The sequence below is a fragment of the uncultured Dysosmobacter sp. genome (genome assembly GCF_947631165.1).
Lineage (GTDB): Bacteria > Bacillota > Clostridia > Oscillospirales > Oscillospiraceae > Oscillibacter.
This window is the reverse complement of sequence record NZ_CANRKH010000005.1, coordinates 1-111,068: the sequence shown is the minus strand read 5'-3', so window position 1 is coordinate 111,068 and position 111,068 is coordinate 1. Positions and strand designations below refer to the sequence as shown.

Here is a 111,068-nt window from a genome sequence, read left to right as displayed (position 1 = left end):
TACACCGTCTTTGACAGGTATCAGTTCTACCCGATCTCCTTTTGAAAGAACGGCTTCAATACTGTTGATTTGCTCTTCGGAAATCCGCTTTACGTTCTTAATCCCGCGTTTTTCTGTCATATTATTCATTTCTCATACGTTCTCCGGTCATAACCAGAACCGCGCCGAAGATGCATCCGACAGCAAAAATAATCGCACCTATGATCATGCCATTACCCTCCTTTATCCTTTCCGCCGAAGCATCATATTAAAAAGTTCGTTGCCCGCTTTGGTGTCCTTGCGTTGATCTGTCAGCTGCCGAGCGTAATTCTCAATAGCTACCCCTAGATCACTGGCGAAGATCCTTCCTGCCGCCAAATCCCGCCGGGCCAAATCCACGGCCTGTGCGTCAATCTCCCGCCTGTCCAGATCATCCAACTGTACACTGCCTCGAATCCTCTTGTATTCCTGCTCCTGCCGTGCCCGTTCCTCGGCTTCCTGTCGCTGTGCATACTCTGCACTGACCCGCCGCCGCGCCGCCTGATACTCCGGGTTGCTGATTTTGGCTTCCATCTGAACGACAGCATCGATGTACTCGGCATCTGTCGCAAATTTGGAACGGTCTACCATGTCCAGGGCAGACGGCTGGTCAAGACCCAGCTTCGCCGCAATCTTTGCCCGTGTATCCTCGCTTGTTTCGATTCGCATATCCATTTCTGCCATTTTAAGCCCCTTTCAAACATCAATGACGATAACTGTTTTACAGTGTGCTAAATAGTTCTGAGCCTCCCACTCAGTGGTAAACTGCTTTGCCGCTTTCCCCGCTAAAGATGCAGACCATCCATCATTCATCTGAACCATGATACCCACACGCGAATCTGGAATTCTTTTCTTTAGTTGGTCGATTCTCTTTTGAATATCGGTCATGATCACACCCCGTCACTTTCCAGGTCCGGCAGGTCCAGTCGTCCGGTCGCTATCGCGCTGTCGATCAAGTGATACAGAGACAGGCTCAGGCCGTCCACATCTTTAGCGGGGTGAGGATGAGCAACGATCCGCCGACCATCCGGGGCATATGCGCCGTAGTCCTTCAAATATGTAAACGGGTCTATCGGCGTATGAAACTCTGTCCCATCTTCCAGAAGAAACATTGCGAGCTTCGGCTGCAATCCTTTCATATAAGCTTCCAGAGTTGCCACACGTTCTTTAATACTTCCCATCAGTATCACGCCTCCACTGTTCAAGTTCCTGCAATTGCTTCATAATGTCCGCAACCTCCACCAAACGCAGACCATATTCCAGAAGGGAGCGGGACGCCTGAATCCGGGCCGTTGCGGGCTCATCCCCATCCTCTACAATTTCCCGCAGACAGGATAACGCTGGATTTAAACTTTGCCTTGCTTGTGCAGCGGCATCCTCCACCAATTCAGAAACAGCCTTTTGATACTCTGCCTGAAACGCCGAATCTTCAAGGTATCGTTTTAGTGTCGTGAGGCCGATTCCCGCCGCCTGTGCCGCTTGTCCCCTTGTGGGCTGCGTCAACAGGGCGGCAAGGGCCTTTGTTTGCTTTGGTGTCAAATTTCTCCTCCTTTCAAGGGCCGTTTTTCGCCATTTTGGCCCAATTATACAGATTTAACCAATCATCAAGCCGCATTGTCACCAACTACTTTCCAAAACTTTCATTTCCCATTTCCGGGCAAACTCGTGTGCCTCTTTGCTGGTCAAGAAGATTTGCAGCGGGACATACCCCGGAGCCTCACCACTCCTCACAGTCTTGCGGTTTGATTCCAAAACGCGGTCCAGTGTATCCACATGGAAATATCCCTGTGTTGGGCTGTATTCACATACCCAAACTTCTATCATGCGCCCTCCCCATCAAACGGTGTTGCTGTCCCAGCCGGTAATTCTGTCAAGGTCTGCTGCTCTGTAAACTCCCAGCCGTAATGCTTATTGGGTACCCCGGTCCCCGCTTTGTAAAACCGGCGGCTTGGAATGTCATAGTTCAAGCCAATGGAGATCGTTTCACCAAATGACCGATTTTTCAGCACGCGGAGGACTGTTTGGAAGCCCCGTGTTTCAGCCTCACCGTCTTCCAACCGCTTGACCGAAAAAACATTATCGGCCCTGTTTGTGACGTCACCGGAACCGCCTACATCGTCGGCATCCAGCATCCGGGAATTATCCCCCTTTCGGGGATGGGCCACAAGGTGGATATGGACCTCATGTTTCTTTGCAACCTCCACAAGCCGACCTGTAAAGTTGCTCTGCGCCCGGTAAAAGTCTGAATCCCTGGAAGCGGAAAAACGGGTGGTCATCAGGTTATCGACCAGAAATACACTGCATCCGTATCTGCGAACGGCATATTCAAAAATCGTAAGCAAGCTGTTTTCGTCGCTGGCCGAAGATATCCGATTATCGTACAGGAAGAAACGGCCCCTCCACCATTCGTCGATCTGCTTTTGAATCAGCGGGGAAACGGTGTAAAACATCTTGCCTGAAAAACGGTCCTGGGCAGCCGTCACGTGTTCCGGTCCCGCTGCCTGAAGCATGACCCACTGCTTGAAACGCCACGCCGCCAGCTCACCGGAATAGGCGCAGACCCGCTGCCCCTGGTTGACCGCCTCAAGCAGAAGCTGCCCCAACAAAGTGGATTTACCGCCGCCGCGCTTTCCGGTCCAGATAGACAGCTCCCCGCCATAGAAGCCGCCGATTGCCCTGTCAAGTTCGGGGATGCCAGATAGGACAGAGGGCATACAGGACAGGTCCTCACGTTCTACAGAGGCCAGGTCCAGCAGTCCATGCGCCGGGCGCTCTATAGCACCAATCATCAGATGGTCAAGCGCCTTTTGTCCTCCGGCGGCAAGCACCTCCCGCACGGTTTCATGGTCTCGAAAGGCTCCTTTTCCCGGCGTTAAAACGGCCACGCCGGGGGCATATTCCCCCAAAGCCTCCGCCACTGTCCCGCACATCTCCGGGTCTGCCAGGGCCAAGAACACAGCGGGAAATGCCGTGAAGAATGGCAGGCAGTCCACGAAGTCGGAGAAATCCGCCCCCGTTGCCAGGCAAACGGCGTTTTCCTGTACAGCAGATACATCCAGTACATCCCGCACGAACCAAAGAGCGCGAGAGGTGTCCAGCTTGTCCGGAAAGTATGTAAGCCACGGTGAGGCATCAAACAACGTCCTCATATTCGCTGGTGCCTCCCTTCTGTCCTTCTCTGCGCTCCCAGGTCCTGACTGCCGCTTTCCAGTCGACAATAGGCTTGCCGCGCCCCTGCTTCCATCCGTTGGCTGAATAGAAGTCCACAAAGGTCTGTGGGTCTATCCCGTTCTTTCGTTCAGTGCAGTATGATCTGACATCCTCAATGCTTGGCGGAATAAAGCGAGCACGTGGCGGTTTGTCCGCCTTATTACTCTTACCTATCCTATCCTTACCTAACCTAACCTGAGTATCCGATTTGGACACAGGCTGTATACACGGTGTATCCATGTACAAATATGATCCAGAATCTTCCACAAGCAAGTGCTGCTTTTCATCTAAGTACCTTGTTTGGTGATACCTGTCCTTCTGGATATAATTGTTAATTCTCCAATCCTTAATAACACATACACCCGATTCAAAAGGGATCACAAACCGTTTTGCAATCAGGAGCTTCAGATCATCACCAGAACAGTTCACCATTGCTGTTATTCGTTTGGGAGACGAAACGAATCCATCGTCATCGGCCCTCATGCCAAGATGGAAATACAAATTCTGGGAACTGGCCGGGAGGTCAAGGAAAGTATCTGTATCCACGACTTCTAAAGAAAACATTCGGCGCTGTGCCATTACCAGCCCTCCAATGTTGCTTGTCCTGTCATTTTCACAAGAGCGTCCTCCGCCGCGCGGCTGACTGCCGCAATTTCCCTCGACCTGTGAGACATGGATTTGATAAAACGGCGGATTTCATGCTCTGATGACGGCTTGAAATATCCGTTTTGGTTGTCGCTCAGAATGAGCTTTCCGGCCTTGCGCTCCCGTGCGATCTGTCGGCGCACTTCTCGCGGGTCCTGCCCTGTCTCGTCTGACAGCTGTCGAAGCCCTTTACCGTTTTCGGGACCAATGCCCAAACGATCAAAAATAAGGCATCGACTTTTACAGTGGGATGTGGTAAAATTACAAGTGGAAACGTGGCCCGCAAGGTCAGTCCCTGCTGCCTGCTCGGATGTTGCCGCATCCGGGCGGGCATTCTTATTTTTAGACATCAACTTTCACCGCCTTTCGGCTCTCTGCATCCAACATCTCACAAAGTGCATCGACATTCACGAGAAAGCGATTTCCTGTCCGAATACCGGGGCAAGTTCCACTTGCGACCATAATTCGCAAACGATGCTCCGTAATAAGCCCCGTGGCGGCAGTCTGCCTGATGGTTAAAAATTTTGGCATTGGCTTCTCCTTTCGATATTTGAAAGTTCTCGTTGACTTTTGTCTGACATAATGTTAATATAATAGCGTATATTAATCAAACAGTCTTAATGATATTAGTGTATTAATTGGGGGCGGTTATATGGCTCGAAAAAAGCACGAAATTAATCCAGAAAGCGGGAAACGGCTTAAGGCTTGGCTTGATTATGTTGGAATGAGCGCAAAAACGCTTTGTGCAGCAATCAACTATACTCCGCAGTACATGAGTGATGTAATAAATGGAAGGAAAAGACTTACTCCAGAACTGGCAGAAATAATTTCAAAGATTCCTGACAGCTATATTGATGGAAATACTGGGAAAAAGATAAATTTAGGAGTTTCTCTTCTTGATAGAGTCTTAACAGAATATCTATTACTTCAAAGCGAGGAAATGACAATAGGACACCGTATTCATTCGCAGACTAGTAACCGAAGTAAGAGGGAGGAGTTAATAATCGAATTACTTGAGGCACACGGATATTTCATTAAAGATGTAACGAACGAGACGCCCATATTGACCGACGATAGCGGGAGAAAATATCAAGCTGTTACGTTTGTACTTGCATCCCCATTTACCGGCTCGACGAGGTATCTTCGTAGCAAAGAGTTAAATGAGATGATAAGCGAGATTGATAACAGTATTGAGATGCATTGTATGTTCCAATTCAGAAGCATATTGGAACATGATATCAAACAACGAGGAAAATTTAATGGCTAACATCCAAGAGCGCCGGGACAAATCCGGCAAGTTGATTTCATACAGTATCCGCGTTCACCGTGGCAGGGGAGCCGATGGGAAACAGCTGAAGCCCTGGACGGCCACTTTTGAAGTTTCTCCTACCTGGACGGAAAAAAGCGCAAGGAAAAAGGCTGAGGCTTTTGCCGCAACTTTTGAGGAAAAGTGCAGGGCTGGACTGGCCACCGACACCAGACAGCGCTTTGACGCTTACTGTGATTATGTGATCTCTTTGAAAGAGCAAAGAGGCAGAAAGCCTTCTACCATTGATCGTTATCGCGAGCTGACAGAACGGATTTATGAGGAAATCGGCCATATCAAATTAAAAGACCTCCGTGCGGATCACCTGAATACGCTTTACTCAAATCTCAGTAAAGAGGGAGTCAAGAAAGGCACAGAGCGAGCACAGGCAAAGCCGGAATTGGTTGCCTACCTGAAAGAACACAAAATCAGTAAGGCCAGCTTATCCACTCTTGCAAAAATTGCTCCGTCTACTGTCGCCGCTGCCATTCAGGGAAAATCTATCACCATGAAAACTGCGCAAGCTATCACGGAAGCTTTGGGCTTGAAGCTGGAAAAGATATTCCTGATCCAGCAAGGGGATACTACGCTATCAGCAAAAACGGTGCTGGAGTACCACCGGTTGATTTCCGCAGTGCTGGCACAAGCTGAAAAGGAAGGACTTGTGCCATTCAACGCCGCTGCAAAAGCAACGCCGCCAAGCCCAGAGAAAAAACCTCCGAACTATTTTCAGCCCGAAACCGTCTATGCCATTTTGGACGCTGCGGACAAGGAACCGCTAAAATACCGGGCGTTTGTTTATCTCTGTGTTTCCACCGGCGCACGGCGTGGAGAGCTTGCCGGGTTAAAATGGGACCACATAGACCTCGACACAGGAATCATCACTATTGAAAAGGGGCTTTTGTATTCCAGCAAGCGGGGCAAGTATGAGGACAGCACAAAGACTAGAGAACAGAGACATTTGAAAATTCCACAAGAAGTTGTCGAACTATTGAAGCAGCTCCGCGTGTCCCAACTGGAAAACCGTTTGAAGCGCGGTGAATGCTGGCATGATTCCGGGTATGTCTTCACAAGAGACGACGGACACCCCATGCACCCGCAGACGTGGACGGGCTGGATGAATGACTTTAGCATTCGTCACGATCTCCCGCATATCAATCCGCACAGTTTCCGCCACACGGCGGCGTCCGTGCTGATTGCAAACCACATTGACATTGTTACCACTTCCAAGTTGCTAGGCCATGCTTCGCCGGACACCACAGCAAAGTACTACAGCCACATGATCGAGGCTGCAAAGGTGGCAGCATCGGACACCATTACAGACGTTTTGATTCGTCGCAAGGCATAAGAGAAGGGCGGCACCATTTAGCGGTGTCGCCCTCATTTTTTCAACCAAGTTGAATTAAAGTTGAATTATTCGCTTGTGCCAGTTTTTAAATTTCCATAAAAAGTTAAGAAAAACCGCCGAAATCTTAAGAAATCAGCGGTTTTTGTGGTTGCGGAGACAGGACTTGAACCTGCGACCTCCGGGTTATGAGCCCGACGAGCTACCAACTGCTCTACTCCGCGATATAATCGTTTTGTGGTGCCGGTGACCGGACTCGAACCGGTACAGTATCGCTACCGGGAGATTTTAAGTCTCCTGTGTCTACCATTCCACCACACCGGCAGCTTTCGGCAACACTTAGAATACCACAAATCGCAGCTCTCTGTCAAGGGCGGGAACGCAAAAAAGTGAAAAAACCTTGCGACAGCTTTCGCCCCTTGCCCGCTTCCGTGCAACTTTTGCCCTTCTGGCGCATATACTGCATGAAAGCCCAAACGCAAAGGAGGATACCGCGATGAACGCACAGCATTGCCGCGCCGGCGATATCGATGACCTGATCTTCCAGGACTGCTGGCTGGTCAGCGACCGGTGATGAGCGGGAGCTCCCGCTGTAAAACATGGTGCAGGACGCCGCTGAGCGCGGCGTCCTTTCGCTTTTTCAGCCGCAGATGGTGCCGCCGCCCACCACGTTTTCACCATCGTACAGCACCACCGCCTGGCCCGCGGTGACGGCCCGCTGCGGCTCCTCAAACAGGACCCGGAGGCGGCCGCCGGACAGCGGCTCCGCCACGGCGGCCGCTTCCCGCTGGCTGTACCGGGTCTTGGCGGTGACGGCCATGGGGCCGGTCAGCTCTGGAATAGAGATCCAGTTGACCTCCTCTGCCGTCAGCTCCCGGCTCCACAGGGCGCTGTCCGGTCCCAGGCGGATGGCATTGCGCTCCACATCCTTCTCCAGCACATACAGCGGCTCCTCCGTGGAGATGCCCAGCCCCTTGTGCTGGCCGCGGGTATAGCGGATCAGGCCCTTGTGCTGGCCCAGCTCACGGCCCTCCTGATCCAGAAATGGTCCGGCCTCTGCGGGCTGCCCGCAGGTCCGCTCAATGAAGTCCGCGTATTTGCCGTCCGGCACAAAGCAGATATCCTGGCTGTCGTGCTTTCGGGCTGTCGCCAGGCCGTGGGTCTCGGCGATCTCACGGACCTGGGTCTTGTGAAGCCCCCCCAGGGGGAACAGCGTATGGGCCAGCTGGTCCTGGGTCAGCATATATAAAAAATAGCTCTGGTCCTTGCTTCGGTCCACGCCGCGCTTCAGAAGATACCGCCCGGAGGCGCCGTCCCGCTCGACCCGGGCATAGTGTCCGGTAGCCAGGAAGTCATTGCCCAGCACGCGGACCCGGTCCAGCAGCGCGCCGAACTTCACGGCGCGGTTGCACTCCACACAGGGATTGGGGGTACGGCCCCGCTGGTACGCCTCGATAAAGTCCCGGATGACCGTATCCCGGAAAACAGGCGCGAAATCGAACACATAGAAGGGGAAGCCCAGCCGCCGGGCCACTTGGGCAGCGTCCTCCGCGTCCGCCAGGGAGCAGCAGGTCTTTTCCCGGCTCTCCCCCAGATCCTCGTTGTGAAACATCCGCAAATTCACGCCGGAGAGCTGATGCCCCTCCTGCCGCAGCAGCAGCGCCGCCACGGAGCTGTCCACACCGCCGCTCATTGCCACACAGATCCGTGCCATTTTGCGCCTCCTCCCATTTTTATCCGCTTGGTTCCCGCCGGACGCTGTCCGGTTTATACTAATTCTCGATATAACGATTCAATCGTTATATCGAGGCCGCTGTAAGCGGCCTGGCGGTGCAGCCGCCCAAGAATGTTGTCAATACTTTTCTTGCGCGCCGTAGGCGCTGCGGCGCATTGCGCCGTGAAAAAAACTTCTTCAAAGTTTTTTATCAAGAAACAGTACCCTCAGTGAACAAAGGGCAACGCGGTTTTTCAGGGCATCTTAAGCGGCTGGCGGCGTTATCCTCGTTGCCGGGCGGCAGCCCGGCTGCCTCGTCTGCCTTGCCAGCCGCTGAATCTGCTCCTGAAAAACTCCAAAGGACCTGCCAGCGAGAAAAAATCGGTGCTGGCAAGGAAGAGGACGACGGTGGGCTGACGCCCATCTAGGACGATGACGCTGCCAACGTTGATTTTAGCCGCCGGCAAGCGTGTTGCCCTTTGTCCACTGAGGGTATTTATGATTATACGCCATCCTGGGGAAAAAGGGAACCAAAATATACGGCGCGGGCATGGCCCGCGCCAAAATTCATTGGTTCCGCAGCAAAAACGCCTTAGCAGGCAGGGCGTCCGCCAGCGCCAGCAGCGTCCGGTTGAAGCCGCCGGCATAGTCGAAGGGGCGGTCGGAAACACCGCTGCCCACTGTGCGCTCCGGCAGCGACAGGGTCAACCGGCTGCCCTTGCCAAGCCGGGATTCCGCCATCAGCATCCCGCCGTGCCGCTCGGCGATGCGGCGGCACAGGGGCAGGCCCAGGCCCAGACCATGGGGCGGCGGATCCATCTGCTTGTGGAGATAGCGGTCAAACAGGGTCGGGATGCGGTCCTCCGGAATGCCCGCGCCCGTGTCCGTCACAGAGAGCAGGACCCGGCTCCCGGTGCTCTTCAGTTCTATGGTAACGGTGCCTCCGGCGGAGGTGAATTTGAAAGCGTTGGACAGCAGGTGATACACCAGCTGCTCCAGAGCTTCGGGGTCCACCGCGCACATCAGCCGCTCCCGGGCGCAGACGAACCGCACCTCCAAGTCCAGCAGCGTCGCCACGCCCGCCGCCTTTTCGCACAGCTCGCCCACCAGCTCCACCAGATCCCGGTCCTGCAGGGTCAGGGGCGTGTCGTCCACCAATCCTCCAGCGGCGGACAGGCTGTTCACCAGCCGCAGCACCTGATAATAGCTCTGATCCAGCAGCGCCGCCTTGGCGTCCAGCGCCGGGTCCCGCTCCCTGGCCTCAGCGGGGATCAGCTGTGCCGCCGCCAAGTGGAGATTGCTCAGCGCGGCCCGCAGCTGCGCCGCCACGTCAGGAAACAGGGACGCCAATCGATTTTCTTCCGGCTCCATGGGGCCTCCTTCCCGCGCCAAAAGCGCTGGCACTAGCTTTTGCGGCAGCCCCTCTGTCCAATCCAGGAAAAGCCTGCCTGTTACTTCAATAGAATAGCAAAGATCTGGCCCAAAAACAAGAATTTTGTCAAATTCTGTCGAATCCGCCCTGAAAAATTTTTCCGCTCCGACATGCGGCGGTGAGCTGCGAATGAAGGCGCATTCAGCCAAGCACAAGCCCGCTGCGGCGAAGCTGGCGGCAGTGCCGCCGGTCCATGGTCCAGTCCCTCTCCTGCGGTCTTTGCCACAGATAGAGGAAAAGGCGTTTGAGCCTTCCGCTCAAGCGCCTCTTTTCGTATAGGGACCTCTGTGCGGCTTCATCGGCCGATCTCCCGGTACAGCAGCACCGCGTCGGCCTGCTTTACCGTCTCCTGCACAGACAGCACCTCCACCGTCACGGTGCGGACACCGAACCGCAGGCAGATCTGATCCCCCACCTTCACGTCATAGGAGGCCCGCTGGGGCCTGCCGTTGACGGTGACCAGTCCATTGTCACAGGCTTCGTTGGCCACGGTCCGCCGCTTGATGAGCCGGGCGACCTTCAGGTATTTATCCAATCGCATCTGCAAACCTCCAAAGAAGGCTGCCGGCACTTCCGTACCGGCAGTCCTGTTTTTCCGCGCAGCTCCTCCCCGCGTCCCAAACCTGGGAAACAGGGAACAGGGAAGGCCCCTAACCAAAACTTGCACTCTTTTGAACAATGCTCCGATCGATCTTGCCGCTATGAACGCCGTTTTCCCGCCAACGAGGGATTTAACGTTCTATTTTCGACGATTCCATCAATGATGGGCATATCACTGCCGTTATAGTAATGATACAATATTCCATTTGCTTTCAGGTGATAAGACCTGTCTCCGATGATAAAATCGTTTTTGCCATTGGAAAGCCTAAAATTAATCGCATTTAATGTTTTGTAAGTCATATATACTTGATTCCCAAAAAGTTTTTCGGATAAAGACCACCGGACAACAGACTGGATTTTCCATAATAGCCAAATTCCCTTAGTCGCTCAAAGCAGTGTCTTGTTCCCCGCCGCGCTTCCCGCCGGTCACCTTGTCCTCTATTTCTATTGCGGAGGTCCTGGCCGACCTGTTATAACGAATGAGGGGCTTATGAAAATGAGTCTCCACCCGGTATGCAGACCGGATGCGCAGCTGCTCCCTCCCTGCTCTAACACCGGCTAGAGATTCACTTTTCGAACAAGGGTAAACCCCGAGGAAATTTTTTACAAGCTTCTAAATACCGCAGCGGCTATACTACATGCCTCAAGCGCCAATTTCAGCTAATAATACCGGACGGTTCAAAGTATGCAACAGAGGCATAGGGATAAATGACCGCTCTTTTATGACCGTCTCCTATGGCATTGAGGATCATATCCCAATCAGAGGCCCATTGAAAGCGGCTGTCTGCCAGGTGCCATCCAATGACACCCAGGTCCGGATAACTGCAAAATGCAAAATATCTCGCGATGTTTGTTGGAAGAACGGCAACGGCTTCCTCAGTTTTTTTCAGGTTCGTCTCCCCACTGCCCAAATAAATAGTGCGGCGCCGTGCCTTGTGGACTGTTTGCAGCAATAATCAACGTTCCGTTTTCTTTGGCCGAAAAGGGTATTCCATTTTTAGAGATGTCAAGCTTGGCTTCTGAAGGCTTAAAATAATTATTTGCCAAGACGATGTCCGCTTTTTCGCCCTGCGGGGTGGAATAAAAGGCCCGGATCTCTGAAAAGGCACATTCGGCTGCTTTGCAGATATTGCTGGCTACGATCCCGGTGATCTCACCGCGTCCATTGAGAAGCGCATCGATCTTTATATGGATACCCACCAGAGCAGCTGCCTCTCCCGCCGCGATTCTACCCGGGGCGTCGAGAGGCCACCGCTTTGAGGTAACTGATGAAATGTGCGGATAGTGTCCGCAGAGCAGATCCCCGGCAGAACGATTTTAGGGCCACCAGCAACTCCAACCGCACTATGAGGTGCAATTCCGCCAATAGCCACCTTATAGTCGGCACGGAGGACCTCTATATTGACCTCGATCGGGATACTGGAAGAAGAAACCCCCAAAAACGTATTGTTGTGAAACGGATTGTGACTGAATACACGATATTCCCTGACCAGCTCTTCTCCAAGCTTTCGAATATGCTCCTCGCGCCCCATGGCCCGATGCATCCCGGTAGCCGCAAGGAACCATATCCGGTCTTTGGGGACACCCGCATCTAAAAGCTCCTTGATCACAGCCTTGCCGATCTTGCGCCCACGGGAGTCGGGCGACTGATATCGTCAAATATAATTACGGCAGATCTAGCGCCGTGTGCGGAAATCAATATTGGCTGAACGAAAAGCGGGCTTCTGATTTTTTCACGAAGTTGCCCGTCATTCAGAGGCGGAGCGGTTTCCCCAGCAAAAGAGCATACCTGAACATCCCAATCATCTGGAAAGGAAATCGGGATCGACCTGGTTCCGTATAAATTGTTGGATGGAAGTTAAAAAAGCATAGCAAACACCTGCGAAAAAAGATGTTGACAGGACCGGCTTACTTGATCGTTGTGATAATTTCGGGTTTGATCGCCTTTTCAGAGAGCTCTTGCCCAATTCTGGGACGATCGGGAACGTCGAAGTAACCGTTAACAGGCTGATAGTCATACAGGCACGTGTCAATGTTATCTTGAAGCAAAGCAGCCATATGATGCTCATATATCAAGAAATTCGGGATCGCAGTTTCTACCTGAAGAGCGGCTGCTGTAGCGATCGGGCCTCCGCTGACATGCAACTGTACGGCAATATCGTACATATGCGCCATATCACAAATTTTCTTTCCTTCGGTAATGCCGCCGGTATTGCCTGGGTCAGGCTGAATGACCTGCAATGTATAAAATATATCACTCGTCCGCCCCAAACAGGGACAAATGCCCTAAAAAACCTTTTTACAATTCGGCGCAGCTTTTAGGGACCGCTCACGTTATGCCTACATTTTTACACGGCTTCTTTATGATAAGGATCTCCGTCGCGTCTCTGGCGGTCTTCCGGCTATACCAGAAATCCGTCCGCGTCAAAGCGCATCTCCTGTGGGGAGCGAAGAAGCTGGATACCTTCCTGGCCACGCAGACTGTCATAGAGGGCTTCAGAGACCTCGATCTCGCTCAGCTCAAGCGTGTTTTTGATCCGAACAACCCGTGCCTTCTTGAAATTAATGCCATTACAGGTCCGTATGGCCAGCATCAGCGCCTCCCGGTCATTTTCTGCATACATGGGGACTGCACCGGCCTGGATGACGGTGGCGGTGACGGCATTGGCCCACACAGCCTCAAAGTCAATGCTGTTCAGGCACCGGCGGGTCGTGATGTCCGCCAGGGAAATGCCGATGCCGATGTGGTGTGTTTCCTCTGTCAGTCCCCGAATGAAGAGCTTTTGCAGATTGAGGACCCCATGAATATTTCTGGAAAAGTTCCGCCCAACGACGTTTGGATCCAAGCCGGCGCCGCTGATATTTTTTCCGATCTCATCTACGATCAGGACATCAATATCGTCAAATTTGAATTTTCCCATCCGCGCTTTGGCAATCTCCAGCAGCGCGGCTTCCCGTTCCATCAAAGACCTGGCGGGGATAATCTCCAGGACGCACAGGTCATCGTAGGCGTTCTGCACCACGCCGACGCCAAAGAGGACGGGCAACTTTTTCAAAAAGACCTCCGCCACCTTCGGAAGGCGCTGGGAAAAGGTGTGCATCCCCATCATATGGAACATAGAGGCGCCTTTGTGGTTCCCCAAGCCAATGGCCATCATTTTTGCCAGGCCGCTCTCATAGCGCCCCTTGAAATCCGTGTGGGGTTTGATTTTGTTCAGAAGCACCAGCCCATCCGCCTCGGCAGCCAGGCGGTCGCAATACACGGGGGTCCCGTCATCCAGAACGCCCAGCTCCACGACCTCCATGCCCGATAGGATCGGCACGCCCATCGCTTCCTCTGTGATGCCGTAACTGTTGACGATAGCGCTCTGACCTTCCGCACAGGCGTTTCCGTGGCTTCCCATGGCCGGCACAATGAAGGGCCTGGCGCTGCGGGCCTTCAGCCACCGGATAAGCGTCAGCACGATCTCATCCAAATGGGGAATGCCCCGGCTCCCTACGGTAATGGCGATCCGCTTGCCGGCCAAACCGCTCAGGGACCCAGCCTTTTCCTCCAGCTCCCTGGCCAGGAGCCCGGCGGGTGCTTCGATATGTGAGGCGTCGAACTGCTGGCGGATCAGCGCCATGCGGGGGATGCTCACCTGTTCCATGCCCTCAGTCTTGATGGGGATTTTTGGAAAAGAAATAAAGCTCATAACCGTCAGGCCTCCTGTTTGCTCAAACTACTTGGTGTTGTTTTTTCGGGCCTCCATGGTCTTCCGCACAAAAGGCCAGCACACGATCAGAACAAGGCAAATCACCAGCACCGCAGAGATGGGACGGGTGAAAAAAAGCGAGAAGTCGTATTGTCCGGCTAGGATGCCTCTGCGGAAATTATTATCTGCCAGGGAACCCAGGATAATGCCGAGCGCCATGGGTGCTGCCGGAATATTCAGTTTCCGCATGAAGTAACCGAGGACGCCGAAAACAAACATGACCTTAATATCGAAAGTGCGCACATTGATTGCATAGGAACCCACGACAGTAAATACCACTACGATGGACATGATGATGCCAGAATTGGCCTGCAGGACCTTGGCAATAATGGGAGTAAGTGCGACACCCTCAAAGAACATGACGATATTAACCAAGAACAGGGCACCGCAGACAAAATAGACGAAATCAGGATTTTCCAGGAAAAAGGTGGGACCGGGACGGTAGCCATGGAGTTGGATGGCCCCCAGGATAATGGCGGAGACTGCGCAACCGGGGATACCAAGGGTCAGCAGGGGGATAAACACGCCGGAGGTAGCCGCATTATTGGCGGTCTCGGAGGCAATAACGCCCTCGTAGCTTCCCTTTCCAAACAGTTCTTTTTCTTTGCTGGAACGTTTTGCCGTATCATAGGAGACCCAGGAGGCAATATCCGGGCCAACGCCGGGAAGCGCACCGATTACTGTGCCGATGACACTGGAAACGAGGAAAAGGCGGAATTTATCCTTCAGCATAACGGTGCTTTCCTTTACGTCGCCTAACAGTTGGTGGAGATTTTCCTTTCTCTCGCTTCCCTGGATCAGGTGGGATTCCGGATCAGCGATTGTGCAGAATACCTCCGTCAGGCCAAAAAGGCCGATCATGGCCGGGACCAGGGCAATGCCCGCCATTAAAGTAGTATTGCCGAACGTGTAGCGCACAGCGCCATGGAGTCCATCCATGCCAATGCAGGAGATAAAGAGGCCCATCATGCCGGACATGAATCCCTTATAGGATTTTGCCCCGGCGATATTGCCGGAAATGATGATTCCAAACATAGCCAGCCAGAAATACTCCCAGCTTCCGAATTTTAGTGCAAAACGGGCAATGGCGTTCGTTGCGCAAGCCAAAAAAGCCAGGCCAATCAGGCCGCCCGCACAGGAAAACACCGTAGCCACGATGCCGGCTTTGGAGCCTTCTCCCCTCTGGGTCAGGGGGAATCCCTCCAAGGCGGTAGCTGCGGAGGACGGGGTCCCGGGAACATTCAAAAGAATGGCAGAGCGGGAGCCTCCGTAAATGCCGCCGAGATAAAGTGCAATGAGAATGGCAAGGGCATTCCGGGCCTCCATACCGTAGGTCAAAGACACCATCAGGGAAACAGCCATGGTAGCGGTCAACCCCGGCAGGGCGCCAACGATGATACCAGCAAAAGTGCCGATACAAAGATAAAGAAAAGTGTCCAGGTAAAACAGCGAGGACAGGTTGATAATATCGACTGACATAGCTGTTCCCTCCTTACTTAGGCATAGGAAGCCTGAGAATATTGTTCATGGCAAAAAATATGATACCTGTGGTCACCGCACTGGTGAGGAGGGTTTTGAGCCAGTTCAGTTTTCCGAACAGTTTCAAAGAGATCATCAGATATATGAATGTAGCAATGGCAAAGCCATAGGTGCGGTCGATCTTTGCCGCTAGGGGAATGAGGGCGAATACATACAAAAGCACCAGAAGGGTGATCAAAAACAGACGGCGGCGCTGGTCCTTTACCCCGAAAAGGAACGTTAATAGAGACGCCCTGGCGGGGGAGGAAAGCCGCTCGTGCTTCATTGTTTGGATACTGTCGATGATCCAGAGCACATTCAAAAAAATCAGAATTACACAAAGGACGAAGGGAAAAGTGCCGCCACCGGTCCAGAATGTTCCAGATGATGGATAGGTAATGCCAAAGGACATGTACAGCATGATGGACCACAGGATAATAGACAAAGCTGCTACAACAAGTTCAAAAATCAACATACTTTCCTCCATAATGTAGGGTGGTCATTTGGAAAGAGAGGGAGGGACGGGCCTGCGGGGCTTGCCCCACAGGCCCAAATGACAGGTCATGATTTGGGAAAGGACAGTTGTATAAGCCCGTGATAAAGCTAAGATCAGTAATGCTCGATGCCGATATCGGCGGGATTCCGCTCCGCAATACCCAGATCGTACAGCAAAGAAGCGTTCAGGGACTCGCGCATTTTTACATAGTCCTCAGCCTCGTCGCCAATATAGCCGAGAGGAACAAAGTTGCTGGTTTTCATATACTCCTGGAATTCAGCATCATTCCAGGCAAAGTCAAATGCCTCACGCAGATTTGCAGTGATATCGTCAGGGACCTCTTTGGAAACAGCCATGCCGATAAAGCCGCCATAGGGCATAAACTCAGCCAACTCCGGACAATTTTTGACGATGGAGGGAATCTTGCCGTAGCCCTCGATTTCCACATCCTCCGCAGTCAAGCAGCCAAGGGCACGTAGCTCGCCGCCCTGCAGCAACTCTACGACCTCAGGAATACCGCAGGAACCCACATCGACCTCGCCCTTCATAGCGGCGATCGCGGCGTTCTTGCCGCTGCCTTCGGAGATGTATTCGGGAGAAACGCCGCCGACAGAATCTACGAAGAGCGCATAAGTCAGGGTCCATGCATCACCGCCGCCGCAGGTGCCGACAGTGATCTTCTTTTCCTTGATGTCCTCAATCAGATCCTCCAGTGTCTGATAGGGAGAGTCAGGCTTTACCACAAAGACGCCGGGAACGGCGACCGCCATACCGACATAGGAAAAATCGCGGTAGGTGATATCAGACTGGTTCATGCTCCAAATGTTGGCAATCTCAGTGGCCTGTTCAATCACAGTATAGCCGTCAGGATCAGAGTCCAAAAGGAACTGGTTTCCAACGGCGGTAGAGCCGCCAGACATGTTTTGGACCGCCATATCAACGCCCAGATATTCTTCCATTTTAGGCTGCATCGCTCTGGCAATCAGGTCTGTCGCTCCGCCGGCGTCAAAGGGAACGACCACAGTGATCGTACGCTCCGGCCAGTCGCTTTTCTCCTCAGTGTTGGAGGCTGGGGAATCCGGAGCGGTATTATCAGGAGCAGTGGCTTTCTGTCCGCAGGCTGCCAGCGGCAGGATAAATGCGAAAGTCAAGAGCAAGGACAAAATCTTTTGCATTCGTTTCATGAGAATCCTCCTTTTTTTATGTTACTGACCTGCCAAATTTCCCTGGGTCGCTCAATATTCAAGATAACTCTTGGGTAACCCCTCGATCATATCCGTAGTCAGAGAATACGGGGCAATCGGATAGCGCAAGCCATTCTTATGCAGCTGCTCAACACCGTTGATGGCCCGCTCCAAGTCGCCGGCCTTCATGGAGATCACCAGTTCATCATCCTTCAGTCCGCCGAACTTGCGGTCAGCGAAGCTGGGGATGGAAAGCTTGGGCTTTCCGGTCAGCATCGTACTGATCCAGGAATCCGAGCAGGTGGACTCACCGACGAAGGTGAACTCCAGCTTCTCATAACCGTAGTACTGCCAACCCGCCAGCAGCATGAATGCCTGTGCCGAATCCGCATAGATGATGCACACATCGGGCTCCTGTAACCGCCCGCTGACCAAGGGGCTCGCTACAAAACCGGCGTATTTAGCGGGAAGGCAATTCAACGCATCATGGTGCGCTTCCGCATCGCAAAGCTCGTCGTAATAGACCTTGTCGAAAATCTTGCCGGAATGCCACTTCTCATCCCGGTTGAACATGCCATGAATACCCCTGCAGTAGTTGATATGGATAGTCTCCGCCAAACACGCCACCGTCCAGTTAAACTGGATAGCCTGGGAAATCGTCGTGCACGGCGCGATATGCTTGGTCGGGATACGTACCTTGGGGATCTTCTGGATATCCTCCTTCGTCTCAAAATACTTCACACCGACCGGTGTCTGTTTGATGCGCAGATAATGAATCAGCCGGTCAACAATATCTTTCCAATTATAGGCAGCGCCGGTGTCGGATTCCTTCAAAGCGGTCATAGCCACATTACCTCCTTTGCTCACGGTTTCATAGCCTCTTCCAGCTTCAAAAACTCCTTATATTTGCGCCGGACATCCTTTTCAGCCTTGTCAAAAAGCTCCTGGGCGATCTCCGGGAACCGTTTCTCCAAAGCCGCAAATCTGGATTCCCCTCTCAAAAACGCCTTGTAGTCTCCCTTGGGCTCCTTGGAATCGATGGTCAGCGGGTGCTCCTCATTCAAGGGATTATAGCGGTAAAGGGTCCAGAAGCCAGTCTCGACAGCTTTTTTCATCTCATCCTGAACACAACTCATGCCGGCCCGAATGCCATGGGAAATGCAGGGGGTGTATGCGATGACGATGGAAGGCCCGGGATAGGCCACGGCTTCCGTCACCGCCTTGACCAGTTGGTTAGGATCAGCGCCCATAGCCACCTGCGCCACATACACGTCCCCATAAGTCATCATCTGCCGGCCAAGATCCTTGCGCTGTGTGCGTTTGCCCGCCGCCTGGAACTTGGCGGAGGCGCCCAGCGGGGTCGCCTTGGAGGCTTGTCCGCCGGTATTGGAATAGACCTGTGTATCCACCACGAAGATATTGACGTCTTCGCCGGAGGCGATCACATGATCCAATCCGCCGAAACCAATGTCATATGCCCATCCGTCGCCGCCGAACATCCACAGCACCTTCTTGGTAAAGTGGTCCCTGTGCCGGAGCATGTCCTCTGCCAACTCCTTGGCCCGGCCTGAGAGCTCCGCACGGATCAAGGCGTCTTCCATCCGCTTGCTGGGCGCATCGCAGCCCCGCAGCTCGTCAAAGTGATCCAGCCAATCCTGGATGCAGGCCGCCAGTTCCCCTGCCGCCAGGGTCTTCAGTTCGACCGCCTGAAGCCGGACCTCCTCCCGGCGCTGCCGGACGCCGATCGCCATTCCCAAGCCGCACTCTGCCTGGTTCTCAAACAGGGAACAGACATAGCTGGGGCCTTTCCCCTCCTTGTTGGTTGTATAGGGGAAGGAGGGCATCGCTGCCGCCCAGGCCATTGAACAGCCAATGGCGTTGACCCAGTACGCCTTATCACCATAGAGCTGGGTAATGAGCTTCGCGTAAGGCGTCTGCCCGCAGCCTGCGCATGCGCCGGAGAACTCCACCAGCGGCAGGCGGAACTGGCTTCCCTTGACCGTATCCGGTTTGAAAACGTCGCCCTTATCTGAGACCGTGAGCGCATACTGCCAGTCATCGGTTTTTTCCAGCAACTCTGCCGCCGGCACCAACGCAAGGGCCCTTTCCTTAGCGGGGCAGGAGGCTGCGCAGCTGCCGCAACCGGTGCAATCCATCGTGCTGACCTGGAGGCTGAACTTATAATCCTTGGTCCCATTGGCAGGAACCAGCTTGAAGCTCTCAGGCGCTTGGGCGCTCTCCTCCTCATCGAGTAGGAAGGGGCGGATAGCGGCGTGCGGGCAAACATATGCGCAGCGATTGCACTGGATGCACTTTGCAGGGTCCCACACGGGAAGGCTCGTGGCAATTCCCCGCTTCTCATAAACAGAAGTGCCCATGGTGAAGGTGCCGCCCTCATGTCCCACAAACGTGCTGACCGGCAAATCATCGCCGCGCTGGGCATTGATCGGCATGACGATATCCCGGATCATCGGGGGCAGGGACTCCAGGTTCTTTTCAGGCTCCTGCGCATCCCTCCAGTACGCAGGGATCTCCACCCGGACGGGGCTGTTGATGCCGGCGTCTACAGCGGCCAGGTTCATATTCACGACCTTTTCGCCCTTTTTGGCAAAGGTCTTCTTGGCGGCGTCCTTCATATACCTCACGGCATCCTCCACAGGAATGACCTTCGCAAGGTTAAAGAAGGCCGCCTGCAGGATCATATTGGCCTTATCTCCCAGTCCTAATTCATGGGCGATGCTGTTGGCGTCCACAGTGTAAAACTGAATATCGTTTTCCGCTATATAACGCTTCATCTTGGCAGGGATCCGTTTTTCTAGCTCTTCGCCGGACCAGGCAGTATTCAGCAGAAAGGTCCCGCCGGGCTTCAGTTCGTGGATCATATCATATTTATCCAAATAGGACTGATTGTGGCAGGCGATGAAATCCGCGTTCCGCTTGACCAGATAAGTGGAGCGGATAGGCGTATGGCTGAAGCGCAGGTGGGATTTTGTGATGCCGAAGGATTTCTTCGTGTCGTACTCAAAGTACGCCTGCGTATACATGTCGGTGTGATCGCCGATAATCTTTGCGGAGTTTTTATTGGCCCCAACAGTGCCGTCGCCGCCCAAGCCCCAGAACTTGCAGGAGATGGTGCTTTCGGGGTCAGTCTTGAGCGGAGTGCTGGAGTCCAGGGACAGATGGGAAACGTCATCCACAATGCCAATGGTGAAATGCGGCTTTGGGTTTTTGGCCTTCATATTATCATAGACGGCCTTGATCTGTGCAGGGTCGACATCCTTTGAACTCAGCCCATACCGACCGCCGTAAATGGTGGGCACATTCTCCTGGTTCGCAAAGGCGCCCACGACGTCCAAATAAACGGCTTCACCCAACGCGCCCGGCTCTCTGGACCTGTCCAGAACAGAGATTTTTTTCACAGTGTCCGGCAGCGATCTCAAGAAGTACTCTGCGGAGAAGGGACGGTACAGGTGAATTTGGAGGTATCCCACTTTTTCGCCTCTGTTGACCAGATAGTCCACTACCTCTCTGGCAGCCTCGCTGACAGAACCCATGGCCACAATCACCCGCTCGGCATCAGGTACGCCATAGTAATCGAATAGATGGTGCTCCCTGCCAGTGATCTTTGAGATCTCCTGCAGATATCCTTCAACGATATCCGGCAGGGCGGCATACTGCGGATTGTTGGCCTCAGCATTTTGGAAGTATACGTCAGGCCCCTGCACGGTGGTGCGGATAACTGGGTGATCCGGGTTCATCGCCATGGCGCGCCACGCCTCCAGGGCGTCCCGGTCCAGCAATTTAGTCACGGCCTCCAGGTCGATGACCTCAATCTTCTGGATCTCATGGGACGTGCGGAAGCCATCAAAGAAATGGATGAAGGGGATATCGGTCTTGATGGCGGCCAAATGCGCCACTGCGGCCAGGTCCATGACCTCTTGTACGCTGCCGGTGGAGAACATGCCGACGCCTGTTGCGCGGCAGTCCATAACATCCTGATGATCGCCGAAAATCGAGTTGGCATGGGTGCCGACGGAACGGGCAGCCACATGGAGGACGCCCGGATGCCTGTGTCCGGAAATAATATGCAGACAGGGGATCATCAGCATTAGGCCCTGGGAGGACGTGAATGTAGTGGCGAGTGCGCCAGACTCCAGCGCTCCATGTACCGCGCCGATGGCGCCCGCTTCGGACTGCATTTCCACTAGCGTCACCGGCTGACCGAACATGTTCTTCCGTCCACTGGCCGCCCATTCATCTGTCAACTCCGCCATGGGAGAGGATGGCGTGATCGGATAGATGCCTGCCACCTCCGTGAACTGGTAGGCAACCGTAGCGCAGGCTTCGTTGCCGTCCATGGTCTTCATTTTTGTTCTCTTGTCCATTCGAAACGCTCCTTATATCACACTCTGTTCTTTTTTGCTTCTTCATAATTGACACAGCGGGTAGGCTCCTGTCCGGTCAGCACCAGAGCCACCTGCTGCGCCGCCACTCCCTGAACGGATTTCATGGCGTCGGTCGTGTACCAGGCAGCATGCGGTGTAAGGATCACATTATCCAGCTTGCAGAAGGGATGCTCCTTGGGCAGTGGTTCCTGCTCAAATGTATCCAGGCCCGCCCCGGCGATCCTCCTGCTCTGCAGTGCGTCGATCAGCGCGTTCTCGTTGACGATACCGCCTCTGGAGCAGTTGATCAAAAACGCCGTGGGCTTCATCAGCGTGATCTCCGCCGCGCCGATCAGGTTCCGTGTGGTCGGAAGCAGGGAAACGTTGATGGATACAAAATCGGCCTCCCTCATCAATGTCTCGAGCTCTACTTTTTTTGCATGACCGGAGGCGATCTGCGCCTCTGTAAGGAAGGGGTCGTAAGCGATGACGTTCATTCCAAAGCCCTTGCTCAGTCTTTCCGCAGCCTGCCGTGCGATCCTGCCATAGCCCACGAAGCCGACCGTCTGATTGCAGGGGCGCTGAGGCTTCATCCACTCATAGGGGATATCATATTTCCCCGCACGCATACGGTCTGTAAACTGTACCAGTTGCCGGTTGAGCGCCATCACCATAGTGGCGATATGATCCGCCACTTCGCATTTGTTGTAATCCGGGCTGTTGCACAGGTAAATGCCCCGCCGGGACAGCGCGTCAACATCGATCTTGTCTAATCCGATGCCGTAAGTCGCTACGACTTTGCATTTTTTTAAGTTGTTGACAACCTCCTCTGTTAAATAGTTGTACTGGTTCAGTACCGCGTCAGCGTCAGCACAGGCCGCGATGACCTCTTCCTTGCACGTGCAGTGAGCGTCCACGAGTTCCAGCTCCGGAACACACGACAGCGCCTGCTTCTCCTGCTCAATGTCCGGAAAAACGTGGTCACAAATAACAACTTTCATAATAACTTCCAACTCCTTTCTCTTGAACCAGTTGTCAAAAATCACGCAAATCAGCATTTATCTAATCTTTTTGTTGCATTGAAATGTAAAATGTTATATAAATGTCATATAGTAAAATTTTTGAAATTTATAAAAAGTCATCCATATTGACTCATTAAATCACGGTTATATTGGTATTTACTCATAATCATCATATCTTTTATATAATTCATCATACCATATATTTGCACTATTTCAATAATTATTTTTTAAAAAACGCTTTTTTTCTGTTTATAACAGATGTTTGCCTTGTTTTTTGGTAAAATTGCAGCCTAATTTTCCCTTTACGAATTCATCAAATCATCGTATGATTATAATAAGTAGAGAGAGGAGCACCCAATTATGAATCCTTCGCGCACTGCTTCCCGCGTCGATTTGGCTTCGGCTCAAATCATCAACCTGATCCAAGAGAAAAATTTGCAGCCGGGTGACCGACTCCCCAATGAGCAGGAATTATCCACTCTGTTAAACATCGGAAGAGGCACATTGCGAGAGGCGGTCAAGCAACTGGTCACGCGCAATATCTTGGTGGTCCGGCAGGGTTCCGGAACCTATGTGTGTGAACACATGGGTGTACCGGAAGACCCCCTCGGCCTCACCTTCATCAAAAAGGGCCCCGAATTGGCCATCAGCTTAGTGGAATTGCGTTTGATGATCGAGCCCGAAATGGCGGCTCTGGCCGCTGAACGTATTACCTCCGAGCAAAAAAAAGAGCTCACCATCCGCTGCAACAGTCTGGAGCAGCTTCTCAATGCAGGCGAGAATTACATAAACGCCGACGCCCTGTTCCACTGTTATATTGCGGAATGCTGCGGCAACAAAGTCCTCCAAAACCTGATGCCGACCATTATCACAGCGGTCAGCCTCTCTATCAGGGAATCAGGCGACGGTTTCCGCGCCCGTTCTGCGTATGAACACCACTGTATCTTGGAGGCCATTTGCAGAAACGACTCTCTTGGTGCCCGTTATTCCATGATTACGCACCTGAATGTGACCAGGGATTACTTTGCACAGCAGGAATACCTTTCCCGTGTGGTCTGGAATGGTAAATAGCGTTTCCAGTCATTGTCCGTCATCAGAAAAGAGGTTTTTATGTGTAACGCAAATCCTCATCCCAAATGGGCAGCTTTCGTAAACGGGGTGACAAATAGTCCATTCAAGCTGTTTTTCATCATTATTCCGCTGATACTTTTTGCAATCTGGGGGTCCGCCCAAAAATATGAGGGAAACAAGATCAATTGGGAGATCACAGGGAAGTTCTTCGAAAAAAGCGCTTCCATAGAAACCTTAAAATCATATTACATTGTCATTGAAGCTCCAATGAATGTGCCTAACGAGTGCGTCAATGTCAAGATTCCTTTCAAAGAGTGGGACATGCTTCAAATTGGAGAATTTTATCCGTATCCAAGCGAGATCATCACGAATTGGGAGTATTACTTCGAGGGAAAGCGCCCATCCAAACAACGGTAGGTCTATTTGCCGCAAATACCCTCATTGAAATAAGTCCGGGGCCTGCCGGTCTGGAATGCTTCCAGGCCGGCAGGCCCCGGACTTATCCCGTTTTGCAGCAGCAGTAAGCCCTGCTGTCAGAGTCTGGAGCCGGTCTTTGCCGCTCATCATAGGATCTGTTTATACATAGTCTGCGTGTCTGCTCTTCCCACATGCTCCGCCACGGTCAGAACCTCTACCTTAACAGTCCTCACGCCAAAGTGAAGCTCCAAAATATCTCCTACCTTTACATCATAAGAGGCCCGCCGGGGCTCACCATTGACAGCAATAAGCCCGTTATCGCAGGCATCGTTGGCTACAGTACGGCGCTTGATAAGCCTAGAAACCTTGAGCCATTTATCCAACCGCATAAAATAATCTCCTTTTTTGAACCCGTATTCATAACTGTGGGACGCTGGATGGGCGAGGGATTTTTCCGCCAGTCGAAGCAAATCTTTAAAGACTGCTGTCGCATGGCAAAAAATTTAACGAAGAACAGGGACAAAAAGCCGCGCTGACAGTGTTCAACAGTTGTGAATACAGGTCCTTAAAATATTTCATCCATACTTTCTCATAGCAGCCTGTTTGACTCCCGCCAGCAGACCACTGGTTCAGAAAGTAGCACAAGGGGCCTTGGCCCTATTGTAAAGAAGTCGGCAGAAAAATCCACTTTATTGAAACAAAGAAGCTGTAGCATCTCAACAGGTGCTACAGCTCTTTTACACGTTTCAGGTCGAAAATCCTGCTTCAAAAAATCCGATTTCCTGAAAACCTTTTCCGGTCACCCTCCTTACTTCGCAACAGCGTCCTTCAGCGCCTTGCCGGCCTTGAACACAGGCACCTTGGAGGCGGGGATCTCCACCGGCTTTCTGGTCTGGGGATTGCGGCCCAGACGGGCGGCGCGGGGCTTCACCTCGAAGGATCCAAAGCCCACCAGCTGCACCTTCTCCCCCTCCTTCAGGGCGGCGGTGATAGTGTCCAGAGTGGCAGAAATAACAGCCTCGGCGTCTTTCTTGGACACGTCAGCGGCGGTGGCGACGGCATTGATCAGTTCAGCTTTGTTCATGGGTGTATCCTCCTAATAAATTCATCTGTAATAAATATCTCTTAAACGCCTGAGCGTGTTAAGACTGCATCTCCTTGGCGGCCCGCCAGAGGGCCACCAGCTCCGCCTCCGTATAGTCGGAGAGGGGCTTGTCCGCCGAGGACTCCACCTGGCGGAAGCGCCGTTCAAATTTGTCACAGGCCCGGTGCAGGGCGTCCTCCGGGTCCACACCGGACATCTGGGCGATCTTGCCGGTGATGAACAGCGCATCGCCCACTTCCTCCCGAACGCCGTGGGGCGCGTCGGCCTCCCGGCCGGACTCCAGGGCCTTTCGCAGCTCCCGGACCTCTTCCTCCAGCTTGCCCAGGGCGCTGATGGCGCTGTCCCAGTCAAAGCCGGCCTTGGCGGTCTTGCTGGCGATCTTCTCTGCCCGCCACAGGGCGGGCAGGGTGTGGGGGACAGACTCGATGGCGTCGGCGGTGGAGCGCTGCCCCTTCTCCTGCCGCTTCAGGACCTCCCAGTTGGCCAGCACCTGCTCGCTGTTGTCGGCCTGCATGGTGCCGCCGAACACATGGGGATGGCGGTATACCATCTTCTGGGCCACGCCGTCCACCACGTCGGCCATGGTGAAGCGGCCCCGCTCGGCCTCGATCTGGGCGTGGAAAACGATCTGCATCAGCACGTCTCCCAATTCCTCGCACATGGCGTGGGGATCGTCTCGATCCAGAGCGTCCAGCACCTCATAAGTCTCCTCCAGGAAATTCCGCCGGATAGACTCGTGGGTCTGCTCCGCGTCCCAGGGACATCCGCCGGGTTCCCGCAGGACCCGCATGATCTCCAGAAAGTCCTCCCAGTCATAATGGGGTTTATATTGAAAATCTACCATACATTGCCTTTCCTTGCAAGAAATTTTCGCGAAAAATCCGAAATTTCAAGGGTTTTTTCCACTGGGACGCCGGAAAACCGGCCCGTCGCCGCTCATTTTAAGTGCAGAAGCCTGATCATCTTTTCCCCGTGGGGGATGGAGCGCACGTCCTCCGCCCGCAGGATGCGCAGGGCGATGACCAGCACGGCGTACACCGCCACACCGGCGCAGATGCCCGCAAGCGTCGCAATGGCGTTGGCCCCGTATACGGAATGGCCGCTGAGAGCCCGGGCCGCGAAGCCGTACACCGCCCAGGCTGCGCCGCCCATAAGGACGGAGGCCAGCACCGGCTTGGCAAAGAGCTGCACGTACCGCGGCTTCGCCGGGGAGTACTTCCACACGAAGAACAGGTTCAATCCGCAGATCACCAGGTAGCAGCACAGGGTCGAGACGGGCGCGCCGTGGATGTTGATATCAGGATTCCCCACCAGGATGTAGTTCATCACGATCTTGGTAGCGCCGCCGGCAACGACGGTGAAAATGGGCAGCTTCTCTTTGCCGTAGGTCTGTAAGATGGCGTTGGTCAGGATCATCAGGCAGATGAAGATCAGCGCTATGCCCAGGATCCGCAGGTGGGGACCCGCCGCCAGAGCGTCCTCATACTGGGCGGGCAGCACCAGCACCATGATGGGCGTGGACAGCACGGACAGGCCGATGCCCGCCGGCAGGGCCAAAATGGCGATGAGCCGGAAGGCGGAGGATACGATGCGGTCCGCCCTGGCGTGGTCTCCCTGGGCCAGCGCCGCCGCCGCGAAGGGGATCAGGCTCATGGTGACAGGATAGACGAAGGAGGCCACCATGTTGGGCATATCCATGGCCATGCCGTACTGGCCGTTCAGCGCCGCCGCGTCGGTCTCCGACAGCAGCAGGGCGTTTTGCAGCTGGCCCATGACGATCTTGGTGTCGATCAGATTGATGATGCTCATGGCAGAGTTGCTGAGTGTGATGGGGATGCCGATGACCAGGATCTGCTTCATCAGCGCGGCGCTGGAAGAGGGCACATCCAGGCTTTTCTCATGGTTCCGGTGGGTCGCCAGATAGGCGATCAAAAACAGCATGGACAGCATGGTGCCCACAGTCACGCCGAAGATGGCCCCCGCGGCCCCCAGCTGCAAACCCCTGCCGGTCTTCAGCAGATACCAGGCCAGGGGCAGGCCGATGCCCAGCTTGCAGAGCGCCTCCAGCACCTGGGAAACAGCGGTGGGGGTCATGTTTCCCTGGCCCTGGGTATAGCCCCGCATGCAGGCCAGCAGGCACACGCAGAACACGGCGGGAGCCAGCGCCCGCACCGCCTCATGGGCCAGACTGTTCTCCAGGAACGATGCCAGTCCCTCCGCCCGGAAGTACATGAACGCCGAGCCCACGGCCCCCAGGCAGAAAAACAGCACGATGGCGGTGCGGAAGATCTTCCGCTTCTCGTTCTCGCGTCCCTGGGCGTGGGCCTGGCTGGTCATCTTGGAGATGGCCAGAGGAAGCCCTGCGGTGGAGATGGTCAGCAGCACGTTGTAGATATAATACGCCGTGTTGAAATAGGCCTTTCCCTCGCCGCCCAGGATATTGTTCAGGGGGAACTTGTAAAACGCGCCGATGATCTTGACGATGGCCACAGCCGCCGCCAAAATGGCGGCGCCGCCTAAAAAGGACTGCTTTTTTTGATTTGACATGAAGTGATGACCCCACATTTAACAAAGGATGCGCAAAGCGCTGTGTTTCAATGTATGCCGGTCCGGCCTGTTTAGACCCGTTCCAGGCAGGCTTTCACCAGGGCGGTGAAATTCGGCCCCGCCGCCTGTCCGGCGGCGATGACCTCCTCTCCGGAGAGGGGCTCATCCAGCACGCCCGCTGCCATGTTGGTGCAGAGCGTGAAGCCCAGCACCCTCATGCCGCAGTGGGCGGCCGTGATGGCCTCTGGCACCGTGGACATGCCCACCGCGTCGGCGCCCAGGGTCCGGGCGAGGCGTACCTCGGCGGGGGTCTCGTACTGAGGGCCGGGAAAGTACATATAAACGCCCTCCCGCAGAGGGGTGCCCAGGGCGGCCGCCGCCTGGCGGGCCGCGTCCTGAAGAGCCGGCGTGTATATGTGGCTCATATCCGGGAACCGGGGACCCAGCTCGTCGATGTTGGGGCCTCGCAGAGGGCTGTCTCCGAAGAGCTTGATGTGGTCGGTGATGAGCATGATGTCTCCGGCGGAAAAGGCGGTGTTCACCGCCCCGGCGGCGTTGGTGACGATCAGCGTCTCCGCCCCCAGCAGCCGCAGGAGGCGAACGGGGTAGCTGACGTCGGCAAAGGACCAGCCCTCATAGGTGTGGAGCCGTCCCTGCATCACCGCCGTATCTTTGCCCGCCAGTTTTCCAAACACGAACTGCCCCTTGTGGCCCGGTGCGGTGGAGGCCCTCATATGAGGCACCTGGGCATAAGGCACCGTGATGGGGTCCTCCACCTGGTCCCCCAGCGCCCCCAGGCCGGAGCCGAGGATCAGCAGGACCTTGGGAACAAAGCCCTCCAGCTGTTCCCGCAGCGCCTGGGCGCTCTCCCGGCACTGGGCGTAGGTATACTGCTCCATCACAGCCGCGCCCCGCACTCCCGGCAGAAGGTGTCGCCCTCCCGGGTCTCCGCGCCGCAGGTGGGGCAGATGAGGATCAGCTGTGCCCGGCCCAGCTGGGCGTTCAGCTGGGCGATCTCCGCCTTCAATCCGTCGATCTCCTCCAGCTTCGCCTGGAGCACTTCGGAATCCGTGGGCGTGCCGGTGTGGGTCGCGTAGAGCAGCTCGCCGATCTCCATCATGCAGCCGTCCACATTCCCCTCCAGGGTCGCGATGCGGACCCGCAGCTTGGCCACGGACAGCAGCTCGCCCGCCTTTTTGCTGACGCCGTAAGCGGCGTCGGCGGCCATATCACCCACCTGGACCGCCGTGCGCTGGGCGTTTTCAAGCAGTTCCTGCATTTTTTCGTTCATGATAGGACCTCCTGTTTTTTTAATGGCCGTCCCTCAGGGACAGAGACTTGCGCCGTCCGGCGCAGCAGCGGCTCCTCATACTGTTTCCCGATCAAAAACATTCAAAAAGTTTTTGATTGCGGCGCATTGCGCCGCCGCGCCTATGTCACGCAGGAAAAGTATGGACTTTCGTCATAGGCGGCTTCGCCGCCGGGGCCGCTTATGCAGCCCCTGTAAAACAAGAAAATGGTTTTAGAACCTGTATTCATAAGCGGGGAATGCCGGATGGACGAGGGATTTTCCCGTCAGGCGAGGCGATTTGACGCGGGAATACTTTGTGTATTTCAAGGAAAAGCAACGAAGTATGACGGGAAAGGACCCGTTCAGACAGCGTTCAACGCTTGCGAATACAGGTTCTTATGCGTGATTTGTATCAGTGATTGTTGTAGGTGCTGCCGCCGATGAACTCCCGGGCCAGGGACTCCGGCGCTACGTATTTCTCGTCCATGGCCTCGATCCGGGCAAAACCCTGCAGCATGTCGTCCACCACGTCGTATTTGCCGGCGGGGATGGCCTCCAGCAGCGGCACCACAAAGGGCTTCAGCACGGCGAACTCAAAGGCCAGGGAGGAGTCGAACATGATGTGAGCGTTCTCCTTGTAGGGGGAGATATACAGCTTCTCGCCCCGGCGGACGTTGGACCACATCTTCAGCGTGAAGCTGGCGTCGCTGCCCCGGAACTTGAAGTCCCGCACGATGCGGCGGCACAGCCGCAGCCAGGCGTGGTTGAACACCACCTTGCCGTCGTCGTCCAGCAAGTTGCTGCGGGCGGCGATATACAGCTTGAAGGCGTGGGGATTCTTGCCCACAATGATGTCGTTCAGGGCGTGAATGCCCTCAAAGATGGCCAGCTCGTCGGCCCCCAGCCGCAGGGGCTGGGACAGGATGTCGGACCGCATCTGCCGGGCAAACTCATACTTGGGCACATGGATGGTCTCGCCCCGGTCCAGCATGGCGAAATGGCGGTTCAGCAGATCCACGTCCAGGCAGAAGGGGGACTCAAAGTCGATGGCGCCCTCCCGGTTCCGGGGAGCGGTCTCCGGGTCCACAGTGTTGAAGTAGTTGTCCATGGAGATGGTATGGGTCTCCACCCCCATTTTCTCCAGCTGCTCCTCGATCTTCAGCGCGGTGGTGGTCTTGCCGGAGCCGGAGGGTCCGGAGAGCAGGATGACCCGGGATTCGCCCCGATGGTCGGCGATCTTCTTCGCCGCGTTCTCCACCTTTTTGGCAAAGGCGGCATCACATTCGGCGGCAAAGGCCCCGGGGTCGCTGCGGATGGCTTCATTGATCTGCGTCAGAGAGTACGGCATTTGAATGGCTCCTTTCAAATAAATGAGGAATGATGGATTAGGAGTTAGGAATTTCCAGCACAGCGGTATGGGAAATTCCTCATTCCTCATTTCTGATTCCTAATTGATCGTAGAACGCGGCGAAAGCCGCCTGATTGGCGCGGCACTTTTCCGGCCGCTCCGTATACTCCTTGGGATATTTCGGGTTGAAGGCCCGCTGGATGCGGTTGGTCCCAAACTCCACCATCTTGGTGGAGCCGCCCGCCCCGAAGGACAGGATGGAACACAGCTCCGACATGATGTAGATGTTGTACCAGCACGCCGCCCCGGGGCGGCACCATCCCGTGTTCTCAAAGCTGCCGGACATGTATTTCTGCCGGTACAGGTAGTAGGGCTGGAAGCCCGCGCCCCGAAGGGCCGGGGCCGCGTGATCCAGCATCTCCGCCACCGCCTGGGGGCCGGGGATGGCCAAGCCCTCCGTCAGGATGCGGCTGCCCTTTTTCAGCGCCAGAGTGTGGACGGTCACATTGTCCGTGCCGAAGGCCAGGCACCGGTCCAGGGACCGGCGGAAGCCCTCGGGCGTATCCTCCGGCAGTCCCGCGATCAGGTCCATGTTCACATGGGGGAAACCGTATTTCCCCACCAGCTCCATGGCCGCCTCGATGTCCCCGGCGGTGTGCCGCCGGCCGATGGCCCGCAGCACATGGTCCTCCATGGTCTGGGGATTCACGGACACCCGGGTCACGCCGTGGGCCTTCAGCACCGCCAGCTTCTCCGCTGTGATGGTGTCCGGGCGGCCTGCCTCCACAGTGATCTCCTCGCAGGAGGCGATATCGAAGGCCTCCTCAAAAGCCGTCAGGACCCGGTCCATCTGCTCCGCCGTCAGGGTCGTGGGGGTCCCGCCGCCCATGTAGAAGGCCCGGACCCGCAGCCCTTGGGCCGCAGCCATTTCTCCGCCGGAGCGGATCTCCTCGATCAGCGCGTCTACATAGGGCGGCACCAGGGAAAAGCTCCGTTCCACCGACTGGCTGACGAAGGAGCAGTAGGCGCACCGGGTCGGGCAGAAGGGGATGCCCACATAAACCGCGATATCCCGAGGCCCCAGCTTTTTCTGGGCCTCCAGGGCGGCCGCGCCGGTCTCCAGGGCCAGAGCGGCCCGCTGAGGCGTGACAAAATATTCCTCTTCCAGCATAGCCCTGACCTGCTCCGGCGACTTTCCGGCGGCCAGTGCCCAGGTCACCGGCTTGTCGGGCCGGACGCCGGTGAGCATACCCCAGGGGGGTATTTTCAGCATACCCTGGGGGGGTATATTTTGCATACCCCCGGGGGGTATCTGTTCCACGATCTTTGTGAACGCCAGGAAGAAGCACCGGGCGATGGCGTGCCGCCGCTGGCCCTCCCGGTCAAAGTCTGTGCCGGAGAGGGGGCAGCCACAGCTGTATGCCGCCGCCCTGCCCCGCCAGCACAGCTCCACGGTGACATGACAGCGCTCGTCTTCCCGCAGGGAAACGACGGCCCAGGCGTCGTCCCCGGGCTGGACCGGCTCATAGACCGGCAGCTCGCCGGGGAACAGGTTCATCAAGCTCTGCTCCACCACATACCGCTGGTCGTGACCGTTCAAAACCAATTTCATAATCGTTCCTTACATTCCGCCCCGCATGGCCTGGAGCAGGTAGGGATTGCTCCGCCGCTCCCGGTCCAGGGTGCTTGGCTCCATGTGTCCGGGAAGGACCCGGAGGTCTCCGGGCAGCTCGCCCAGCCGCTTCAGGGAGGCCATGATCTTTTTCATGCTGCCGCCGGGAAAATCCGTCCGGCCGCAGGAGCCGGCGAACAGGGTGTCTCCGCAGAAGAGAATATCCCCGCAGCGAAGGGTCACACTGCCCTCGCTGTGGCCGGGGGTGTGGAGCACCTGTACATCCAGCCCGCCTACGGAGATGTGATCGCCCTCGCCATAGAAATTTACGCCGCTGAAGCCGGGGAGGGACCCCATCTCGCTATTCAGGGGAAAGAGCTGGGGCAGCGGCATTTCTAGATCCGCCCGGTGAATATAAACGGCCAAGGGCGGAAAAGCGTCCAGCAAGCCCAGGACGCCGCCGGTGTGGTCATAGTGGCCGTGGGTCAGCAGGATCTTTTTCAGCGCGCAGCCGGTGGCTTTCACCGCGGCGGCGATCCGCTCCGCCTCCCCGCCGGGGTCGATGACGGCGCAGGCCTTTGCCTGTTCGTCGCAGAGGATATAGCAGTTGGTCCCGATGGGGCCGACCTGCAGAGTCTTGATCTCCAATGGAAGCACCTCCTGGGGAAAATCAGTCTGGGAGCATATCCTCAAGGATGCTCCGTATCAAGCAAAATGGTCACCGGGCCGTGGTTCAGGGAGTCCACCTCCATCTTGGCGCCGAACTCGCCGTGCTCCACGGTAAATCCCCGTTCCCGGCAGCGGGCCATGAAGCGCTCATACAGCGGAATGGCCAGGTCCGGCTTGGCGGCCCCGGAAAAGCCGGGGCGGCGGGAGGAGGTGTCGGCGTACAGGGTAAACTGGGAGACCACCAGCAGGCTGCCGCCCACCTGCTCCAGATTCAGATTCATCTTCTCGTTTTCGTCCTCAAAGATCCGCAGATTGCAGATCTTGTCCGCCAGCCTGCCGGCGGTCTCCGGGCTGTCGTTGGGGCCGACTCCCAGCAGGACGAGATAGCCCTCGCCGATCTGGCCGCTGACGCGGCCCTCGATGGTGACGGAGGCGTGGGACACACGGGTCACGACCGCACGCATAGGAAATCCCTCTTTCATCAAACTCGTCCCCCGCAGGGGTGGGGGTGCTCAGGGGGAGAGCCTGCTCCCCCCTGAAGGAGGCGGAGGAAATGGAGCGCAATGGATGTCCGGCAAAGCCGGACGGAATGGAGCGCAGTTTCTGACGCCGTCATCCGGCTGGGCGGGTTACCTTCAAAACGCCGGAGATCTGATTCAGCTTGTTCATCAGGGACCGGAGCTGGGCCCCGTCCTTGATGCGGATCTCCAGACGGCAGATGGCAAAGCCGTCCTCCGTGCTGCGGGTGTTCACGCCCAGCACAAAGGTGTTGGTGCTGGACAGCGCCGCCGAGATATCCAGCAGCAGGTTGACCCGGTCCTTGCAGACCGCCTCCAGGATGGTGGGATAGCTCTCATTGGTATCCGTTCCCCAGGAGACGTGGATCCAGCGGCCGGCCTGATCCGGGGCAGTCCGCTTTTCCAGAGACGCGTTGGGGCAGTCCGCCCGGTGGACGGACACACCGTAGCCCCGGGTTATGAAGCCCACGATGTCGTCCCCCGGCACGGGAGTGCAGCATTTGGAGAATTTTACCAGGCAGTTGTCCAGTCCCTCCACGATGATGCCCTGCTCGCTCTTCACCTGCTTGGGGGCGGGGACGTGAGGCTCCTCCCGGCCCTGCTTGGCCTCCGCCGCGGCGGCCTCCAGGGCCTGCTGCTCGGCCTGGCGCTGCTTTGCGGCCCGCTGCAGCTCGCCCTGCATCCGGCTGACCGCCTTCTGGGCGGAGAAGCCGCCGTAACCGATGGCGGCGTACATCTCTTTCAGGGAGGTGTAGGACACTTTTTTCAGCAGCGTGGGCAGGACCTCCGGGTCCGTCACCTCCCGCATGAGGATGCCGCAGTGCTTCAGCTCCGCCTCGAAGGAGGCGCGGCCATTGACGATGTTCTCATCCCGCCGCTCTTTTTTGAACCACTGGCGGATCTTGCTGCGGGCCTCGCTGCTCTTGGCGATCTTCATCCAGTCCCGGCTGGGGCCTTTGGCGTTCTTGGAGGTCATGATCTCCACAATGTCGCCGTTTTTCAGCACATGGTCCAACGTCACGATACGTCCGTTGACCCTGGCTCCCACCATCCGGTTGCCCACTGCGGAGTGGATGGCATAGGCGAAGTCAATGGGCGTGGCCCCGGCGGGCAGGTTCTGCACGTCGCCGTTGGGCGTGAACACGAACACCTCGTCGGCGAACATATCCACCTTCAGGGAGTGGATATAGTCCTCGGCGTCGGCGCCCTCCTGATTCTCCAGCAGGCGGCGGACCCACTCGTATTTGCCCTCGGTGCCGGCGCCCTGGCCGTTCTGCTTGTATTTCCAGTGGGCGGCCACGCCGTATTCGGCGATCTCATGCATCTCCTGGGTGCGGATCTGCACCTCGAAGGGGATGCCGTCGCTTCCCACCACAGTGGTGTGCAGGGACTGGTAGCCGTTGGGCTTGGGCGTGCCGATATAGTCCTTGAAGCGGCCCAGAACGGGCTTGTAGATGTCATGGACCACGCCCAGCACATTGTAGCAGTCGCCCACGCTCTCCACCACGACCCGGAAGGCGAAGAGGTCGAAGATCTCATCCATGTTCTTGTTCTGGTTGAACATCTTCCGGTAGATGGAGTAGGGGTGCTTGACCCGCCCGTAGACCACGTGCTGGATGCCCATGTCGTTCAGGCGGTCGTCCACCTGCCGGCAGGTGCGCTGCATGAAGGCGTCGTAGTCCTTCTGCCTGGCCCCCAGGCTGGTGACGATCTCCTCATAGCCCACGGGGTCCAGATACTTTAGGGACAGGTCCTCCAGCTCCCACTTCATCCGCTGCATGCCCAGGCGGTGGGCGATGGGGGCGTAGATCTCCATGGTCTCCAGGGATTTCTGCTTCTGCTTGGCCGGGGACTGGTACTCCATGGTCCGCATGTTGTGGAGCCGGTCCGCCACCTTGATGAGAATCACCCGGATGTCCTTGCTCATGGCGATGAGCATCTTCCGCAGGTTCTCCATCTGCTCGTCTTCCTTGGTGGCGTACTGGATGCGGGTCAGCTTGCTGACGCCTTCCACCAGGTCGGCGATGGTGGGGGAGAAGAGCTTTGCCACCTCTTCATGGGTCGCGGGGGTATCCTCGATGACATCGTGAAGGAGGGCGGCCTCGATGGACTCGCTGTCCAGCTTCAGCTCCTCCGCCACGATCTGCGCCACCGCCAGGGGGTGGATGATATATGGCTCGCCGCTCTTGCGCTTCTGGCCCTCATGGGCCTTGTCCGCGAACTCGAAGGCGGAGCGGATATGGGCGAAGTCGGCGGCGGGATTATAGCTGCGGATGGTCTTTTCCAGCAGCTCATACTGTTCCTGAATGGTCATGACTGGTCGCCTCCGTTCCAATTGGTCATCAGCCGGCGCAGGTAGGGGCACGCGGGCAGGTCTACCTTTCCCTGCACCGGGGTCAGACACAGCGTCAGCTGGTCTCCCTGGCAGGTCAGAGAAATCAGGCCCCGCTCCTGGAACACCGCCAGCGCCAGAGCGGATCGGAGAAAGCTCTCCTTTCCGCCGGACTGGGCCGCCAGCCGCCGCAGGTAGGGGAGGGTCTCCTCCTCCGCCTTGCCCTGGCGGAGATGGCGCTCCAAGGCCCGCCAGCACACGGCAAACTGCTCCCGGGAGGCGTTCAGGTGGTCGATCTCCTGGGCGGTCAGCGGGCCGTTCTCCACCAAGCGGCGCACCAGCTCCAGGTCCGCCGCCTCATGGCGGCTGGGCGTCAGGGAGGGGCGGATGTCGATGAGCTGCAATTGCAGCGTGGTGGCGCCCCGGAAGGTATTGGCCTGCAGGTAAAAGGCGGCGTCGACCCGCATGCCGGGGGCTACGCCCGCCTCCTCTTCGGTGACGGAGAAAAAAATGGCGTCAAAGCGGCAGGTCCCCTTGCTGAGCCGCAGCTTCAAATGCTTCCCCTGGCCCACGGACTGGACCGTGTCCACCGTGGCGCCCAGCAGAGCGAAGGCGGGGCGGGGATTCCCGGCGCCGTAAGGCTCCAGCTGGCTCAGGTGCTCCACCTCCGCCAATGTCACCTCGCCGGGGCTGGTGATGGGGGCGTCGATCTCCAGGGAGGGGACCGGCAGCGCGCCGCCGGTGGTGGCACGGACATAGCGGTTCATGCGGGTCCGGAAGGCGTCGATGTTCTCCTCCTGGATGGTAAAGCCCGCGGCCAGCTCATGGCCGCCGAAGCCCTCCAGCAGGTCGGCGCAGGATTCCAAGGCCGAGAAGAGGTTGAAGCCGCCGTAGGAGCGGCAGGAGCCTTTGCCGGTGCCGTCCTTCAAATGGATCATGAAGCTGGGGCAGGAGTATTTCTCGCTGAGGCGGGAGGCCACGATGCCCACCACGCCCTGATGCCACGCCTCGCTGGACAGCACCAGGGCGCTGCGGTCCTCGCTCCGCAGCTTTTCGATCTGGCGGATGGCGTCGGCGCAGATGGACTGCTCCACCTGCTGCCGCTCCCGGTTGAGGTCGCACAAGGCCCGGGCCAACTCCTCGGCCCGGGCGGGGTCGCCGGTCTCCAGCAGGTCGGCGGCCAGATCCGCCGCGCCCATGCGGCCCGCCGCGTTGATGCGGGGCGACAGCACGAAGCCGATCTGGATGGAGGTGATGGACTTGCCCAGCAGCCCCGCCTCCTTCAGCAGGGCGTGAATGCCCACGAAATCCGTGTGGGGAAGGGCCTCCAGGCCGCAGGAGACGATGATCCGGTTCTCCCCCTCCATCCGCATCACGTCGGCCACAGTGCCGATGGCGGCCAGGGTGCAGTAGCGGGCAAAGAGGGCGTCCTCCCGGTTCTCACCGCCCAGAGCCAGCACCAGCTTCAGCGCCACGCCGCAGCCCGCCAGGTGCTTGAAGGGATAGGGGCAGTCAGGCCGGTGGGGGTCCACCACCGCCACGGCGTTGGGCAGGGCCTCTTTGCACTCGTGATGGTCCGTCACCACCACGTCCATACCCAGGGAATTGGCGAAGTCCACTTCCTCGTTGCCGGTGATGCCGCAGTCCACGGTAATCATCAGGGTCGCGCCCTGGTCCCGGAGGCCCCGGATGGCGTCCTTGGAGAGGCCGTAGCCGTCCTCGATACGGCGGGGGATGTACCGCAGGCACCGGGCACCGCAGCTCTTTAAATAATCCATCAGCAGCACCGTGGAGGTGATGCCGTCCACGTCATAGTCGCCGAACACGGCGATGGTCTCGCCCGCCGCAATGGCCCTTTGGATACGGGCTACCGCTTTACCCATGTCCCGCATCAGCATGGGAGACATGGTCAGCTTCCGCTCCCGGTCCAGGAACTCGGCGGCGCTCTCCGGGTCGGCGACGCCTCGGGCCGCCAGCACCGTGGAGAGCAGATAGGGATAGCCCGCGCTCCGCAGAAGGGCCACATCTGCGTCCCTGGGCGCGCCGATCTTCCAATTTTTGAATTTCACCAGGGGACCCTCCCTTCCGCCGGAATGACGGTTGAATCTAACATAATTATTTTATTATAGCAGAAAAGGTGAAGGAGGTAAAGTACAATTCTCGCGTGATATGTCAGTTTTCCGCCTGGGCGGGGTCTGGGATTTGACGGATCTGGAAGATTCTGATACAATATCCAAGATTTGACCCGTATCATCAGCGGACTCGAAAAATAGCAGCGCTATTTTTTCAAACGGGCAACGCCCGCCGCGCGCAGCGGCTGACTATAAAATCCAAATCAAGGCTGCAAAGCAGCCTGTCACAGCGTGTGTGCGCTATGACGCCCGAAAAGCGAGTTTGCCGCTTTTCAAGTTATTTGATTATAAAGGAGCGTTTAAGGGATGAAACGACACTTACGGCAGGCTCTGGCCTGTCTGGCGCTTTGCGCCATGCTGGCGGGCGGACTGGCCGCGCCCGCCTCCGCCGCCGCGTTCCGGGATGTGCCCAAGGGACACTGGGCCGCCGCGGAGATCCAGCGCTGTGTAGAACTGGGCTTTTTCAACGGGGAGAGCGCCTCCAGATTTGGCGTGGGCCACTCCATGACCCGGTCTGCCTTCGCGGTGGTGCTGTGCCGGTTTTTCGGCTGGGAGACCCCAAAGCCCCAGCAGCCTGTCTATGAGGACGTGCCGGTGAGCGCCTGGTATGCCGGCGCGGTACAGGCCGCCTACGACCACGGCGCGCTGACGAAGCAGCAGGCGGACTTCCGTCCGGACGACGCGATCACGCGGGAGGAGCTGGCGGTGATGCTGGTGCAGGCTTTGGGCTATACGCCCCTGGCGGGGCTGGCCCAGGAGCTGCCCATCACCTTCCGGGATGTAAAGACCAACGCCGGATATATCGTGATGGCCTCCGACCTGGGCCTGATGGACGGCACCTCCGTCACCGCCTTTTCCCCGGAAAAGACCGCTACCCGGGAGCAGGCGGCGGTGATCCTGATGCGGCTCTTTGACAAGCTGCACCGGCCGGTGAGCAAGGCCGCCATCATCTCCTCGGTGGACGGCGCGGCGGCCCTGACCGGCTTTGAGGCCGCCGCCGTGCCTGCCGGGAAGCTCCTCAGCGCCGGCGGGACCCGCGTGACCCCCACCATGGCGGCGGAGACCGCCTCCGCCGTCCAGGCCGCCGTCCGGCAGGCGGGCTGCAAGGCCCTGCTGTATGTGGTGGGAGGCCCCACCGCCCTGAACGGTACGACCCAGGATACTACAGCGGTCTTGACTGCCGCCGTGGAAAACGGCGGCTATGACGGTTTGTTTTTGGACATCCCCAAGCTGAAGGGCAGCGGCGAGCTGGCCCTGACCCGGCTGGTAAAGTCGCTGCGGACCGCGCTGGGGGACAGGCCCCTCTATCTGATGGCGGAGGCCCCCTCCTGGCAGAACGGCACCTATCAGGGCTATGACTATATCACCCTGGGGAGCTGCGTGGACCATCTGGTGCTGCGGGTCCCCTCCTATGAGGCGGAGAGCCGTGATTTCCCCGTGGCGCCGGTGGACCCCCTGGAGGAGATCTACTACGCCCTGGGTGAGCTGAAGGACACCCTGGAGGACGGAAAGCTGTCTCTGCTGATGACCACCACCGGCTCCGCCTGGGTCAACAGCCGGGAGGACACCCCCCGGACCGGCGCGGAGATCGACGCCCTGCTGGCGGAGGAGACCACCGCCGCCTACTACTCCGACCGGTACGGCTGCGCCTATCTCACCGGCGTCAACGAAGACCGGGACCCCCTGACGGTCTGGTATCTGGACCGGCAGGCCGCCGCGGACCGGGTCCAGCTGGCCCGCTGCTTCGGCGTGGGCCAGATCTGCCTGGCGGAAGCGGACGGCGTATCGCCGGAGCTGCTGGCCGGTCTGGCGTGACGCCTGTGCCGCAGAAAAAAGCGCCCCATCCGGATGGATGGGGCGCTTGTGTTTCCAATGTTTACAGATAGCGCTGCATGCCCTCGGTAGCGTCGCTGGCATCGGCGCTGATGGTGACGGTGAACTTGATATTGTTCTTCTCGCCGAAAGCGTCCAGCCAGTTCAGGAAGGTCTCGGTCTCGGGACCCACGGGCTGGCCGACGGTCTTGCACAGATTGTCGATGAACACATGGGAGATGTCGTAGTTGCCGGAATACAGGCCGCTGATAAAGCCGCGGAACAGATCGTAGTTGTTCAGCTTATATTCCTGGGCGTCAATGAGACGGATATGATAGTGGATATCATAAGTCATGTTGCGGTTGGCCTCGATGCAAACCACGTTGCCGGGCTCGTCCTTCGCCGCGTTGTTGATCAGTTCGATGAGCTGCTTGGTCTTGCCGGAGCCTTTCATGCCCATAATCAGTCTGACCATAGTAAATCACTCCTGTCGTTTCATTATTGCCGCGCCGGCGCGGCACTTTGCTGATATTAAGAATATCATAACGCCGGGGAAAAAACAATGCAAAAAAGCAAATTTCTATTTTGTTCATAATATGGTATTGACAAACCGGATATTGGGGGAAAAAGCGGCGCCTTCCGGCGCCGCTTTTTGGTCATCGCCACGGTCTCGCCTTCCACTCGGCAAGCCCCGGCCTTAATTGGCGGGCATTATTTGTTCAGTTTGGCCTCCAGCTCAGCCTTCCTGCCCTCATACCCGGGCTTGCCTCCCCATGCGGCTTGCCGCATGGGGACCCCCCTGATCCTGCTTGACCTGCCGGAAATGAATTCCGCCAGGTCCGAGGTTTTGCCTGCGGCAAAACGCTCGCACGCCGCATCCGCGGCGGCTCCTGGGCAAGCCCCGGCCTTAATTGGCGGGCATTATTTGTTCAGTTTGGCCTCCAGCTCAGCCTTCCTGCCCTCATACCCGGGCTTGCCTCCCCATGCGGCTTGCCGCATGGGGACCCCCCTGATCCTGCTTGACCTGCCGGAAATGAATTCCGCCAGGTCCGAGGTTTTGCCTGCGGCAAAACGCTCGCACGCCGCATCCGCGGCGGCTCCTGGGCAAGCCCCGGCCTTAATTGGCGGGCATTATTTGTTCAGTTTGGCCTCCAGCTCAGCCTTCCTGCCCTCATACCCGGGCTTGCCCAGGAGGGCGAACATGTTTTTCTTGTAAGCCTCCACGCCGGGCTGGTCGAAGGGGTTCACCTCCAACAGGTAGCCGGACAGGCCGCAGGCATACTCGAAGAAGTAGATCAGCTGGCCCAGGTCCTCCGGCGTCTTGCCGTCGGCCTCCACGATGAGGTTGGGCACGCCGCCCTCGTGGTGGGCCAGCAGGGTCCCCTCCATGGCCCGGTCGCGGATAAAGTCCATGGAAGCACCGGCCAGGAAGTTCAGGCCGTCGCCGTCGTCCTCGTCTCTGGGAACGCAGAGCTGCCGGGCAGACGCGCCCAGGCGCACCACGGTCTCCAGCATCAGCCGCTGGCCCTGCTGGATATACTGGCCCATGGAGTGGAGGTCGGCGGTGAAATCCACGCTGGCGGGGAAGAGGCCCTTGCCCTCTTTGCCCTCGCTCTCGCCGTAGAGCTGCTTCCACCACTCGCTCATGAAGCGGAAAGCGGGATCATAACAGGCCAGGATCTCCACGGAACGGCCGGCGGCATACAGCGCGTAGCGGGCGGCGGCATACCGCCAGGCGGGGCAGGCAGGCCCGCCCTCCGCGCACACGTCCATCATCTGAGCCGCGCCCCGCATCAGGGCCTCGATATCCACGCCCGCCACGGCGATGGGCAGTAGGCCCACGGCGGTAAGGACGGAGTAGCGGCCGCCCACGTCGTCAGGCACCACGAAGGTCTCCCAGCCCTGGCTGTCCGCCAGAGACTTCAACGCCCCCCGGGCCTTGTCGGTGGTGGCGTAGATGCGCCGGCCCGCTTCCTCCCGGCCATATTTCTTTTCCAGGGCCTCCCGGAAGAAGCGGAAGGCCACGGCAGGCTCTGTGGTGGTGCCGGACTTGGAGATGACGTTGACGGAAAAGTCCACGTCCGCCACCAGGTCCAGGACCTCCCCCATGGCATCGGCGGACAGGCCGTTGCCGATGAAGTAGACGTTGGGAGTATCCTTCTTTTTCAGGTTGTAGTTGGGGGAGCACAGGCAGTCCACCACGCCCCGGGCGCCCAGATAGCTGCCGCCGATCCCGATGACCACCAGGGCCTGGGAATCGGACTGGATCTTTTTGGCGGCGGCCTGGATCCGGGCGAACTCCTCCTTGTCATAGTCCCTGGGCAGATGGACCCAGCCGGTGAAGTCGCTGCCGGCGCCGGTGCCGGTCTGCAGCTTCTCCTGGGCGTCCTTCAGCCGGGGGAGCAGGTCCTCTTCATAGGACGGGGGCAGAAAGCTCTGCATCTCAAACAGCTTGACATCCAACATCTTACGTATCGTCCTTTCCTGCGGGGCGATCAATCCGCCCGCGCGCTATTGGGGCGGCGTGCGCAGCAGGACCCGCGGCGCTTTGCGGCAGATGGCGCTTGCCGGAACGCGCGGAACCGCCCTAAAAAAAGTATATCATTTCCAGAAGTTCCCGGCAAGGGAAAACCGTCGGCAACACGCCGAAATGCGGACGGCTCTTTGGGTCAATCCGCCAAAAAGGCCATGTGCAGCAGCCGCAGCAGCATCTGCCCATAGGTGACCCGGGGCACCTCCTCGCCGGACAGCAAAGGGATCTCCGCCACCACCTCCCCGTTGGAGGTGACAGTGAGGGTCCCCAGCCGGTCCCCCAGGGCCACCGGAGCCTCCACGGACTCCGGCAGGGACACGGTCTGTTCCAGGCTGCCGGCCTTGGACTTTTCCAGCAGCAGAATGCTGCCACCGCCCAGCACCGGCTGGGCTGTGGCCTGGGCGCCCAGATGGACAGGAATGGGCACCAGCGGCGATTCCGGCACGATCTTTTTCAGAGCGTAGGTGGAAAAGCCATGGCTCAGCAGGGTCTTGGCATCCTCGAACCGCTGGGCGGAGGTGGCGTCCTTCATGATGACGGCGATCAGCTCCATGCCGTCCCGCTCCGCCGTGGCGGAGAGGCAGTAGCGGGCGCTGTCAGTGGAGCCGGTCTTGAGGCCGGTGGCGCCCTCATAAAAGCGGATCAGCTTGTTGGTGTTCACCAGCTGGGATTGGCCGTCCCGCAGAGTGTCCATCCAGATGGTGGTGTACTGGCGGATATCCGGGTGGTTTTTGATCAGTTCCCGGCTCATGAGGGCGATGTCGTGAGCGGAGGTGAGGTGGCCCTCCGCCGGAAGGCCGGTGGCGTTTTTGAAGGTGGTGTCGTTCATGCCCAGCTCCTTTGCCCGCTGGTTCATCCGCTCCACAAAGGCATCCTCGCTGCCGGCGAGCTGCTCCGCCAGGGCCACGGCGCAGTCATTGGCGGAGACCACGCAGACCGCCTTCAGCATCTCCTCCACCGTCAGCTGCTCGTTCTCCTTCAGCCAGATCTGGCTGCCGCCCATGGAGCAGGCGTGGGCGGAGGCCGTTACCACCGTGTCGTAGGAGAGCTGGCCGCTGTCGATGGCCTCCATGGTCAACAGGATGGTCATGACCTTGGTGACGCTGGCAGGCTCCAGCTTGGCGTGTTCGTCTTTGGCGTACAGGACCGTACCTGTCTCCTTTTCCATCAGCAGGGCGGAGGGCGCGTCCACCTCCACCGCCCTGGCGCTGGTCCCCAGCGCCAGAATGGCGCACAGCAGTGCGATGAATCTTTTCATGGCGATCCCCCTTTGCAGCGTTGTGATATTCTATGAGCAGAGCGGGACATTCATGACAGGCGGCTATGCGGCGGAAAACGCCCCGGCGGGACATGCCCGCCGGGGCGTTTTATCTTACCCTCAGTGGACAAAGGGCAACACGGTTTTTCAGGGCATCTTGAGCGGCTGGCGGCGTTATCCTTGTTGCCTGGCGGCAGCCTGGCTGCCTCGTCTGCCTTGCCAGCCACTAAATCTGCTCCCGAAAAACAGACCTGCCAGCGGGAAAAAATCGGCGCTGGCAAAAAAGAGGACGACGGTGGGCTGACGCCCACCTAGGACGATGACGCCGCCAGCGTTGATTTTGGCCGCTGGCAGGCGTGCTGCCCTTTGTCCACTGAGGGTATAGTCACTGGCGGACGCAGAGGTTTCGAAAGGTCTCCGCCACGTTTTCCTGGCGGACCTCCGCCGCCCGGAAGTGCAGCAGGGCGAAGTTCAGGTTGAACAGGGGGCCGATGCCCACGCCGGTGATGACTGTGCCGACGCCCACCTGTCCCCCCAGCAGGAAACCCACGGCGATGGCCAGGATCTCCACCGAGGAGCGGCAGAAGCCCACGGAGCGGCGGGTCTTGCGGGCCAGGACCACCATCAGCGCGTCCCGGGGACCGGAGCCGAGGCCGCTCTTCATATACAGCCACGTGCCCAGGGCCAGCAGCTCCATGCCTGCCAGCAGCATGACCAGACCGGCGGGCAGGGACTCCATCAGGGGGATCCAATCCAGGTACAGCAGCAGGTCGATGAACAGAGGGCAGACAAAGATGTTGGCCAGGGTCCCCAGGCCGAAGCTTTCGCCGCAGAGGAAGGCTGCGGCCACCACCACCGCCCCCACGATCATGGCGGCGGTGCCGTAGGTGATGCCGAAGCTCTTGGACATGCCCTGCTGCAGAACGCTCCAAGGCTCCAGCCCGATATTGGCCTGGAGCATCATGGTGATGCCCACGGCGCTGACCGCCAGTCCGCCGAGCAGGACCAACAGCCGGCGCGGATATTCCCGATTCAAAGGAATGACCCCCTTTTCATGACGTCAGGCAGTCTCCGTGTCTTTCAATTGGGAGAGATAACGGTATACGCTGGCCTGGGAGCAGTGCAGGCCAGCGGCCACGTCCTTCACCGCGCCCTTCAGCAGAAAGATGCCGTCGGTGTCCAGGGCGGCGATGATGCGGAGCCGCTCCTCCGCCGTCAGCCGGTCCGCTGTGATGCCCAGCCGCTTCAGCTCCCGGCTGATGGCGTCGGCCGTCACCGCCTCCGGCGAATTGCCGAACAGCTCCGGCTTCAGCAGGGCCGCCTCGCCGCCGGGGGCAAGGCCCTCCGTCGTCTTGGGGCGGATGTCCTCCCAGAAGATGTCCGGGTGACACAAGCCCATGATCTGATTGCTGAGGCTGCGGTAGCGGCTGTCATCAAAGTTGATGCACAGCATCCCGATGAGCCGCCCCCGGTCCTTGATGAACAGCGTGCTGGACTGCAGGTCCTTGCCGTTGACGGCCACGCCGTAATAGTGGAGGCGGTAGTCCGAGGTCTCGTAGCTCTTGTCCTTCAGGATGCTGAGGGCCATGTTGGTCAGGGGCGCGCCCACCTCGCGGCCGCTGATGTGGTTGTTGGCGATGGCGATGATAGACCGCTCCTTATTGGTCAGATCGTGGAGGGCGACCTCGTAGGACGGTCCTAAGACTTGGCCCAAGAACTCCGTCAGTTTTACATATTGTTGCAGCACAGCGTTGGGAACAGCCGCCATGATCTCACGCTCCTTTTTTGAATATCTGATCTGGTGCTATCATTATATAAAAGAGAGCGGTATTTTGTCAATAATTTTTTCTCATTTTTAGTAATAATTTTTCTTAATATTTCTCACGTCATTTATATATATTTGCCACAAATTCCGTTGTTAAAAATGTATATCTCTACAAAATATATAGTTTTCCTCCAAATAACCTTGACAATATTTTTTAATTCTGATAAAATCGTCTCGCGAATTAAGAAAAGGAGGCACCGCCTATGAAAACCATTGTGAGCACGGCCAAGGCTCCCGCAGCCATTGGTCCCTATGCTCAGGCCGTGAAGACCGCCGGCCTCATGATCACCTCCGGGCAGCTGCCCATCGATCCCGCCACCGGCGCTTTCCCGGAGGGCATCCAGGCACAGACCAAGCAGTCCCTGACCAATGTGAAGGCCATTCTGGAGGAAGCCGGCCTGACCATGGACAGCGTGATCAAAACCACCGTGTTCCTCAAGGACATGAACGACTTCGGCGCCATGAACGAGGTGTACGCCACCTTCTTCACCGAGGGCAGCTATCCCGCCCGCTCCGCCGTGGAGGTCGCCCGCCTGCCCAAGGACGCCCTGGTGGAGATCGAGGTCATCGCCGCTCTGTAAGAACCTGTATTCACAAGCGTTAAACGCCGCCTGGGCAGGTCTTTTTCCGTCATACTTCGTTGCTTTTCCTTGAAATACACAAAGTATGACTGCGTCAAAGCGCCTCGCCTGGCGGAAAAATCCCCCGCCGATCCGGCATTCCCCGCTTATGAATACGGGTTCTAAATCTTCCGCCGGTCCGGCACGACTCTTTAAAATCGTTCCCGCGAATGATACTGTCCGCTAGGCGCAAGGCGGGGCTTGGGAACCCTACTTTCGACGACCGGGGTATCTCCTAAAAAATAAGGCGCAAGACGCCAAATATGGAGGTAAAGTATTATGTCTAAAGAGTATCCCTTGAACGTACCCGCTCCCCATCACTTCACCTTTGCTGTGCGTGACATTCCCGAGGTCACTGTTGAGCAGCGCGAGCGCGCCCTGAAGGCGACCCACTACAACGAGTTCGCTTTCCCCTCCGGCATGCTGACCGTCGACATGCTGTCCGACTCCGGCACCACCGCCATGACCAACCACCAGTGGGCGTCCCTGTTCCTGGGCGACGAGGCCTATGGCCGCAACACCGGCTACTATGTGCTGCTGGACACCTTCCGCGACATTTTCGAGCGCGGCGGCGAGAAGAACTGGAAGAAGATCATCGATCTGGTCCGCACCGACTGCCGCGATGTGGAAAAGATGATGGACGAGGTGTACCTCTGCGAGTATGAGGGCGGCCTGTTCAACGGCGGCGCCGCGCAGATGGAGCGCCCCAACAGCTTCATCATCCAGCAGGGCCGTGCCGCTGAGTCCGTGCTGATGGAGATCGTGAAGAAGATCCTGGCCGCCCGTCATCCCGGCAAGGTGTTCACCATCCCCTCCAACGGCCACTTCGACACCACCGAGGGCAACATCAAGCAGATGGGCTCCGTTCCCCGCAACCTGTATCACAAGGAGCTGCTGTATGAGGTACCCGAGGGCGGCAAGTATGAGAAGAACCCGTTCAAGGGCAACATGGACATCGACAAGCTGGAACAGCTGATTCAGGCCTGCGGTCCTGAGAACGTGCCTCTGATCTTCACCTGCATCACCAACAACCCCATCTGCGGCCAGGCCGTCTCCATGGCCAACATCCGCGAGATCAACCGCGTCGCCCACAAGTATGACATCCCCCTGATCTTTGACGTGGCCCGCTGGGCTGAGAACTGCTACTTCATCAAGATGAATGAAGAGGGCTATGCCGACAAGTCCATCGCCGAGATCGCCACCGAGATGTTCTCCTACTGCGACGGCTTCACCATGTCCGCCAAGAAGGACGGCCACGCCAACATGGGCGGCATGCTGGCTTTCCGCGACAAGGGCCTGTTCTGGCAGAAGTTCTCCGACTTCAACGAGGACGGCAGCGTCAAGACCGACGTGGGCGTTCTGCTGAAGGTGAAGCAGATCTCCTGCTATGGCAACGACTCCTACGGCGGAATGAGCGGCCGCGACATCATGGCTCTGGCCGTGGGCCTGTATGAGTCCTGCAACTTCAACTACATGCACGAGCGCGTGCAGCAGTGCGAGTACCTGGCTCAGGGCTTCTACAAGGCCGGCGTCAAGGGCGTCGTGCTGCCCGCCGGCGGCCATGCCGTGTACATCAACATGGACGAGTTCTTCGACGGCAAGCGGGATCACACCACCTTCGCGGGCGAGGGCTTCTCTCTGGAGCTGATCCGCCGCTACGGCATCCGTGTGTCCGAGCTGGGCGACTACTCCATGGAGTATGACCTGAAGACTCCCGAGCAGCAGGCGGAGCTTGCCAACGTGGTCCGCTTCGCCATCGACCGCAGCCGCCTGACCCAGGAGCACCTGGACTATGTCATCGCCGCTGTGAAGGCCCTGTATGAGGACCGCGCCACCATCCCCAACATGCGCATCGTCTGGGGCCACAACCTGCCCATGCGTCACTTCCATGCCTTCCTGGAGCCCTATGCTCCTTCCGCCGATCAGATCTGATCTGCACTGACGGCTGACGCCGCCGACAATATTGCGTAACCCGCACCGCGTGGAAAGAGTGCGGAGAAAGGACCGTCCGCGGAAAATGAATAGAACTCCGCGGGCGGTCTCATTTTTTCAGAATCCGTACCGATAAGCGAGGGACGCCGGATGGGCGAGGATTTTTCCCGTCGGTCAATGCGTTTCGACGCAGGAATACTTGTTGTATTTCAAGGAAAAACAATGCGGAGCGGCGGGAAAAGGCCCGCCCAAACGGTGTGCAGCGCCTGTTGGTACGAGTTCTCATCCCTGTGAGCGGCGGAGGCGGACGCCTCCGCGAAATAGAGATTGAAAACGGAGGGAAAATTATGGCAGACACTACCTTGCAGAACCGCGACGGTTTTAAGAGCAAATGGGGCTTTATCCTGGCCTGCATCGGCTCTGCTGTCGGCATGGGCAACATCTGGCGCTTCCCCATCATGGTACAAAAGTTCGGCGGTTTGACTTTCCTGCTCCCCTACTTCATTTTCGTGGTCCTCATCGGCTCCACCGGCGTGATCGAAGAATTCGCTCTGGGCCGCCGCGCAGCCGCCGGCCCCGTGGGCGCCTTCGGCATGTGCACGGAGGAGCGCACCGGTAAGAAGACCATCGGCGAGGCTATCGGCGCTATCCCCATCATCGGCTCCATGATGCTGGCCATCGGCTACACCGTGGTCATGAGCTGGATCTTCAAGTACTGCTGGATGGGCATTTCCGGCAGCCTGTATGCCCTCGGCACCGATATGGGCGCCATCGGCGGCACCTTCGGCGCCGCGGCTCCCGAGGCCGGGACCCTGGGCGAAGCCATCGGCATGATGGTCTCCGGCGGCATCTTCGGCGTGGGCAACAGCGTGTGGCTGATCGTGGGCCTGGTAGTCTCCCTGGCCATCATGGCCATGGGCGTAGCCAGCGGCATCGAGAAGGCCAACAAGATCATGATGCCCCTGCTGTTCGGCCTGTTCGTGTGCCTGGGCGTTTACATCTTCACCCTGCCCGGCTCCAGCGAGGGCTACAAGTACATCTTCACCCTGGACCCCAAGGGTCTGCTGAATCCCCAGGTGTGGGTCTTTGCTTTCGGCCAGGCGTTCTTCTCCCTGTCTGTGGCGGGCAACGGCTCCGTGATCTACGGTTCCTACCTGCCCAAGGATGAGGACATCCCCGGCTCCGCCCGCAACGTGGCCCTGTTCGACACCATGGCTGCCCTGCTGGCCGCTTTCGTCATCATCCCCGCCATGGCGGTGGTGCTGGGCGAGGGCATCAAGGACGTCTCCGGCGGCCCCGGCCTGATGTTCGTGTATCTGGTCAACGTGTTCAACGCCATGCCCGGCGGCCGGATCGTGGGAATGGTCTTCTACATCTGCGTGCTGTTCGCGGGCGTTTCCTCCATCGTGAACCTGTATGAGGCTCCTGTGGCCTTCCTGCAGGAGAAGCTGAAGATGAAGCGCCTGCCCGCCGTGGCCACTATCGGCGTGATCGGCTGCATCGTGGCCCTGCTGATCCAGCCCTGGACCTCTCAGTGGATGGACGTGGTCTCCATTTACATCTGCCCGCTGGGCGCTATGATCGCCGGCATCATGTTCTTCTGGGTCCTGAAGAAGGAGACCGCGCTGGACGAGGTCAACCACGGCGCCAAGAAGCCCATCTTCTCCATCTTCTATCCTCTGGGCAAGTATGTCTACTGCATCGCCGCCCTGCTGGCCCTGATCCTGGGCGCTTTCTACGGCGGCATCGGCTGATACCACCGGCTCCCACGCAAAAAGCGCAGACAGACAGCGAAAAAGGCCCGCCGTCCGCAAGGATGGCGGGCTTTTTTTTCGCGTGTTGCACGAAAAGGGGCAAGAGGGGGGAGAGGGGAGAGGCTATATGGGGGCTGGTCAACTCCGAATCTGAATTTGGAGGAGACAACATGAAAGAAACAGAAAATTTTCAACTGAATCAATGGGAGAGGAACGACCGGATACAGATGGAGGATTTCAACCGGGACAACGCGGCGCTGGACGCGGCCCTGGCGGCCCAGCGGGAGGCCCACGAGGCCCTGACGCAGACCGTGGCGGACCAGGGCGCGGCCATTGCCCTGCTGGGCAACTGCCAATTCGTCACCGGGAGCTATGTGGGGACCGGAACTTCCGGCAAAGACAATCCCAACTCACTGACTTTTCCCCATAAGCCAATGCTGGTTTTTATCCAGCCACAAGAACGCAACGGTTATAACTGCGACCGCATGATTTTGATGCGGGACACAAATTGGGGCTACGGCCTCTTGAAGAATGACGGCGGATGCGATTTGACCTGGGGCGAACGGTCTGTAAGCTGGTGGTCCACCAGTTCCAGTTCATACCATGCGCCCGAACAGTTGAATATCAAAGAGCTTACCTACTGTTATATTGCTCTGGTCGTCAAGGAGTAAAAGAGCAAAACGAATCCCCGGGCCAAAGCCCGGGGATTCGTTTTGCCATGGGAAACGCGTTTGTCTAATTACTTGATCTCGCGAACCACGGTGTAGGTCTCAGTGACCGTCTTTTCGCCGACAGTCCAGGTCAACTCAATCTCCCACTCAGCGTCGGTGGTGGAAACCAGCCAGCTCTCGCCGCTCTTGGAAGCCACGTTGAACCACTCATACACAACGCCGTCATGGAAATCAGGATCCTCAGACTCAGCGCCGTCAACCTTCACCGCAACCTCGGTAGCGCCCTTGGGAGCCTCGAAGTTCACGCCGACCCACAGATAGCCAGGCTGCGTAGTGCCTTCCATGAAGGCCACATCGCCCGCATTGGCTTCATTGTTGGCGAACTCCTTCAGAGCGGCGCGGTCCACCAGGATGGTGGTGGTGTCGCCGGAGGTCGTCACTTTGATACCAGCCTCGGTGTAGACAGGAGCATAGCGGTCATCCACGTGCATATCGCCGCTGCCGGTAACAGTGCCGCTGGGCTGCTTATCGTTCTCCTCATAAGTGTCGTTCAGAATCAGGACGGTGGCAATACCAACGTCGTCAACGATGGCGGCGATGGCGCCGGTAAAGAAGCTGTCCTCACCAATGGCGCTCAGCGCGGACTTGATGTTGCCGTACTCCTCGTACTCGTCCTCATCGTCGTCGCTGGCCCGGACGAAGAACTTGCAGTCCTCATCCAGCAGGATGTACTGCTTATTATCGGTGCGGTTATAATACAGGGTGTCGCCCTTGGCGTACAGCTCCTGCGCATCCGCAATGCGGGTCAGGGCATAGCCGTCATCCTTGTAAGTCTTGGTCTGCAGAATCTCGGAATCCTCCAGGAACTCCATCTCGGTGATAACGCCGTCCTTGTCGAAGGAAGCCATATACAGGTTGCCCAGTTCCAGGTTTGTCTTCTTCTTAGGATCGTGGTTCTCACCATTGTCCTTGGCCTCGAAGGACTGGACTTCAACAGCGCCGTCCTTGGTGATGGCCTCGTAGGTGTAGATGTAGTCGCCGTCCACCAGGGACTTGGCCTTGATGTTAGAGGTCAGATACACCAGCTTCTCGGAAGCACCGGCGCTCTTGCCAACGACCACGGCGTAAGTGATGTAGCCGTTCTTGTTGTAGATGGCGAAGATCATTTCGTCGTCATCCTCGCCGTCAAAGTTGCCCAGATCAGCACTGTACTTGACTTCCAGAGAAGAGTGCTTGATGCCGGTGGAAACGTCCTCGACCTTGACGATAGAGCCGTCCTCATCCACATCATCATCGACCTTAACGGCGATGAACACGGAGTCGTTGTTGCCGTGGGCAACATCATCATCGTTATGGACAGAGATGTTCTCCTTGTCCAGCTTGGTGGTCTCCGTGTCGGCGATCTGACGCTCGACCAGCTCTTCCAGGTTGTACACATCGTTCTTCACGGTGTAGGTGAACCAGCGGTTGACGTTGGCGTTGCCGCCGGGAGTACCGCTCAGGTCCAGAGCGTCAGCGTCGGTCTCATCCAAATCCTTGCTCTTGATGTCGACGGTCTTCATGGTGCCGTCGGTGAAGATCACCAGGGCCTCGTCAATGGAGGAAGCCAGGTAAGAGCTGCTCTTCTCATAGCCGACCACGAACATGTAGTTATCGTCGGCATCGACCTGACGGGCACCAATGACATAGCCATAGGGATCCAGATACAGGTCGAAGGTCGCGTCATCCAGCTGCTCAACAGCATAGTCATACAGGACCTCAGCGTCCTCATAAGCCTTTGCGGCGGTCTCATACTTGGTGCCGTCAGCGGTCAGCTTGGTCAGCTTGTAATCGTCCTTGGAATCCGCATCAGCATAACCAGTGGAGTAAGAAGTAATCTCAACTTCCTCAACCACCTCAACATCCTTGACGATGACGACCTCGTCGTCAGCGATGTTGACCAGGACCATGTCGTCTTCCTTCAGGTCCTCCAGCCCGTCCACATCATCGCTGCTGACGGTGTAAGTCGTGGAGAGAGTGGTAGGAGCGGTGCCCTTCTTGACGCTGGTATAAACATCCAGACGGACATTTTCGTTCTTCTCGCTGTAATCGGCGGCAACCTCGGCCAGATAAGTGTTGATGACAACGATGGTGGTCTCTTCCTTGTCGGCATCCACAAAGACCTCGGTCAGGACGCCCTTGCCGGTGGAGGACATCTTCTCGTCATTCTTCTTTTCCAGCTTCGCAGCCTCAGTCTCGGTATCGGCCTTGTTCAGCTGTACGCCGTCGACCCAGTACTCCAGATCGAACTCGCAGGCATTGGATCCAATGTCGCTGTAAACGTCGCCGCCCTCGACCTTCTTGGTGTAGGTAGCGGTCAGCAGATCGGTGTTGACATAGGTGCCAATGTCCTTCTTATTGTAGCTCCACTCGCTGGAGGGACGGCCGAAATCATCGGTATCATCGTCGCGAACCAGCTTGGGGAAATACTGCTCGGCGAACTGGATGTACTCGTCATCCTTGATGTTGGTCTTGCGGGTAGCGGAGTTGTTCCACTGCTGGGCCTTGGCCTGAGCCAGGCTGGTCAGATTGCCAGCGGCGGTGACGCCCAGGCTGGTCTCATACTCCACCAGGTCGGCCTTCAGGGTATTGAACGCAAACAGGCAGGCCTCTTCACGGGTCACGGCCTTGATGCCGTTGAACTCGCCCTGCAGGCCCTTGGTCAGGCCGGCGTTGATGGCGCGCTTGGCCACGTTGATGGACCAGTTGGCGCCGGTGTACTGCTCGACGGTGGCGTCATAGCCCAGGGCGCCCAGCAGCATCTTCATGAAAGCATAGCTGGTCAGGGTGTTGCCGGGACGGAAGGAACCGTCGGCATAGCCGCTGATGATGCCTTCCTTCTGGCAGTAAGCGATGTAGCCAGCGAAATCGCTGGTGACGGGCACGTCCTTATAAGGAGCGGTGTCCGCGTGCAGCTCGGCTGCGGTGGTGGGGCCAAGGATCATGTTGCAGATGATCTTGGCGGCGGCCTGACGGGTCAGGACGTTGGTGGGATTGAACTTGCCGTCGGTATAACCGTCGACAACTCCAATCTCGGAGATCACGTTGACGGCTTCTTCATAGGTGATCTTGTCGTCGTCCGTGAAGTCCTTGGCGCCGGCGCTGACAGTGACCAGGGACATGGTCATCACCAGAGCCAGAACCAGAGAAAGGAACTTCTTCATGGGGTGTTTTCCTCCTTTAAAATTTTTGCGAAGCACGCCGGGAGCCTCCGCCGTTCGGGCAACGGCATCGGGGGCTAGCCAACCCCGTAGTTTTCGGCAGGCAGAATGCCTCCGGCGCTCTCCGCAAGGCTACGTTACGATAAAATTCCTTGGGGCGCAAGGGTTTGGCGGGTCTTTTAACGGAAGTGAAAAGGGGGGATGAAAGGGTCGCGGCAAGTTGTCTGGAAGAGGTAACATGCCTTCAAAAAAGCGGCACAGCCACTTTTTTGAGAAAGCTACGGCCCGCTGCGCGCACTCGTTGGCGGCCGCCAACTCGTACACTTGCGGGCCGAGAAGTGTTTTTCCCGACGTACACGCCGCCGGAAAAAACAGATTTCATTTTTTCGCGCCCGCGGGCGCGAATCCGCTTTTCCATCACTTCGCCGTGAGGGCGGGGGGCGTCTCCTGGGACGGGGCGGGGAGGTAGTAACGCTGGCCGGACTGGACCAGCTCTCCGGCGGCCACCAGGCGGCGGAGCACCAGGGTGCACTGCTTGCGCTGGATGTGGAGCAGGGCGGCGATGTCCTGGCGGTAGGCGAAGCCCTCCCGCTCCAGGTAGGCGCGGATGACGGACAGGTGGCGCTCCGGCGGGACCACCGAGCCGGGGGGGTAGTATTTGCCGCCGACGCGGACCAGCTTCCGCTGCTCCGTCAGGCGGCGGAGGCGGGCGTGGGCGGCGGTCTTGGACAGGCCCAGCAGGGCCATCACGTCCCCCCGGGACAGCGCTCCGGCGGAAAGGGCCGCGTCCAGGATGCGGGCGTCCTCGCTCTGGCGGCTCTCGTCCCGGCGGAGATCCCGGAGCTGCACCTGCTCCATGCCGCCCCGGATCAGGGCCGCCCGGGCCAGACGGGACAGGCGGGGCAGGTCCAGGGGCTTGCGGGAGCGCTCCGTCAAAAGAACGTGGGGTTCGCCGGCAGGGGCGCGGCGGCGGGCGTCCTCCAGCATCCGGCGGACGGCGTTGGTCAGGGGGACCTGCCGGTCCGGCAGGCGGAGCAGGTCGGCGTCAAAGTCCACCTGGTCCCAGGTGAGGGCCGCGATCTCCCGGGCCTGCAGGCCCAGCTGCCACGCCAGCCACAGGGCAAGGCCCGCCGGTGTGTTCCGCTCTGATTGCAGGAGCTTCCACAGCTTGAATTCGTCGACGCGGGGGGCGGCGCGGCGGGAGGCGGGGCGTTTTTCCACGTAGGGGGCGAAGCGGGCCTGGAGGGCGGGGACCTCCACGCCGCTGATCCGGGCCACGGCGGGCCAGTCCTGCTCCGCCAGCTGGCGGATGATCCAGTCGTGGCGGAGGTCCATCAATCGCACGGCGGTCTGGCCCTCCCGGTCCAGGGCAAGGCGGGCAAGACGGGAGATGGACTCCGGCTGCAGGGGCGTTTTCGCCCGGGAGGACAGGACTACATAGGGGGAGATCGCGCCGCTGGCCTCCCGGAGACGCAGGAGGTGGGCCTGCAGCTCCGGCTCCAGGGGGACTACGCGGTCCGGCAGGCGGAGCAGGGCGCTGTCGAAGTCGACCCGGTCCCAGGTCAGGGCCGCGATCTCCTCCCGGGCCAGCCCCGCCAGCCAGGCGAGGCGCAGGACGGTCCCCTCCGGACCGACCCGCTCCCGGGCCAGGATGCGCGCCATGGCCTCGCTGTCAGGCCGGTTGACTTTGTATTCCCGCATAGCCGTCTCCTTCGTTATCTTTGCATGACAAATCAGGCGGATTTTTGGAAAAATCCGCCTGTCCGCCCTAGGGCAGTCTCAGCACTCCGTGTCCGGCTCCAGGCGCGCCGCCGCGGGGGCCGCCTGGACGCCGGTGAGATCCCAGCAGCCGTGGCGGGTTATCAGGCCGCCGGAGAGGCGTCCGCCCTCCACGGTGAAAATAGCGTCGTATGGCTCCTTATCCACCGGAGAGCGCAGCGCTCCTGAAATGAGGTACTTTCCGCTTTGCAGCACACTTCCGGAAAAGCGGTTGTGGTGGCCCAGCAGACTGAGGGTCCCCGTGACCACCGGAGCGTCCTCCCGCAGGACCAGTTCGCCGCTGCGCGGCCCCAACTGGCTTTGCAGCATTACCGCATAGCAAACTTTTTTCACATCATCACTCCTGTATGGCGCATTATAGGATAGGGAGATTCTGACAAAAACGGTCACTTTTTGTCAAAACGTCGGTTTTTTGACAGTTTGGCTAAAATTGTCAAAATCCCGTCCCCGCCCAACAGGAAAAAAGAAGGACAGGGGGGATCCCCCTGTCCTTCTTTTTATAATCAAAAAACGCCGGATACCGTGAAAATGGTACAGATGTGCGGCAGGGCCACAGCAGGCAAAATCCGGACAGGGGACCCCCCTGTCCGGATTTTGCCGCTATGCCCAGCGAGCCATGTTCTGCCATGCCGCTCCCAGGGTCTCCCGCTGGACGGAGACCTCCAGCCGGCGGATCAGCTCCTCCGGCGGCTGGGCCAGTCCGCCCCGAAGCCAGCCCTCCAGCAGGGCCAGCAATACGGTTTTCCAGTATACCGGGCCTGCCGGGTCCTCTTCCGCCGGAACGCCGCAGCGGCGGCGGTAATAGTCCACCGTCTCCGCCAACAGCCGGTCCAGGGCTGGGTCCAGGACCCGCGCCAGGCCCTCCTGGCCCCGCAGCTCCAGCAGCGCCAGATAGTAGGGCTGCTGCTCTGTCATATGGCCCAGCAGCGTGCCCAACGCCTGCTGCCAGGTGAGGCAGTCCTCCTGCAGCCGGCAGAGTGCGGCACTCTCCCGCTCCAGGGACCAGTCGTAAAGCGCGTAAACGTCGGGAAAGTGGTAATAAAAGGACTGCCGCCGGATGGCGCACAGGTCCGTCACCTCCCGGACCCGGATCTGGTCCAGCGGCTTTTTGGCCAACAGCGTCCGCAGGGCGCTGTCCAGGCTGCATTTCGTCCGGTTCTCATTGGTCATCGGCATCCTCCTGTTTCGCGGCGGCGGGGCCGCCAGGCACTCGTCACGGGCGTCGGCACGCTTGAAGGGGATCAAAGAGGCCCTCTTCAAAGCAGCGGTATCATTTGCCGCCGCAAACCGCACGAGCAGCCCGCGTATCTGATTTCATCGTGGACCCCCACGGGCAACATCGTCCGGCAGCCCAAAGGCCTGCCGGCGGAAGATTGCAAAGATCTTCCAGTTTGTAATCCAATATAAGCATACCTCGCCGGTTTCCCTTCCGTCAAGCCGCTCCGCTCCAAGGCGCAAAAAAACGGCCCTTGGGGCCGTTTTGCGTTTGACGCCGGAGGGCTTTACTTTTCCAGCAGTCCGGCCCGCTCCAGGGCCAGCACGATCACCGGGATCAGCAGGATGTGGAGGATGATGCCGGGAATGGCCTTGGTGAAGGCGCCCGCCAGAAAAGCCGCCCAGGTGAAAGCGCTGCCGGTGGCACCGGAAATGACCACCATCACCACGCCCCAGACCAGCCGCCCCAGGATCATGGCAGCGATGAGGGCGATGTAAACGCTGGAGGTCTTTTTGGGCAGCTTTCGATAGAGCAGTCCGGCAAAGCAGCCGTAGGCCGCCAGCTCGAAGCTCATAGCCACGGCGGTGATCAGCGGCGGCATGTGGAGCGTGAAGTGCCGCAGCAGCGGTGCGATAGCCCCCACCGCCAGCGCCCACCAGGGGCCGCAGAGAAAGCCCGCCAGCAGGGCGGGGATGTGCATGGGGGACAGCATCCCGCCGATCTGAGGGATCTGTCCCGTCAGGAAGGGCAGGACCATGCACAGGGCAAGGCATGCCGCCGCAAGGGTCATGTGTTTGATAGATCGATTGTTCATACTGGATCTTCTCCCTTTCAAATGGTTTGCCGTCTTGAACGGGAGCCGCGTCTTGGGGCGCGATTATGCGGGGATGACGCGCAGGGGTATCCGGCTTGGCCGGATCTTCAGCAACACATGGACCGAAGCAGCTCCACCGCCTCGTCCATGAGCTTTGACAGGGTCAGGGCCTGGGTCCCCACCACGATGTTGCCGCACTGGTTCACTGGCAGCAGCAGCTTTTTGGCGGCGCTCCGGCCCACGGCCGCCGCCATGGCGGGAGTGATCTCCCCCAGCAGGGCGTCCGCCGCCAGAATGCCGATGGGACCAACGATGATATCCGCCGTCCGGCAGGCCACCAGCACCGGGTTCTCCCCGGTGGCACCGGCGGAGGCCCCCGCCTTCAGCATGGCCGCAGTGGCGATGGCATTGGCGCCGACGGCAGTAATGGCGCAGGGCAGCTCCGCCGCTCTGGCCCGCTCGATAAACAGCTGGCCCATGCGGCCGCTCTGCCCGTCGATCACGACGACGTTCTTCATTCTTCCACCTCCAGGATCACATCACAGCGGCCCGCCGGGTCCAGGGCGGCAAAGTACCGCTCCTCCAGCGGGATCCACTGCGTAAAAAACCGCTCTCCAACCCCCGTCCCGTTCCGGGCCAGGATACGGACCCGCTGAACTGCCGGTGGGATCCGCAGAAAGGCCGTCAGGCCGTAATAGCCCGCCAGGGCAGGGTGCAGGCTGTACGCCCCCTCCACCACGTTCAGCTTTCTGGGCAGGACCTCTACCGCCGCCTCCAGCGTCTGGGTATGGCAGTCATACCGCCGGTATCGGACCATTTCGCCCCGGGACAGGGGCAGCAGCACCTCGTCCAGGAACCGCTCCCGGTCCACATTGCCGCCCGGCTCCGCCAGCCGCTCCGCCGTCCGCTGGCAGGGCCGCAGAAAAAAGTCGTCCATGTGGAACACATGGCAGTCATAGACCCGGGCCAGCAGCGTCCCCAGAGTCGTCTTGCCGCTGGCACTGCCGCCGTCGATAGCCAGCAGCAGCCGTCCTCCCTCTGCCAGCCGCCGGTCGATGGCCGCCAGCAGGGGCAGCGCCCAGGCCAGATCCTTTCGGACGACCCGGTAGGCCGGGGCGTAAGCGGCCCGGAAAGCGTTGGAGTGATGGCAGGCGGGAAAACCGGCCCGCCGCCACGCGGCAACGGCTTCAGCGGTCTCGCCGGGAGGGAAGGGGAGCCGCCCCGCCTCCGCCAGGGAGCACAGTACCGCCAGCTTTTCCTCCAGCTCCCCCGGCCCGCCCCCGGGCGTCTCCGCCGACAGGGCAAACAGCCGGAACAGCGTCTTCTCCGACAGGCCGCTCTCTTTCAGATAGCCCAGATGGACCCGGCGGAAGGGACCGTCCAGCGGCTCCACCTCCCCGGAGGCCTGCCGCGGCAGAGCCGCCAGCTCCGCCCTGAGCCGCTCCGCCGCCTTCTCCGTCAACAGGTGGCCGCAGCCAAACACGCTCTGGTACAGGGCTTTCAGCAGATCCTGAAGCTCCAGGGCCGGATACCGGGCACACTGGTCCAGCAGATACGCGGCTGTGGTCTGTTCCCTGTCCATGGCTGTTCTCCTTTTGCCTGTTCCGGCGGGCAAAGTCCCGCTTTGAAAAATCATTTGCGATTTTTCAAGTTGATCGGCTATATCATACCATGGGCGGACCGCCGCGGCAAGCCCAAAAACGGCAAAAATCCCGAAACTCCCGCCCCATTCGCCTCCCATCCTCCGTTTTTTTCAAATCTTTTCAAATTTCAGGAGCTATCGACAAATTCAGACAGAATCTCCCCCAAGTTTTGTGTATGATAAGGATGCTCCTTCCCATATTTTGTGGCCATTCAGAAAGGATGATGCCAAATGAAGCCCCTTCCCAAGGAATATCTCGTACTGTTCAATGCTATCACCGACGCGGAGGAAACGCTGAGCCAGCTGCGGACCAGACTGATCGAGGTCCAGCAGCAGGCTGAGGAACTGTTTTTGGAGGAAACGGATCGCGGCTGAGCGAAAGCGGCCCCATGAAAAGTGGGGCCGCTTTTTGTTGCATTTCCACCGGACAGGAGGCGGCGGCCCTGTTATAATAGATATATTCTACTCATGGAGGTCTCCGCTATGCTGCACATCGGCTGTCACCTGTCCTCCTCCAAGGGCTTTCTGGCCATGGGCCGTCAGGCCCTGGAACTGGGGGCAGACACCTTTCAATTCTTTACCCGCAATCCCCGGGGGAGTCGGGCCAAGGAGCTGGATCCCGCCGACGCGGCGGCTCTGGCGGCGCTGCTGCGGGAGCGGCGGTTCGCCCCCATCATCGCTCACGCGCCCTATACCCTGAACCTCTGCGGAGCCGAGGAGGCCAACCGCCTCTTCGCCCGGGAGACCATGGCCGACGATCTGCGCCGTCTGGAGCACATCCCGGGGCAGTACTACAACTTCCACCCCGGCAGCCACGTGGGGCAGGGGACTGAGGCGGGTGTGGCCTATATCGCCCAGGGCCTGAACACCATCCTGCGCCCGGACCAATCCACCACGGTGCTGCTGGAAACCATGGCGGGCAAGGGCAGCGAGGTGGGCGGCCGGTTCGAGGAGCTGCGGGAGATCATCGACCGGGTCGCGCTGGACCAGAAGGTAGGGGTCTGCCTGGACACCTGCCATGTCTCTGACGGCGGATATGACATCATCCACGACCTGGACGGCGTTTTGACTGAATTTGACCGGGTCATCGGCCTGGACCGGCTGAAGGCCGTCCACCTCAACGACAGCAAGAATCCCCCGGGCAGCCGCAAGGACCGCCACGCGTGCATCGGCGAGGGCTGCATCGGTCTGGAGGCCCTGACCCGCATCGTGCGGCATCCCGTTCTGCGGAAGCTGCCCTTCTGCCTGGAAACGCCCAACGAGCTGCCGGGCTACCGGCGGGAGATCGAGCTGATGCGGCAGGCGGCGAAGTGACCGGCCTGTTGGGGCATCAGCGCCGTTGGGTCCTGCAAAAATTTGAGCAATTTGAAACAGTTCAGCAGCCGGGCGCAAGCCCCGGCTGCTGAACTGTCTCAGAATCCGTCTGATCCTGTTTTCCCCCTCAGCACCTCCGCCAGCCGTTCCGCGAACAGGCGGCCTGCCAGCGCCGCCTCCTCCGGCGCATTCCCGGCGGCTCCCACCTCCACCAGCAGCGCCCCGGCGGCGGTGTGCTGATTGTAGCGGGAGTTCCGCAGCAGCACAGGCCGCATCAAAGTCGGATAGCGCTCCAGGGCGTTTTCCTGGACGGCCACCGCCAGCCGCAGGTTTTCCATCCAGTCCGGATGGGGCAGACCGCTGCCGTCGCTGCCCACCACGATGGACATCTGGGCGGCGGTCCCCACACCGTCCACCTGGGAGACCACCTTATACTGGTTCCCCTGGCCGTCCTCGATGGCGTCCCGGTGAACGTCCAGGATAAAGCGGATGGAGGGGTACTGGGCCAGGTAGCGCTGGATGGCCTCCAGCGCCCGGTCATAGGCTCCGGCGTAGGAGGGATAGTCATACAGCGTCCGGTCGTGGAGCACGGAAATGCCGGCCTTGCCCAGCGTCTCCGCGATCACGTCTCCTACCTGCACCACATTATAGCGGGAATCGGTGGTGCGGTGGTCTCCAGACCAGACCACCTCCGGCTCTCCGGCGGGAGTATATGCCTCACTGCCGTGGGTATGGAGGATCAGGAGCTGAGGCACGTCCGCCGCCAGCTCCGCCGCAAAGGGGGCCTCCAGGTCGGAGACGGAGAGGGCGTGGTCCGTGGAATTGCTGATGTAGGTCCGGCCCACCACCGTGTAGCCGCTGGGGTCTGTGGGGATCAGGGTCTTGGCGGTCACGCCGTTGTCCGCGGCGGCTGGGGCCTCCAGCGGCGTCTCTTCCACCGGCACGGTGACAGTCTCCTCCGGCTCCTGGGCCGGCGCCTCCTCCCGGGCGGACCACAGCTCCGCCACGGCGGGCCGTGCCGCCAACAGCAGCGGGGCCTCCCCCAGGGTCAGAGCGGCGGCTGGGGACAGACCGTCCCGGGTCCACAGGTCCCCCAGCTCCCACCGCAGGACACGGAGGGGCAGCGCCTCCCATAGGGCGGCGGCTGCGGCGGACGCGGTGTCGCTGCCGGCGGTGACCGACACGGCCCACAGGGTCCCGGCGGCCAGCAGGGCGGCTTCCGCCCGCCGGATCAGGCCGGCGGGCATGTGTCTTTTGGGCATCGTTCTCACCTCTGGGACAAACCTATGCGGCGGGGGCGGGGAATATGACCGGGTCGATTTTTCTGTTGACATGGGGGACCTGCGGGTTTATAGTAAAGAAAAACAGGGGAGCTCGTAAAGCGGGCTGAGAGGAAGTTATCAACTTCGACCCTTTAACCTGATGCGGGTAATGCCGCCGTAGGAAGTCATTGTATGATTTTTTCGGAGGCGCCTGGATCAGGCGCCTCTGTTTTTTTATGTAATGACAGAAAGGGGAGTGAGCGCCGTTCCGCGCAGACGCGCGGCGGGCCGAGGGGGAGCGCCCTGGGCCTGAGGATGGGCGATGGGAAGCCGTGTTCCGGCGTGAGAGGAGGCCAGCAAGCCTCGACCGAGCCTGCCGAAAGGCAGGAACAACACACGGCCCCCGCAGAGCGGCGGGCCGGCAGGGAGGAATTTTTTATGAACGCAAGTGTTGCCATCCAGGTGCTGCCCAAGGCAGCGGCGAACCAGGAGACCATCCGCGCGGTGGACGCGGTCATCGCCTATATCAAGTCTTTCGGCCTGCACACGGAGGTAGGCCCCTTCGAGACCACCGTGGAGGGGGACTACGAAGCCCTGATGGAGATCGTCAAGGGCTGCCCCAGGGTCTGTGTGGAGGCCGGAGTCCCCGGCGTGATGACCTATGTGAAGATCAACTACGCCCCCGCCGGAGTACTGACCATGGAGGAAAAGACCGCCAAGCACCGGGAGGGGGAAGCGGTATGAAGCGCTCGACCCGCAAGCTGGTGCTGACGGCCATGCTGGCCTGTCTCTCCTTCGTGCTGTGCACCTTTGTCTACTTTCCCTCCATGGCCCCCTTCCAGCATTTTGTGGACGTGATCGCCGCCGTGCTGCTGGGACCGTGGTACGCCTGCGCCGCCGCCTTTTTGTGCGGTGTGCTGCGGATGCTCAGCGGCCGGACCATCCAGGCGGTAGTAGGCGCTATCTTCGGCCCCATCGTGGGGGGGCTGCTGTATGAAAAGACCCACAGCGTCTGGATGGCGGCGGCAGGAGAGGTCTTTGGCACCGGCATTCTAGGGGCGCTGACCGCCTACCCGCTGATGAAGGCCTTTTACGGCCTGGACGCTCAGGAGTGGTATTACTACATCCCCTTTTACACACCCTCCGCCGTCATGGGCGCGCTGATGGGCGTGGCCGTAGTGCTGGCGCTGAAGCGCGGCGGCGTTCTGAACCGGATGCAGGAAACGCTGGCGAGGTGAAGGGCCATGGAGCTTGTTGAATATCTGAGCAGGGTCCGGCGCCAGGCCCCGCTGGTGCAGTGCATCACCAATTTCGTCACCGTCAACGACTGCGCCAACATCCTGCTGGCGGCGGGAGCGTCCCCCACTATGGCTATGGACCCCCGGGAAGCGGCGGAGGCGGCGGCTGCTGCCGCCGGTCTGGTCTGCAACCTGGGGGCCATCGAGCATGTGGAGTCCATGGTCCTGGCGGGCAAGCAGGCCAACCGGCTGGGCATCCCAGTCGTGCTGGACCCGGTGGCCGCCGGAGGCACCGCCTTGCGGCGGGAGCTGTCCGCCCAGCTGCTGCGGGAGGTCCGGTTCACCGCCATCCGGGGCAACGCTTCGGAGATCCGCGCCCTGGCCCGGCAGGGCAGCGGCGGCAGCGGCGTGGACGTGACGCCTTTGGACGCCGTGACCGAGGAGAACCTGCCCCAGTCCGCGGAGCTGGCGCGGAGATTGGCGGCGGAGCTGAGGACGGTCATCGCCGTCTCCGGCGTGCTGGACCTGGTGTCCGACGGAGCGCGGACCGCAGTGCTGCGGAACGGCTGCGCCACCATGGCCCGGATCACCGGCAGCGGCTGTATGCTGACCGCTTTGATGGGGGCCTTCTGCGCCGCCGCGCCGGAGGCGCCCTTTGAGGCCGCCTGCGCCGCCATGGCGGTGATGGGCACAGCGGGAGAACTGGCGGAGGAACGCCGCCTGCAAAACGGCACCGGAAACGCCACTTTCCGCGCCGATCTGATCGACGCGGTGTTCTGTATGACTGAGGAAACATTAAAGGAGAGATCACATTATGCGCTTTACCAGGGATGAGATCCGCAGCGCCATGCTGCTGTACGCGGTGACGGACCGGATGTGGCTGAAGGAGGGGGAGACCCTGCCCCAGGTGGTGGGATCCGTGCTGGAAAACGGCGCCACCTTTTTGCAGATCCGGGAGAAAGACCTGGCCCCGGCGGCCTTTGAGGCGGAGGCGGAACAGCTGAAGGCCCTGTGCGCCTGCCATCACGTCCCCTTTGTGGTGAATGACAGCGTGGAGATCGCCCTGGCCTGCGGAGCCGACGGCGTGCATGTGGGGCAGTCCGACATCCATGGCCGAGATATCCGGGCCATCATCGGGCCGGACAAGATCCTGGGCATCTCCGCCGGAACGGTGGCGGAGGCCGTGGCCGCTGAAAAGGCGGGCGCGGACTATATCGGCGTAGGGGCCGTGTTCGGCACCAGCACGAAGAAGGACGCCCGCAGCATGACCGTGGAGCGGCTGCGGGAGATCGCCGCCTCCGTTACCATCCCCGTGGTGGCCATCGGCGGCATCGGCGCGGGCAACATTTTGCAGCTGAAGGGCAGCGGCGTGGACGGCGCGGCAGTGGTCTCCGCCATCTTCGGCGCGGCAGACCCCGGACAGGCCACGGCGCGGCTGCTGGCCCTGTCCCGGGAAATGGTGGGCCGGTGTGGATAAGCGCTTCGCCATTTTCGACATGGACGGGACCCTGGTGGACTCCATGGTCTTCTGGCAGCGGCTGGGCCGGGAATACCTGGCCAGCCGGGGCCTGACAGAGGGCGTGGAGCCTGTTTTGGAGCGCGTCAAGGCCATGACCATGTCGGAATCTGCCGCGCTGTTCGTGGAAGAACTGGGCGTGCCCGGCACGCCGGAGGCGGTGGAGGCAGAAATGAACGGCATCATGGAGATCCACTACCGCCGGGACATCCCCCTGAAGCCTGGCGCCGCCGCCTATCTGGACGGCCTGCGCCGCCGGGGCGCGCGGCTGTGCGTGGCCTCCGCCACGGCGGAGCCGCTGATGGCCGCCTGCCTGGAACGGCTGGAGGTCGCGGACCGGTTTGAGTTCCTGCTCTCCTGCGAGACGGTGGGAGCGGGAAAGAGCAGGCCGGACGTGTATCTTGCCTGCGCCCGCCGCTTCGGCGCGGAGCCGGGGGAGATCGCCGTGTTCGAGGACGCGGTGTACGCTGCCCGGACCGCCAAGGACGCCGGGTTTTACACCGCCGCGGTCTACGATCCCGCAGGCGCAAAAAGCTGGGAGAAACTGACGGCTCTGGCCGACGAGGCAGTCCTTGATTGGGCAGACGCCGCTCAGACTCTATAATCACCGGAAAACTTTTCCGGCGCGGCGCATTGGGGGCACCACCTTGCGCCGCGTAACAAAACTGTGCTGTTGCGGAGGCGTTTTCGGCACGGTCCCGGCGGAGATCCCTCCGGACCGCGGCAAGGCGTTTCCCAAAAAGAAAGGAGTCATCTATGAAAACAGCATTGACCATTGCTGGGACCGATCCCAGCGGAGGCGCCGGGATCCAGGCGGATATCAAGACCATGACGGCCAACGGCATATTCGCCATGAGCGCCGTCACAGCCCTGGTAGCGCAGAACACCACCGGCGTCAAAAGCATCATGGAGGTCACACCGGACTTCCTGGCGGAGCAGCTGGACTGCGTGTTCACCGACATCTTTCCCGACGCGGTAAAGACCGGCATGGTATCCAGCGTGCCGCTGATCGAGACCATTGCGGACAAGCTGCGGCAGTACGGCGCGAAGAACATCGTGGTGGACCCGGTGATGGTGGCCACCGCGGGGTCCAAGCTGCTGCGGGACGACGCCATCGACGCATTGAAGGAGCGGCTGCTGCCTCTGGCCGCCGTGGTGACGCCCAACATCCCCGAGGCGGAGATCCTGGCGGGAATGGACATCCGCCGCCCCGCCGACATGGAGACCGCTGCCCGGGCCATCAGCGACGCCTACGGCTGCGCGGTCCTGTGCAAGGGCGGCCATGATCTGAACGACGCCAACGACCTGCTGTGGCGCAGCGGTGAAGGCAAGTGGTTCCAGGGCCGCCGGATCGACAATCCCAACACCCACGGCACCGGCTGCACCCTCTCCAGCGCCATCGCCTCCAACCTGGCCAAGGGCTATGGGCTGGACGAGGCCGTGGAGCGGGCCAAGGCCTACATCTCCGGCGCGCTGGCCGCCATGCTGGACCTGGGACACGACCGCGGCCCCATGGACCACATGTTTGACCTGAAGGGGGAGTTCGTCCAATGATCTCCGCCATCATCGCCGCTGTGTTCGCGGCAGTTTATCTGCTGGCGACCGTGCGGCTGTGCCGGGGCGTAAGGCTGGACGCCAGGGCCTTGTGCCTGGGCGGCGTGATCTGCGCCCTGACGCTGGTGCTGGCCTCCATCCGGGTCCCACTGCCCACCGGCTCCAACATCACCTGCGGGTCCTGGATCCCCCTGATGCTTCTGGCCCTGGTGTACGACTGCCGGCTGGCTATGCTGACGGGAGGGATCTGCGGTATCCTGGCCATGCTCCTGATCCCCGGGTGGCAGGCGGTCCACTGGGCGCAGATCTTTGTGCAGCAGCTGGTGTGCTTCTCCTGTCTGGGCTACGCCGGTGTTTTTGGCAGCGACAAGCGGTGGAAGGCCCTCTGCGGCATGGCCCTCGCCGTGCTGATCCGCTGCTGCGGCCATGTGCTCAGCGGCGTGATCTTCTACTCCCAGAACGCCTGGGACGGATGGGGGGCCTGGGGATACAGCCTGGCTTTCAACCTCTCGTCCAGGCTCCCCGAGGGCATTTTGAGCATTCTGATCGTAGGGCTTCTCCCGCTGCGGCTCATGCGGCGGACGATGCCGCAAAAAGGAGGGAAAGCATGAGCACGGTAGAGAGACTGCTGAAGGCCACAGAGGACATCTGGGCGGATTATCACACCAAGCCCTTTGTGGAGGGCCTCAAGAACGGCACACTGGACGTGCAGAAATTCCGGCGCTACATCATCCAGGATTACTGGTATCTCATGGACTACACCAAGGTGTTTGCCGTGGGCGTGGCCAAGAGCCGGAGCGTGGAGGTCATGAAGCTGTTCGCCAAATATATCCAGGCGATCCTGGACGGCGAGGTGGACGTTCACAACGGCTACATGGGGATGCTGGGCATCACGCAGGAGGAGCTGGACCACACGCCCATCGCTCAGGACAACCGCTCCTATACCTCCTATATGCTCAGCGTCGCCTATAAGGGCGGCGAGGCCGAGGTGCTGACCGCCATCTTCTCCTGCGCCTACAGCTATGAGGTCATCGCCCGCAGGATCGTGGAAGAGAATCCCGCCGCGCCGGACCATCCGCTGTGTGGGCGGTGGGTGCGGGGCTACATCACGCCGCGCTACACCGGGAACAACGTGAAGCTGATGGAGATGCTGGAGCGGCTGACGGCAGACTATACCGAACCGCAGCTGCGCTATCTGGAGGAGGTCTTTACAGCCTGCTCCCGGTATGAGGCTTCCTTCTGGGATATGGCGTGGGAGATGCGGACATAAACGGCCTCGCGGCATAAAAAATCCGCCTGTCTATGGGACAGGCGGATTTTTTTGCAGATTTGGCGGATCTTCAGGCGCGCTGCCTGTATAGTCGGCACACACGGGCTTTGCCCGTCCAGCGGTTATTACCGCTGGTTGAAAATCTGCTTTTGCTGATTTTCAAGTGCGTTGACTATATCAGGCCACCATAACGGCCCAAAGCAGAATGCCGCCTGTGAAAACAATGCCGGTGGCGATGGTAACGACGCACATGAAGCCCATGATGTCCTTGGCCCGCAGATTCGCGACCGCCAGCGCGGGAAGCGCCCAGAACGGCTGGATCATATTGGTCCACTGGTCGCCAAAGGCGATGGCCATCGTCGCAACGTTGGTGGAGACGCCCAGCTCCTTGGCGGCCGTCATCATAACAGGCGCCTGAACAGACCACTGACCGCCGCCGGAGGGGACCAGGAAGTTCACGATGCCGGCAGACCAGAAGGCAAACATGGGGAACGTCACCTTATTGGAAATGCTGACGAAGAAGTTGGAAATGATGGTCGCAAGGCTGGCGCCGTTGGCATCCGCCACCACCATGATCGCCATGATACCGGCGTAGAAGGGATACTGCAGGATCACGCCGGCCACGGAGGAGACGGAGTCCTTGATGGCGTCCACATAGCGGCGCAGGTCGCCATGGAGCAGGATGCCCGCGAACAGCAGCACCAGGTTCACAGAATCGCGGCCCAGGCCGTTCAGAATGCTCTTGCCACTGGCGGCATAAGAAGCGAAGTAGTACACGATGTACGCCCAGCCGAGGATGCAGGTCAGCGCCCACATGATCTTGCTGTGCTCCAGCTTGTCAGCGGGGGTGTTGATCTCATAGACATACTCTTTTTCATCCTTCAGCAGAGCGGGGTCAACAGTGACCAGATGCTCGGCGTCGGGCTGCATGGCAACATTGACGACGCACAGCACCGCGATGCAGACTACAACGGTGATGAGATTCGCGGGATGGAAGATCGTCTGTGTGATATCCGCCTGGATCGTGCCCAGCCCCTCCACGTCAAAACCGGTGGAAATGGTCAGGGGAATAGAGCCGGACAGGCCCTGATGCCAGATCACGAAGCCGGAATAAGCGGAGGCGATCAGCAGGCGGTAGTCAACGGTGTGCAGCCGCTTGGCGATGGCCTTGCCCAGCAGCGCGCCGCAGATCAGGCCCAGGCCGTAGTTGACCCAGGAGATCACAGCAGAGACGATGGTGATCAGAATGATGGCCTTGGTATTGCTGGTGGCATAGCTGGCCAGCTTGTTGATCATTTTTGTGAAAGCCGGTGTTTTTGCCAGTGCGGAGCCGAAAACGACGATCATGGACGTCTGCATGGAGAACTTCAGAAGGTTCCAGATACCGCTGGAGAAGTTGCCCCACGCCGCCAGAACATCCAGCGGGCTATTGCCCGTAAAGATAACTGCCGCCAGATAGCAAATGATTGTCAGCACGACTGCGAAGAGGAAGGGGTCCGGCAGATACTTATCTACCAATTTGACACATGCGTTCGTAAACTTTTTTAACATGCTTTCTCTCTCCTTTTTTGTATTTGGTCCACGAACAAACCAACTCATTCTAGCTCCTACCCTGCGGATTGTCAAGAGTATGTAAAATTTACGTTAAATTTTATGATGCTATCACATTTTCTCCACTAATTCTTGTGAAAATGCCAAAAAAGAAGCCTGTCCGCTGTTGGGACAGGCTTCCTTTTTGCTTGTTATGACCTCTGCTCAGTCGGTGACGTAGGGCAGCAGAGCGATCTGACGGGCACGCTTGATAGCCTCAGTCAGCTGACGCTGATGCATGGCGCAGGTGCCGGTGGTCCTGCGGGGCAGGATCTTGGAACGCTCAGAGATGAAACGACGCAGCTTGGCGGCGTCCTTGTAATCGATGCTCTCGCACTTTTCAGCGCAGAACTGGCAGACCTTACGGCGCTTGCCGCGCATGGGGCGAGCGGGTCTCGCTTCACGATCGAAAGCCATGAAAGGTTTCCTCCTTTATCAAATTCAATCAGAACGGCAGTTCGCCGTCCTCCTCGCCGATCTCGGCGAAATCGGAATGGCTGTCCATGGGAGCCGGCGCCGTGCGGCCGCCGCCCATAGGCGCGCCGTAAGCGGGAGCGCCGCCGTATTCGCCGGCACCGTCACGCTTGGAGTCCCCGAAATAGATGTTATCCGCAACGATTTCAGTGGCGACACGCTTGCCGCCCTCCCGGTCCGTCCAGTCGCGGGTCTGCAGGCGGCCCTCAACCACAGCCATACGGCCCTTGGCGAAGTACTTGCTGACGAATTCCGCGGTATTGCGCCAGGCGACGACATCGAAAAAGTCGGCCTGCTTGCTCCCGTCCTGGCTCTTGAAATCACGATCCACCGCAATGCGGAAGGATGTAACGGCGACGCCGGACTGAGTGCGGCGCAGCTCCGGGTCCTTGACCAAACGGCCCATGATGATGACTTTGTTCAGCATGTTCGCGCTGCCTCCTTATTCGCCCTTGCAGACGATCAGGGAACGCATGATGCCGTCCGCGATCCGCAGCTTACGGTCCAGCTCGCGGGGGAAGGACGGCTCGCTGGTGAAGCTCATCAGCACATAGTAGCCCTCGGTTTTGTAGTTGATGGGATAGGCCAGCTTGCGGCTGCCCCACTCCTCCACCTCGACGGCGGAACCATTCTGCTCAGCCAGGGTCTTGAAGTTGTTCACCAGAGCGGCGATGCCCTCCTCACCCTGTGCAGGGTCGATGATATACACGACCTCATAATTGGCAGTAACCTTTGCCATGTTTGCACCTCCTTTTGGACAAATGGCCCTCATTCCAAGATGAGAGCAAGGATACGCCCGCAGACTGCGAGCCTTTACATTATATAAAAAATCCGAAAAATGTCAAGAAAAACTTTTATTTTTGAAAAAGCAGTTCCCTTTTACCGCTAAATGTGGTATATCAGTAGTGATCTCACACAAGGGAGGAGATATGCCTCTATGCGATTTACACCAGGCACCGTTCTATTCATCTTCGCGGCCCAGCTGCTGGCCTATACCGTCAAAGGTCTGATCGGCTTTGGAAACCCGCTGATCTCCGCGCCCATTCTGTCCATGCAGCTGGACAATATCGTGATAACCCCCGGCACGCTGCTGCTGGACTGCCCGGTGAACGGCTATATCACCTGGAAAAACCGGAAGAACTTTCAATGGCGGCGGATCCTGCCGCTGCTGCTTGCCAATCTCTGCGGCGTGATCCCCGGGGCCTGGCTGCTGCGGTTTTCCCTGCCCTGGGCCATCAAAACGGCGCTGGGCGCCGTGGTGGTGCTTTTGGGCGTGGAAATGGCGACCCGGGAGCTGCGGCCCAAACGGGAGGGCATCGACCGGCCCTGGCTGCGGCTGGCAGTGGCCTTTTTCTCCGGCGTGTGCGCCGGGGTATTCGGCATCAATATGTTCATCGTAGCCTATCTCCAGCGGGCCGCGAAGGACTACGGCGAGTTCAAGGGCAGCATGTGCTTTCTGTTTTTGGGCGAGAATCTGTTCCGGCTGTGTACATACGCTCTCAGCGGCCTGCTGACCTGGGAGGTGCTGCTGTTCGGCGCTGTCTCCGTCCCGGCGGCGGCGCTGGCCATGGCGCTGGCCGGCAGGCTGGGACCCAGGCTGGATGAGAGCAAGCTGCAAAAGGGCGCTATCGTATTGTTTATCCTGGGCGGCGTCAGCATCATCGTGAAGTCGCTGCTGTTCCACACTTGATATCAGAAGGAGAAAGAAAAGATGAAAGAACATTATCAGGGCATCGGCCACGTGGCCATCTATACCCAAAACATGGACGAGAGCATCGCGTTTTACGAGAAGATCGGAGGGCGGCTGTCCCAGCGGGCGGCGCTCCAGACCCCGGCTGGGGAAAAGGGGCTGGCGCTGGTGGCCTTCGGGGGCTTTACCCTGGAATTGATCCAGTCCCCCACAGCCATGCCCATGACCGAGGGCAACGTGCCCCACTTCGCCGTCTATGTGGACGATCTGGACGCGGCGGCCGCGGAGCTGCGGGCTGCCGGGGTCGATACCTTCATGACCCCGGAGAAAAAGGTGCTGCCGGAGCTTTTCGGCGGCTTGCAGAACTGGTTTTTCACCGGTCCCTCCGGGGAGCAGATCGAGCTGCTGCAAAGGCTGTGAACAAAAACGGGCCGCCGGAAATCTTTCCGGCGGCTCATTTATCAATGAAACAGCTTCCGGCCCAGCCAGATGAACAGACAGGCGCCCACCACATCCACCAGCAGGTTGGCAAACAGACCGTAGGCATAAAAGCCCAGAAGCCCAAACACGAAGCTGCCCACGAAAGAGCCGATGACGCCCACCACGATGTTGCGCCCCAGGCTGCCCTCCGCGTTCATCAGCTTTCCGGCGATCCAGCCCACCAGAGCGCCCATGATCAAAGAGCCGATCAAATGAAACATAGTCTCCATTCCTTTCCTGGGCCGCCCCTGGGGGCGGCGCTTTCTTTAGTCTTCAATATATTCCCGGACCCGGTAAATGGCGCCGATCTCCTCTTCGCAGATGCGGCGGCAGTTCTCGATCTCCTCCGGCGGGATGGTGTCCACCACGGTCATCATGACGGTGGGAACATACTTTTGGATCTCCTTGGCAAAGTCCTTCATGGCCTGGTAGGCCCCCGGCTGGACCGGGTGGCACAGGGCCTCGTACTTCTCCGCCGTGTCGGTGTTCAGGGAGATGGACACCATGTCGAACCGGCCCGCGAAATCCGGACAGACATCCCGGCCGTGGATGAGATTCGCAGTGCCGTTGGTGTCCATGCGGGTGAAGATCTTCGTGCCGTGCTCCTTCAACCGGTCGATGACCCAGCAGATGTCCTCCAGGCGGTAGCTGGGCTCGCCGAAGCCCACAAAGACCAACTGCTTGTACTTGGAGAGGTCCCAGCTCTCGATGGAGGACAGCATCTCCTCCTTCGTCGGCTCCCGCTCCAGCCAGAGATTGTGGGTGTAGATGCTGCCGTCGTGGCCGTTGTGCCGCAGGCAGAATTCACAGTTGAAGTTGCAGCGGTTGGTGGGGTTCACATAGAGGTTGCCGCCGTATTCGTAGGTGATGGTAAAGCCTTTTTTCATGGATATCGCTCCTTACTTCGTCTCTCAGTCCCACCAGAAGAACCACACCGTGGACTGGGCCAATCCGTCCGCCAGCGCTCCCACGGTCTGGCACCCCTGGTCCACAATATCCGGACACCAGGCATACTGCTCCAAGGCCAGGTCCATGGCCCTCTCCGAATCCACAGGGGAGGGGACCTCGAATTGCAGGACGTCGTGGGTCATAACGGCGGGCACCGCGCCGTACTGCTCGTACCAGTGCTTGGCGGCGGCCATCAGGCCCGGAGTGTCCGGGCACTCGTTCCAATTGCCGAAGGGCAGCCAGGCGAACACCTCCCAGGGATGCTTCACCGGGATCTCTGCCAGCAGCATAGGCTCTTCCAGGCCGTAAAACCCGTCCATGGCCTCGCCGCCGTCCTGTTCTCCCAGCACGTCCTCCAGCCAGTTGAAGCCGTCGTCCGCCGCTTCCTCCTTCCGGGTCCCCAGCAAGGCGGCAAAGTACGCCTCCCCGTCTTCCACCGGAGCGGCCAGCATCTCCCGGCGGTACTCCTCCGCCGGTTTGCCGCTGTCCTCCGTGTTCATTTCCAGGCACTCCAGCAGCGTCGCGTCCTCCGCCGCCACAAGGATGGGGACAAAGCCCTCCCGCGTCCCGCGTTCCCTGGCTTCCCAATACGCCGCCATCAGGACCTGTTTCCCCTCGCTGGGATGAAACAGATGGCAGGGACACCCGATGCAGGCGATCATCTTGTCGATGGTTTTGTTTTCCATGGTATTCTCCCTCTTTCTGCTTCTTATACTGTATCTCCATAAAAGAGCGCCTCCGTTACAGACCCCAAAAGCCTCCGACAGGCACGATCTGCGTTGTCCAGCGAAAAAGCTGACGGCAAGCAGGCGTTTCAGAACGCGCTAAAGTTCTTTTTGCCTGCTTTTTGTCCGAAGGTTTTAGAGGGCTTCTAACCGGCAAAGCCGCTAAGAATCCCCATATCTTTCAAGAAAAAGTACGGTCCAATCCGAACAGCCGCAGGCCGTTGCGCCAGGTGATGTCCGTCATCTCCTCCGGCGTGACGCCCTTCCACTCCGCCAGCTTCCCGATGACATAGGGCAGATACCGGCTGTCGTTCCGCCTGCCCCGGAAGGGGACAGGCGTCAGGTAGGGAGCGTCCGTCTCCACCACGATGCGGTCCAGGGGGGTCATGGCCGCTACTTCCGGGGCCCGCTTGGCGTTTTTATAGGTGATGGGGCCGTCAAAGCCCAGATACCAGCCCCGCTTCAAAAGCTCCGCCGCCATCTCCGGACTGCCGGAAAAGCAGTGGAACACGCCCCGGACCCGGGGGTACTCCAGCACGATGGCCAGACTGTCGCCGTGGGCCTCCCGGTCGTGGACGATGACGGGCAGGTCCAGCTCCGCGGCCATGTCCAGCTGGCGGCGGAACACCGCCTGCTGGAACTCCCTGGGGGGATTTTCCGCCCAGTAATAGTCCAGGCCGATCTCCCCAATGGCCACCACCTTTTCATGGCGGCACAGATCCCGGACGGCGGCAAAGTCCCCGCCGCCGCAGCCGCCGCAGTCCTCGGGATGGACGCCCACGGCGGCGTAGACATGGGGATATTGTTCCGCCAGGGCCACCGCGGCCCGGGAGCTTTCCACATCGCAGCCGGGGTCCACCACCAGGCCGACGCCCGCCCCGGGCAGGGCGGACAGCACCGCGGCCCGGTCGGCGTTGAAGCCGCCGGAGTCGTAGTGGGCATGGGTATCGAAAATGGGCATAGATCCACCTCATTGCTTCTGGTATGGTATGATTCCCGCGTTAAAACACAGGGATCATACCTTTTGATTGAAGCCGTTTTGTTCGCCGCCAGGTGCATTTCAAGGAGAACCCACGCAAAACGGCGGGAAAAGGACCGCTCAGACGGTGTGCTGCACCTATTGGCACAGATTCTTAAGTTTGGAAGTAATATTTTATCACGTTCCAGCGAAATAAAAAGGGCCAGACTGTGAATTTTTCCTGTATCCAAGTATGAAAAAAGGACACCTGGCGGTGTCCTTCTCACGCGTATCAGCACGATCAGCCGATCTTGTTCAGCTTCAAGGTCATAGCGCTCTTGCGATGAGCGGCCGTGTTCTTGTGCAGAACGCCCTTGGCGACAGCCTGATCGACTTTCTTCACTGCAACCCTATAAGCGCCATCGGCCTCGGTGCGATTGCCTTCTGCGGCAGCAACCTCGAACTTCTTGATGGCGGTCTTCAGCTCGGATTTCGCGGCCTTGTTGCGTGCGTTTCTCATTTCACCGATCAGAACGCGCTTCTTGGCAGACTTGATATTCGGCAAACCAAACACCTCCTTTGGCATATTCACACGAAGGACCAGATTTTCCACCGTGCAGAATGGTATTTTAACAGGAATCTCCCCAAAAAGCAAGTGTTTTTTTGCAATTTCCATACATTTTTTGTATATTGTATCCCAGAACGCAAAATCTAGCGAAAAGACCACAAGATTTTGTGTTTGGAGGAATGGAAATTGTTTGCAAAACGCACCGACCTGGCTCTGGAGGCCAGGGAGCTTTGGCAGGAGTCCGCCCAGCGGACCAGCCGCCTGTCCGGCGTGAAAGCCGCCAAGTCCAAGCTGGAGGGCTATTCCATGACCAGGGTCGATATCCTGGATGACCGGGGAGAGCAGGCCCTGGGAAAGCCCCGGGGCAGCTACCTCACCATTGACCTGACCACCTTTTGGCAGCGGCGGACGGACTTTTTCGAACGGGCAGTCCGGGCGGTGGGGGGCCAGCTGAAGGAGCTGCTGCCTGCGGAGGGAGAGGCCCTGGTCATCGGCCTGGGCAACAGCGCCATGACGCCGGACGCGGTGGGGCCTCTGGCGGCGGACAGCGTGCTGGTGACCCGCCACCTGATCGCCTCCATGCCCAAGCACTTTGCCGGCTTCCGGCCGGTGGCGGTGTTCCGCACCGGCGTGCTGGGCACCACCGGCGTGGAATCCGCCGAGGCGGTGCGGGGGCTGGTGGCGGAGCTGCGGCCCGCCCTGGTCATCGCCGTGGACGCCCTGGCCTCCCGCAGGGTCCAGCGGGTGTGCGCCACCGTGCAGCTCTCGGATACGGGCATCATCCCCGGCTCCGGCGTGGGGAACCACCGGGCGGCGCTGAACCGGGAGACCCTGGGGGTCCCGGTATTCGCCATCGGGGTCCCCACGGTGGTGGACGCCGCCACGCTGGCGGCGGACCTGCTGGAAGAGAGCGGCATCGCCGAGATCGATGAAGAAAAGCTCCAGAGCGGAGGGCAGAATCTCATGGTGACCCCCCGGGATATCGACGCCCAGGTACGGGACTTGGCGAAGGTGGTGGGCTACGGCATCAACTGGGCCTTGCAGGATCTGGACATCGAGGAGATGGAGGGTCTGCTGTCGTAACGGCCGGAACGGCTCGTCCGCTCCTTATATGTCCAGCTCCAGCACCACCGGGCAGTGGTCGCTGCCGGTTACCTCGCTCCAGATGTCGGCGTTTTTGATCTTCTTCTTCAGCCGCTCCGAGACGAGAAAATAGTCGATGCGCCAGCCCGCGTTGTTCTTCCGGGCGTTGAAGCGGTAGCTCCACCAGGAATAGGCCCCGGTCTTGTCGGGGTACAGATACCGGAAGGTATCCACAAAGCCGCTGGACAGGAGCTGGGTCATCTTGGCCCGCTCCTCATCGGAAAAGCCGGGATTCATCCGGTTGCTTTTTGGGTTTTTGATGTCGATCTCCTCATGGGCCACGTTCAGGTCGCCGCAGTAGACCACCGGCTTTTTCCCGTCCAGCTCCAGAAGATACTCCCGGATGTCGTCCTCCCAGGCCATGCGGTAGTCCAGCCGGGCCAGCTGGTCCTTGGAGTTGGGGGTGTAGCAGCACACCAGATAAAAGTCCGGGTACTCCGCCGTGATGACCCGGCCCTCGTGGCGGTGCTCGTCGATCCCGAAGTCATAGGCAACGGCCAGCGGCTCCGTTTTGGTGAAAACGGCGGTGCCGGAATAGCCCGCCTTGTCGGCGCTGTTCCAGAAGCGGGCATAGCCGGGCAGGTCGAATTCCGCCTGCTCCGGACGCATCTTCGTCTCCTGCAGGCAGATGACGTCCGCGTCCGCGAAAGCGCAGAAGTCCAAAAAGCCCTTGTTCAGGCAGGCCCGCAGGCCATTGACGTTCCAGGATACCAGTTTCATGGCGTATTTCCTCCTGTGTTTTCCGTTTTCCCCATTGTAACCGATTTATGGTGAAAAAACAATATTGCCCTTTTCCGGCAAAGCGTGTAAAGTAGAGGCAATGAGGAAACACCAAGGAGGAAGGACATGAATCACCAAAGCGGTATGCGGAACATGACCACGGGCAGTCCCGCCGGACATATCTTCTACTTTGCCCTGCCCCTGCTGGCAGGCAGCTTTCTGCAGCAGCTCTACAATATGGTGGACAGCTGGGTGGTGGGCCAGTACGTGGGCGACGGCGCTCTGGCCGCCGTGGGCGTGGGTTTTCCCGTGATCTTCATGTTCACATCATTATTTATGGGGCTTGCCAACGGCGGCACGGTGGTCATCGCCCAGTTTTACGGCGCGGGAAGGCTGGATCGGGTACGGGACGCGGTGGACACCATCTACACCGCCTTTGCGGCCTCTGCCATCCCCGTCACCGCGCTGGCGGTTGCCCTGGTAAAGCCCATTTTGTTTTTGATGCAGGTGGAAGAGGACGCCTATCACGAGGCGTGGCTCTACCTCATCGTGGTGTGCGCGGGCCTCATCGGCACCATCGGCTACAACCTGAACGCCGGCATCCTGGGCGGGCTTGGCAACAGCCGGACCACGCTGCTGTTTCTGGCCATCGCCGCCGGAATGAACATTTTTTTGGACCTGCTGCTGGTGCTGGCCTGCCACATGGGCGTGCTGGGCGTGGCTCTGGGAACCATCATCTCCCAGGCGTTTTCCTGGCTGTTCGGCCTGTTCTACATCAACCGCAGATATCCGGACATCGCCATCCGGCCCTTCTGCCGCCGGTTCGACAGGCGGCTGTTCCGGCAGATCATGGGCATCGGCCTGCCGGCGGGCATCCAGATGTCCCTGGTGGCCATCGGCGCCATGGCGGTGATGAGCAAGATCAACACCTACGGCAAGGAATTCACCGCCGCTTACAACGTGGGGTCCAAGCTGGATTCCCTGGCTTTCCTGCCGGTGCAGAGCCTCTCCAACGCCGTTACCTCCTTCGTGGGGCAGAACATCGGCGCCAAACGGCTGGACCGGGCCCGGCAAGGCATCCGCATCACGGTGGCCGCTTCGGTGGTCTGGTCGGCGGTGATGCTGGTGCTGATCCCCCTGGGACCGGCGCTGGTGGGCCTGTTCTCCGACACCCCCGCCGTCATCCAGTCCGGCTCCACCTACCTTCGGTGCATCATGCCCTTCTACTTCCTGTTCTCCGTCATGTTCTGCCTGAACAACGCCATGCGGGGCGCGGGGGACAGCCTGTTCCCCATGCTGGATGTGATCTTTTCCCTGATTTTGATCCGGGTCCCGGCGGTATACTGGTTTGCCGACCACTATGGGCCGGACTACATGTATTACGGCGTGGGCGTGGGCTGGATCGTGGGCTTCACGCTGTCGGTGGTCTACTACCTCTCCGGCCGGTGGAAACGGAAGGGAAGCCTGGCGGACGAGGGAAACGGCTGATGGGCGAACGGACGCCGGGGGAGGATGCCATTGGCTCCGTGCTGTAAAGAAAACGATATGACAAAAAATCCAACTTTTCAGGAGGGCGGTCAAGCCATGCGGCATGAATGCAAAATCACCGTACTGGAGACAAAGGTGTTTGCCGATTATCAAAAAAAATATCTTGCCGATCCGGAATCGGGTCCCTGTCCCTGCTTCAAGGCGGGCGACACATTCCTTCTGAAGCGAACAAGCGAACGCGATGATTTTTATCACTTGATGGATGGGAAATTCTGCGGCGAGGCGTGGGACGCCATCAGCAGATATGTTTACACGGCCCTTCAAGGCGGTTCCATCATGCACAGGTGGACAAACGATGAGCGGATGATGATCGCCTGCTGCAACGACGGAACCCGGCCTGTGATCTTTAAGATCGAGCGGATCGACATTCCCGAGACGGAAGAGGAAAAGCTGTGGCTCGAACGGCAGGATTTTAAAAACAGCGCGGAGGGCGCTTATACGGGATAATTGGGAAGGAGCCTCCCGCCCCCTTGTATTTTCCTGCCAGTTTCGGTATAATAAAAAATTACGATCACTGTTATTACCGGCCCTCTTTCATTCGGAGCGGCCGTCAAAAAGGAGAAGATCCCATGGAGAACAAGAAGTTTTATATTACAACCCCCATTTACTACCCCTCGGACAAGCTGCACATCGGCCACACCTACTGCACCGTGGCCACCGACGCTTTGGCCCGGTATCACCGGCTGAAGGGCGAAGAGGTCATGTTCCTTACCGGCACCGACGAGCACGGCCAGAAGATCGAGAACAAGGCCAAGGAGGCCGGCGTGACCCCCAAGGAGTTCGTGGACCGGATCGTGGAGGGCGAAGGCGGCGTGAAGGCGCTGTGGGAGCTGATGAACATCTCCAACGACCGCTTTATCCGCACCACCGACGATTATCACGTCTCCGCCGTGCAGAAGCTGTTCCGCAAGATGTATGACAAGGGCGATATCTACAAGGGGACCTACAAGGGCAAATACTGCACCCCCTGCGAGTCCTTCTGGACGGAAAGCCAGCTGAAGGACGGCTGCTGCCCCGACTGCGGCCGCCCTGTGGTGGACGCCGAGGAGGAGGCCTACTTCTTCCGCCTGAGCAAGTACGCCGACCGCATCCGGGACCTGCTGGAGAACACCGACTTCCTCCAGCCCCGCAGCCGGGTCAACGAGATGGTGAAGAACTTCATCGATCCCGGCCTGGAGGACCTGTGCGTCTCCCGCACCAGCTTCACCTGGGGCATTCCCGTGGACTTTGACCCCAAACACGTGGTCTATGTCTGGCTGGACGCCCTGACCAACTATATCACCGCCCTGGGCTACTGCAACGACCGCTACGACGACTACGACAAGGGCTGGTGGCCCGGCGTCAATATCGTGGGCAAGGAGATCGTGCGGTTCCACTCCATCATCTGGCCCGCCATGCTCATGAGCCTGGGCGAGCCCCTGCCCAAGCATGTGTTCGGCCACGGCTGGCTGCTGCTGGACGGCGGCAAGATGAGCAAGTCCAAGGGCAACGTGGTGGACCCCTACATTCTAGCGGAGAAGTTCGGCGTGGACGCACTGCGGTTCTTCCTGATGCGGACCTTCCCCTTCGGCAGCGACGGCAACTTCTCCAATGAGCTGCTGATCCAGACCATCAACACGGACCTTGCCAACGACCTGGGCAACCTGGTGAGCCGCACCACCGCCATGGCGGGCAAGTACTTCGGCGGCACGCTGCCGGAGGGCTGCGGGACCTGGGAAGCGCCGGAGGACTGTGATAAGGACCTGACCGCCCTGGCCTCCGGCCTGCGTGACCGCTATGAGGACGCTATGGAGCAGTTCGCCCCCCACAAGGCGCTGGATGAAGTGTTCAAGGTCATCCAGCGGGCCAACAAGTATATCGATGAGACCGCGCCCTGGGCGCTGGCCAAGGATATGGACGCCAACGGCAGGCGTCTGGCCCATGTGCTGTACAACCTGCTGGAGGCGACCCGCATCTGCGGCATCCTGCTGAGTCCCTTCATGCCGGAGAGCATGGAGAAGCTGTTTGCCCAGACCGGCGCTCCCGCCGAGGGCCGGACTTGGGACAGCGCCGCCCAATGGGGCGCCCTGCCGGAGACAGTCTCCGTCACCAAGGGCGAGAACCTGTTCCCCCGCATCGACATGGAAAAGGCCATCGCCGAGCTGGAAGCTGCCGCCGCAGCCGCCAAAAAGGCCGCGCTGCCCGCCGTGGAGGTGGAGCCGCAGTTGACGGAGAAGGTGGACTTTGACACCTTCTGCAAGAGCGACTTCCGGGCCGTGAAGGTCAAGGCCTGCGAGGCTGTAAAAAAGAGCGCCAAGCTGCTGAAGTTCACCCTGGACGACGGCACCGGCGTGGACCGGCAGATCCTCTCCGGCATCCACGCCTGGTATGAGCCGGAGGACCTGGTGGGCAAGACCCTGATCGCCATCGTGAACCTGCCGCCCCGGAAGATGATGGGCCTGGAGAGCAACGGGATGCTGATCTCCGCCGTCCACACCGAGAAGGGCGAGGAGTGCCTGCACCTCATCATGGTGGACGACGCCATCCCGGCGGGGGCAAAGCTGTGCTGACACGCTTCAAGGGGGAGCAGGCTCCCCCTTGAGAATCCCCCACCACCAGTGACGCCGGTCACTGGTGAACGCCGCCCAGGGCGGCTGGACCGCGGTATGTTCGGCAGGCACATGTCCTGCCGAACATAATTGAAATTTCTTCTTTCGCCGACGGCGAAAGATCTGGGGAAACCGCAGTTTTCCCCTAGCCCCCTTTTTTTACGCCTGCGGACGCGGATTATTCTGCAATTCCTAATTCCTAATTTTCGAGGTTTCCTTATGCGGTTGCAAAGCGCGATTTTTGATATGGACGGGACCCTGCTGGACTCCATGCATATCTGGACCGGCCTGGGGCCTGACATGCTCCGGTCCATGGGCATCCAGCCGGCGCCGGATCTGGCGGACCGGCTCATGGTGATGACCCTCCGGGAGGGGGCGCAGCTCTGCCGGGAGGAATACGGCCTCTCCCTGTCCGTGGACGAGATCATCCGGCGGATCGAGGACCAGGTCCGGGATTTCTACGAAAACCGGGTCCAGCCCAAGCCCGGCGTGCAGAAATTCCTGTCCCTGCTGAAAATGGAGGGCGTGTGGATGTATGTGGCCACCAACACCGACCGCCATCTGGCGGAGGCGGCGCTGCGCCACGCCGGCATCGACGGATATTTCCGGGGCCTGCTGACCTGCGCCGAGGTGGGCGCGGGGAAAAACAGCAGTCCGGAAATCTACGAGCGGGCCATGCGGCGGCTGCGCTCCACCAAGAAGGACACCGTGATTTTTGAGGACGCCGTCCACGCTGTCCGCACCGCCAAAAAGGCGGGCTTCCGGGTCTGCGGCGTCTACGACCCGTCGGCGGAGGCGGACCAGGCGGAGATCCAGGCTTTGTCGGACTACTATATCCGCTCCTTTGAGGAAATGTTCGAGACCCGCACATTGGAGCAAGAAAAAACCTGACGGCGTTTGGGAGGGACTGGGAAGTCCCTCCCAAGTTTTCTCCTGATGGTGATTTGAGTGCGCCGCTTCAAAGCCTGCCCATCTGCGCAGCGCACAGAAAAAGGCCCGGAGGATCTGCAAAAACGCGATCTCCGGGCGAAGGCGGGTCGATGAAATTTTTGCGGCGCTTTGCGCCGGTCAACGGCGGGCCGGCGGTCTCCCCGATAAATGGAAGGTTGTCAAGGTGAGTGATATTCGATCCATTTTCCATCTTTTAGAATTTCAAACTTTCCCCATATAGGTGTTCCTGCATCTCTTCCCTTAACTCTTACAGGTAAAAATGTGTCATGTTGACAATGCGGTAATGGGTCGCCTATTTCATGCCAACCATTTTCATCAATTTCATTTTCCCAATCTTCCAATGCATCAGATAATTCGTCATAGTAGTAGTCAAAAGAACTTTGCATTGCATCTTTTGAACAATAAAGAAATACAAATGTTCCCTCATTTGCAGTTTCATATATCATAACCCTATAAGCCACATCTTTTTTATTGCAAATATAGGGCTTTTTCAGATATGCCCATTTTCTCAACGCTCTTATCCTCCATAAAATGCCGATTTGTCTCTCGGTTGCTTGACTCAAGTATATCATGTTTTCCAATGATTTTCTATGTATTGCGGAATAGCAGGACCGCTATCAATCAAATTCTTGCGTGTTGCTTTGCCGCACATGCGCATTTGCGCCGGGAGTTGGCCCGCCCCTGTCGGCCCAACTAAAAAGGCAGCGGAAAGGGCGGCGCTTCCTCACGGAGCGCGGCGTTCCGCCGTCAGTTTTTTCAGTCCGCTGTAACGAAACGCCCATCAAAGGGATATATAAGGCGAAAGGAGGGGAGGACCATGGATGACATGAGCGATATCTACCGGCAGCACGCCCAGACCGTCTATAAATTCCTCCTCTCCCAGTGCCGCGACCCGGACCTGGCGGAGGAGCTGACTCAGGAGACCTTTTACCAGGCGGTGCGGTCCATCGGCCGGTTCGACGGCAGCTGCAAGGTGTCCGTCTGGCTGTGCCAGATCGCCAAGCACCTGTGGTACCGGCACCTGCGGAAACACCAGAGAGAGGCCCCCATGCCGGAACAGCCCCCAGAGGTCCCCACCCCCTCGGCGGAAGAGGGGCTTCTGGAGCGGGAGGGACGGACGGCGCTGCTGCGGCAGATCCACGACCTGGCTCCCGACGCCCGGGAAGTGGTGTATCTCCGGGCCTTCGGCGGATTGAGCTTCCGGGAGATCGGGGATGTGATGGGCCGGACAGAGACCTGGGCCAGAGTGACCTTTTACCGGAGCAAGGAAAAACTGCGGAACGGAGGGACCAGTGATGAAAAATGATCTGACCTGCGGGATTGTGCGGGATTTACTGCCATCCTATGTGGAGGGCCTGACTTCGGAGGAAACCAATCAGGCGGTGGAGGCCCATCTGGCGGTCTGCCCGGACTGTATGGCCCGGAAGCGGGCCATGACCGCGCTGGAGAAGGCGGCGGAGCGGGCGGAGACCGCCAAAGAGGTGGACTATCTGAAAAAGGTGGAGCGGCGGCGGTGGAAATGGGCCGTGGGCGCCGTGCTCTGCACCCTGGCGCTGGTGGCGGCAGGCATTGCCGTCAAGCTGTTCCTCATCGGCGAACCGGCCAGCGCGGCGGGGATGGCCTGGCAGATCCATGAGGCCCGGGATGGAACCTATCTGCAGCTGCGGATCGACGCGGTGGAATCCGCCATGGCCTACCGCAACTGGAAGCTCCGGGAAGAGGACGGCGTGATGACCATCACCGCCCGGAAATCCCTTGTGTCGCCTCTGGGAGCCGACGGCTCCTATGAGACGAAGCTGAAAACGGACGGACTGCGGGAGATCTGGCTGGCGGAACGGCTGATCTGGCAGGACGGCGTGAGCATTTCCAGAGAGGCCTGGGACCTGTATCAGGTGAAAACGCCCTATGTGGGGGACGCACCCGCCTTGGGGCGGATCGCGGAGACTCTGGGCGTCCGCCTGAAGCTGGGCAACTATATCAACAGCCTCCACACCTCGGAGCGGCCCTATGACTGGACGCTGGAATTCTCGGCCCCCATGACGGACGCGCGGGCCGGCCGCATGAACTTCAGCATGACGCCCCAGGCGGTCATCATGCTGGCGCTGGTGGAAAATCTGGACCAGGTCACCTGGACCTATACGGATACCGCCGGCAGCTTCCACAGCCGGACCGTCACGGCGGAGGACGCCGTGGACCTGCTGCGGGAGCAGATATCCTACTATGCGAGCGAGGAGGAGGCCGCGTCCTGCGGCGCGGTCCTGCTGGACAGCGTGAAGGACTACGCCGCGTCCCCGGCGGACCTCCAGCGGCTTCTGACCACGATCTGCTACGATCCGATCAATTATAGTTGACACACTTGAAAAGATTTTCAAACCATCGGCGCATGTGCCGATGGTGGCCGCAAAGCGGCCTAAGTGTCTTCTTCATAGTCAACGCGCACGGGCTTTGCCCGTCCAGCGGGTATGGCCGCTGGTTGAAAATCTGCTTTTGCTGATTCTCAAAGGCGTTGACTATATTGAGACTTATCACGCAGCAAGGCCCCCGGCGAAAGCCGGGGGCCTTTGATCGTTTCGATTATTCCTCCACCTCTTCCAGCCGGTGCAGGTGGGGGCTGGCGGTGCAGCTCTGCTCGGGAGCGGCCTCCTTGAACTTCTGAACGTTCATGGCGCTCTGCTTTACCGGCTGGATGGTGCCGGCTCCCGCTACGCAGCCGCCGGGGCAGGCCATGCCCTCCAGCAGATAGCCATTGCGCTTGCCGGCCTTGGCCATGGTCAGCATCTTCCGGCACTCCCGCAGGCCGTCGCCGTACTCCACCTGGATCTCACGGTCCGGGTCGATGTGCTTGATAGCCTCCACCACGGCGGCAGCCACGCCGCCGCCCACGGCGAAGCCCCGGCCCAGGCCGGTGCCCTCGTCCATGTCGTCGGCGGGATCGGCCTCGATCTTGGAAAAGTCGATCTCCTTGGCGTCGAACATGCCCAGCAGCTCCTCGAAGGTCAGCACGAAGTCCACGTCGGACCGGACGGTGCGGCGGTTGGCCTCCAGCTTCTTGGCGGCGCAGGGCCCCACGAACACGATGCGGGCGTTGGGGTGGTCCTTCTTCACCATGCGGGCGGTGATGACCATCGGCGTCAGGGCCATGGAGATGTTGTCCTTGAATTCCGGGAACATGGTCTTGGCCATCATGGACCAGGCGGGGCAGCAGCTGGTGCCCATCCAGTCCAGCTTCTCCGGCACCTCTTTCAGGAAGTCGTTGGCCTCCTCCACCGTGCACAGGTCCGCGCCGATGGCCACCTCCACCACGTCGGCAAAGCCCAGGGTCCGCATGGCGGCCTTCAGCTTGGCAGGGGTCGCCTCCTTGCCGAACTGGCCCACGAATGCGGGAGCCACGCAGGCGATGACCTCCTCGCCCCGGCGGATGGCAGTGATGATCTGAAAGATCTGGCTCTTGTCGGCGATGGCGCCGAAGGGGCAGTTCACCAGGCACATGCCGCAGGAAACGCACTTATCATAGTTGATCTTGGCCCGGCCCCGCTCGTCGGATTCGATGGCGTTCATGCCGCAGGCGGCGGCGCAGGGGCGCTCGATGTAGCTGATGGCCCGGTAGGGGCACTGGTTGAAGCACTTGCCGCACTTGATGCACTTGTCCTGATTAATGTGGCAGTGCTTGTCCTTATCCAAATAAATGGCGTCCTTGGGGCAGACGTTCATGCAGGGATGGGACAGGCAGCCCTGGCAGCTGTCCGTGATGCGGATCTGCTTGGGTGGGCAGGCGTTGCAGGCGGAATGGATCACGTTGACCAGGGGATTTTCAAAATATTTCTGGTCGGTGACCGCCTCGTCGATATGGGTGCTCAGGTGTCCGCCGATATCGATGTTCATGCCAAGGGCCAGCCGGACCCGGGCGATGATGACCGCCCGCTCCAAATACACGTCATGGCGGTATTTGGCTTCGTCGCCGGGGACCAGCTTATAGGGGATCAGATCCACCTTGTCCCGGTCGCCATCCTCATACTCATAGGCCAGACGGGCCACTTCGGTAAATACGCCGCGGCGGATATCGTCCACCGCGCTGTGTACACCTCTCATATGTTTTTCCTCCATCTGTCGGCCGGACAGCCGCGTTCCGTCCCGGCCAGCGTTTTTCCCTCTTTCCGCGCAAACCCGGCGCGGCCCGTTCACATTATATAGGACCATAGGGTCTTTTGCAAGCGCCTGTTTTGGGATATCCGGGGAATTTCTGGATATTAGCGCCCCTTTTACCAAGTGTTTCAGGCGGTTTTCAGCTTCCACCGGTACGCTGGCGGGAGAAGCGGGAGGACTGGCGTTCCTGCGCCGATGGGGCGGACAGAAACAAATTGCCTTCCAATTTGCAACGGCGGCCATGGTGTGGTATACTAAGGAATACATATCCTGCGGCGCCCCGCCGGGCTACCGCTGACAGGAGGACATTTCCTATGACCTGGCAAGAAAGAAGGACCATCACCATCCTCAGCACGATCCTGGCGGTGCTGTGCGCCGCGCTGCTGATCGTGCTGGGTATGCGATACCGGGAGAACCGGGACCAGCCGGAGACGCCGGACGGCACCGTTCCCGGCATCACCGCCGGAGACGCCGCTTCCATCACCGCGCTGACCTATGAGAACGGCAAAACGACCCTGTCCTTCTCTCTGGATGAGGCAGGGAAGTGGACCTGGGACGGCGACCCGGAGTTCCCCCTGGACACCGCCACAGTAGACGCCATTCTGGAGCTGCTGGTCTCCTGGACGCCTCAGCAGACTGTCACCGACAGCGACGCCATCGCCAACAGCGGCATGGACGCACCCACCGCCTCCCTCACCGCTTCCACTGAGAGCGGCAGCGCCATCACCATGACGCTGGGGCGGGCCACCACCGACGGCAACAGCTACTACATGCAGCTCAATGACCAGGAGGACACGGTGTATATCATCCCGGATACCCTGTACCGGCTGATGTGCGTCCCCATTTACGACATGTACATCCTGCCGGAGCTGCCGGAACTGACGGAGAACACCATCGCCTCCATCGTCATCCGGGGCGCTGCCGCCGGCGAGGACAGCCTGCCCGTCATCACCTCCCTCTCCGCCCAGCGGACGGAGGAGGGCGGCGCCGCCACCTGGCGCTGCGACGGCGCCAATGTCACCGACGACGAGACGGTCCAGGCCCTGCTGGATGATCTCAGCGGCATGGCTTTTGAAAAATGCGTGGATTACCGGCCCTCTGACGAGGCGGCGGAGATCTGCGGCTTCACCTCTCCCGCCGCCACCGTGGATATCCGCTATCTCACCGAGGGCGGCACAGAGCAAACGCTGCTGCTGACCATCGGGACCCAGGCGGCCGACGGTACAGGCCGCTACGTGCGGATGGACGAGGACAGCACCATCTATCTGCTGCCCACCGCATCGCTGGACCCGCTGATGCGGATATCTGCCAAGGGCCTGGAGGGCTGAACATCTGAAAGGAGGATCTCTTATGCGCGTACTGGTGGTGGAGGATGAAACACGGCTGGCTTCCACACTGCAGGACCTGCTGGAGCTGAACGGCTATACCGCCGACGTCTGCCACGACGGCGAGGCGGGACTGGACAACGCCGCCACAGGCATCTACGACGTGGTGATCCTGGATGTGATGCTGCCCAAAATGGACGGCTTTACCGTGCTGCGCCGCCTGCGGCAGGAGAAAAACGCCACGCCGGTGCTGCTGCTCACCGCCCGGTCGGAGGTATCGGACCGTGTGGAGGGGCTGGACCTGGGGGCGGACTACTACCTGACCAAGCCCTTTGAGCCAAAGGAGCTGCTGGCCTGCGTCCGGGCGCTGACCCGGCGGCAGCCGGAGCTGCGGGACGCCGACGCCCTGTCCTACGGCGACCTGAAGCTGGACCGAGCCTCCTTCGCCCTGTCCTGCGGGGACCGCTCCGTCCGCCTCAGCCGCAAGGAATTCGATATGATGGAGCTGCTGATGCGGAACCGGGAGATGGTCATCACCAAGGAGAGCCTGCTGGTAAAGATCTGGGGCTATGAGTCCGACGCCGAGGACAACAACGTGGAGGTCTATATCTCCTTCCTCCGCCGGAAGCTGGCCCATCTGCGGTCCCAGGTGCGGATCAAAACCATCCGTATGGTCGGTTACTGTCTGGAAAGCCAGGAAAGTTGACCGATTTTCGTACTTTTTCCACATTTTCCACAGACTTTTCGACAAGGGGGAACGCTTGTCATGATCCGAAAACTGCGGCTGAAGCTGGTGGCCATCTGCATGGCCATGGTCACCGCCGTGCTGGCGGCGGTGTTCCTGTCCGTCTTTTTCGCCATGCGGCGGAACGTGGAGGACCTGAGCCGCCAGCTCCTGCATCAGGTGGCCCAGGAGAGCGGCTATACCCTGGGCGGGCAGCCCAGCGTGGGCATCGCCATCGACGGCGACCAGACCATCCTGCTGCCCTACTTCACCGTCAATGTCTATCCCCGGGGCGGCGCCTATCTGGCCGACGTCACCGGCGGCACCTATTCCAATCTGGACGACAGTGCGGAGCTGACCGCCATTTTGCAGGACTGCCTCAGCCAGCCGGAGACAGAGGGCTTCATTCAGGACTACCACCTGCGCTATCTGCGGCAGGATAAGGGCCTGTACATCCGTCTGGCCTTTGTGGACGCCTCCATGGAACGGGCGGTGCTGCGGGAGATGATGGGCAGTTATCTCATCATCGGCGCGGCGGCGCTGCTCCTGCTGCTGGGGGTCTCCGTCCTGCTCTCCCGATGGGCGACCCGGCCGGTGGAAAGGGCTTGGCGGCAGCAGCGGCAGTTTTTGTCCGACGCCTCCCACGAGCTGAAAACGCCTTTGACGGTCATCCTCTCCAACGCGGAGCTACTGGAGGCCGCGTCCCTGGCGGACAGGCCCGCCCGGTGGGCGGACAACATCCACTCCGAGGCCCAGCAGATGAAATCCCTGGTGGAAGAAATGCTGACCCTGGCCCGGGCGGACAATATGGTCCGCACCGCCGTCCTCAGCGAGCTATCCCTCTCGGACGTAGTGACCGACTGTGCCCTGGCCTTCGAGCCGGTGGCCTTTGAGGCAGGCAAGCCCCTGCTGGAGCGGATCGAGCCGGACGTCCTGGTGGCCGGCGACCGGGACAAGCTGCGGCAGCTGGCGGGCATCCTGCTGGACAACGCCATCAAATACGGCGCCCCCGGCGGGGCCGTGACACTGACTTTGGAGAAAACGGACCGGCAGGCCCGTCTGGTGGTGGCCAATCCCGGCGCGCCTATACCGCCGGAGCAGCTCTCCCGGCTGTTCGAGCGGTTTTACCGGGCGGACGGTTCCCGAGGGGAGCAATCCGGCTTCGGTCTGGGGCTGCCTATTGCCAAGGTCATCGCCGGGGAACATCAGGGAACGCTGCGGGCAGAGAGCGACGCAGCTTCCACCCGGTTCATTTTTACCATGCCGCTGAAGAAATGACCGCCGGACGGGTCTGTCTCACCCGTCCGGCTTTTCGTAGTGTGCAATTCCACAAAATGGTTTATCGGCAGCTGTTTTGTAAGAAACTTGTAAGATTTTTGTCAGGAAGCCTGTAAGATTTGCCCGGTATCCTGAACATGCTCAAGGGGGAACGCTCATGAACGAATGCATCCTGGTGGTGGATGACGACCCCGAGATCGTCGGCGCCATCGCCATAACCCTGGAACGGGAGGGCTATCAGGTCCGCCGGGCCTACAACGGCTTGGAGGCTCTGGATCACGCCCTGGACCCGGCGGTGCGGCTGATCCTGATCGACGTGATGATGCCCAAGCTGGACGGCCTGTCCGCCCTGATCCGCATCCGGGAGAAGCGGAACCTGCCCATCATCGTCCTCTCCGCCAAAAGCGAGGACACGGACAAGGTCCTGGGCCTTTCCATGGGGGCGGACGACTACGTCACCAAGCCCTACAATCCCCAGGAGCTGACGGCCCGGGTACGGAGCCAGCTGCGGCGGTATACGTCCCTGGGAGACATCCACGCCGAGGGCCGGGGCCGCCTGATCGTCAATGGGCGGCTGACCTATGACCCAGACAGCCTGACCCTGCGGGCGGACGGAGATCCGGTGAGGCTGACCCCCACAGAGACCCGGATCGTGGACCTGCTGATGCGGAATCCCGGCCGGATCTTTCCGGCGGAGGAGCTTTACCGCCGGGTGTGGAACGAGGATGCCTACGCCTGCGAGAACACGGTGATGGTCCATATCCGCCGCATTCGGGAAAAGATCGAGCTGAATCCCAAGGAGCCAGATTACATCAAGGTGGTGTGGGGTATTGGATACAAAATGGAACAGCATGGATGACAAGCCGGAGGCCCTGGAGCAGGCCGTAGGAGGCATGGTCCAGGACGCGGTAAAAACCGGAAACACTGCGATCCGCGGGGGCGGCCATCCGAAAAGGGCGCAGCAAACCAAGGCCGCGGCCGGCTTTCTGGCCTTCTTTCTGGGCTTGAGCCTGGTGCTGAGCAGCCTGGGGGCCATGGCGGGGCGGCTGGCCTGGGAACGGGGCGCCGGCGAATGGTGGAAGGACGACTGGCAGGAAACAGAGGCTTTCCGCGCGGAGACCGCCGCCTATCTGCGGGAGTTTTTGACCCTGGCGGCGGGGGGACGGCTGGACTGGTATGACACGGAGGTGGTGCGGGAGGCCGTCAGCGGCACCGCCGCTTCTTTATACGCAGAGGTCGCCTACGTGGATACCCCGGTCCGTTACGAGCCGGAAGCCGACAAGCCGGGGAATGAGGACTTCTATTACCGCAGTGACAAAAACGTGCTGTATAGGGTCTCCTGCTACGGGGTCCTCAAATACAGCAACCTAGACAGCGGCCAGCAGCTCGGCAGCTATGACGACCTGCCGGAAGGCTACAACTTCTTTTTGGCCTTCCGCCCCGAGCAGGGGGGAACGGTCTCCATCTGGAAGGACGGCGCGGAGGTGGATGTGTACGGCGGCGGCATCCTGACCGGGGAGTCCGACTGGTTCGTTCCCGGCTATGAAAACTTCCCGGCGGGAGAAGATGTACGGGGCGTGACAATCTGCATGGCCGTCCGGGAGACGCCGGTGCTGTATTACCAGAGGGACTACGCCGACGGCGGCTACACCCAGGGCAGCCGGATGTACTATGTCTGCCAGAGCCTTCAGGAGGGCCGGGGATTTTACTTCCGGCAGGCGGCGCTGCTGGGTCTGGGGCTGCTCCTGCTGGCGGTATGGTTCATACTCCGCCGGGAAAAGCGGTTGGCGGATCAAAAGATCGCCTCCTGGACCATCCATGTGTGGACGGAGCTGCGGTTCCTGGCGGTGGTACTGCCGCTGGCGGCACTGCTGACAGCGAGAGGCTGGAACGTCTTTCGGGACATCTGGTGGTCCTTCTCCTACTCCTATGTGGAGATCGAGGAGCTGGCCTACTGGCTTCCAGAGCTGGTCAGGAGCCTGGCAGCCGGTCTGGAAAACACCGGCGCGCTGCTGTGCCTGGTGTGGGCGGTGTGGCTCATCCACAACGACCACCGGTACAATCCCAGGGAAAAGCGGCGGAACCTCTGGCGCTTCATCTCCGTCCGCCTTCCCAAATATCCCTTCCAAAAGCGGATGAACCGGCTGAACCTTGCCGCTGCCGTTCTGGTCTGCGTGCTCCCTGTAACGGGGGTCCTCTCGGCGATCAGCATGGGCCTTTCTCCGCTGCACTGGCTGTTCTGGCTCATGGCGGCGGTCCCGGGCATCGCCGCCGCGGCGCTTCTGCTGATCTTGCGGAAGCACGCGGCTCTGGCCCGGGACGTCGGGCGGCTCTCCGGCCAGGTGGAATCCATCCGAAACGGCGATCTGACCACGCCGCTGGACCTGCCGGAGGACGCCGATCTGCGTCAGACGGCGGAATCCCTGAACGACATCCAGGCCGGCATGCACAAGGCGCTGGAGGAGCAGACCCGCAGCGAGCGGATGAAGGTGGAGCTGATCTCCAACGTGTCCCACGACCTGAAAACGCCTTTGACCTCCATTCTCTCCTACGCGGAGCTGCTGCGGCAGGAGCCGCTGGAGGGGGCGGCAGCGGACTACGCCCGCATCATTGACGAAAAGGCCCAGCGGCTGAAGGCGATGGTGCAGGATGTGTTCGAGGTCAGTAAGGCCGCGGCGGACCAGCTGCCTGTGCAGCTGGAACGGCTGGATCTCGCCAAGCTGCTGCGGCAGACCCTGGCGGACATGGACGGCCCCATACAAGCCAGCCGCCTGACCTTCAAGCTGGACCTGCCGGAGGACCCGGTGATGATCGTGGCCGACGGCAAGCGGCTGTACCGGGTATTCCAGAATCTCATCCAAAACGCCCTGCAATACGCCCTGGAGGGCAGCCGGGTCTATCTCTCCCTGAAAACCGGGGCGGGAAGGGCAGAGGCCAGCCTCCGCAACACCTCCCGCAGCGAGCTGCCGGAGGGCGTGGATTTCACCGCCCGGTTCGTCCGGGGAGACGAGAGCCGCACCGGCGGCGGCAGCGGTCTGGGATTGAGCATTGCCAGCAGCTTCACCGAGGCCTGCGGCGGAGAGTTCCGCGTGGAAACCGTAGCGGACCTGTTCACCGCCGTAGTGACCTTCCCGCTGGCGGGGGAGTGAGGAGCCGCACCGGCGGACAGGGCCGGGGCAGATATTGCCGCATAAAAATTCACGGCGGACAGGGAATTCCCTGTCCGCCGCTCTTTCCTATGCCCGGTCATCCGTCCTTCTGAACCTTTTCATCCATCAGGCCCTTATCCACGCAGAAAAAGGTGAACTCCCCCGTGGCCAGCAGCACATCATCCGTGCCGGTGATATCCACCTCCACCAGACAAGTGGATCTGCCCCGGTGCCGCACCCGGGCCTCCGCCCGCACCGTGCCCTCCGACTGGTTCCGCAGGAAGTGCAGGGAACTGGTCTGGGTCACATAGTACCGTCCGTCGGTATGGGCGGCGGAACCCGTGGCGTTGTCCGCCAGGGTATAGATGGCGCCGCCGTGGATCATGCCGTAGGGGTTTTTGCTCTCCGGGCGGATATCCAGCTTAAAGACCGCCCAGTCCGGCTCCACAGCCACGATCTCAATGTGGTTATGATGCATAAAGGCATTGGTTTTGATCCGTTCCTCCGCCTGCTTTTCTAATTCGTTCATCATGGATCTCCTTTGGTGAAATCAGTATCAGTCTATCATCAAATAACTTGAAACAAGTTGAAACCGCTTTTTAAGGGCCGCGGCCCCCTTGAAAATCGCCTGGTTTTTAAGACTATACCACACCGCCGCAATTTTTTCCACATATTTTGAAAAAGGGGGTTGACAAATGGATCTCAATTCGTATAATGAACATATGAACAGTTGTTCAATTGATTATGTGAGAGGGGGCGGATCATGGAGGACCGCTACAACGTGGAGTGCTGTGATTTTATGCACGCCCATGAGGACATCGTGGAAAGGGTCCGCCGGGAAATGCCCAGCGAGGACACCCTGTACGACCTGACGGAGCTGTTTCGCATCTTCGGCGATTCCACCCGCATCCGCATCCTGTACGTCCTGTTCGAGGCGGAGATGTGCGTGTGCGACATCGCGGCGCTGCTGGGCATGACCCAGTCTGCTATCTCCCACCAGCTGCGGGCGCTGAAAAACGCCCGGCTGGTGAAAGCCCGCCGGGACGGCAAGACCGTGTTTTACTCCCTGGCGGACGACCATGTAAAGACCATCATCGACCAGGGCCTGGAACACGTTTCCGAGTGAGCTTTCCATACCCTCAGTGGACAAAGGACAACGCGGTTTTTCAGGGCATCTGCAGCGGCTGGCGGCGTTATCCTCGTTGCCGGGCGGCAGCCCGGCTGCCTCGTCTGCCTTGCCAGCCGCTAAATCTGCTCCTGAAAAACTCCAAAGGACCTGCCAGCGAGAAAAAATCGGTGCTGGCAAGGAAGAGGACGACGGTGGGCTGACGCCCACCTAGAACGATGACGCTGCCAACGTTGATTTTAGCCGCCGGCAGGCGTGTTGCCCCTTGTCCACTGAGGGTATCATATTTTTAACATACATACGGGAGGAAGATCATCATGAAAAAGCGTTACAAGTTCGTTATCGACTGTGCCAACTGCGCCGCCAAGGTGGAGGACGCCGTGCGGAAGATCGACGGGGTCCATTCCGTCACCATCAACTTTATGTCCCAGAAGCTGATGCTGGACGCTGACGACGCCCGGTTTGACGATATTTTGCAGGAAGTCATCGCCACCGCCAAAAAGGTGGAGCCGGACTGCGAGCTGTCCGTATAAAATGGGCCGGACGTTCTGGGACAGGATCGCGGGGCTGTATGATCTGGCAGAAGCCGTCAACCGCCGGGCGGTCCGGGGAATGGCCGCAGAGGCGGCCCGCCGTGTCCCGTCAAGGTCCGATCTGCTGGAGTGCGCGGCGGGTACCGGGGAGATCTCCCTGGCCGCCGCGCCTTTTGCCAAACGGGTCCTCTGCACGGACCTGTCCCTGCCCATGCTGGAGCGGGCACGGAAAAAGGCCGCCCGGCGGGACCTTTCCAACATCGAATTCGCCCAGCGGGATCTTTTCTGCCTGCCGGAGCCGGACGGGGCCTTTGGGGCCGTGTGCGCCGCCAATGTGCTGCATCTGCTGGACGCGCCGGAGCGGGCGGCAGCGGAACTGTGGCGGGTCACCGCCCCCGGCGGCGTGCTGCTGCTGCCTACCTTTCTCATGGGAGAGGCCGGCGCGGTGATGAAAGGTCTGATTTCCCTGTACTGCCTGCTGGGCTTCCGGCAGAAGCACCTATTCACGCAGGAGAGCTACCGCGCCTTTTTTGAACGCCTGGGCCTGCCGGTCTCCGAGCTGGCTGTGATCCCCGGCCGCCTGCCTGTGGGACTGGCGGTGCTGCGAAAACCCGATATCCAGGAGGTTTCCATATGATGAAAAATATGACGAAAAAACAGAAGAAGATGCTGAAGCGCATCATCGCCGCGGCGGCGCTGCTGATCCTCGTAAAGCTGCTGACGGCCTTTGGGCCCCTGCCGGAGCAGGGACTGCTGACGGCCCTGTGCTACCTGGCCCCCTACGCCGTCATCGGCTGGGACGTGCTGTACAAGGCCGTCCGCAACATCCGCAACGGTCAGGTGTTCGACGAAAATTTCCTGATGGCCCTGGCGACAGTCGGCGCTTTCGGCACCGGCGAATACGCTGAGGCGGTGTTCGTCATGCTGTTCTACCAGGTGGGCGAGCTGTTCCAGGACTACGCCGTGGGCAAATCCCGCCAGTCCATCGCCGCTTTGATGGACATCCGCCCTGACACCGCCAACCTGGAAAGGGAAGACGGCGAAATTGAGGAAGTGGACCCGGAAGACGTGGCGGTGGGCGCCGTCATCGTGGTGAAGCCCGGCGAGCGGGTCCCCCTGGACGGCGTGGTGCTGGAGGGCAGCTCCGCCCTGGACACCGCCGCCCTTACCGGCGAATCCGTCCCCCGGGACGTGGCCGCCGGAGACGCGGTGATCAGCGGCTGCGTGAACCAGACCGGATTGCTGCGGATCAGGGTCACACGGCCCTGCAGTGAGTCCACGGTGTCCAAGATCCTGGACCTGGTGGAGAACGCCAGCGAAAAGAAGTCCACCAGTGAGAACTTCATAACCCGCTTCGCCCGGTATTACACCCCCTGCGTGGTCATCGCCGCCCTGGCGCTGTTCCTGCTGCCCACCATCGCCCTGCTGGTGGTCCCCGCTGCCAGTCAGCCTGCCTTCCTGCTGGGCACCGACTGGGCCAACTGGCTCCACCGGGCGCTGATCTTCCTGGTCATCTCCTGCCCCTGCGCGCTGGTCATCTCCGTGCCCCTCAGCTTCTTCGGCGGCATCGGCGGCGCTTCCAAGTGCGGCATTCTGGTGAAGGGCGGCAACTACTTAGAGGCTTTGGCCCATACGGAGACCGTGGTCTTTGACAAGACCGGCACGCTGACCAAGGGCACCTTTACCGTTACCGCCGTCCACCCCGAGGCGGACTTCACGGAAGAACAGGTGCTGGAATACGCCGCCCTGGCAGAGCACTGGTCCGACCATCCTATCTCCCTGTCCCTGCGGGCCGCCTGCAAGGCCGATCTGGACGCCTCCCGCGTGGAGGATGTGGAGGAGATCGCCGGCCACGGCGTCACCGCCAAGGTGGACGGCAAGGCCGTGGCCGTGGGCAACAGCCGCCTGATGGAGCGGCAGAGCGTCAACTGGCTGCCCTGCGAGCTGCCGGGGACCATCGTTCATGTGACGGTGGACAGCTTTTACGCCGGACACATCGTCATCTCCGACCTGCCCAAGGAGGACGCCCGGGCCGCCATCGCCGACCTGAAGGCCAGCGGCGTGAAAAAGACCGTGATGCTCACCGGCGACGCCGAGGCCGTAGCCAAGGCCGTGGCGGCGGAGCTGGGGATCGACGAGTACCATGCCGAGCTGCTGCCCGCCGACAAGGTGGACCTGACGGAAAAGCTGCTGTCGGAAAAGAGCCAGAAGGGCAAGGTGGCCTTCGTGGGCGACGGCATCAACGACGCCCCGGTGCTGAGCCGCGTCGATATCGGCATCGCCATGGGCGCCCTTGGCTCCGACGCCGCTATCGAGGCTGCCGACATCGTGTTGATGGACGACAAGCCCTCCAAGATCGCCACCGCCATGCGCATCTCCCGCAAGACCCTGCGCATTGTCAACCAGAACATCTGGTTTGCCCTGTTGGTCAAATTCGGCGTAATGATCCTGGGCGCTTTCAACATGGCCACCATGTGGGAGGCGGTGTTTGCTGACGTGGGCGTGGCCTTCATCGCCATTCTCAACGCAACCCGGTGCCTGCGGGTCGATGAATTCAAAAAATAGATCCATGATGGACCGGCCCAGTGTGGGATTTTCCACACTGGGCCGGTCTTTTTAATATTGATACTTTTTTCGGCCCCACGCCAGAAAGGCCGCCGAAACCGCCAGGCCCAGCAGTTCCGCCGCCGGGACCGCCAGCCACACGCCGGTCCCCTCCCACAGCCGGGGCAGGAGCAGCAACATCCCCACCAGAAACACGAAGGTGCGGGCAAAGGAGATGACGGCGGACGCCACGCCGTCCGACAGGGCGGTGAACAGGGAAGAGGCAAAGATGCCCACACCCATGAACAAAAAGCTTGCCGCATAGAGGGGAAAGCCCTCCACGGTGATGGCGTATACCGCGCTGTCCGCATCTGTGAAGAGGGTCAGGCAGGGGCCGATGACCAGCCGGGCCAGTCCGTACATCGCCCCGGAGCAGACCAGCACGAATCCCAGACAGCAGCGGAAGATGCGCCTCATCTGGGCTGTGTCCTGGGCGCCGTATTTGTAGCTGATCACCGGCGCCACGCCCATGGAGAAGCCAAAAAACACTGCTGTGAACACGAACTGAAAATACATGACGATGGTAATGGAGGCCACGCCGTCCTCCCCCCAGAACTCCAGGAAGATCAGGTTGAACAGCAATGTCGTAACGGCATTGGCGATGTTGGTGACCATCTCCGACGAGCCGTTGCCGCAGGCTTGCAGCACCATCCGCCGCCTGGGGCGGAAGGGCGTGAAATACAGGGTCCCTCTCCTGTTCCGGAAGAAGAACACCATGCCTGCCGCGGCCGGAACACAATATCCAATGCCCGTGGCCACGGCGGCTCCCGCCACGCCCATGCCCACAGGCCCCATCAGCAGCCAGTCCAGCACGATATTGGCCAGGCCTCCCGCCACCGTGAGGCCCAGGCCCAACCCCGGCCTTCCGGCGGTGACGAAAAGCGTCTGAAAAGCCGTTTGCAGGAAGAAAGCCGGAGCAAACAGCAGCAGGATGCGGGTATAGATCCGGCAGTAGGGAAACTGGATCCGGCTGGTGCCTAAAAATCTCAAAACCGGGTCCAAAAACAGGTTCCCCAGCGCCAGAAACGCCAAGCCCAGCAGCAGCGACGCCGCCACGATGCAGGTGAAATCCTGCCGGGCAGCCATTTCCTTTCCCTCGCCCAGCTCCCGGGCGATGACCGCGCTGCCGCCGGTGCCCAGCATGATGCCCACTGCCATTTCCAGGCAGTTCAGGGGATAGGACATATTGATAGCGGACAGGGCCAGCGTCCCCACAAAGCGGGAGATGAACATGCCGTCCACAATGGTGTACAGGGACAAAAACACCATCATGACGATGTTGGGCAGGGCGAACCGCAGCAGGGAGGCGGTGCGGAACTCTCTTGCCAGCGGGTTATCCACGGCGGACCTCCTGGGCAAGTGTTTCCGCAAAGGCCCGCTCGCTTTTCAGCAGCATCTCACACAGTTCCGGGCCCATCTGCTCCAGGACCCGGTCCTCCATTTGATACATTTTCTCCAATATCTCCTTTGCAAACGCCTGTCCCTCCGCTGTTAGGCAGACCAGCTTCTCCTTTTGGTCCTGTCCCGCCGCAAAGCGGACCCTGCCTTGGCGCTCCAGGCCTTTGACAATGGTATTGACAGTCTGCTTCGGGATCATCCAACTCTCCGATACCTGCTTCTGCGTACATGGTCCCGCGTCCAGCGTACACAAGATCATCAGCATATTATAGCTCATGCCATGCTGCTTGGCCCACTCGCCATAGAGCATATTGCTCTGGCTGATACAGGTGTTGATGGCCGCCATCTGTTGTCTGGTATTCAAAAAATCCCCGCCTTTTGGTACGATTTCGGACTATATTATAGTACGGTATCGGACCATTGTCAAGGGAACGGCTGCAGAATATCATGATCCCTGCTAAGCTGTGCCCATGAAACAGGATAGGAGGGGTTTCCAGAGATATTCAAAAGGCTTTTGAAAAAAATGCAATAGGCAGTTCATAGGCAGCAAAAAGAGCTTTCCTGATGGAAAGCTCTTTTTATCAGGTCTTTTGCCCACTGGACGTTTTAATGCAGTGTCTCCAACTCCGCCTGCCACTCGTCAAAAGCCGCCCTCTCGAAACGGCCCGCCGTCTTACGCCGGCGTGCCTTTTCCTGCCGTGCGCCTTTCTCCTCTCCCTCCCCAAACGCTTCGCTAGTTTGGGTCGGGCAAAGGGGCTGCACGGTCAGTTCAGCGTCTCCAGCTCCGCCTGCCACAGGTTCATCTTCGCGTCGCTGGGCATCCGCCAGTCGCCGCGGGGGGACAGGGCCACGGTGCCCACCTTGGGGCCGTCGGGAAGGCAGTTCCGCTTGAACTGCTGGGTGAAGAAACGGCGGTAAAAAGTTTTGAGCCACTTTAAGATGACCGCGCTGCTGTACTGTTTCCCCAGGGCGTACTGGGCCAGGCGGTAGACCTTGGCGGGGGAGAAGCCCCAGCGGAGGACGTAGTACAGGAAGAAGTCGTGGAGCTCGTAGGGACCCACCAGGTCCTCTGTCCGCTGGCTGATCTCGCCCTTCACGGCGGGCAGCAGTTCCGGGGAGACGGGGGTGTCCAGGATATCCTCCAGCACGTCGTGGAGGGCCTCGTCCTTCTCCGCGTTGTCCCGGGCCAGATAGCCCACCAGATGCCGCACCAGGGTCTTGGGGATAGAGGCGTTGACGCCGTACATGCTCATGTGGTCGCCGTTGTAGGTGCACCAGCCCAGGGCCAGCTCACTGAGATCGCCGGTGCCGATGACGAGGCCGCCGGTCTGGTTAGCGATATCCATCAGCACCTGGGTCCGCTCCCGGGCCTGGCCGTTTTCAAAGGTGACGGAGTGGTCGTCCATATCGTGGCCGATATCCCGGAAATGGCTGCGGACGGTGCCCGAGATATCCACCGTTTTCAGCACGGCGCCCATCCGCTCCGCCAGGATGACGGCGTTGTTTTTCGTGCGGTCCGTGGTGCCGAAGCAGGGCATGGTGACGGCCACGATGTCCGTCATAGGCCGGTCCAGCATTTTCATGGCGAGGCCGGTGATGAGGACCGCCAGGGTTGAGTCCAGTCCGCCGGAGAGGCCCACCACGGCGGTTTTTGCCCCGGTGTGCTCCAGCCGCTGTTTGAGGCCCAAAGAGGCGATCAGCAGGATCTCCCGGCAGCGGGCGTCTCGGTCCTCCTTCCCCTCGGGGACGAAGGGCATGGGGGCCACGTAGCGGGACAGCTTGGTATCGGAGAGGGTAAGGGAAAAATGGCTGTCCAAACGCTGCTCCATATCATCAAAGGACTGCATCCGGCGGCGCTCATAGGACAGCTTCTGTACGTCGATCTCCGAGATCAGCAGGCCGCCCTCAAACCGCCGCTCCGCCAGCAGCGCGCCGTTTTCCGCGATCATCTGGTGGGCGCCGAACACCAGGTCGGAGGTGGACTCTCCCTCGCCGGCGCTGGAATAGACATAGCCGCACAGCAGCTTGGCGCTCTGCATGGTCACCAGCTGGCGGCGGTAGGCATCCTTACCGATGACTTCATTACTGGCGGACAGATTGCCAATGACGGTTGCTCCGCGCTGGGCCATCGATACAGCGGGAGAAGTGGGTGCCCACAGGTCCTCGCAGATCTCAAAACCCAGGATCAGCTCCGGCAGATCGTCACAGACAAACAACTGCTCTTTCCCAAAAAGCGGCGTCTGTCCGCAGAGATTGATCCAATTCCGCCCCGCTTGGGCCGGAGCGAACTGCCTCTTTTCGTAAAACTCGCTGTAATTGGGCAGGTGGGTCTTGGGAACCACTCCTAAAATCTCCCCTTTTTGTATAATTGCCGCGCAGTTATACAATTTGTTGTTGACCCGCACCGGCAATCCCACCGCCGTGACCACTTCCAGGTTCCGGGTCGCCTCCAGCACCGTGGACAGAGCCTCCTCCGCACCCCGGAGCAGAGTGTCCTGATAAAACAGGTCGCCGCAGGTGTAGCCCGTCAGGCCCAGCTCCGGCAGCACCAGCACCTTGACGCCGGCCTTCTCTGCCTGACGCATCATCATAAACGTCTGCTCCGCGTTGTAGCGGCAATCCGCCAGCCGCAGTTTGGGACTGCCGCAGGCCACGGAAATAAAACCATCTCTCATGAAATCGACCTCCTGACGATGGTGATCTTGATGGGCCTATCTTACCCCGTTCCGCGAAAAAAAGCAAGACGGCAAAAGGACCGCCGAAGCGGTCCTTTTGCCGTGTGTGTTTTAGGAGGGAGAAAACGCATCGGGTTGGGAGGACCCGTTGCTAGTATATAAAGTACCCGATATTTTTTGCGGAATTATGTTTTTCATGTGAACAGTTTGTGAATGTTTGTAACGAAAACGATTTTGCAGCGTCTCTCTCCGTCTGTTTTACGCCTCCGCTTCGACGACCTTCGCCTCGGGGGCGTTTCTGCCAATGGAGTCGATGCCGTTCAGGCAGCTGGCCTTGGCCTTATAGCCCTCGCCGGTGGCGATGATCTCGCCGTTTTTCGCCTTCAGGCGGAAGCGGAATTCGCCGGCCTTGTCCACATAGACCTCATACTTGGGGTGAGTCAGAGTCTCAAATCCCTCCTTAGTCTGATCCTCCACATGGGCGGCGCAGTTCTTCCGAACGCTCTCCACGCCGTTTTTGCAGCTTTCCAGGCTGGAATAGGTCTCGCTGGTTGCGATCACCTGTCCATTGGTGGCGATCAAATTGAACCGATACCCGCTTTTGGTCTGCTTGATCTCAAATTTTCCTGCCATGTTTTTGCCCTTCTTTCTTTTATTTCCAACGGTCCAATGGCGGGACCGCCGTTTCACTTGTATTTCCGGCTCTTGGCGACAGCCAACTGGCCGCAGCGATTGTTGTATTCATTTTCCGCGTGGTTTCCCATCCGGCAGAGCCGGACGGGAGCCCTTTACTTGAAATTTGCTCCGGGCGAAGTCAATTCGCCCTACGCCAAGATTTTGCTTCGCAAAATGCTTGTACGGCGCTTTCCCGCCGCCCCGCGCTGCGGGGCCCCAGGCCACATTGGCGCTTATTTATACTTCTGGCTTTCCGCCACAGCAAGCTGGTCACAGCGGTTATTGTATTCATTCTCCGCATGGCCTTTGACCCAGTGATAGTGGAGGGTGTGGACATCCGTCAGCACCAGCAGCCGTTCCCACAGATCCGGGTTCAGGGCCGGCTTTTTATCAGCCTTCTTCCAGCCCCGGGCTTTCCATCCCTTGGCCCAGCCCTTGGAAAGGCCGTCGATGACGTATTTGGAATCGGACCACAGCTCCACCACGCACGGCTCCTTCAACAGGGACAGCGCCTGGATGACAGCCGTCAGCTCCATGCGGTTGTTGGTGGTGCTCCCCTCGCCGCCGGACAGCTCCTTTCTATGGGGACCGTACATCAGGACCGCCCCCCAGCCGCCGGGGCCGGGATTGCCGGAGCAGGCGCCGTCTGTATAAATGGTAACAGTTTTCATGGGCAAGCTCCCTGCCTCTATTTGGTGTATACATGCCCGCATATGGGACAGCATTCAGCATCCGCATCATGCTCAGCGCCGCATTCCGGACAGACTTTTCTGCCTTCTTCGCCTTGTTTCTGCGGATCCTCCGCGCTGAAAAATTCCAGCTTTCCGCACTTCGGACAGGCAAAAATCTTAACATCCAAGGCTCCCGCCAGCAGATTGGAAAGGTCGCCCAAAAACCAGCCTGTCTTTCCAAGCTGTATCTGCTGCTCTCCCAAAAACCGCATAGGGACATTGCAGTGCAGGCAATTCACGACATCCGCTCTCATAATGCTCCTTCTATTCACAGGTAAAAAGGCCGGTTCTTTCCCCTTTCATTACACAGAGGTCCCATCTGTGCCCTTTTTCTCCGGCTCCGTGCCGGTCTCCGTCTCTTCCGCCGCGTCCCGGTCCGTCAGAGCCAGGGAGATGACCCGGTCGCCCTCTTCCTTGAAGCGCATGACGATGACGCCCTGGGTCGCCCGGCCCGCGCTGCGGATATTTTCCACAGCGGTGCGGATCAGGATACCCGCCTGGGTCACCAGCAGCAGATCCTCAGACCCATCCACCACCTTGATGCCAACTACAGGGCCGGTCTTGTCCGTGATCATGTAATTCTTGATGCCCAGGCCGCCCCGGTTGGTGATGCGGTATTCCTCTACCGCCGTCCGCTTGCCGTAGCCCTTCTCCGTGATGGACAGGACGCACTTGCCCTCCGCGGCACGGGCGGCGCCCACCACATAGTCGCCTTCCCGCAGGCGGATGCCCCGGACGCCCACGGCGTCCCGGCCCATGGGACGAACATCGTTCTCGTCGAAGCACACCGCCATGCCGTCGTGCGTCGCGATCAGGATGCGCTGCTTCCCATCGGTCTCCCGGACGGTGATGAGCTGGTCTCCCTCATCCATCCGCAGCGCCCGGATGCCGTTGTTCCGCAGGTTCTTCAGGGTGTTGGCCGGCAGGCGTTTCACGGTGCCGTTCCTGGTCACCATAAACAGGAAGCGGCCGTCATCCTCGATGGAGCGGGTGTGGATCATGGTCTGGACCCGCTCGCCCTGCTCCACCTGGAGAATGTTGATGATATTGGTGCCCTTGGCGGTCTTGCCGGACTCGGGGATCTGGTAGCCCTTCTTCCGATAGACCTTGCCGGTGTCGGTAAAGAAAAGGATGTAGTCGTGGGTTGAGGCAGTAAACACGTCCACCACATAATCTTCCTCCCGGGTCGTGATGCCTTTCTTGCCCATACCTCCCTTGGATTGGGCGGTATACTCACTGACCGGCGTGCGCTTGATATAGCCTGCCTGCGTCAGGGTAAAGACGCACTGCTCCTCTTCGATCAGATCCTCGATGTCGATCTCGTCCTCCACATCCTGGATCTCCGTCATGCGGTCGTCGCCGTACTTATCGGAAATAGCCCGCAATTCGTCTTTTAAGATCTGTTTCACAAGGCCCTCGTCGGAGAGGATGCGGTTGAACCAAGCGATCTTCTCCTCCAGCTCTTTATATTCGTTTTCCAGCTTCTCCCGATCCAGGCCCTGCAGGGCTTTCAGCCGCATGTCCAGAATTGCCTGGGCCTGGATATCGTCCAAGCCGAAGCGGTTCATCAGGTTTTCCTTGGCGTTGTCATAGCTGGAACGGATGATATGGATGACCTCGTCGATGTTGTCCTGGGCGATCAGCAGGCCCTCCAGCAGGTGGGCGCGCTCCATGGCCTTTTTCAGGTCGTATTTCGTCCGGCGGACGATGATCTCCTCCTGGAAGGCCAGATACTCGTCGATGATATGACGCAGAGACAGGATCTTGGGCTGGGACTGGTCGTCCACCAGGGCCAGCATGTTGATGGCAAAGGTGGTCTGCAATTGGGTCTGGCTGAAGAGGCGGTTCAGCACCACCTGGGGGTTGGCGTCCCGCTTCAGCTCAATGACAATGCGCATACCGTTGCGGTCGGACTCGTCCCGAATGTCGCTGATGCCATCCAGCCGCTTGTCCTCCACCTGGTCCGCCATGCTCTTGATGAGCATCCGCTTGTTCACCTGATAGGGGATCTCCGTAATGACGATGCGGGTGCGGTCCTTGCCGAATTCCTCGAATTCATGGCGGGCGCGGATCACCAGACGGCCCCGGCCGGTGGCGTAGGCCGCCCGGATGCCGCTGCGGCCCATGATGATGCCCCGGGTTGGGAAGTCCGGGCCCTTCACATACTGCATCAGATCCGCCAAGGTCGCGTTGGGGTCCTCCAGCACATGGATGCAGGCGGCGATGACCTCCCGCAGATTGTGGGGGGGAATGTTGGTGGCCATGCCCACGGCAATGCCGCTGGAGCCGTTCACCAGCAGGTTGGGAAAGCGGGAGGGCAGGACCCGGGGCTCTTTGCGGGTCTCGTCAAAGTTGGGGTCCCAATTCACGGTGTCCTTGTCGATATCCCGCAGCATCTCGTCGGAGATCCTGGCCAGGCGAGCTTCCGTATACCGATAGGCCGCCGGGGGGTCGCCGTCCACGGAGCCGAAGTTGCCGTGGCCGTCCACCAGCATATAGCGCATGGAGAAGTCCTGCGCCAGGCGCACCAGGGCGTCATACACGGAGGCGTCGCCATGGGGATGATACCGGCCCAGCACGTCGCCCACGCAGGTGGCGGATTTCTTGAAGGGCCGGTCGCTGGTCAGATTGTCCTCGTACATCGCGTACAGGATGCGGCGGTGCACCGGCTTCAGGCCGTCCCGCACATCCGGCAGGGCGCGGCCTTTGATGACGCTCATGGCGTATTCAATATAGGATTGCTCCATCTCAGGGACCAGAGGAGATTCCACGATCTTCTGGTCGGGATAGCGGATCTCCTCGGGATCGTATTGGGGTTTTTTACTCATCTATCGTTTTCCTCCTTTTGGAAGGTCATATCTTTCAACCAGGAATGAGGAGTTAGAAATTAGAAATTCTGGTTCCTGTTCTGCTGGACAAATTTCCATCATTCCGCCTGCGGCGGGACCTTATGATGCCTAATTTCTCATTTCTAATCATCAGTAGTCCAGATTCACTGCGTACTTGGCGTTCCGTTCGATGAACTCTTTCCTCGGCTCCACCTTTTCGCCCATGAGGATCGTAAAGGTCTCGTCTGCCCGCACGGCGTCGTCCAGAGTGATGCGGCGCAGGGTGCGGCGCTCCGGGTCCATGGTGGTCTCCCACAGCTCATGGGGATTCATTTCGCCCAAGCCCTTGAAGCGGGAGATATCGATCTTCACGTTGGGATTGCCCCCCCGCAGCTCGGCGGAGATGGCGTCCCGCTCCTCCTCGGAAAAGGCCAGCCGGGTCGTCTTGCCCCGGCTCAGCTTGAACAGGGGCGGCACGGCGGAATATACGTAGCCCTGCTCGATGAGAGGCCGCATGAAGCGGAAGAAGAAGGTCAGCAGCAGCGTGCGGATATGGGAGCCGTCCACATCGGCATCGGCCATGATGATAACCTTGTGATAGCGGAGCTTAGCGGGGTCAAACTCTTCGCCGATCCCGGCGCCCAGGGCGGTGATGACCGGCTGGAGCTTGTCATTGCCGTACACCTTGTCCGCCCGGGCCTTTTCCACGTTCAGCATCTTGCCCCACAGAGGGAGGATCGCCTGGAACCGGGAATCCCGGCCCTGGGTCGCGGAGCCGCCTGCGGAATCGCCCTCGACGATGTAGATCTCGGTCAGTTCCGGGTTGTTTTCATTGCAGTCCCGAAGCTTGTCCGGCATGGCCGCGCCGCCCAGGGCGGTCTTGCGGCGGATGGACTCCCGGGCCTTTTTCGCGGCCTCCCGGGCGCGGTTGGCGGTGAGGGCCTTGTCCAGGATCATCCGGCCCACCTGGGGATTCTCCTCCAGGAAGGTATCCAGCTTCTCCGAAACGATGTTGTTCACCAGGGTGCGGATCTCGCTGTTGCCCAGCTTGGCCTTGGTCTGGCCCTCGAACTGGGCCTCCGTCAGCTTCACGGAGATGACGCAGGTCAATCCCTCCCGGCAGTCCTCGCCGGAGACCTTTTCGTCATCCTTCAGCATTTTGATCTTCCGGCCGTAGTTGTTCAGCACGGTGGTCAGGGCCCGCTTGAATCCCTCCTCGTGCATGCCGCCCTCCGGGGTGTGGACGTTGTTGGCGAAGGACAGGATGGTCTCGTTATAGCTGGAATTGTACTGGATGGCCACCTCCGCCACAGAGTCCTCCCGCTGGCCGGCCATATAGATGACGTTTTCGTGAAGGGCGTCCTTGCTGCGGTTCAGCCAGGTAACGAACTCCCGGATGCCGCCCTCGTAGCACATGACGTCCTCCTGCTCCTGGCCGGGGCGCTTGTCCACGGTGCGGATGCGCAGTCCCGCGTTGAGGAATGCCTCTTCGCGCATCCGGGTATGAAGGGTTTCGTAGTTATAAACAGTCTCCTCGAACATCTCCGGGTCCGGCTTGAAGGTGACGGTGGTGCCGGTGCGGTCTGTGGCGCCCACCACAGTCATCTCCTGAGTCACATGGCCTCGGGAGAATTTCATCTCATAGATCTTGCCGTCCTTGTGGACCTGGACCTCCAGCCATTCGGACAGGGCGTTGACCACGGAGGCGCCCACGCCGTGGAGGCCGCCGGAGACCTTATAGCCCCCGCCGCCGAATTTGCCGCCGGCATGGAGGATGGTATAGACCACCTCCAGGGCGGGCTTGCCGGTTTGGGCTTGGATGCCCACAGGGATGCCACGGCCATTGTCCACCACGGTGATGGTGTCGCCCTCGTTGATCTGCACCAGGATCTCCGTGCAGTAGCCCGCCAGGGCCTCGTCGATGGCGTTGTCCACGATCTCATACACCAGGTGGTGGAGGCCGGAGCTGGAGGTGGAGCCGATATACATGCCGGGACGCTTCCGAACAGCCTCCAAGCCCTCCAGGACCTGGATCTCCGAGGCGTCATATTCGTTGGACGCGTCCACGGCGGTGGAATTCAAAATTTCATTGTCAGCCATGGGATTTCTCCTTTCAAGGGTTGTTTTCCAATGCAAGGCAAAGAGAACCGGGCTGGAGCCGTTTCCGGCCTGTTTCTCCCTGCCTTGAATGTGTTTATTTTATGAAGGGCGGTTTTTGAAAAAATGGAACATGCAAACGGCGCAGGCCTTTTCCCGTCAGCGCAGGCCACAGCACCTGTTATATATCCAGACGGCGCGGATCAAAAAGCCCATGGCCGCGCCCAGCAGGGCGGCCTCCATGAACCAGCATAGGATACCGAGAACCATGAACCGCTCATCCCGCAAGATTTGAGCGATCACCTCAAAAAGGACCATCATCATGGCGCAGATCAGCGGATACAGCCATCTGGCCCTGGAATCCCTTCTCACACAGATCTCCACCACAAAGCCGGTGAAAAAGCTGATGATGACAAGAAGGTTCAGAGGAAACACCCAGTCGTAGAACGTGAGAATAGCATGAAAGAACTCCAGAGTCATCAGATTCATATGGGCCTCCCTTCACAGCTCCAGGTTTGTACTCTCCGCCCGGTTTTTCAGGGTCGAGGGATTCAGCTGGCTCAGATACACGATCTGCCGGTGGTAGGGGTGGTCGCACACTACGAAGGACTTGGGGATGTCGCCGGAGACATCCAGCACCACGCCCTCCTGTTCAGCAGCGGCCAGGTAATCCCGGGTGCGCTTGCCGTAGGTGCATTTGTCCAGGTCAAAGATGCCGATGACCCGATGGTCGGAGACGATCTCGTTCTGGCCCAGGTGAAGATACATCTCAGTCCGCCTCGCAGTCGTCCGCCAGGTCCAGATCACAGTCCTCCGCGGTACCGCCGCTGTCGCCCATGACCTCCATGGTCCGCATCCGCCGCTTATCCTTGGCCTCCTCTACGTTCTGATGGATCAGTTCCTTGACCTCTCTTGGATTCTTTACATTTTTCAAGTCCAAATGAGGGATGCTCTTGTCCGAGGAGACCACGCAGATGGTCCCCACGCCGAAGATGCGCTGCCCAAGGGATATATTCAATTGCAGATCCCGCACACGGTACAGCAGCACCTCATTGGCCTGGATATTCAAAAATCCTTTTTCGCAGAAAAGGCGGTCTTTGCTCAGCCGGTAGCGGATAAAGGACAGAGGCATACCGAGAAAACGCTTGCGGTCTTTCCATAGATATTGGATGGGTTCCATATCGTTATCCTCCAAAATCAGACGTTTCTATAATCATAGTCGATATTTTATCGTTGGGCGTTCATCCTTCGATGACGCCGTTTTTTATATGCAGCACCTTGCCGCCCAGCAGCTTCGGCAGACGGTCATCTTCACAGCAGGTGATGCGCCGCGTTGCGGCGCGGCGATTTAAAACGCGCTGTCGCGCGGCTCCCGGCGCTTCGCTTGGTCGCGTGTTCATCACCTGCTCATGCCAGCTCCCCTTTGCACACGTGGAGCACCTTGCCGCCCAGCAGCTTCGGCAGACGGTCATCTTCACAGCAGGTGATGAACACCTGCCCTCCGTTGATGCGGTTCAGTACGAACTCCTGCCGCTTTGGGTCCAGTTCGCTGAGTACATCGTCCAAAAGCAGTATTGGATACTCCCCAGTCACGTTTTTATAGATCTCCCGTTCCGCCAGCTTCATGGAAAGGGCCGCCGTTCGGGTCTGGCCCTGGGAGGCGTACTGCTTGGCATCCCGTCCGTCGATGGTGACGGACAGATCGTCCTTGTGTGGGCCGGACAGACACAGCCGGGAGGCCCGCTCCGCCGCCTGATGGGCTTCCATATGCTGGCGCAGCTGTTCCGTTAAAACTGCAATATCCGCTGAGGGATCTGCGACAGAAGAGACAGTTTGATACCGCATTTCCAAACGCTCTTTTCCACCGGAGCACTCCAGATGGTGCAGGGAAGCATATTCGTTCAGCCGAAGGGAAAATTGATGCCGGTAATGGATCAGCACCGCGCCGAAGCGCACCAGCCGTTCATTGAAATCCGGCAGGGTCTCCAGCAGGTCCGGCCGCTCTTCGCTGTCCCGCAGGATGCGGGTCTTGTGGTCATAGGTCCGGTTGTACTCCGCCAGAGCGGCGCCATACCTGGGCCGGAGCTGACAGAGAGCGGCATCCATGAAACGCCGCCGGGCGGCGGCTCCCTCCCGGATCAGAAACAGGTCCTCCGGACAGAAAAAAACCGTGTTGTACACCTGGCTCAGGGCGGCGCTGTTTTTGGCAGGCACCTGATTGACGGACAGCTTCCGCCGCCGGTCCCGATAGAGATCCACCTGGACCCGGAACTCCCGGTCTCTGGCAAACACCTGGGCCAGCAGGCGGGATGCCTGCGCGTCGAAGCCGATCATCTCCCGGTCCGTCCTGGCCCGTGGAGACCTCCCGCAGGAGAGATACACCAGCGCCTCCAGCAAATTGGTCTTGCCCTGGGCGTTCTCGCCGAAGATGACGTTGCACCGGGGGTCAAAATCTACGTTCTGATGTCCGTAATTGCGGAAGGATTCCAGTTCCAGCTTATCGATCCGCATAGGAAACTGTATAATGCTGGCCGCTGAAGCACACGTCGTCGCCAGGCCGGATCTTCTTGCCCCGCATGGTGCAGATCTCGCCGTTCACCGTGACCTCGCCGGCCTGGATCCGCTCCTTGGCCTCGCCGCCGCTCTCCACCAGATTGGCGAATTTCAGCAGATCCTGAAGCTTGATAAATTCAGTTGTGATAGCAACAGTTTTCATATCATTCCGCACTCTTCAGCCGCACGGGCAGCACCATGTAGAGGAAATTCTCCTCTCCGTCCACAGGAACGATGATAGCGGGGGAAACGCCGGTATTCAGCTCGATCTTCACCGTGTCGGCCGGCGCGTACCGCAGAGCCTCCATCAGATAGCGGTTGTTGAAGCCGATCTCCAGGCCGCCCCCTTCGCCGGAGAGGCGGCAGATATCCTTTGCTTCACCGTTGCCGGTCTTGGCGGACAGCAGCACTTTATCATGGTCGAACAGACAGCGGACAGGGCTTTTCAGCTTGTCGGAGATCACCACAGATACCCGGTCGATGCTCTCGATCAGCGCCTTGGTGTCTGCAACGACTGTGATGGGGTTCTTCCGGGGGATGGCGTTCTTATAATCCAGGAATTCCCCCTCCAGGCGGCGGCAGATCAGCTCGGTGTCCCCGATCTCAAAGAGGATATGGCGCTTGCCAAGGGTCACGGCGGCCAGGTCCTCCACATCGCCGCAGATGCTCTTCACTTCGTTCAGCGCCGCGCCGGGGGCTACAAAGGAGAACGCGCCGCCCTCGATCTTTTCCAGAGGCTCCCGGCGGATCGCCAGGCGGAAACCGTCCACCGCCACCATGGTGAGGCCCTTGTCGCTGATCTCAAACAGCGCGCCGGTGTGGACCGGGCGGCTCTCATTGGTGGAAACGGCAAAGGCCACCTCCTCGATCATGGCCCGCAGGGTCTTTTGCTGGATAGAGACGGAGTACTCGTCCTCCACCTCCGGAAGGTCGGGATAGTCCGCGGCGGAAAGGCCCAGGATATCGAAGTTCGCGTCGCCGCAGGAAAGGTGAACCAGCTGTTTGTCGTCGGCGGTAAAGGTCACGATATCGTCAGGCATCCGGCGGATGATGTCTCCGAACAGGCGGGCGTTCAAAACGATGGTCCCGCTCTCCGTCACGTTGGCGGAGATCCTGGTGCGAATGCCGGTTTGCATGTTGTAGCCGGAGACCGTCAGTTCCTGATCGGCGTGGAGCAGAAGGCCCTCCAGTGCAGGAATGGAGCTTTTTTGAGCGACGGCGCGGCTGGCGACGGCAATGGCACCTTGCAGTAACACTTTTTCACAGCTGAATTTGATCATAGGGATCGCTGCCTCCTTTTATGTGGGATGTTTGTCGGAATGCGTGCTTTTTAGTAAAGAAAAGAAAAATTTGTTTTAGAAAAAGAAGTCATAGTAGAAAAAATTGTGGAAAAGTGGGAAAATTCCTTGAACGGCAACGGATAGGAGGTACACAGACATCGTGGAGAGAAGAGGGAGGTTTTTCCACGGAGCTTTGGCGGAGAAACGTTTTCCACAGAAAAGTTTTTATCCTGCACAGGAAGATGTGGAGAACTGTCAGTGTTTGGAGTTGATGTTGGTTTTGATCTCCTTGACGGTCTCGGCAAAGGCGGGTTCCTTTTTCATCTTCTTTTCCACCTGCTGGATGGAATAGAGCACCGTGGAGTGGTCCCGGTTGTCAAAGACCTTGCCGATCTCGTCCAGACTGAGGTTGGTCATGCTGCGGATCAGGTACATGGCGATCTGACGGGCCGCCACGGCGTCCTTGACCCGGATCTGTCCCCGGATGACATCCTCTTCCACGCCGTAATATTTGGAGATGTATGCCAAAATGGCTTCCGGTGTGGGGATGTATTCACTGCTGCGCTTCAGGATGTCCTGCATGGCCCGGGTCACGGTGGCCTCGTCCGCATCGTTGCCCAGCAGGTCCTTGTAGGCCAGGATCTTGTTGATGGTGCCCTCCAGCTGGCGGACGTTGGCGGTGAC

Annotated in this window: 114 protein-coding genes, 2 tRNA genes, 1 pseudogene and 1 riboswitch (1 of these 118 running past the window's edge); of the genes and pseudogenes, 38 read left to right on the top strand and 79 right to left on the bottom strand. The window is 59.4% G+C overall.

The window, feature by feature from the left end; translation table 11 throughout:
- The 9 genes from Q0Z69_RS04385 to Q0Z69_RS04345 form a co-directional block, all read right to left on the bottom strand.
- Positions 1–129, bottom strand: partial view of a hypothetical protein gene (locus tag Q0Z69_RS04385; RefSeq protein WP_298030045.1) — the 5' portion only. Its footprint begins 45 nt before the window's first position; 129 of the gene's 174 nt are visible here — the first part of the coding sequence; the start codon lies at positions 127–129; its stop codon lies beyond the left edge, outside the window.
- A 93-nt stretch (positions 130–222) separates the two neighbouring features.
- Positions 223–687, bottom strand: a complete 465-nt coding sequence (locus tag Q0Z69_RS04380; protein ID WP_298030044.1) for a hypothetical protein — start codon at positions 685–687, stop codon at positions 223–225.
- Positions 688–714: 27 nt separating this feature from the next.
- Entirely contained in the window at positions 715–906 is a 192-nt protein-coding gene (locus Q0Z69_RS04375) for a hypothetical protein (protein WP_298030042.1), read from the bottom strand.
- Positions 907–908: 2 nt separating this feature from the next.
- Positions 909–1,199 carry a hypothetical protein gene (locus Q0Z69_RS04370; RefSeq protein ID WP_298030041.1) on the bottom strand — a complete coding sequence of 97 codons (291 nt, stop codon included), beginning with the start codon at positions 1,197–1,199 and terminating at the stop codon, positions 909–911.
- Entirely contained in the window at positions 1,186–1,557 is a 372-nt protein-coding gene (locus Q0Z69_RS04365; protein WP_298030039.1) for a hypothetical protein, read from the bottom strand. Before Q0Z69_RS04365 ends, Q0Z69_RS04370 begins: the two co-directional genes overlap by 14 nt.
- A gap of 281 nt (positions 1,558–1,838) precedes the next feature.
- Positions 1,839–3,167: an AAA family ATPase gene (locus Q0Z69_RS04360; protein WP_298030037.1), complete on the bottom strand. Its 1,329-nt coding sequence runs from the start codon at positions 3,165–3,167 to the stop codon at positions 1,839–1,841.
- Positions 3,151–3,807 (bottom strand): replisome organizer, encoded by a 657-nt coding sequence (locus tag Q0Z69_RS04355; RefSeq protein WP_298030036.1) that lies wholly within the window; start codon positions 3,805–3,807, stop codon positions 3,151–3,153. The genes Q0Z69_RS04360 and Q0Z69_RS04355 overlap by 17 nt, the downstream gene beginning before the upstream one ends.
- Positions 3,807–4,223, bottom strand: coding sequence for a hypothetical protein (locus tag Q0Z69_RS04350; RefSeq protein WP_298030034.1), 417 nt, complete (start codon positions 4,221–4,223; stop codon positions 3,807–3,809). The genes Q0Z69_RS04355 and Q0Z69_RS04350 overlap by 1 nt, the downstream gene beginning before the upstream one ends.
- Positions 4,216–4,404 (bottom strand): hypothetical protein, encoded by a 189-nt coding sequence (locus tag Q0Z69_RS04345; RefSeq protein WP_298030031.1) that lies wholly within the window; start codon positions 4,402–4,404, stop codon positions 4,216–4,218. The genes Q0Z69_RS04350 and Q0Z69_RS04345 overlap by 8 nt, the downstream gene beginning before the upstream one ends.
- A gap of 121 nt (positions 4,405–4,525) precedes the next feature.
- On the opposite strand from Q0Z69_RS04345, the gene Q0Z69_RS04340 reads away from it, so the two are divergent.
- Positions 4,526–5,140, top strand: coding sequence for a helix-turn-helix transcriptional regulator (locus tag Q0Z69_RS04340; RefSeq protein WP_298030030.1), 615 nt, complete (start codon positions 4,526–4,528; stop codon positions 5,138–5,140).
- A complete protein-coding gene (locus Q0Z69_RS04335) occupies positions 5,133–6,527 on the top strand; it encodes a tyrosine-type recombinase/integrase (protein WP_298030027.1) in 1,395 nt (464 codons plus the stop codon). The genes Q0Z69_RS04340 and Q0Z69_RS04335 overlap by 8 nt, the downstream gene beginning before the upstream one ends.
- Before the next feature lie 145 nt (positions 6,528–6,672).
- On the opposite strand, the gene Q0Z69_RS04330 is transcribed toward Q0Z69_RS04335, so the two are convergent.
- From Q0Z69_RS04330 to mnmA, 3 genes are all read right to left on the bottom strand, one after another.
- Positions 6,673–6,748 (bottom strand) — tRNA-Met (locus Q0Z69_RS04330).
- Between the two features lie 14 nt (positions 6,749–6,762).
- Positions 6,763–6,848 (bottom strand) — tRNA-Leu (locus tag Q0Z69_RS04325).
- Between the two features lie 316 nt (positions 6,849–7,164).
- Positions 7,165–8,238 carry a tRNA 2-thiouridine(34) synthase MnmA gene (mnmA, locus tag Q0Z69_RS04320; RefSeq protein ID WP_298030025.1) on the bottom strand — a complete coding sequence of 358 codons (1,074 nt, stop codon included), beginning with the start codon at positions 8,236–8,238 and terminating at the stop codon, positions 7,165–7,167.
- 116 nt (positions 8,239–8,354) lie between these two features.
- Here mnmA and Q0Z69_RS04315 point away from each other — a divergent pair, with 116 nt between their 5' ends.
- Positions 8,355–8,666 carry a hypothetical protein gene (locus tag Q0Z69_RS04315; protein ID WP_298030023.1) on the top strand — a complete coding sequence of 104 codons (312 nt, stop codon included), beginning with the start codon at positions 8,355–8,357 and terminating at the stop codon, positions 8,664–8,666.
- 139 nt (positions 8,667–8,805) lie between these two features.
- On the opposite strand, the gene Q0Z69_RS04310 is transcribed toward Q0Z69_RS04315, so the two are convergent.
- The 13 genes and pseudogenes from Q0Z69_RS04310 to Q0Z69_RS04260 form a co-directional block, all read right to left on the bottom strand.
- Positions 8,806–9,609, bottom strand: a complete 804-nt coding sequence (locus tag Q0Z69_RS04310; RefSeq protein WP_298030021.1) for a sensor histidine kinase KdpD — start codon at positions 9,607–9,609, stop codon at positions 8,806–8,808.
- 356 nt (positions 9,610–9,965) lie between these two features.
- Complete coding sequence (locus Q0Z69_RS04305; protein WP_298030020.1) at positions 9,966–10,211, bottom strand: RNA-binding S4 domain-containing protein; 246 nt, start codon at positions 10,209–10,211, stop codon at positions 9,966–9,968.
- 935 nt (positions 10,212–11,146) lie between these two features.
- The gene (locus Q0Z69_RS04300; RefSeq protein ID WP_298030019.1) at positions 11,147–11,470 is read right to left on the bottom strand and encodes a hypothetical protein; all 324 of its coding nucleotides are present in this window, start codon (positions 11,468–11,470) and stop codon (positions 11,147–11,149) included.
- Positions 11,455–11,892: a lactate racemase domain-containing protein gene (locus Q0Z69_RS16855; RefSeq protein WP_367272230.1), complete on the bottom strand. Its 438-nt coding sequence runs from the start codon at positions 11,890–11,892 to the stop codon at positions 11,455–11,457. The genes Q0Z69_RS04300 and Q0Z69_RS16855 overlap by 16 nt, the downstream gene beginning before the upstream one ends.
- Positions 11,877–12,098: pseudogene (locus tag Q0Z69_RS16850) on the bottom strand (hypothetical protein); the annotation flags it as partial. The pseudogene Q0Z69_RS16850 and the gene Q0Z69_RS16855, both read right to left, overlap by 16 nt.
- A gap of 80 nt (positions 12,099–12,178) precedes the next feature.
- Positions 12,179–12,541, bottom strand: coding sequence for an enolase C-terminal domain-like protein (locus Q0Z69_RS04295; protein WP_367272228.1), 363 nt, complete (start codon positions 12,539–12,541; stop codon positions 12,179–12,181).
- A gap of 131 nt (positions 12,542–12,672) precedes the next feature.
- Entirely contained in the window at positions 12,673–13,965 is a 1,293-nt protein-coding gene (locus tag Q0Z69_RS04290) for a lactate racemase domain-containing protein (RefSeq protein ID WP_298030017.1), read from the bottom strand.
- Positions 13,966–13,992: 27 nt separating this feature from the next.
- Positions 13,993–15,504: a tripartite tricarboxylate transporter permease gene (locus Q0Z69_RS04285; RefSeq protein ID WP_298030016.1), complete on the bottom strand. Its 1,512-nt coding sequence runs from the start codon at positions 15,502–15,504 to the stop codon at positions 13,993–13,995.
- 13 nt (positions 15,505–15,517) lie between these two features.
- Complete coding sequence (locus tag Q0Z69_RS04280; protein WP_298030014.1) at positions 15,518–16,018, bottom strand: tripartite tricarboxylate transporter TctB family protein; 501 nt, start codon at positions 16,016–16,018, stop codon at positions 15,518–15,520.
- 134 nt (positions 16,019–16,152) lie between these two features.
- Positions 16,153–17,223, bottom strand: a complete 1,071-nt coding sequence (locus Q0Z69_RS04275; protein WP_298030013.1) for a tripartite tricarboxylate transporter substrate binding protein — start codon at positions 17,221–17,223, stop codon at positions 16,153–16,155.
- Between the two features lie 51 nt (positions 17,224–17,274).
- Positions 17,275–18,090, bottom strand: coding sequence for a DUF169 domain-containing protein (locus tag Q0Z69_RS04270; protein ID WP_298030011.1), 816 nt, complete (start codon positions 18,088–18,090; stop codon positions 17,275–17,277).
- Entirely contained in the window at positions 18,087–21,608 is a 3,522-nt protein-coding gene (gene nifJ, locus Q0Z69_RS04265) for a pyruvate:ferredoxin (flavodoxin) oxidoreductase (RefSeq protein WP_298030009.1), read from the bottom strand. Before nifJ ends, Q0Z69_RS04270 begins: the two co-directional genes overlap by 4 nt.
- Positions 21,609–21,625: 17 nt before the next feature.
- Positions 21,626–22,609, bottom strand: a complete 984-nt coding sequence (locus tag Q0Z69_RS04260) for a C-terminal binding protein (protein ID WP_298030008.1) — start codon at positions 22,607–22,609, stop codon at positions 21,626–21,628.
- A 381-nt stretch (positions 22,610–22,990) separates the two neighbouring features.
- On the opposite strand from Q0Z69_RS04260, the gene Q0Z69_RS04255 reads away from it, so the two are divergent.
- Both Q0Z69_RS04255 and Q0Z69_RS04250 read left to right on the top strand, forming a co-directional pair.
- Positions 22,991–23,701: a FadR/GntR family transcriptional regulator gene (locus tag Q0Z69_RS04255; RefSeq protein WP_298030007.1), complete on the top strand. Its 711-nt coding sequence runs from the start codon at positions 22,991–22,993 to the stop codon at positions 23,699–23,701.
- A gap of 39 nt (positions 23,702–23,740) precedes the next feature.
- The gene (locus Q0Z69_RS04250) at positions 23,741–24,118 is read left to right on the top strand and encodes a hypothetical protein (RefSeq protein WP_298030005.1); all 378 of its coding nucleotides are present in this window, start codon (positions 23,741–23,743) and stop codon (positions 24,116–24,118) included.
- 146 nt (positions 24,119–24,264) lie between these two features.
- On the opposite strand, the gene Q0Z69_RS04245 is transcribed toward Q0Z69_RS04250, so the two are convergent.
- The 12 genes from Q0Z69_RS04245 to recJ form a co-directional block, all read right to left on the bottom strand.
- The gene (locus tag Q0Z69_RS04245; RefSeq protein ID WP_298030003.1) at positions 24,265–24,507 is read right to left on the bottom strand and encodes an RNA-binding S4 domain-containing protein; all 243 of its coding nucleotides are present in this window, start codon (positions 24,505–24,507) and stop codon (positions 24,265–24,267) included.
- Positions 24,508–24,926: 419 nt separating this feature from the next.
- Positions 24,927–25,202 carry an HU family DNA-binding protein gene (locus Q0Z69_RS04240; RefSeq protein ID WP_298030001.1) on the bottom strand — a complete coding sequence of 92 codons (276 nt, stop codon included), beginning with the start codon at positions 25,200–25,202 and terminating at the stop codon, positions 24,927–24,929.
- Between the two features lie 58 nt (positions 25,203–25,260).
- Positions 25,261–26,067: a nucleoside triphosphate pyrophosphohydrolase gene (gene mazG, locus Q0Z69_RS04235; RefSeq protein ID WP_298029999.1), complete on the bottom strand. Its 807-nt coding sequence runs from the start codon at positions 26,065–26,067 to the stop codon at positions 25,261–25,263.
- Positions 26,068–26,159: 92 nt separating this feature from the next.
- Positions 26,160–27,770 carry a polysaccharide biosynthesis protein gene (locus tag Q0Z69_RS04230; RefSeq protein ID WP_298029997.1) on the bottom strand — a complete coding sequence of 537 codons (1,611 nt, stop codon included), beginning with the start codon at positions 27,768–27,770 and terminating at the stop codon, positions 26,160–26,162.
- 71 nt (positions 27,771–27,841) lie between these two features.
- The gene (locus Q0Z69_RS04225; protein ID WP_298029996.1) at positions 27,842–28,669 is read right to left on the bottom strand and encodes a purine-nucleoside phosphorylase; all 828 of its coding nucleotides are present in this window, start codon (positions 28,667–28,669) and stop codon (positions 27,842–27,844) included.
- Complete coding sequence (locus Q0Z69_RS04220; RefSeq protein WP_298029993.1) at positions 28,669–29,061, bottom strand: zinc ribbon domain-containing protein; 393 nt, start codon at positions 29,059–29,061, stop codon at positions 28,669–28,671. Before Q0Z69_RS04220 ends, Q0Z69_RS04225 begins: the two co-directional genes overlap by 1 nt.
- 412 nt (positions 29,062–29,473) lie before the next feature.
- Positions 29,474–30,409: a uridine kinase gene (locus Q0Z69_RS04215; protein ID WP_298029991.1), complete on the bottom strand. Its 936-nt coding sequence runs from the start codon at positions 30,407–30,409 to the stop codon at positions 29,474–29,476.
- 79 nt (positions 30,410–30,488) lie between these two features.
- Positions 30,489–32,021, bottom strand: coding sequence for a coproporphyrinogen dehydrogenase HemZ (gene hemZ, locus Q0Z69_RS04210; protein ID WP_298029990.1), 1,533 nt, complete (start codon positions 32,019–32,021; stop codon positions 30,489–30,491).
- Positions 32,022–32,030: 9 nt separating this feature from the next.
- On the bottom strand, positions 32,031–32,678 hold the full coding sequence (locus tag Q0Z69_RS04205) for an MBL fold metallo-hydrolase (protein ID WP_298030070.1): 648 nt from the start codon (positions 32,676–32,678) through the stop codon (positions 32,031–32,033).
- A gap of 32 nt (positions 32,679–32,710) precedes the next feature.
- On the bottom strand, positions 32,711–33,154 hold the full coding sequence (dtd, locus tag Q0Z69_RS04200; protein ID WP_298029989.1) for a D-aminoacyl-tRNA deacylase: 444 nt from the start codon (positions 33,152–33,154) through the stop codon (positions 32,711–32,713).
- Between the two features lie 148 nt (positions 33,155–33,302).
- Positions 33,303–35,522: a bifunctional (p)ppGpp synthetase/guanosine-3',5'-bis(diphosphate) 3'-pyrophosphohydrolase gene (locus Q0Z69_RS04195; RefSeq protein WP_298029988.1), complete on the bottom strand. Its 2,220-nt coding sequence runs from the start codon at positions 35,520–35,522 to the stop codon at positions 33,303–33,305.
- Positions 35,519–37,609: a single-stranded-DNA-specific exonuclease RecJ gene (gene recJ, locus Q0Z69_RS04190; protein WP_298029987.1), complete on the bottom strand. Its 2,091-nt coding sequence runs from the start codon at positions 37,607–37,609 to the stop codon at positions 35,519–35,521. The genes Q0Z69_RS04195 and recJ overlap by 4 nt, the downstream gene beginning before the upstream one ends.
- Positions 37,610–37,978: 369 nt before the next feature.
- On the opposite strand from recJ, the gene Q0Z69_RS04185 reads away from it, so the two are divergent.
- Positions 37,979–39,487 (top strand): S-layer homology domain-containing protein, encoded by a 1,509-nt coding sequence (locus tag Q0Z69_RS04185; protein ID WP_298029986.1) that lies wholly within the window; start codon positions 37,979–37,981, stop codon positions 39,485–39,487.
- Between the two features lie 61 nt (positions 39,488–39,548).
- On the opposite strand, the gene Q0Z69_RS04180 is transcribed toward Q0Z69_RS04185, so the two are convergent.
- The 5 genes from Q0Z69_RS04180 to Q0Z69_RS04160 all read right to left on the bottom strand — a co-directional run bounded on the left by Q0Z69_RS04180 (position 39,549) and on the right by Q0Z69_RS04160 (position 45,043).
- Positions 39,549–39,959, bottom strand: a complete 411-nt coding sequence (locus tag Q0Z69_RS04180) for a hypothetical protein (RefSeq protein ID WP_298029985.1) — start codon at positions 39,957–39,959, stop codon at positions 39,549–39,551.
- A gap of 656 nt (positions 39,960–40,615) precedes the next feature.
- The gene (locus tag Q0Z69_RS04175; RefSeq protein ID WP_298029984.1) at positions 40,616–41,950 is read right to left on the bottom strand and encodes a glucose-6-phosphate isomerase; all 1,335 of its coding nucleotides are present in this window, start codon (positions 41,948–41,950) and stop codon (positions 40,616–40,618) included.
- A 203-nt stretch (positions 41,951–42,153) separates the two neighbouring features.
- Positions 42,154–43,275, bottom strand: coding sequence for a D-alanyl-D-alanine carboxypeptidase family protein (locus Q0Z69_RS04170; protein ID WP_298029983.1), 1,122 nt, complete (start codon positions 43,273–43,275; stop codon positions 42,154–42,156).
- 385 nt (positions 43,276–43,660) lie between these two features.
- On the bottom strand, positions 43,661–44,311 hold the full coding sequence (locus tag Q0Z69_RS04165) for a YitT family protein (protein WP_298029980.1): 651 nt from the start codon (positions 44,309–44,311) through the stop codon (positions 43,661–43,663).
- Positions 44,312–44,335: 24 nt separating this feature from the next.
- Positions 44,336–45,043 (bottom strand): transcriptional regulator, encoded by a 708-nt coding sequence (locus Q0Z69_RS04160; RefSeq protein ID WP_298029978.1) that lies wholly within the window; start codon positions 45,041–45,043, stop codon positions 44,336–44,338.
- Positions 45,044–45,303: 260 nt separating this feature from the next.
- Here Q0Z69_RS04160 and Q0Z69_RS04155 point away from each other — a divergent pair, with 260 nt between their 5' ends.
- From Q0Z69_RS04155 to Q0Z69_RS04140, 4 genes are all read left to right on the top strand, one after another.
- Positions 45,304–45,681, top strand: a complete 378-nt coding sequence (locus tag Q0Z69_RS04155) for a RidA family protein (protein WP_298029977.1) — start codon at positions 45,304–45,306, stop codon at positions 45,679–45,681.
- 318 nt (positions 45,682–45,999) lie between these two features.
- Positions 46,000–47,652, top strand: coding sequence for a tryptophanase (locus Q0Z69_RS04150; RefSeq protein WP_298029976.1), 1,653 nt, complete (start codon positions 46,000–46,002; stop codon positions 47,650–47,652).
- 347 nt (positions 47,653–47,999) lie between these two features.
- On the top strand, positions 48,000–49,406 hold the full coding sequence (locus tag Q0Z69_RS04145; RefSeq protein WP_298029974.1) for a sodium-dependent transporter: 1,407 nt from the start codon (positions 48,000–48,002) through the stop codon (positions 49,404–49,406).
- Positions 49,407–49,576: 170 nt separating this feature from the next.
- A complete protein-coding gene (locus Q0Z69_RS04140) occupies positions 49,577–50,077 on the top strand; it encodes a hypothetical protein (RefSeq protein WP_298029973.1) in 501 nt (166 codons plus the stop codon).
- 68 nt (positions 50,078–50,145) lie between these two features.
- Here the strand turns inward: Q0Z69_RS04140 and Q0Z69_RS04135 are convergent, their stop codons facing one another.
- From Q0Z69_RS04135 to Q0Z69_RS04105, 7 genes are all read right to left on the bottom strand, one after another.
- Positions 50,146–53,280, bottom strand: coding sequence for an S-layer homology domain-containing protein (locus Q0Z69_RS04135; RefSeq protein ID WP_298029971.1), 3,135 nt, complete (start codon positions 53,278–53,280; stop codon positions 50,146–50,148).
- 414 nt (positions 53,281–53,694) lie between these two features.
- Positions 53,695–54,978 carry a DNA glycosylase AlkZ-like family protein gene (locus tag Q0Z69_RS04130; RefSeq protein ID WP_298029969.1) on the bottom strand — a complete coding sequence of 428 codons (1,284 nt, stop codon included), beginning with the start codon at positions 54,976–54,978 and terminating at the stop codon, positions 53,695–53,697.
- Between the two features lie 78 nt (positions 54,979–55,056).
- Complete coding sequence (locus Q0Z69_RS04125; protein WP_298029967.1) at positions 55,057–55,389, bottom strand: hypothetical protein; 333 nt, start codon at positions 55,387–55,389, stop codon at positions 55,057–55,059.
- A gap of 267 nt (positions 55,390–55,656) precedes the next feature.
- Entirely contained in the window at positions 55,657–56,226 is a 570-nt protein-coding gene (locus tag Q0Z69_RS04120; RefSeq protein ID WP_298029965.1) for a TetR/AcrR family transcriptional regulator C-terminal domain-containing protein, read from the bottom strand.
- Between the two features lie 332 nt (positions 56,227–56,558).
- On the bottom strand, positions 56,559–57,086 hold the full coding sequence (locus Q0Z69_RS04115) for an ECF transporter S component (protein WP_298029963.1): 528 nt from the start codon (positions 57,084–57,086) through the stop codon (positions 56,559–56,561).
- Positions 57,087–57,193: 107 nt separating this feature from the next.
- Positions 57,194–57,604 (bottom strand): DUF3842 family protein, encoded by a 411-nt coding sequence (locus Q0Z69_RS04110; RefSeq protein WP_298029961.1) that lies wholly within the window; start codon positions 57,602–57,604, stop codon positions 57,194–57,196.
- On the bottom strand, positions 57,601–58,668 hold the full coding sequence (locus Q0Z69_RS04105) for a uridine kinase (protein WP_298029960.1): 1,068 nt from the start codon (positions 58,666–58,668) through the stop codon (positions 57,601–57,603). Before Q0Z69_RS04105 ends, Q0Z69_RS04110 begins: the two co-directional genes overlap by 4 nt.
- A 291-nt stretch (positions 58,669–58,959) precedes the next feature.
- On the opposite strand from Q0Z69_RS04105, the gene Q0Z69_RS04100 reads away from it, so the two are divergent.
- Both Q0Z69_RS04100 and Q0Z69_RS04095 read left to right on the top strand, forming a co-directional pair.
- Complete coding sequence (locus tag Q0Z69_RS04100; RefSeq protein ID WP_298029959.1) at positions 58,960–59,103, top strand: hypothetical protein; 144 nt, start codon at positions 58,960–58,962, stop codon at positions 59,101–59,103.
- A gap of 108 nt (positions 59,104–59,211) precedes the next feature.
- The gene (locus Q0Z69_RS04095) at positions 59,212–60,042 is read left to right on the top strand and encodes a deoxyribonuclease IV (RefSeq protein ID WP_298029958.1); all 831 of its coding nucleotides are present in this window, start codon (positions 59,212–59,214) and stop codon (positions 60,040–60,042) included.
- A 98-nt stretch (positions 60,043–60,140) separates the two neighbouring features.
- Here Q0Z69_RS04095 and spoIIP read toward each other — a convergent pair whose 3' ends face one another.
- Complete coding sequence (gene spoIIP, locus Q0Z69_RS04090) at positions 60,141–61,304, bottom strand: stage II sporulation protein P (RefSeq protein WP_298029957.1); 1,164 nt, start codon at positions 61,302–61,304, stop codon at positions 60,141–60,143.
- Positions 61,305–61,398: 94 nt separating this feature from the next.
- Positions 61,399–61,505: riboswitch (TPP riboswitch) on the top strand.
- Between the two features lie 237 nt (positions 61,506–61,742).
- Between spoIIP and Q0Z69_RS04085 the strand changes: the two genes are divergently transcribed.
- The 8 genes from Q0Z69_RS04085 to tenA all read left to right on the top strand — a co-directional run bounded on the left by Q0Z69_RS04085 (position 61,743) and on the right by tenA (position 66,882).
- Positions 61,743–62,048, top strand: a complete 306-nt coding sequence (locus Q0Z69_RS04085) for a thiamine-binding protein (protein WP_298029956.1) — start codon at positions 61,743–61,745, stop codon at positions 62,046–62,048.
- Positions 62,045–62,542 (top strand): energy coupling factor transporter S component ThiW, encoded by a 498-nt coding sequence (gene thiW / locus Q0Z69_RS04080; protein ID WP_298029954.1) that lies wholly within the window; start codon positions 62,045–62,047, stop codon positions 62,540–62,542. Before Q0Z69_RS04085 ends, thiW begins: the two co-directional genes overlap by 4 nt.
- A gap of 6 nt (positions 62,543–62,548) precedes the next feature.
- Entirely contained in the window at positions 62,549–63,376 is an 828-nt protein-coding gene (gene thiM, locus Q0Z69_RS04075; protein ID WP_298029952.1) for a hydroxyethylthiazole kinase, read from the top strand.
- A complete protein-coding gene (gene thiE, locus Q0Z69_RS04070; RefSeq protein ID WP_298029950.1) occupies positions 63,357–64,019 on the top strand; it encodes a thiamine phosphate synthase in 663 nt (220 codons plus the stop codon). The genes thiM and thiE overlap by 20 nt, the downstream gene beginning before the upstream one ends.
- Positions 64,012–64,662 carry an HAD family phosphatase gene (locus tag Q0Z69_RS04065; RefSeq protein ID WP_298029948.1) on the top strand — a complete coding sequence of 217 codons (651 nt, stop codon included), beginning with the start codon at positions 64,012–64,014 and terminating at the stop codon, positions 64,660–64,662. The genes thiE and Q0Z69_RS04065 overlap by 8 nt, the downstream gene beginning before the upstream one ends.
- Positions 64,663–64,814: 152 nt before the next feature.
- Entirely contained in the window at positions 64,815–65,612 is a 798-nt protein-coding gene (gene thiD / locus Q0Z69_RS04060; protein ID WP_298029947.1) for a bifunctional hydroxymethylpyrimidine kinase/phosphomethylpyrimidine kinase, read from the top strand.
- Complete coding sequence (locus Q0Z69_RS04055; RefSeq protein ID WP_298029945.1) at positions 65,609–66,223, top strand: energy-coupled thiamine transporter ThiT; 615 nt, start codon at positions 65,609–65,611, stop codon at positions 66,221–66,223. Before thiD ends, Q0Z69_RS04055 begins: the two co-directional genes overlap by 4 nt.
- A complete protein-coding gene (gene tenA, locus Q0Z69_RS04050; protein ID WP_298029943.1) occupies positions 66,220–66,882 on the top strand; it encodes a thiaminase II in 663 nt (220 codons plus the stop codon). The genes Q0Z69_RS04055 and tenA overlap by 4 nt, the downstream gene beginning before the upstream one ends.
- 177 nt (positions 66,883–67,059) lie before the next feature.
- Here the strand turns inward: tenA and Q0Z69_RS04045 are convergent, their stop codons facing one another.
- From Q0Z69_RS04045 to rpsF, 4 genes are all read right to left on the bottom strand, one after another.
- A complete protein-coding gene (locus tag Q0Z69_RS04045; protein WP_298029941.1) occupies positions 67,060–68,433 on the bottom strand; it encodes a short-chain fatty acid transporter in 1,374 nt (457 codons plus the stop codon).
- A gap of 204 nt (positions 68,434–68,637) precedes the next feature.
- Positions 68,638–68,889 (bottom strand): 30S ribosomal protein S18, encoded by a 252-nt coding sequence (gene rpsR, locus Q0Z69_RS04040; protein ID WP_298029939.1) that lies wholly within the window; start codon positions 68,887–68,889, stop codon positions 68,638–68,640.
- Positions 68,890–68,917: 28 nt separating this feature from the next.
- Positions 68,918–69,373: a single-stranded DNA-binding protein gene (locus Q0Z69_RS04035; RefSeq protein WP_298029937.1), complete on the bottom strand. Its 456-nt coding sequence runs from the start codon at positions 69,371–69,373 to the stop codon at positions 68,918–68,920.
- Positions 69,374–69,388: 15 nt separating this feature from the next.
- Positions 69,389–69,685, bottom strand: a complete 297-nt coding sequence (rpsF, locus tag Q0Z69_RS04030) for a 30S ribosomal protein S6 (RefSeq protein WP_298029936.1) — start codon at positions 69,683–69,685, stop codon at positions 69,389–69,391.
- A 198-nt stretch (positions 69,686–69,883) separates the two neighbouring features.
- Between rpsF and Q0Z69_RS04025 the strand changes: the two genes are divergently transcribed.
- Both Q0Z69_RS04025 and Q0Z69_RS04020 read left to right on the top strand, forming a co-directional pair.
- Entirely contained in the window at positions 69,884–70,636 is a 753-nt protein-coding gene (locus tag Q0Z69_RS04025) for a sulfite exporter TauE/SafE family protein (RefSeq protein ID WP_298029935.1), read from the top strand.
- Between the two features lie 21 nt (positions 70,637–70,657).
- Positions 70,658–71,056, top strand: a complete 399-nt coding sequence (locus tag Q0Z69_RS04020; RefSeq protein ID WP_298029934.1) for a VOC family protein — start codon at positions 70,658–70,660, stop codon at positions 71,054–71,056.
- A 41-nt stretch (positions 71,057–71,097) separates the two neighbouring features.
- Here the strand turns inward: Q0Z69_RS04020 and Q0Z69_RS04015 are convergent, their stop codons facing one another.
- The 5 genes from Q0Z69_RS04015 to rpsT form a co-directional block, all read right to left on the bottom strand.
- Positions 71,098–71,337, bottom strand: coding sequence for a GlsB/YeaQ/YmgE family stress response membrane protein (locus Q0Z69_RS04015; protein ID WP_298029933.1), 240 nt, complete (start codon positions 71,335–71,337; stop codon positions 71,098–71,100).
- Between the two features lie 45 nt (positions 71,338–71,382).
- The gene (locus tag Q0Z69_RS04010; RefSeq protein ID WP_298029932.1) at positions 71,383–72,003 is read right to left on the bottom strand and encodes a TatD family nuclease-associated radical SAM protein; all 621 of its coding nucleotides are present in this window, start codon (positions 72,001–72,003) and stop codon (positions 71,383–71,385) included.
- Positions 72,004–72,027: 24 nt separating this feature from the next.
- A complete protein-coding gene (locus tag Q0Z69_RS04005) occupies positions 72,028–72,750 on the bottom strand; it encodes a DUF4253 domain-containing protein (protein WP_298029931.1) in 723 nt (240 codons plus the stop codon).
- A gap of 220 nt (positions 72,751–72,970) precedes the next feature.
- On the bottom strand, positions 72,971–73,750 hold the full coding sequence (locus Q0Z69_RS04000; protein WP_298029930.1) for a TatD family hydrolase: 780 nt from the start codon (positions 73,748–73,750) through the stop codon (positions 72,971–72,973).
- Positions 73,751–74,048: 298 nt separating this feature from the next.
- Positions 74,049–74,312, bottom strand: coding sequence for a 30S ribosomal protein S20 (gene rpsT / locus Q0Z69_RS03995; protein ID WP_298029929.1), 264 nt, complete (start codon positions 74,310–74,312; stop codon positions 74,049–74,051).
- 189 nt (positions 74,313–74,501) lie between these two features.
- Here rpsT and gpr point away from each other — a divergent pair, with 189 nt between their 5' ends.
- Positions 74,502–75,398 carry a GPR endopeptidase gene (gpr, locus tag Q0Z69_RS03990; protein ID WP_298029928.1) on the top strand — a complete coding sequence of 299 codons (897 nt, stop codon included), beginning with the start codon at positions 74,502–74,504 and terminating at the stop codon, positions 75,396–75,398.
- A gap of 24 nt (positions 75,399–75,422) precedes the next feature.
- Here gpr and Q0Z69_RS03985 read toward each other — a convergent pair whose 3' ends face one another.
- On the bottom strand, positions 75,423–76,178 hold the full coding sequence (locus Q0Z69_RS03985) for an exodeoxyribonuclease III (protein ID WP_298029927.1): 756 nt from the start codon (positions 76,176–76,178) through the stop codon (positions 75,423–75,425).
- Between the two features lie 126 nt (positions 76,179–76,304).
- Between Q0Z69_RS03985 and Q0Z69_RS03980 the strand changes: the two genes are divergently transcribed.
- From Q0Z69_RS03980 to Q0Z69_RS03965, 4 genes are all read left to right on the top strand, one after another.
- Positions 76,305–77,666, top strand: coding sequence for an MATE family efflux transporter (locus Q0Z69_RS03980; RefSeq protein WP_298029926.1), 1,362 nt, complete (start codon positions 76,305–76,307; stop codon positions 77,664–77,666).
- Positions 77,667–77,762: 96 nt separating this feature from the next.
- Positions 77,763–78,173, top strand: a complete 411-nt coding sequence (locus Q0Z69_RS03975; protein ID WP_298029925.1) for a TIGR04076 family protein — start codon at positions 77,763–77,765, stop codon at positions 78,171–78,173.
- A gap of 122 nt (positions 78,174–78,295) precedes the next feature.
- Positions 78,296–80,275 (top strand): methionine--tRNA ligase, encoded by a 1,980-nt coding sequence (gene metG, locus Q0Z69_RS03970; RefSeq protein ID WP_298029924.1) that lies wholly within the window; start codon positions 78,296–78,298, stop codon positions 80,273–80,275.
- 258 nt (positions 80,276–80,533) lie between these two features.
- Positions 80,534–81,205: an HAD family phosphatase gene (locus Q0Z69_RS03965; protein WP_298029923.1), complete on the top strand. Its 672-nt coding sequence runs from the start codon at positions 80,534–80,536 to the stop codon at positions 81,203–81,205.
- Between the two features lie 218 nt (positions 81,206–81,423).
- Here Q0Z69_RS03965 and Q0Z69_RS03960 read toward each other — a convergent pair whose 3' ends face one another.
- Positions 81,424–81,777 (bottom strand): hypothetical protein, encoded by a 354-nt coding sequence (locus Q0Z69_RS03960; protein WP_298029922.1) that lies wholly within the window; start codon positions 81,775–81,777, stop codon positions 81,424–81,426.
- Between the two features lie 305 nt (positions 81,778–82,082).
- Between Q0Z69_RS03960 and Q0Z69_RS03955 the strand changes: the two genes are divergently transcribed.
- Positions 82,083–82,571: an RNA polymerase sigma factor gene (locus Q0Z69_RS03955; protein WP_298029921.1), complete on the top strand. Its 489-nt coding sequence runs from the start codon at positions 82,083–82,085 to the stop codon at positions 82,569–82,571.
- Positions 82,561–83,616, top strand: a complete 1,056-nt coding sequence (locus Q0Z69_RS03950; protein WP_298029920.1) for a DUF4825 domain-containing protein — start codon at positions 82,561–82,563, stop codon at positions 83,614–83,616. The genes Q0Z69_RS03955 and Q0Z69_RS03950 overlap by 11 nt, the downstream gene beginning before the upstream one ends.
- A 223-nt stretch (positions 83,617–83,839) precedes the next feature.
- Here Q0Z69_RS03950 and Q0Z69_RS03945 read toward each other — a convergent pair whose 3' ends face one another.
- Positions 83,840–85,354 carry a 4Fe-4S dicluster domain-containing protein gene (locus tag Q0Z69_RS03945; RefSeq protein WP_298029919.1) on the bottom strand — a complete coding sequence of 505 codons (1,515 nt, stop codon included), beginning with the start codon at positions 85,352–85,354 and terminating at the stop codon, positions 83,840–83,842.
- 368 nt (positions 85,355–85,722) lie between these two features.
- Here Q0Z69_RS03945 and Q0Z69_RS03940 point away from each other — a divergent pair, with 368 nt between their 5' ends.
- The 5 genes from Q0Z69_RS03940 (at position 85,723) to Q0Z69_RS03920 (ending at position 91,884) form a co-directional block, all read left to right on the top strand.
- Positions 85,723–86,736 carry a DUF4340 domain-containing protein gene (locus Q0Z69_RS03940; RefSeq protein WP_298029918.1) on the top strand — a complete coding sequence of 338 codons (1,014 nt, stop codon included), beginning with the start codon at positions 85,723–85,725 and terminating at the stop codon, positions 86,734–86,736.
- Between the two features lie 22 nt (positions 86,737–86,758).
- Positions 86,759–87,439 carry a response regulator transcription factor gene (locus tag Q0Z69_RS03935; protein ID WP_298029917.1) on the top strand — a complete coding sequence of 227 codons (681 nt, stop codon included), beginning with the start codon at positions 86,759–86,761 and terminating at the stop codon, positions 87,437–87,439.
- A 60-nt stretch (positions 87,440–87,499) separates the two neighbouring features.
- Complete coding sequence (locus tag Q0Z69_RS03930) at positions 87,500–88,735, top strand: cell wall metabolism sensor histidine kinase WalK (RefSeq protein WP_298029916.1); 1,236 nt, start codon at positions 87,500–87,502, stop codon at positions 88,733–88,735.
- Between the two features lie 157 nt (positions 88,736–88,892).
- On the top strand, positions 88,893–89,594 hold the full coding sequence (locus Q0Z69_RS03925) for a response regulator transcription factor (protein ID WP_298029915.1): 702 nt from the start codon (positions 88,893–88,895) through the stop codon (positions 89,592–89,594).
- On the top strand, positions 89,566–91,884 hold the full coding sequence (locus Q0Z69_RS03920) for a HAMP domain-containing sensor histidine kinase (RefSeq protein WP_298029914.1): 2,319 nt from the start codon (positions 89,566–89,568) through the stop codon (positions 91,882–91,884). Before Q0Z69_RS03925 ends, Q0Z69_RS03920 begins: the two co-directional genes overlap by 29 nt.
- A gap of 97 nt (positions 91,885–91,981) precedes the next feature.
- Here the strand turns inward: Q0Z69_RS03920 and Q0Z69_RS03915 are convergent, their stop codons facing one another.
- A complete protein-coding gene (locus Q0Z69_RS03915) occupies positions 91,982–92,413 on the bottom strand; it encodes a PaaI family thioesterase (protein WP_298029913.1) in 432 nt (143 codons plus the stop codon).
- A 234-nt stretch (positions 92,414–92,647) separates the two neighbouring features.
- Between Q0Z69_RS03915 and Q0Z69_RS03910 the strand changes: the two genes are divergently transcribed.
- The 4 genes from Q0Z69_RS03910 (at position 92,648) to Q0Z69_RS03895 (ending at position 96,108) form a co-directional block, all read left to right on the top strand.
- On the top strand, positions 92,648–93,010 hold the full coding sequence (locus tag Q0Z69_RS03910) for a metalloregulator ArsR/SmtB family transcription factor (protein ID WP_298029912.1): 363 nt from the start codon (positions 92,648–92,650) through the stop codon (positions 93,008–93,010).
- 317 nt (positions 93,011–93,327) lie between these two features.
- Positions 93,328–93,543, top strand: coding sequence for a cation transporter (locus Q0Z69_RS03905; RefSeq protein ID WP_298029911.1), 216 nt, complete (start codon positions 93,328–93,330; stop codon positions 93,541–93,543).
- A gap of 1 nt (position 93,544) precedes the next feature.
- Positions 93,545–94,180, top strand: a complete 636-nt coding sequence (locus Q0Z69_RS03900) for a class I SAM-dependent methyltransferase (protein ID WP_298029910.1) — start codon at positions 93,545–93,547, stop codon at positions 94,178–94,180.
- 8 nt (positions 94,181–94,188) lie between these two features.
- Entirely contained in the window at positions 94,189–96,108 is a 1,920-nt protein-coding gene (locus Q0Z69_RS03895; RefSeq protein WP_298030068.1) for a heavy metal translocating P-type ATPase, read from the top strand.
- Between the two features lie 51 nt (positions 96,109–96,159).
- Here Q0Z69_RS03895 and Q0Z69_RS03890 read toward each other — a convergent pair whose 3' ends face one another.
- From Q0Z69_RS03890 to Q0Z69_RS03820, 16 genes are all read right to left on the bottom strand, one after another.
- On the bottom strand, positions 96,160–97,488 hold the full coding sequence (locus Q0Z69_RS03890) for an MATE family efflux transporter (RefSeq protein ID WP_298029909.1): 1,329 nt from the start codon (positions 97,486–97,488) through the stop codon (positions 96,160–96,162).
- The gene (locus tag Q0Z69_RS03885) at positions 97,481–97,909 is read right to left on the bottom strand and encodes a MarR family winged helix-turn-helix transcriptional regulator (RefSeq protein WP_298029908.1); all 429 of its coding nucleotides are present in this window, start codon (positions 97,907–97,909) and stop codon (positions 97,481–97,483) included. Before Q0Z69_RS03885 ends, Q0Z69_RS03890 begins: the two co-directional genes overlap by 8 nt.
- 400 nt (positions 97,910–98,309) lie before the next feature.
- On the bottom strand, positions 98,310–100,220 hold the full coding sequence (locus Q0Z69_RS03880; protein ID WP_298029907.1) for an NAD(+) synthase: 1,911 nt from the start codon (positions 100,218–100,220) through the stop codon (positions 98,310–98,312).
- A gap of 258 nt (positions 100,221–100,478) precedes the next feature.
- Positions 100,479–100,853 (bottom strand): YegP family protein, encoded by a 375-nt coding sequence (locus tag Q0Z69_RS03875; protein WP_298029906.1) that lies wholly within the window; start codon positions 100,851–100,853, stop codon positions 100,479–100,481.
- A gap of 275 nt (positions 100,854–101,128) precedes the next feature.
- Entirely contained in the window at positions 101,129–101,566 is a 438-nt protein-coding gene (gene rnhA, locus Q0Z69_RS03870; protein WP_298029905.1) for a ribonuclease HI, read from the bottom strand.
- A gap of 17 nt (positions 101,567–101,583) precedes the next feature.
- On the bottom strand, positions 101,584–101,838 hold the full coding sequence (locus Q0Z69_RS16845) for a zinc ribbon domain-containing protein (RefSeq protein ID WP_367272229.1): 255 nt from the start codon (positions 101,836–101,838) through the stop codon (positions 101,584–101,586).
- A 90-nt stretch (positions 101,839–101,928) separates the two neighbouring features.
- Complete coding sequence (gyrA, locus tag Q0Z69_RS03865) at positions 101,929–104,454, bottom strand: DNA gyrase subunit A (RefSeq protein ID WP_298029904.1); 2,526 nt, start codon at positions 104,452–104,454, stop codon at positions 101,929–101,931.
- A gap of 150 nt (positions 104,455–104,604) precedes the next feature.
- Complete coding sequence (gyrB, locus tag Q0Z69_RS03860) at positions 104,605–106,554, bottom strand: DNA topoisomerase (ATP-hydrolyzing) subunit B (protein WP_298029903.1); 1,950 nt, start codon at positions 106,552–106,554, stop codon at positions 104,605–104,607.
- 156 nt (positions 106,555–106,710) lie between these two features.
- Complete coding sequence (locus tag Q0Z69_RS03855) at positions 106,711–107,040, bottom strand: hypothetical protein (RefSeq protein WP_298029902.1); 330 nt, start codon at positions 107,038–107,040, stop codon at positions 106,711–106,713.
- Between the two features lie 12 nt (positions 107,041–107,052).
- Positions 107,053–107,319 (bottom strand): extracellular matrix regulator RemB, encoded by a 267-nt coding sequence (remB, locus tag Q0Z69_RS03850; protein WP_298029901.1) that lies wholly within the window; start codon positions 107,317–107,319, stop codon positions 107,053–107,055.
- Position 107,320: 1 nt separating this feature from the next.
- Positions 107,321–107,731, bottom strand: a complete 411-nt coding sequence (locus Q0Z69_RS03845) for a PH domain-containing protein (protein ID WP_298029900.1) — start codon at positions 107,729–107,731, stop codon at positions 107,321–107,323.
- A gap of 61 nt (positions 107,732–107,792) precedes the next feature.
- Positions 107,793–107,951, bottom strand: coding sequence for a hypothetical protein (locus Q0Z69_RS03840; RefSeq protein ID WP_298029899.1), 159 nt, complete (start codon positions 107,949–107,951; stop codon positions 107,793–107,795).
- Between the two features lie 7 nt (positions 107,952–107,958).
- On the bottom strand, positions 107,959–109,062 hold the full coding sequence (gene recF, locus Q0Z69_RS03835) for a DNA replication/repair protein RecF (protein ID WP_298029898.1): 1,104 nt from the start codon (positions 109,060–109,062) through the stop codon (positions 107,959–107,961).
- A complete protein-coding gene (locus Q0Z69_RS03830) occupies positions 109,049–109,267 on the bottom strand; it encodes an RNA-binding S4 domain-containing protein (protein ID WP_298029897.1) in 219 nt (72 codons plus the stop codon). The genes recF and Q0Z69_RS03830 overlap by 14 nt, the downstream gene beginning before the upstream one ends.
- A 1-nt stretch (position 109,268) precedes the next feature.
- Positions 109,269–110,384 (bottom strand): DNA polymerase III subunit beta, encoded by a 1,116-nt coding sequence (gene dnaN / locus Q0Z69_RS03825; RefSeq protein WP_298029896.1) that lies wholly within the window; start codon positions 110,382–110,384, stop codon positions 109,269–109,271.
- Between the two features lie 255 nt (positions 110,385–110,639).
- Positions 110,640–111,068 (bottom strand): helix-turn-helix domain-containing protein (locus tag Q0Z69_RS03820; protein WP_298029895.1); only part of this gene is annotated, 429 nt, incomplete at its 5' end.

What these genes read in the sequence shown, in the direction of transcription:
- Q0Z69_RS04380 (WP_298030044.1), bottom strand. Translation starts at nt 687, where the DNA reads ATGCGAATCGAAACAAGCGAGGATACACGGGCAAAGATTGCGGCGAAG.
- Q0Z69_RS04375 (WP_298030042.1), bottom strand. Translation starts at nt 906, where the DNA reads ATGACCGATATTCAAAAGAGAATCGACCAACTAAAGAAAAGAATTCCA.
- Q0Z69_RS04370 (WP_298030041.1), bottom strand. Translation starts at nt 1,199, where the DNA reads ATGGGAAGTATTAAAGAACGTGTGGCAACTCTGGAAGCTTATATGAAA.
- Q0Z69_RS04360 (WP_298030037.1), bottom strand. Translation starts at nt 3,167, where the DNA reads ATGAGGACGTTGTTTGATGCCTCACCGTGGCTTACATACTTTCCGGAC.
- Q0Z69_RS04355 (WP_298030036.1), bottom strand. Translation starts at nt 3,807, where the DNA reads ATGGCACAGCGCCGAATGTTTTCTTTAGAAGTCGTGGATACAGATACT.
- Q0Z69_RS04350 (WP_298030034.1), bottom strand. Translation starts at nt 4,223, where the DNA reads ATGTCTAAAAATAAGAATGCCCGCCCGGATGCGGCAACATCCGAGCAG.
- Q0Z69_RS04345 (WP_298030031.1), bottom strand. Translation starts at nt 4,404, where the DNA reads ATGCCAAAATTTTTAACCATCAGGCAGACTGCCGCCACGGGGCTTATT.
- Q0Z69_RS04340 (WP_298030030.1), top strand. Translation starts at nt 4,526, where the DNA reads ATGGCTCGAAAAAAGCACGAAATTAATCCAGAAAGCGGGAAACGGCTT.
- Q0Z69_RS04335 (WP_298030027.1), top strand. Translation starts at nt 5,133, where the DNA reads ATGGCTAACATCCAAGAGCGCCGGGACAAATCCGGCAAGTTGATTTCA.
- mnmA (WP_298030025.1), bottom strand. Translation starts at nt 8,238, where the DNA reads ATGGCACGGATCTGTGTGGCAATGAGCGGCGGTGTGGACAGCTCCGTG.
- Q0Z69_RS04310 (WP_298030021.1), bottom strand. Translation starts at nt 9,609, where the DNA reads ATGGAGCCGGAAGAAAATCGATTGGCGTCCCTGTTTCCTGACGTGGCG.
- Q0Z69_RS04305 (WP_298030020.1), bottom strand. Translation starts at nt 10,211, where the DNA reads ATGCGATTGGATAAATACCTGAAGGTCGCCCGGCTCATCAAGCGGCGG.
- Q0Z69_RS04290 (WP_298030017.1), bottom strand. Translation starts at nt 13,965, where the DNA reads ATGAGCTTTATTTCTTTTCCAAAAATCCCCATCAAGACTGAGGGCATG.
- Q0Z69_RS04285 (WP_298030016.1), bottom strand. Translation starts at nt 15,504, where the DNA reads ATGTCAGTCGATATTATCAACCTGTCCTCGCTGTTTTACCTGGACACT.
- Q0Z69_RS04280 (WP_298030014.1), bottom strand. Translation starts at nt 16,018, where the DNA reads ATGTTGATTTTTGAACTTGTTGTAGCAGCTTTGTCTATTATCCTGTGG.
- Q0Z69_RS04275 (WP_298030013.1), bottom strand. Translation starts at nt 17,223, where the DNA reads ATGAAACGAATGCAAAAGATTTTGTCCTTGCTCTTGACTTTCGCATTT.
- nifJ (WP_298030009.1), bottom strand. Translation starts at nt 21,608, where the DNA reads ATGGACAAGAGAACAAAAATGAAGACCATGGACGGCAACGAAGCCTGC.
- Q0Z69_RS04260 (WP_298030008.1), bottom strand. Translation starts at nt 22,609, where the DNA reads ATGAAAGTTGTTATTTGTGACCACGTTTTTCCGGACATTGAGCAGGAG.
- Q0Z69_RS04255 (WP_298030007.1), top strand. Translation starts at nt 22,991, where the DNA reads ATGAATCCTTCGCGCACTGCTTCCCGCGTCGATTTGGCTTCGGCTCAA.
- Q0Z69_RS04250 (WP_298030005.1), top strand. Translation starts at nt 23,741, where the DNA reads ATGTGTAACGCAAATCCTCATCCCAAATGGGCAGCTTTCGTAAACGGG.
- Q0Z69_RS04245 (WP_298030003.1), bottom strand. Translation starts at nt 24,507, where the DNA reads ATGCGGTTGGATAAATGGCTCAAGGTTTCTAGGCTTATCAAGCGCCGT.
- Q0Z69_RS04240 (WP_298030001.1), bottom strand. Translation starts at nt 25,202, where the DNA reads ATGAACAAAGCTGAACTGATCAATGCCGTCGCCACCGCCGCTGACGTG.
- mazG (WP_298029999.1), bottom strand. Translation starts at nt 26,067, where the DNA reads ATGGTAGATTTTCAATATAAACCCCATTATGACTGGGAGGACTTTCTG.
- Q0Z69_RS04230 (WP_298029997.1), bottom strand. Translation starts at nt 27,770, where the DNA reads ATGTCAAATCAAAAAAAGCAGTCCTTTTTAGGCGGCGCCGCCATTTTG.
- Q0Z69_RS04225 (WP_298029996.1), bottom strand. Translation starts at nt 28,669, where the DNA reads ATGGAGCAGTATACCTACGCCCAGTGCCGGGAGAGCGCCCAGGCGCTG.
- Q0Z69_RS04220 (WP_298029993.1), bottom strand. Translation starts at nt 29,061, where the DNA reads ATGAACGAAAAAATGCAGGAACTGCTTGAAAACGCCCAGCGCACGGCG.
- Q0Z69_RS04215 (WP_298029991.1), bottom strand. Translation starts at nt 30,409, where the DNA reads ATGCCGTACTCTCTGACGCAGATCAATGAAGCCATCCGCAGCGACCCC.
- hemZ (WP_298029990.1), bottom strand. Translation starts at nt 32,021, where the DNA reads ATGAAATTGGTTTTGAACGGTCACGACCAGCGGTATGTGGTGGAGCAG.
- dtd (WP_298029989.1), bottom strand. Translation starts at nt 33,154, where the DNA reads ATGCGTGCGGTCGTGACCCGTGTGTCCCACGCCTCCGTCACCATCGAG.
- Q0Z69_RS04195 (WP_298029988.1), bottom strand. Translation starts at nt 35,522, where the DNA reads ATGACCATTCAGGAACAGTATGAGCTGCTGGAAAAGACCATCCGCAGC.
- Q0Z69_RS04185 (WP_298029986.1), top strand. Translation starts at nt 37,979, where the DNA reads ATGAAACGACACTTACGGCAGGCTCTGGCCTGTCTGGCGCTTTGCGCC.
- Q0Z69_RS04180 (WP_298029985.1), bottom strand. Translation starts at nt 39,959, where the DNA reads ATGGTCAGACTGATTATGGGCATGAAAGGCTCCGGCAAGACCAAGCAG.
- Q0Z69_RS04175 (WP_298029984.1), bottom strand. Translation starts at nt 41,950, where the DNA reads ATGTTGGATGTCAAGCTGTTTGAGATGCAGAGCTTTCTGCCCCCGTCC.
- Q0Z69_RS04170 (WP_298029983.1), bottom strand. Translation starts at nt 43,275, where the DNA reads ATGAAAAGATTCATCGCACTGCTGTGCGCCATTCTGGCGCTGGGGACC.
- Q0Z69_RS04160 (WP_298029978.1), bottom strand. Translation starts at nt 45,043, where the DNA reads ATGGCGGCTGTTCCCAACGCTGTGCTGCAACAATATGTAAAACTGACG.
- Q0Z69_RS04155 (WP_298029977.1), top strand. Translation starts at nt 45,304, where the DNA reads ATGAAAACCATTGTGAGCACGGCCAAGGCTCCCGCAGCCATTGGTCCC.
- Q0Z69_RS04150 (WP_298029976.1), top strand. Translation starts at nt 46,000, where the DNA reads ATGTCTAAAGAGTATCCCTTGAACGTACCCGCTCCCCATCACTTCACC.
- Q0Z69_RS04145 (WP_298029974.1), top strand. Translation starts at nt 48,000, where the DNA reads ATGGCAGACACTACCTTGCAGAACCGCGACGGTTTTAAGAGCAAATGG.
- Q0Z69_RS04140 (WP_298029973.1), top strand. Translation starts at nt 49,577, where the DNA reads ATGAAAGAAACAGAAAATTTTCAACTGAATCAATGGGAGAGGAACGAC.
- Q0Z69_RS04135 (WP_298029971.1), bottom strand. Translation starts at nt 53,280, where the DNA reads ATGAAGAAGTTCCTTTCTCTGGTTCTGGCTCTGGTGATGACCATGTCC.
- Q0Z69_RS04130 (WP_298029969.1), bottom strand. Translation starts at nt 54,978, where the DNA reads ATGCGGGAATACAAAGTCAACCGGCCTGACAGCGAGGCCATGGCGCGC.
- Q0Z69_RS04120 (WP_298029965.1), bottom strand. Translation starts at nt 56,226, where the DNA reads ATGACCAATGAGAACCGGACGAAATGCAGCCTGGACAGCGCCCTGCGG.
- Q0Z69_RS04115 (WP_298029963.1), bottom strand. Translation starts at nt 57,086, where the DNA reads ATGAACAATCGATCTATCAAACACATGACCCTTGCGGCGGCATGCCTT.
- Q0Z69_RS04110 (WP_298029961.1), bottom strand. Translation starts at nt 57,604, where the DNA reads ATGAAGAACGTCGTCGTGATCGACGGGCAGAGCGGCCGCATGGGCCAG.
- Q0Z69_RS04105 (WP_298029960.1), bottom strand. Translation starts at nt 58,668, where the DNA reads ATGGACAGGGAACAGACCACAGCCGCGTATCTGCTGGACCAGTGTGCC.
- Q0Z69_RS04100 (WP_298029959.1), top strand. Translation starts at nt 58,960, where the DNA reads ATGAAGCCCCTTCCCAAGGAATATCTCGTACTGTTCAATGCTATCACC.
- Q0Z69_RS04095 (WP_298029958.1), top strand. Translation starts at nt 59,212, where the DNA reads ATGCTGCACATCGGCTGTCACCTGTCCTCCTCCAAGGGCTTTCTGGCC.
- spoIIP (WP_298029957.1), bottom strand. Translation starts at nt 61,304, where the DNA reads ATGCCCAAAAGACACATGCCCGCCGGCCTGATCCGGCGGGCGGAAGCC.
- Q0Z69_RS04085 (WP_298029956.1), top strand. Translation starts at nt 61,743, where the DNA reads ATGAACGCAAGTGTTGCCATCCAGGTGCTGCCCAAGGCAGCGGCGAAC.
- thiW (WP_298029954.1), top strand. Translation starts at nt 62,045, where the DNA reads ATGAAGCGCTCGACCCGCAAGCTGGTGCTGACGGCCATGCTGGCCTGT.
- thiM (WP_298029952.1), top strand. Translation starts at nt 62,549, where the DNA reads ATGGAGCTTGTTGAATATCTGAGCAGGGTCCGGCGCCAGGCCCCGCTG.
- thiE (WP_298029950.1), top strand. Translation starts at nt 63,357, where the DNA reads ATGCGCTTTACCAGGGATGAGATCCGCAGCGCCATGCTGCTGTACGCG.
- thiD (WP_298029947.1), top strand. Translation starts at nt 64,815, where the DNA reads ATGAAAACAGCATTGACCATTGCTGGGACCGATCCCAGCGGAGGCGCC.
- Q0Z69_RS04055 (WP_298029945.1), top strand. Translation starts at nt 65,609, where the DNA reads ATGATCTCCGCCATCATCGCCGCTGTGTTCGCGGCAGTTTATCTGCTG.
- tenA (WP_298029943.1), top strand. Translation starts at nt 66,220, where the DNA reads ATGAGCACGGTAGAGAGACTGCTGAAGGCCACAGAGGACATCTGGGCG.
- Q0Z69_RS04045 (WP_298029941.1), bottom strand. Translation starts at nt 68,433, where the DNA reads ATGTTAAAAAAGTTTACGAACGCATGTGTCAAATTGGTAGATAAGTAT.
- rpsR (WP_298029939.1), bottom strand. Translation starts at nt 68,889, where the DNA reads ATGGCTTTCGATCGTGAAGCGAGACCCGCTCGCCCCATGCGCGGCAAG.
- Q0Z69_RS04035 (WP_298029937.1), bottom strand. Translation starts at nt 69,373, where the DNA reads ATGCTGAACAAAGTCATCATCATGGGCCGTTTGGTCAAGGACCCGGAG.
- rpsF (WP_298029936.1), bottom strand. Translation starts at nt 69,685, where the DNA reads ATGGCAAAGGTTACTGCCAATTATGAGGTCGTGTATATCATCGACCCT.
- Q0Z69_RS04025 (WP_298029935.1), top strand. Translation starts at nt 69,884, where the DNA reads ATGCGATTTACACCAGGCACCGTTCTATTCATCTTCGCGGCCCAGCTG.
- Q0Z69_RS04020 (WP_298029934.1), top strand. Translation starts at nt 70,658, where the DNA reads ATGAAAGAACATTATCAGGGCATCGGCCACGTGGCCATCTATACCCAA.
- Q0Z69_RS04015 (WP_298029933.1), bottom strand. Translation starts at nt 71,337, where the DNA reads ATGTTTCATTTGATCGGCTCTTTGATCATGGGCGCTCTGGTGGGCTGG.
- Q0Z69_RS04010 (WP_298029932.1), bottom strand. Translation starts at nt 72,003, where the DNA reads ATGAAAAAAGGCTTTACCATCACCTACGAATACGGCGGCAACCTCTAT.
- Q0Z69_RS04005 (WP_298029931.1), bottom strand. Translation starts at nt 72,750, where the DNA reads ATGGAAAACAAAACCATCGACAAGATGATCGCCTGCATCGGGTGTCCC.
- Q0Z69_RS04000 (WP_298029930.1), bottom strand. Translation starts at nt 73,750, where the DNA reads ATGCCCATTTTCGATACCCATGCCCACTACGACTCCGGCGGCTTCAAC.
- Q0Z69_RS03985 (WP_298029927.1), bottom strand. Translation starts at nt 76,178, where the DNA reads ATGAAACTGGTATCCTGGAACGTCAATGGCCTGCGGGCCTGCCTGAAC.
- Q0Z69_RS03980 (WP_298029926.1), top strand. Translation starts at nt 76,305, where the DNA reads ATGAATCACCAAAGCGGTATGCGGAACATGACCACGGGCAGTCCCGCC.
- Q0Z69_RS03975 (WP_298029925.1), top strand. Translation starts at nt 77,763, where the DNA reads ATGCGGCATGAATGCAAAATCACCGTACTGGAGACAAAGGTGTTTGCC.
- metG (WP_298029924.1), top strand. Translation starts at nt 78,296, where the DNA reads ATGGAGAACAAGAAGTTTTATATTACAACCCCCATTTACTACCCCTCG.
- Q0Z69_RS03965 (WP_298029923.1), top strand. Translation starts at nt 80,534, where the DNA reads ATGCGGTTGCAAAGCGCGATTTTTGATATGGACGGGACCCTGCTGGAC.
- Q0Z69_RS03955 (WP_298029921.1), top strand. Translation starts at nt 82,083, where the DNA reads ATGGATGACATGAGCGATATCTACCGGCAGCACGCCCAGACCGTCTAT.
- Q0Z69_RS03950 (WP_298029920.1), top strand. Translation starts at nt 82,561, where the DNA reads ATGAAAAATGATCTGACCTGCGGGATTGTGCGGGATTTACTGCCATCC.
- Q0Z69_RS03945 (WP_298029919.1), bottom strand. Translation starts at nt 85,354, where the DNA reads ATGAGAGGTGTACACAGCGCGGTGGACGATATCCGCCGCGGCGTATTT.
- Q0Z69_RS03940 (WP_298029918.1), top strand. Translation starts at nt 85,723, where the DNA reads ATGACCTGGCAAGAAAGAAGGACCATCACCATCCTCAGCACGATCCTG.
- Q0Z69_RS03935 (WP_298029917.1), top strand. Translation starts at nt 86,759, where the DNA reads ATGCGCGTACTGGTGGTGGAGGATGAAACACGGCTGGCTTCCACACTG.
- Q0Z69_RS03930 (WP_298029916.1), top strand. Translation starts at nt 87,500, where the DNA reads ATGATCCGAAAACTGCGGCTGAAGCTGGTGGCCATCTGCATGGCCATG.
- Q0Z69_RS03925 (WP_298029915.1), top strand. Translation starts at nt 88,893, where the DNA reads ATGAACGAATGCATCCTGGTGGTGGATGACGACCCCGAGATCGTCGGC.
- Q0Z69_RS03915 (WP_298029913.1), bottom strand. Translation starts at nt 92,413, where the DNA reads ATGAACGAATTAGAAAAGCAGGCGGAGGAACGGATCAAAACCAATGCC.
- Q0Z69_RS03910 (WP_298029912.1), top strand. Translation starts at nt 92,648, where the DNA reads ATGGAGGACCGCTACAACGTGGAGTGCTGTGATTTTATGCACGCCCAT.
- Q0Z69_RS03905 (WP_298029911.1), top strand. Translation starts at nt 93,328, where the DNA reads ATGAAAAAGCGTTACAAGTTCGTTATCGACTGTGCCAACTGCGCCGCC.
- Q0Z69_RS03900 (WP_298029910.1), top strand. Translation starts at nt 93,545, where the DNA reads ATGGGCCGGACGTTCTGGGACAGGATCGCGGGGCTGTATGATCTGGCA.
- Q0Z69_RS03895 (WP_298030068.1), top strand. Translation starts at nt 94,189, where the DNA reads ATGACGAAAAAACAGAAGAAGATGCTGAAGCGCATCATCGCCGCGGCG.
- Q0Z69_RS03880 (WP_298029907.1), bottom strand. Translation starts at nt 100,220, where the DNA reads ATGAGAGATGGTTTTATTTCCGTGGCCTGCGGCAGTCCCAAACTGCGG.
- Q0Z69_RS03875 (WP_298029906.1), bottom strand. Translation starts at nt 100,853, where the DNA reads ATGGCAGGAAAATTTGAGATCAAGCAGACCAAAAGCGGGTATCGGTTC.
- rnhA (WP_298029905.1), bottom strand. Translation starts at nt 101,566, where the DNA reads ATGAAAACTGTTACCATTTATACAGACGGCGCCTGCTCCGGCAATCCC.
- Q0Z69_RS16845 (WP_367272229.1), bottom strand. Translation starts at nt 101,838, where the DNA reads ATGCGGTTTTTGGGAGAGCAGCAGATACAGCTTGGAAAGACAGGCTGG.
- gyrA (WP_298029904.1), bottom strand. Translation starts at nt 104,454, where the DNA reads ATGAGTAAAAAACCCCAATACGATCCCGAGGAGATCCGCTATCCCGAC.
- gyrB (WP_298029903.1), bottom strand. Translation starts at nt 106,554, where the DNA reads ATGGCTGACAATGAAATTTTGAATTCCACCGCCGTGGACGCGTCCAAC.
- Q0Z69_RS03855 (WP_298029902.1), bottom strand. Translation starts at nt 107,040, where the DNA reads ATGAATCTGATGACTCTGGAGTTCTTTCATGCTATTCTCACGTTCTAC.
- remB (WP_298029901.1), bottom strand. Translation starts at nt 107,319, where the DNA reads ATGTATCTTCACCTGGGCCAGAACGAGATCGTCTCCGACCATCGGGTC.
- Q0Z69_RS03845 (WP_298029900.1), bottom strand. Translation starts at nt 107,731, where the DNA reads ATGGAACCCATCCAATATCTATGGAAAGACCGCAAGCGTTTTCTCGGT.
- Q0Z69_RS03840 (WP_298029899.1), bottom strand. Translation starts at nt 107,951, where the DNA reads ATGAACACGCGACCAAGCGAAGCGCCGGGAGCCGCGCGACAGCGCGTT.
- recF (WP_298029898.1), bottom strand. Translation starts at nt 109,062, where the DNA reads ATGCGGATCGATAAGCTGGAACTGGAATCCTTCCGCAATTACGGACAT.
- Q0Z69_RS03830 (WP_298029897.1), bottom strand. Translation starts at nt 109,267, where the DNA reads ATGAAAACTGTTGCTATCACAACTGAATTTATCAAGCTTCAGGATCTG.
- dnaN (WP_298029896.1), bottom strand. Translation starts at nt 110,384, where the DNA reads ATGATCAAATTCAGCTGTGAAAAAGTGTTACTGCAAGGTGCCATTGCC.